The organism is Methylotenera sp. (assembly GCF_029945535.1).
Classification (GTDB): domain Bacteria; phylum Pseudomonadota; class Gammaproteobacteria; order Burkholderiales; family Methylophilaceae; genus Methylotenera.
In genome coordinates this window covers 1-115,343 of the sequence record NZ_JAQSCU010000010.1, presented here as the reverse complement: position 1 = coordinate 115,343, position 115,343 = coordinate 1, and the positions used below count along the sequence as shown (strand labels likewise).

Genomic DNA, 115,343 nt, shown 5'->3' with positions numbered 1-115,343 from the left:
GCATGTGCTGTTGAATACGCCGCTTGAAGCGCTTGGTTATCAATGCCTTGAAAGAAAAGTACCTGTCCTTGAGCTGGCAGCTCTTTGAGTAACGCTTGTACTTTAGTGTTTGGACTTGGGCTTATACACCAAAGTGGTAATGGCTTAGTCTCACCTTTAGCATATTCAATGTAAAGCCTAACGACGCCAGCAAGATTCTTATACCACTGACTACCCCCTAAATGCAGCAACATGCCTTCTGGCTTAACAGGCAAGCCAGCTTGCTTGAGAACCGCTATCGCATCACTTTGTAGCATTGGAACATAAGGATAATTCAAGCCGTTATATACCACTTCAGAAGTCACAGGAGTAACCTCTCCGAAGTGGTGTAGGTCGTCACGCGTTTTCTTAGAAATAGAGATAAAATGTTTTGCCTGCTGAAACCCTTGCCGTATATAGCGTTGATAAACTCGGCCTGACCATTGCGTAGGGTTTTCTGGAATATCGCCTAAAGCCGAACGTAAAGCCAACAAGTCATGCACATGTACAACATGTGGCTTATTTTTAACCAAAGGCACCCATGGCCCAAGCGCTTGATCACAAAAAACATACAGCGTATTGGCAGGCTGCATTTTCAGTTGCTTGCGCACCCACAATGGAAAAATAATGTACTGATCAATATAGCCAGCCCATTTAGACAACCTACCTTTAGGCAGTAAAGCATACATCTTTGCCTGCGGTGACCAAACCTCCACCTGATGACCACGTGCGCGATAAGCCTCCTCGAGCATACGAGCAAAACGCGGCATGCTTTGCGAGTTCATAAAAGCAGGATGAGAAAATAAAACTATATTCATAAATATTCGCTATTAAATCAGTATAGGTAGAACCAAAGCATCTGCGCGCTTTAATATTTGCTGCTCAATCAGACGGAAACACCACGCAACAAGCATACTTACAACAACAGTCAGGCAAGCAAAACCAAGAAACGCCATTTGGTCGATTGAACCTTTTGCGGTGTAGTCTTGAATCACCAACCAAGACATCAACGAGATCAGCACCTGAAAGTGCACCAGATAAAGTGGGAACGAAATTTCTCCAAGAAAGAGAGAAAACTTATTAGAAAAAAATGCTTTTAGATGACGTTGCGTATAGAAACAAAATACCAAGACCATTGCCACACATAGCATTAAAGGTAAAAGCGCTGCTGGCCTATGTATGCCAGCTGTGGCTATAGAAGTGCCAATAATGATTACAACAATAGCAAATGCCAATAGTTGATAATTACGCTGCTTAAGTAACTTCTCAAAAAGACCCTGCTGCCGATAATGACCCATCAACATACCAGCAAAAAAAAGTGAAAAGAAAGAACCAATAGCGGCCAGCCATACCAATAACAAAAAACATAATAAGTGAGGTTTTTTTAATCTATGCCATAAATAACATAAAAGAAACACTAACATTGAACCTATCATTTCGACCGACATCGTCCAAAGAAAAGGGTTGTACGAAAGCTCTCGAGTATGCGAAATATACACACCAATAATTGAATACCTTAAAAAACCAAGCAAAGACTGATTAAACTGTAAAAACTGCCCTAACCAATCTTGCCGCTGTAATATTTCTGCAGCCTTCATGTGAAAATCTAGCCCTGTAGCCATAATTAAATATGTCAGCAGACAGGACATAAAAATAGGTATGGTAAGGCGCAGATAACGCCTTACTAACAAACGGTCTATAGCACGTTCTCCGCCACCAGCAAAAAAACCACTACTTAGTGCATCACCTGAGAGTATAAAAAAAATGGCAACTGCGATATCGCCTGCAAGGAAAGGCGCAAACCATGCAAAATGAACAGCGGGAACGGCAAATTTAAGCATTTCGCCAAAAGCATGAAATAGCAAGACCAAAAATGCAGCCCAACCACGAATGCCATCCACTTCATTAATCCGTACATGTTGTTTTGTCATTTTATGTATGTTATTTCACGGCGTAAGATGAATTGACTATAGGCTTTTCATGCATCAGCTTTGAAATTAAACCCGAGATTGCTTTTGAAATTGCAAAAACAATTGCATACAATAAAACAGACTGAATAACACCACGAACTACACCAATAAAAAGATAGTGTAGAGAATCTGCAGTAATTCCAAAAAGAAAGTTTGGCCACACATTCAGCATACCAATCACAGCCAGTTCAACTTTGCCAGCCGTAGCTCGAATCGCAAATAAATCTAGTGCAAGAAACAAAATCAAACACATAAAGAAGTAAATAAAACTAAAAAACACACCGAACATCACCCAGCCCTGACCAAAAACAGAGCCTGTTTTCTGTCCACCTAATGGTATACCTACAGCCAGATTAACAAGCACATCACCCATAGAGAAATACATTTTTTCTTTATTAACATCTATTTTTAGCGCATCAAGAAAAGGCTGTGGCAATGTTGCCCAAAAGAAATCACCGCTAACGGACATGACCTGCTCTGCACCTTTATCAGAAACCTTACCGGCAAAATACATCGCATTATCGTGAAACTGAGTAATCACAAAACGTGCTACGAATGGACTTTTAATGTAGCCCTCATCGTATGAGGACCGAAGCTCTCTAGTCAAAACTTCTTTACGAAAACTATCGATTTTGTCTTGCTTTTGAAAGTTCTCAAGTGTTTTAGCCACCATTTCCGCCCCAGACACCTTGCCACGATCTGCCCTAGCGATTGCCATAGCAGTCACCATGTTAGAAACTGGCCAAGATAATGCGATGCCAAATATGACTAAAACACCTAATCTCAAGAGCATTTTATTTGAGACTAACTTATCGCTTCTAAGGCCAATCAAGAAAAACAGCAGTGCAACTGTTGCAATACCGCTTAACATCATTGCACGAGCATTAAATGCCATGGCAACTAAGCCAACCAAAATGGTAAACATGAACAATAAAATATAGTTTTTCTTAGCATTGCAGTAACTTGGACCCATCTGTTGCAAATAAATAGGGATCAAGAATGGTGACCATGCAAGAAAACTCAGACCTCTCGCTACGGGGCTAATATTGGAAAGTAAAACAAAAAATAAACCCATCACGCCAATAATCCATAGATTTAATGCCGCAGGCGTTGCATAAACACCAAGCGACTGAAAAGCATTGCGCAACAAGCCTTGCTTAGCAGAGGTAGCGGATATCATTCTGTAAACAGCATGCGCTACTAAAGCAATAGCCTGATACATCGCCAACATAGAGAAAGTAAACAATGGCTGGTATAAATCTTTGCTAACAGCTGTCCATGCTGCCGATTGAGCCAGCATAGCCCCAAGAATTGAAGTCAGACAAAATCCAATAATGGCAAAACTTGACAGTGGGTGACTGTCTAACGCTTTAGTCCACCTAAAATAAAGCAAGGTAGATATTGATGAGGCCAAAATAATGCAGCTAGTCGCAATATTCACAGTGGAGAAATCGATAAAAAACTGTGCAACAAATGCAATTGTGGTTAAAAAAATCAACACATTATTTATAAACTTAGATATGGTCATGACTGCAACACCTCACCATAAATAGCCATCGCCTTTTCACCATAGGTGCTCCAGCCACCAATTTTATGAATTTTATTTAAGGCTTGCGCAGCCATGGATGCACGTAATTCTGGGTAATCTGCTAATTTTTGTATTCGTTCAGCCAGCGCATGCGCATCACGGATTGGCACAATATAACCTTCACAACCATCACTCATTAGCTCTTCTGCACCAGTATGTTTACTCGCAATGATTGGGCAAGCGCATGCCATAGCTTGTGCTAACACCATGCCAAAGCCATCTTGAATACTTGGTAGAACCAACACGTGACTGCGACTCATGATGTTTTTAAGCTCAGATTGCGGCACATGTCCCAATACTTTTGCATCAGACGGCCACAATCCTCGGCTTTTCAAAAGTGAAATCAAAGCTGGCGAAGGCGCCCCTACAAAAGTAATAGATTTAGCTGGATGCATTACTTTTAGATAAGCTTCAACTAGGTATTGAACGCCTTTTTGTAAACTCATCGCTCCGACAAAAAGAATATCGAATCGACCTTCATCAGGCTCTGCTACTGGCTGAAAGCGTGCAACATTCACACCATAAGGTAGCAATGCTAACTTTTTAGCAGGTACACCTTGCTCTATAAATGATCTAAAAGCAAAGGTAGATGGCACGGTGACAATATCTGCCTCAGCATACTCAGCCTCCTCACGGTCAATCGTCCGTTCATCTATGCCAGAAAAAGCTAATCCCCAGCAATCATGCTCTTCACGCAGCAATTGGTCTTGTACACGGATATGCGCCGAACCTCTATCACAAACAAAACGCATGCCTTTTTGGTGTGCTTTTTTACCAGCCAGAAGTGCTGTTCCAGACATTCCTACATATAAATCACAATCTGGTAAGTGATGACTTACATAATTGCCAAAAGTAATATCAGCAGCATATTTCCACTGGCGAACCATTGAGTCAGGTAGTCTATTTTTCCATGGGAGCGCCATGTATGCACCATGCACCCAAGGAAAGCTATGTATAGAAGGCTGTGGCAACTGCTCATTGCGTAGCTTGAAACTTGGATACCCTGTAAAAATTGACTCTAATGCCCCTCTAGCATGTAGCTCCCGCGCCAAATCAAAGGCATGATATTTTCCTAATGTTGAGATAGCGACTTTCATGCTGTCACGTTTCTTTGAGTTTGGTAAGAAATTGCAGCATATGCAAGTCTAGTTGCAACCAAAGCGATCAGTAACTCTGAAATAATCATAGCGATTGCTACACCATTCAGCATCCAATACCGTCCAAACCACCAGGCTAGAGCAATCACAAGCACGCCAACAACCAAAGACCACTGAGCGATTTTCATTGGCTGGTTAATGGCCATTAAGAGGCTGCGTGGCACGTGCCAAATACCACCGATTGCAGCATAAATAAGCATAAAAAGCATCAAATCTGGTACGAATTTAATATGGTCGTGAGTCCATAACTGTAACAACCATGGCGATATAAAATATAGTACAAAGCTCATCCCTGTCGCCTGGAGTACGCCAATCATCGTTGACCTGCGAAATACGGCTTCTACCGCGACTGCTCCACCCAATCCGAAAAGGCGAGAGAACTCTGGTCGCACAGCTGCGCTAAATATGGCAGTAATTTGCACTGAGATACGCGCAATTGTTCTGTATGTATTAAAAATTGCCACCAACGCTGGGCCAAACATAGCGCCAACCAACAAGGTAACCCCTTGAAAACTAAAAGCATTAGCTAAAGGGAAAGTCATAAATGATATTGCTGGTTTAACTAAAGCAATGACTTCAGCCTTTTGTGCTGAACTAAATCCCAGTTTAAGACCATGCTTGCCACGCGTGGAATACCAGATAAAGAAAACTGTACATATCAGGCGAGCGGTGAGGCTGGATAATGCAACTCCAGCAAAACTGCCTAACAATACCAAACCTAGCATAGACCCAAACCATTCTGCCAAACGAACTAGATTACCTAAAATTGCACCTGTGGCATATCGACTAGTGGACGTATACACAGTCTCTGTTAAACCTGCAAACAATGACAATAAAACACCTAAAGATAGTGCAATCAAAGCGATCTTACGATCAAAGTTTGTTAAACCAGGTAACGGCACTAACATCACAAATGCAAACAAAACAATAGCAATAGCAGAGCATGCAATAGTCATAAATAACTGCGCACTTTGAAAAACTTTATTGGCCTCAACTACATTGCCCTGTGCAATTGACATGGTCATCTGATTACCAGCTGCCGCAACCATGCCTGCATCAGCCATAGATAAGTAAGCTGGAATCGCTGACAACATTATCCAAATACCATAGGTTGAAGTATCCCAATAATGCAGAAAAATAGGTAATGATAAGAGCTGTATGCCAATTGTAATGGCTAAACCAAATGAGTTAGCTCCCATGCCTGCGATGATTCTACGTCTCATAGACAACCTAGCTTAAGAGGCTGCTTTTGATTTAACGTAAGGTTTTTATATGCGCTCATCATGTTTAGTGCCTAACAACAGAGCTCACTGCACTTAAGAATCCATCCACGCTTTTGCATTCAGCCATATCAAAAGCAACTTCCAATGACGCCTGAGACATTTTTGCAAATAGTTCAGGTTTACCTGCCAGCGCGGTTATTTTATTTGCAAGCGAATCAGTATCTAAACTTGGATAAACTAGTGCATTAAAGTCTGGCCGCGCAGCATCGGTAGCACCTATACAACCGATTTGATCACTGACAATCAGAGGTAAGCCAACACAAATGGCTTCTCGTGCAGACAATCCATAAGGCTCTTTTTCAGAAGGAAAAATCAACACATCAGCCATTGCATAAATGGATGGCAGAACGTCTACGTTGATAAAACCTCCAAAAACCGCACGAATACTTTTAGTGTTGGCAGTCGCCTCTAGCTCCGCTTTCATAACACCGTTGCCTGCAAAAAATGCTAGCAACTTTGCAGTTGTGCCTAATCTTTCTTGTGCAATTTTCACAGCTTCTAGCAAGTCTTGTGGTCGTTTCCAAGGCGCTAGCTTTCCAACAAATAATAGAACTATTTCATCATTGGCAATTTTATAGTTGGCACGATGCTGCTCACGCAATGCCAGTTTACTTACTTTAGCCTCATTTAACCGTGGCTCATCAACGGTAAAAGGGCATCGAAATATATCGTTTGGTTTCATGCCATATTTAAGGTAGTAAGCGGCATTGTTTTCACCTGTTGTCAGCACTCCGCTAAATCGATTAAGCAATACAGGCAACGTCATATCTTTTAGAAATTGCTTTAAAGCTGGACGACGAAACAGCAAGGAGCTATCAGACCACAGTAACACTGGTATTCTATTGAAATTACACCAAAGCAAAGCGCGCAAAAGCGTTAACTGCGCGTAGCCATGCAATTGAACAACATCAGGTGCAAAATTCTTTAATGCAGAGATTACGCTAGGGTTATTAATGTTCAAGAAACCAGACTCTTTTATCGTGTCTGCCTCAGATAAAAATTCATACTCATAGCCACCAAGCAAATCAGTAGCCCATTTAATGTCTACTGCCATATCTTTATCAAAATATGAATTAAGGCCAATTTTAGAGGCAAAAAATACCTTTAGCTGAATGCTTTCTTGTTTAGCCAGCGCTTTATATAGATGCACAAAATGTTGTATAGGATGAGATATAACTATAGCTACACGAATTTTTTTTGCTGGATTATTCATATGTAGGTTTACGTAATTCAGCTATTTACGCTCAATTAACGCCGCAATTTCAATGGCACGCTGATCGTAACTATAAGCAGGCACACAACGCAGATATGCTTTTTCGACCATCTGAGCTCTTTTTTCTTCATGCGCCAAATAGAAACGTATTTTTTCTGCCAAATCTTCTACCGTAGTGAATACATCTATCTCTTGCCCTACATCATAAAGCTGCCTGATTTCAGCGTTATCAGCATGCAACATAAATCCTCTGCAAGCTGGTAACTCAAAGCTACGTGTTGAAACCAAGTCTTGCCAACCTGTTTCATCTGCAACACCCATATGAACAGCTAAGTTAATTTTTACCGCATTCACTAATTGCGCATAATTCAGTCCATACACAGGACGATCTACAATGCAGTCTCTCAATAAGTCATTTGAACGAGATTTATCCCAATTAACACCATAAATTCTGAGACTTATTTCTGGGCACTTTTCTATTAGTGCGGAAAATAACTTTTCTTTGTGAGCCGTATAAGTGCCTATATAAAGCACATCTGGTACTTGCTCTGGACTTAAGGGATTTTGTACAGGTGGCAAATGAACATCAGGACAATATCCATGATGTAAAAAACTAACTTTATCTTTACCCAACATATTCTCTAATACTTTTACTTGAAAAGACTTAGTCGTTACAAATAATGAATAAAATGGAAAAGTAGATTGATCAATGCTATCGTAACTAAATCTAAAGTCTGGATAATAATTAATCGTTTTAACGCCACGCGAGGCAAGGGTCGATAGCGTTTTTGCTTTAATGTGGTTACCTTTAACAGTTAGTAAAACTCTAGTGTCTGACTGCTCCACTGTTTTCAATATTTTTTTATTGTATAAAGCAACATTGATTGGTTGAATAAGCCGATTAAGTAACCTAGCTGTCAAAGAACTGCCCTGAACAAAAGAGATTGATTGACTAACCTGTACAACTTCGTAACCTAAACGGCGAAATCCTTGAGCAACCCCAAAAGTTGTAGAACCAAACCATGAGTCAGCCGCGATAACAATACTAGATTTAAAACACACAATAATATTCTCTAAAAATCATTTCGCTAAATGCTCAAAGGCTTGGCCCGATAAGAATGGCTTGTTGCACAGGAGAAATTTCTTTGAGTAAGTCATTGATAAACTGATCATTAAGCTGATTTGATAGTTTGGCATCATCCGACACTTCAGAAACTCGAAACAACAAACCATCTGCAATATAGCCTTTAAGCCCCATTCCCATACGGGCATAATTGAGCGCACTTGGTGGGCCGCTGATGACTTTGTCACCTATACGAATGAAATAAGTCACTTGCTCTAATGTAGAACTCCGTGACGCTGTCATACGCCTTACGCTAATGGGGAAACTTGATGTCTTTAACTCTTCTTCGTGCAAGTTATCAATCGTAAAACCTTGAGATGAGTAACAAGACTCCGGGCGATGTAATTGCTTAGAGAAAGTTTGATTATCCCCATAAGCAACTGAGAGCATCACTTGCCTCCCGCTTGGCTTATGCAAATAAGTACGGCCAACTATTTGCGTATAGAGATTATTCAGCGCATCTTGCTGTTCTGGGTCGACAATTGCACTGCCCACTACATCGGTAACTTCAACCCAATCACCAAACTGTCTAGGCACAACATTCTCAAACTGCGGGCTACCGATGTGCTCAAACCAAGTCGCATGAGGCGTTAACCAAAATGCAAAAGTAACACAAGTCGCCATAAAAAGTACCGCTAGCCAATGCTGAATATTTGGCTTATGACTTGCGTTAATACTCATCTCAACTGCCATGGAACCTCCTACTAATAAGGCGCAATAGGGAATCCGTACCTAGCATCATCAACAAGCCAGCGGCAAACAACACCATTCCAGCAAAACCGTGTAAGAAACCTTGACCAGCTGCATTGCCCCAGTAATAGGTAATGAGCGATAAAACAATCACACGAATCACGTTAGCTGTAAAAGAGATCGGGATAATTAGAATTGGTAGCGCAATATTGCGTAATATTGAGTGATGGTGCACCAGATTAAGGTATAAAATTCCTAGCGCTTCAAGCATAAAAAGAGTGCGCATACCAGCACAGGCATCGGCAACCAGTAACTGATAATGCCCCAAGTAGATGACAACACCACTGCGGGCGACAGGTAACCCGGCCCATGAAAGTGCGTTGACAGTCACCGCTGAAACAGCGAGCTTCATTGCACTAGTAATAGGGCCTACCAGCGAGTTTGGAAGCGGAATCATAAAAATCATAAAGAACAGTGGAAACCTTAACTTATTGAGTAGCCCTACCCCGCCAGACATCAGTACGATACCCGTCAACACCCAAACAAACGCGCCTGTTTCAAAATAGATGATATCTAGCGCCCTACCAGGAATGTATAAGGCTCCCGCAATCAAAAAACAGGCCCATGCCAATGCTGGTGCAGGTTTATAACGCTCTAAATCTGGAGTTTCGTTCCACCGAGTCCAAAGTAACCAAAGTGAGATACTTAAAATAATCGGGCCGTGAGAATGCTCATCATCAGTCCAAAGACCATTACCCGCAATAAGGCTCCAAAGTGTGGGTATAAACATGAGTGCCAACCCTGCAAACATCAACCATAGACTGTTATTTGCAGAAAAATGTGCGTGTATCTCGCGGGCTTTTGAGAGAAAAGAGTTTGATTTGGATAGAGTATTCATTAAGAAACTCCCCAAGCATGCTTACAATGATTGGTAGTTAACATTACACACCCTGATTTCTAAAGGGAGCTTCTGTATAAGTCAGCGCAATCCCTTCTTTTAAGCTAACCTTAGACTGCCATCCAATGTCTTTCAGTCGACTCACATCAAGTAGCTTGCGTGGCGTTCCATCAGGCTTAGTTGCATCAAATACAACGCCACCCTTAAACCCCACAACCTCCATCACGGTTTCGGCCAACTCACGAATCGTAACGTCTGTTCCAGTCCCAACATTGAACAAACCTTCATTAATGTCATTTTCCATTAAGAAAACACAAGCTGCGGCCATATCATCCACATACAGAAACTCACGTTTAGGCGTGCCTGTGCCCCAAATCACCAAATCTGCATCGCCGCGCTCTTTGGCTTCATGCGCTTTTCTTAGCAAAGCTGGAAGAACGTGGCTATTCGCTAAATCATAATTATCGTTTGGCCCATAAAGATTGGTAGGCATCACTGCAACAAACTGATGCCCGTATTGCTGGTTGTAGCTTTCACAAAGTTTGATGCCAGCTATCTTAGCAATTGCATAAGGCTCGTTGGTTTGCTCTAAAGGGCCTGTTAATAAGTACTCTTCTTTAATTGGCTGAGGGCAGTCACGCGGATAGATGCAACTAGAGCCTAAGAAGCACAAGCGCTTTACGCCTGCCAAATGCGCGCCATGAATCAAATTCGATTCGATGGCTAAATTTTGGTAGATGAAATCAGCACGGTAAGTATTGTTCGCGTATATGCCGCCAACCTTTGCGGCTGCTAGAAAAATATAGTCTGGCTGCTCTTCTTGCAAAAAAGAAAATACTAAGTTTTGATCTAACAAATCCAGTTCTTGACTAGTGCGCGTGAGAATATTGCTGTATCCCTTAGCTTCTAGGTTTCTTAAAATAGCAGAACCCACCATGCCACGATGGCCTGCGATATAAATTTTAGCGTCTAATTGCATATTAATATCTCAAAAAATCTGTTAATTACCAGCCTAAATGACAGCTTTTTTTCGTATGAGCTTGAGTGCTGTGCGCGCAAGATACTGAGCACGTATCGCATTTTCTGCTTCAGCATAACAACGCAGCTCAGGCGCATTGCCAGAGGGTCTAAAATGTACGATTTCGCCATTATCAAACGTAATACGAAGCCCATCAGTCTCATCTAACTCAGTGACGTTCCCACCAAATGTCTTAAGTAAACGATTAATAGCAGTGGTCGAAGCCGCAAGCTCTAACAACAACTGACGTGAAACATCAGAAGGGAATAACTGCAATCTATCGCTCGCGGTGAATCTATTGGGCAGCTCCTGCGATAGCTCTGAAAGCTTGTACCCCTTGTCTTTTGCCATAGAAAGAACAGAAAGTATTGGCAATAAAGCATCTCGAGTATTCAACGGTGCCATTACTCGCCCATCTTTAACCATACTAGATCCAAGTAAAAAGCCGCCATTGGCCTCAAAACCTACAATGCTAGTTGAACCAGACTCACGCAATTGCTCCATCCCTGCTATCACATAAGGAGAGCCAATCCGAGTTCTAATGACTTTTGAGAAAAAACCACATGTCTCAATGGCAGTATTACAACTTATTGGGGTGGCGACTACTTTAGCACCAAGAAAATGTGCACTTAACAGTCCAACAATGTCACCACGCATCCATCGCCCTTGTTCATCGGCAATAAGAGGCCGGTCTGCATCACCGTCAGTAGAAATGATGGCGTCAAATGTATGTTCGCTCGCCCATTTATGCGCTCGTTTTATATCGACCTCTGCTACTGCTTCGGTATCAATAGGCATAAATTCATTCGTTCTATTTAGCGATGTAACTTCAGCGCCAAGCGCTTCGAGAATCTCTCGCAACAAATCACGTGCGACGCTGGAATGCTCATAAAATCCAAGTTGCATTCCCGCCAAGCATCGCGGCTCAAAATAATCAAGATAGCGGTTAATATACATTTGACGAGCGGCCATATGCACATCAGCCAAAACAATAGTATGAATAACTTGAGGTAAACGAATGACGGCCTGACTAATGTTCACCTCGTCGTCTTTAGTGATTTCACCTGAAAGGCCGTAAAATTTAATGCCATTTCTGTCAAAAGGAATATGACTACCGGTAATCATCATGGCAGGAGTACCTTGTTGCTGTGCATAAAAAGCCAATGCAGGTGTAGGAATATCACCACAAAAATCGACTGTAAATCCAGCATATTCAATTGCAGCTGCACAAACTGAGGCTATGCGAGGACTACTTGGGCGCAAATCAATCGCCAATGCCACGCTGCTTAGAGGCTCAATATGTATTGTTTCTAAAAAAGCTAATGTATAAGCAAAACAGACATCTTCTGTCATGTCGACAACTAAACCACGTGCGCCACTGGTACCAAAGCGCACATTGCTATTAGTGATTAGCTCTTGCAAAGAAACAACTCTTTCAGGCAGATTCATTTTGATAGTATTTTCATCAAATAAAATTCGAGCATTTGCTTGAAGTTACTCATGATAATCATAGGCCGAGTAACCATTTTCTTTCACTAACTCATCACGTTCTGCGCTTTTCAAGTCTTCTCTAACCATTTCTGAAACCAACTCTTGAAAGCTAGTTCTTGGAGTCCAACCTAACTTTTCTTTTGCTTTAGTAGGATCGCCTAACAAAGTTTCAACTTCTGTTGGGCGGAAGTAGCGTGGGTCAATTTTTATAATCACTCTGCCATTCTCATCTGCGCCGGTTTCATTGACGCCTTCGCCTTGCCAGTTAATTTTAATATCCAGCTCTTTGGCTGCGGCATTTACAAAATCACGCACACTGTATTGCACACCAGTAGCAATCACAAAATCGTCTGGTTGTTCCTGTTGTAGCATCAGCCATTGCATTTCAACATAGTCTTTAGCATGGCCCCAATCTCGCAATGAGTCCATATTGCCAAGATACAGGCAATCTTGTAAATTGAGTTTAATCCGTGCTAGCGCGCGGGTGATTTTGCGAGTAACGAACGTTTCACCACGGATGGGACTTTCATGGTTAAAAAGTATGCCATTACATGCATACATACCATACGCCTCACGATAGTTAACGGTAATCCAATACGCATAGAGCTTAGCCACTGCATACGGACTACGTGGGTAGAATGGAGTAGTCTCTTTCTGAGGTATTTCCTGCACGAGTCCGTAAAGCTCAGAGGTTGAGGCTTGGTAGAAACGCGTTTTCTTTTCAAGACCGAGAATACGTATGGCCTCAAGAATGCGCAAAGTACCTATACCGTCGGCATTTGCAGTATATTCAGGTGTATCAAAACTCACTGCCACATGGCTCATCGCAGCGAGGTTATAAATCTCATCTGGCTGCACTTGCTGAACGATGCGAATAAGGTTAGTCGAATCAGTCAAGTCGCCGAAATGCAACACAAGATTACGGTTTGAAACATGCGGGTCTTGATAAAGATGATCAATCCGATCTGTGTTAAACAAGGATGCTCGACGTTTTAAGCCGTGAACAACATAACCTTTTTTTAGCAAGAACTCTGCAAGATATGCGCCATCTTGGCCTGTGATACCGGTGATAAGTGCAACTTTATTCATGGATTAACATTTCAAACAAGGTTTATAAAATGACGCAGTCAATACTAGTAATCAATTTTCATATCAAATCTAGCGTTGAAACATAGTGGCTTATCTTCTTTACAACGGCATGACAACTCAGTTTTAATAATGCCTAAAGTTGAGATCAACACTTAGAAATCATTGATAACAGAACCAACGACGCGGGCACCTGTCATGGAAATTTGACTGCGCACTTCCGAAACATCAGAAAGTCGCGTGTGATTTAACCTAGAAACAATCAATGCTCCACCGCACCTAGCCACAGTTGCTTGCGCATCGGCGATAAAACTAGCTGGAGTGGAATCAATCAGAATGACATCATATTCACTTGTAGCCGCATTCATAAAGCTAGCAAAGACATCTCGATTTAACAGCTCTTGAGGGTTCGGCGGTAAAGTACCTGCACCAAGTACGGATAAATCGACGAAAGAGTCAACTTTAGTCACAACGCTCATCGTCGCTCGGTCAGCCAAAATATCAGACAAGCCAAGCTTTTCTTTGAGATTGAAAATCTTATGTTGACGTGGATCACGCAAATTTGCATCGATTAACAGCGTGCGTTGTCCTAGTTGCGAAAATACAATGGCTAGATTGGCTGCTAAAAAACTTGCCCCCTCGCCTTCATTGACGCTAACTATGGCTAAAGATTTATAGCCCTCATTAATCCATCGCATCATCACTTGGCTGCGCAACACGCGGAGCTCTTCTACTTGCTGGCTAAACGGCTGATACGCAGCAACTAACTCATCACTATAATTACCTTGCCCTGCATGCAGGTAGGGGTAATTAAACTGCATAGAAAGCACTTGACTAATATCAGCTTCAGTAATCAGTTTAAGCTTGAGTGCCGCATCACCAAAGCGCAAGCCTAAGTCTTGTTGCGCGCGAAGAACAGCCTCAGCATCTTGTGCTGATATTTTGCCGAGTTGGAGCAACAGACGACCAATACTTCGCTCACTCACAGTGTCTATATTGGTACCTAATAAATGAGTCATATTATCTTGCATACAATCCCTTGCGCGGCCTGAACAATCGACGAGATAGCGCTTTAAAGCCATACTTACTTACATTTCCTTTACTTGAATTGCTCCTAATAACGGCAAAGACGGGTAGTTGAAGATCTTCACTAAGATCCTCTCGACTTCTAACGCGCCTATCCATCATTTCAGTGAGCAAGCCCACGCCGACCCCTAAAATTGCACCAAGAAAGATGGATAAAATAAGATTAAATAAAACTCTAGGACCCGCAGCTTTTCGTGGCGCAGATGCAGGCGTTAGCACAGCAATATCAGCCTGATTTGCACTGCCTTCCAAGGTGGTCTGAGTAAAGCGTTGGCTTGCTGTGTCCATAGCTCGTTGAGCATTTTCCACATCGCGCTGAAGCACAGACAATTCATCTCTAGTGAGATTTAGCTCTAGTACGCGCGCTTTTTGGGCTGCAAGTGCGGCTCTAATGTCAGACTCTCGTTGTTGATGAATATGCGCAGTACCACCGATAGTAGTCGTAGCTCTACGAGTCTCTTCTAACAATTGACTTTTAAGTTTATCAAGCTCAGCCTTAGCCGCCTGATACTGAGGATGACCATCACTAAGTCTCTGCGATAACTCAGAAAACTTGGACTCTGCCCGAGTAATCTCTATTTTAAGATTCTGAACCACTGGGTTAGCAGCCACATCAGGAGATTCATCACCATTTCCAGTCGTGCGTTGCTGACGCGACGTAGAATCAAAAGACTGTGACTGAGCAGACACTAACTGTGAAGAAAGGTCGTTGAGGCGAGCACTTTCTACATCTAGATTTCCCATGACACTCGTCAAACCTTTTTCCTGCTGATACTTTGAGAGCTTAGACTGTGCAGCCTCTAAATTTGTCCGCAACGTTTTGGTTTGCTCACCAAGAAATTCAGCCGCTTTCTGTGCTGGCTCTACCTTAAGTTGTATATTAGTTTTTTGGTATGCATCAGCGAAAGCATTTGCCACGCCAGCTGCAAAATCAGGATCTGTACCCGTAAAGGATATCTCAATCACACTACTTTCACGGGATGGCTTGGCCTCTAAGTTATTCAGAAGCAAGTTACCAAACCATTCACGAATATCACCCTTACCTTTAGTCGCTTTATTAAACTGCGCTTGAGCCTGTTCGTTTTCTGCAAACTTCAGCTGATCAACCACTTTAATAGCAACAGTAGGGCTAGTAATAATGTCAATCTGAGTAGCCATATAGCCGGGCATGAGCTGGGCAGGCAAAGTAAGACCAGTGACTGGGTCTACTCCTTTGTAATTAAGCACTATCGAAGTGGTTGCCTTGTAAACTTTAGCCGTGAGCAAATTGACGACCAGTGTTGTCAACACAATCAAGCCAAATGTAATTAATATAATCTTTATCCTTGCCTTAAGGATAATAAGAAACTGGGAGAAATTCATGAGGGTTCCTAGAACAGGCTTTCTTGTACATATAGAACATCATCTGGCAGAACAGGATCTGTGAGCTCAGGAGAAAGCTTTTCTATTGCACCTTTTTCGTTTCGACGATGTAACTTGATATTTCGTTGAGTGCCGCGCGAGGTTAACCCACCGCCCTGAGCAAGTGCTTGTATCACAGTCATGTTACGTTCAATACGAAATGATCCAGGACGCTGCACTTCACCATAAATATAAAACATTGGCGCACGAGGCACATATATGCCGTCACCACTCGCCAGCTCTATATTTTCTGAATTGTTGCCAGTTCTAAATAGGCTATCTACATCCACTTCAAAACGATTGAGTTTTCCATCACGAAATGTGGTCACCGTCACCACATCGGCTCCAGAAGGATTAATGCCCCCTGCAACACCCAAAAAATCTGAAACAGTTCTAACGCCACCCACTACAGAATACTTTCCAGGACGATTAACTTGCCCCATCACCGAAATATCGCGCGCATGCACATAAACAATTTCACCGCCAGCAAGTGGAATATTCTGCGATCCATCCGTCTTATCCATAATGCTACGCAAATCATATTCACTCTTACCAGATTTACCAATAATAGTAATTAAGTCGGATCCGTCAGGCGTTGCGCCACCTACGAGTGCCAGTAAATCGGTAAGATTAGTTGCCCGATCCAATGGATAGCGGCCTGGTTTGTATACACTACCTAATACTGAGATCATCTTACTTTGGAATTGCACCACCAAAATATTGATTTGCGGCTGTTTGAGAAATCTGCCACTGACAAGCAATTCCGCTAATTTCTTTTCTGCTAACGGTGCCGTCATTCCACCCAACTGAACTTCACCTAACAACGGAAAACTAATTGTTCCATTCTCAGTGACCCTAGTTTCAAGTGTCAAATCAGGACTGTTATAAACCGTGATTTTAAGCACATCCCCTGGGCCCAAAACATAGTTGGCTTCTTCGGCAGAAACCGAATGCATCCAAGCAGCAAATACTAACGTCACAATACAGACAAAAAAATGTCTAAAACTTTTACCTAACATTCACTAAGTCTCTCTATAAAAATTAATGGTCATCTTGCTTGAGTAACCTAAAACAAAGGTAGATTTAGTTAAAGTCCAGACAGCCCTTTATCTATTGCCGAAGAGCCAGTATCAGGCTTAGCATTTTTTTGACTTGGTTTCGCTTCAGCCTTCACCTCAGCGACCGGCTGGCTACCAACAGCTTCTTTGGTACTGTCAGGCTTCTCTAAATCTGACTTTTTCATATCTGCAAATGCACCAGAAAATTCAATCTTTGCCTTTTCATTAAGGGCTAGCATTTCTTTTTTAGCTAAACTTTTTTTATTCAGATTTAAAAAGTACTGCTCAATAATTGGTGTCGCTTTTGTACGAGTAATCGGTGAAGTTTGAGAGGCTGCAATTTGTATAACATTAAGCGTATTACCTGTTGGAACCTGAAGTACTTCACCATCTTTAAGCACTTGTAATTTTTTCAGCAAAGTCGTTGGCAATTGCTCTGCGGCCTTCACATTACTGTTAACAGTAAATACGTAATTATTGTCTTTTATCCACTTAACGATTTGATTGATGTCTTTAAGCTCTTTTAGATTTGTTTCAGCCTCAGCAGACTTATCTTTACTGACATCGACTACTAACTCTTGTAAACGGTAAATACGACGGTTTTCGAACAATTCAGGATGCTCTTTATAAAAGGCATCAATTTCTGATGACGAAGGTTTTGGTGCCTTTTGCATCAATTGCTCCAAGTAAGCTTGAGCTAAAAATTGATCTTTTGATGACTCTATTGCCTGCTGCACTCTAGGGTCGATATCCAATTTGGCGTTAAGAGCTTGCTGCTTTAGCAACTGCTGCTCAACTAGGGCAGCCAATACCTGCTTAGAAGCAAGCTTGGCTTGAGACTTATCCAACTGACCCATTTGAGCCATCTGATTATTAACTTGATGTATCGTGATTTCATCACCATTAACAATAGCAACAACTTGCGAATCAGGTTTTTTTGAGCTGCTTTGATCTTTTTTTCCACAAGAAGCAAGTACCACTGCAGAACAAACTAGTAACAGCACTAAACCACCATTTGTATAACGCATATCTATTTTATCCAATTCTAAAGTCCACCTACTATAAGAGTAAAATGTGTATTTAATATGTCTAAAATAAGTCAAATTTATGACCGTAGATAATGTGCTGTGGCAAAGATATTTATCGCTATATCACAGTAACTTAAGAAGGTTTGAGTGGTTAATAATCGTAGCGTAAAGAAAGGTTTACATTATTAAATTGATAGCCTTCATTTCCTGAATTGGATGTCCGCTTTTCACCTTGATATTGAAGCTGAACTAAAGACCTGAATGTGGGCGCATAAATAACTGAGAAATTGTAAAGCTTAGATTCATCGTAACGGTCTGTATCGTTAAAAGATATTCCAGCACTTCCTAGATAGGTTCTTTCCTCATAGCTAAAACCTGTACGCACTCTAATTTTGCTTGTGGCGTCCCATGTTGGGTTTATGCTCCAGCCTTTAATCTTCACATAGGTCGACAACACGTCATCTACCGGTGAAACCTCTTGGTAAGCAGCTAAGTTAACACTGGTTTTACCTGTCAGACTCTCATCTAAATTCCAACGCTGACTAAAACCGTTAAAGTCACGCTGAGACGAATCTTTGCGATCCAAACTTACCCGTGAAACTCTTGTCGAAATTCTCGTTTTACCCGTTGGCACCCATGCCGCATTGACTATAATGTCTTTCTGAGTACTCTCACTCCCAAAAATTGATTGCGTAAAGCCAGTTCTATTCGGGTACATTGAATCAGCAATACGATAAGACAGACCTAATACCGTACCTGATGGATTTTGATAACGAATACCACTCTCATAAATATCATCTTCTCTGTCATAAATACTTGAGCTAGTGAGGGCATTGTCTAATTTAATATGTTCACGACTTGCACTTAATGTCCAGTCTGGTTGCAAGTTCCAGTTAATACTGACAAGCTGCCGAGTCGATGTTCTTAAGTTTTTTAATGGCGTTCTAGTTTCATTAAACCCTGCGATGGCTTCACTTTTATTTGTGCTGAGTTCACCGTAAACATCATTGCCGATACGCCAACTCCAACGAAGACTATTAGATTTACCAGTGTTATTTAAATTTTCAAATCGATTATAGGTGCTTTCATTAATACTTGTTGAAACAGTCACTAACTGGCGACTTAACCTTAAATTAACAGCCAACCCTAAATCAACTTGCTTCACAGTATCTGAAGCGTCAGAGTTGCCCAACACGGCTTTAGCCTGCTCTGGAGACGAAAATCTAAACACGTTATCATCGTAACTAATATTTGTACTAACATAGGGTTTGATATCGATAATCCCTTCGGCTGAAGATGCTAAAGAGAAAAACAGTAGCCCTCCAATAGAAAGTGTTTTACAAGCGTGATTGCGCATTACCAATACTGCCAATGACCTGTCAACATAACCCAAATACCTAGTACGCCATTAGTCACAGCGTGTGCAACGATAGGAATCCACAGATTTTTATATTTTATGTACAACGCCCCATAAACAAGGCCAGCCAATAAGCCAGCAAGCCACAAATGATGTGCTGAAGCAAACACGCTGGCACTTACCACTAGCGCAAACAACGAGACATTTTTTGGTGAAATATTCAGAAAGTTTTTGTTATCAATCCAGCGCATCAAGAATGAACGCCAAAAGATCTCCTCCATTACTGGTACGATAAGTGCTGCGCCAATTAGGCGAGATGATAACCATAAGACATCTTGCTCTATGTCCACGGCTTGAGGATGATTGTTAACACCTGCCCATGCAGGATACGGCAAGATCCAAACCAAAAATACTAGTAAGCCTGCAAGTACTGCATGCACAAAGTCTATCAAGGCAGGTTTAGTTGTAAGCTCTATGTAACCGCGCCAAAAATAAAGCAATGCTGCAAGAACCGACATCACTCTTACTAGATATAACCACTTAGAGTCAAAACTTAAGATACCAATACTTAAGCCATTCAAAAGTTGTGGCAAATAATCACTTAAAGCCAAGAAAAGGATATAAATAGCAAAAGGCAGAACTCTTGGAAGGATATTATTTTGATTTACCATATATTCACACTGACTGGTGAGACATGGATATTACGTGCGGATTATTACGATAATATTTCTAACATTACATTTTTAATACAATTTTATTTAAGTCAATTGTGAATGACGTTAAGTTGCAGGCTGCGATGAGTTAGTCAAAACTAGCTTGGCAATTCAGCTAACTGAGCGCAGCCCACAAAACTTTATTTAATAAGCCGCCTTCTTTTTAACCATAAGCTCTTCATTGAGTTGATCCTGACGATTTTGTAATATATTTTCCAGTTCTACACGTTTTAACTGAAAAAACTGCTCTTTACGCATGACTGCATTATAACTATCAGGTTTATCGTATATCTGAATAAGCTCAGTACCAAACTGATGTAATTTGGCATTTTTAGCTTCACAAACATCTAGTGACTTTGTAGTTTGCGCTAAATTTGTAGATAATGTTTTGCGTTGATTATCGTTAAACTTAAGATCGGCTTGCGCTTGTTGGTACTGCGTTTTTAGGTCATCAAGACTCTTTTGTGTGGTTTCAAGTTGAGCTTGCGTTTGCAGTTGTTTGGTATCAACAGCTTCTTTTGCCAGCGTTACTTTTTTAATTTCGCCTTCCAAAGCTTTATTCTTACGCTCAGCAGTTGCTAGTGACTTACTAGCTTTTTCCAATTCCTCATCACTACTTTTCAACTTATCTTCAAGCTCTTTTTTTTGCGTATCAAATTGCGTCTGCATGGTAGCTTTTTCAGCTTCCATATCCTGCTTCATTTTTTGCATCATCAGGGCAGCGCGTCTTGCAGACTTGTCTTTTTCTGCTGCATAAGTGTTGCTTGAACAAGCGATAGTGATGGCTAAAGAAGCAATGATTAAGCATATGTTCTTAAAAGTTGGTTTTAGTTTCATGATCAGTCTTAATTAAAACTTAGTATTGAGATCAAGCATTAACACATCTACAGACAGTGGAGATAGTAGAGGATCATTAATAGCTGTCCTACGTGGAGATATCTCATCGGCACTAAACCATCTCGCTGTAAGCCAAGTATTTTTATCAATGCCATAGCTGCCACCTATCAACCAACCTTTAGCATTAGTACCGCCAAGATAAAAATCCGAGTCTGTAAAGCTATCTAAAACGGAGTCTGCCTCTAATCGCTTATAAGCAGCAAATACATTCCACTGGCCTTTCTGATAAGTTTCCGGCATACCTACCGCTACTTTCAACTGATATGCATTGACTTGTTCAGACGGTGCTGCCTGACCAGTTCTTCTAGCAATGTCTTCTTTATCGAAGCCAATGTTTCTAATATAGTCGCCCGTCAGGATAATGTGTACTGGATCGAATTGAGCCAAATCAACTTGCCCAGTAATATTTATGTCTCTAAATTTTGAAGATAGGCCATATTGCTCAATGTTGGAACCAGGTGGTGCGGAGCTATTAATATCAAAAGTTGAATTACCTTTTGTTCTAGATACTGGAACCGAAGCGCTATATGGTCCATTAGTTCCAAAATCAGCCCCATTCGATATGCCTTCAACATTTTGAAAATCGTACAAAGCTATCGCGAATTTTGCATTTAATTTACTGTTGAGCTTCCAATTAATACCTGCCTGAGAGCCATACATCCATTTGCTTTTAATCAGATTACGATCAGATTTTTCTATTTCATCAATCGGGAATGCGCCTATTGTTACAAAGCCTGATAATTGGTCATTTATATTTGGCGTAAAGCTTGCAGCAACGCCATCAAAGGCCAAGTCAGGATCCCACATCAAATCAGTTGAAAACCAAGGATTGGTAAAACGCCCACCCACGACACTCAACCAAGGTTTAATTTTGGCATTCATATAGGCTCTATCTAGCCCTATTGTATATTTACCACTTGCCGCTTCCTGTGTTTGGTTTGGAGAAATTGGGTCATCCAAGCTACCCGTTGTCATTCTTATACCAGCCGTCATCCAATCGTTAATTTCGGCCTTAACACCTAGCTGAGCACGTACTCTTAAACGATTTCTATCTTCTGTCGTATTATTTAATTTAGCTCCGTTAGCCACGTTAAAGTTAAATGGCGTAGGGTTGCCGTCAGGGTATTTATCTGATTCAGCTCTTAAACGCAGCGATCCTTCCCACTTAAGGCGATCTATCCATTCCGGCATGCCTAAACGTTCGCCTGCTTTATAGTTGAGGGTAGTCATTACCTCATCTTTAATTTCTTCTTTCATTTGTTTTTTTACAATTTCGGGGACGTATTGAACACGTACCATTTTTTGATCAATTGCTGCATCCACAGATTCAGAAGTGTTTGCTGGTGTTGCTGCAACATCTTTCTCTTTAGCAATTTGTGCATCTTGCTCCGCTTGTTTTAATAAAGCACCAGCTTTATCTTTGCTGAGTACGCCTTCTTGCACCAACAGATTTACAAGATTGGTCGTAGTGGAGCGCAGTTGCTCCAATGATTCGCGCTCACCTGCTAGCGCAGAGTTTGCAGTTCCAAGCATTAACAGGGCAATAGTTGCGATAATTGATCTGGTGTTTGAACCAGACAAATGACTACTCCGAAAGCCTTGAGCAACGTCTTCTTGAGCGACTTCTTTAAGTAATGGCAGTTTTTTCATATCTACTCCAATTTCATATTCAATAAAATTCATTCAATGCTTTGCTATTTTTCCAATGCTTCAACCTATGGCAGCTTTTATCCTATAGAACGCGCGCTAACCTTTAACTTCACTGGTTGTGGCATATCGCCTGGTGGCGGCTCAGACAATGCAGGCATGCTATCTAAAGCTTTTCTAACTAATGCGTCTTTGTCAGCATCCCCAGTAGAACTTACCAGTTCATACTTCTGAATACGTCCATTAGCAGCGACCCACACTTTTACAATCACTTTATATGAGCCAGTTGCAAGCGCTTTATCTTTGGAAATAGCATCTTCAATTTTGTCTTTGAGTTGCCCTGTGTACCAATCAAATTGGTGCTTGTTCGGGCCACCGCCTATGGTGCCAGTCTCGCCACCTTTGTACTCACCGCTCACAGCACCAGCCGCAAATGGGCTAGGTCCATCGCCGGCAGCCCCTTCCATTTTTAGAACTTCAGCCGGTGGCGTTTCCGCAGGTTTAGGCTGCGGTTCAACCTTCACCTCTTTTGGCTGTTCCTTTGGTTGTTCTTTAGGCTGCTCTTTGGGTGGCGGCGGAGGTGGGGGTGGCGGTAAATCTTTTAACGCGATAGTCGTCATCTTCTTTTTTGGGTGAGCTTCGCCACCTGACATAAGCTTTTTAATGCCATAGCCAATACCGCCAAGAATCACGAAAGCCAATAGAACAAGTGCAATACGCTTAAGCCAAACACTAGTCTGGCTTGGCGGTTCTTCATCTAAAAATGGGTCATAAGTTTGTTGCACTGTGGTTACCTTTAAAATTACCCTTAAGTCCCAATTTTCCCAGTGGCTAAACCAACATTTTCTATTTCCAGCTTATTCACTAAATCAATGACGCTTACAATTCCTCCATAGGGAGCGTTAGCCTCGCCAGCAATCATCACGTTAAACTTTGGGTCTTTAGCTTTGGCTGCGTTTAACTCAGTTTCAAGTTGCGCCATACTCACACCAGCGCCATTAATGGTGACGGTGCCGGCAGGCTGTACTTTTATAATCTTTACGTCGTGTTTTTCAGTGCTAGGCTTATTTGATGGTTTGGGCAGATTCATCTTTAAACCCTGCACACCGGCTGTTGTCATTAAAATAAATATCACCAAAAGTACGTAAGCCAAATCCAGCATTGGGGTAATGTTGATGGTGTCATAAGGTTGTGCATCATTTTGTACTTGCATATTTACTCCGCTACTCGCTTAGTCACCAAACCAACTTCAGTAATATCCAGTTTTTTACAGATGCCCAATACTTCGGAAACTTTATCAAAATGTGCTGCTGCATCGCCCTTTAGCACCACTGGCAAATCTGGGTTGCCACTTTTGTATTCCGCTAAACGTGACTCTAAAGTCGCCATATCTACAGGGTAAGCATCCAAATACACTGCACCGTCACTGGTAATGGTAATTGCCCGCATTTGCGGCTTCGCTAATGGCGCAGAATTTACGGTGTTTGGGGTTTGCACTTTCACACCTTGCACAGATGCAGTTGTCATGATGATAAAAATCACCAACAGCACGTAAGCCAAATCCAGCATCGGCGTGATGTTAATCTCGTCATATAGCTGATTCTCTTCTTTGACGCCCTCAGACATGTCAGCGTTACTCTTTACCGTAAAGTTCGGCTGAACGTGTCACAAATTCATCTACAAAAATCTGCATCGCAATCGTGATGTTTTTAACGCGACTAGCCAAATAGTTATAGCCGAATAGCGCTGGAATCGCTACGCCCAAACCTGCAACCGTAGCAAGCAAAGCGGCTGCAATACCTGGTGCAATTGCATTCACGTTCACGTCGCCCGCAGCTGCAATTGCCGCAAAGGTAATCATTACACCAACTACTGTACCTAACAGACCTAAGAACGGGCCGCCAGAAATTGCAATGGTGAGCAAGACCATACCTGCATTTTGCTTTTGAGTTTCACGCACTAAGTCAGCATCAATGGCGGCTTTAATTGCATCCATTGCGGCGCCACTTAACGATAGCTTTGCGCCTTCGTGCTGACGCTTCTTAATCTCTCTCAAACCAGCAGAGTAAAGTCGGTACAAGGTAGAGTTTGGATAGTTAGCCCCTTTATCTAAGCTCAATAAATCGTTCGTGTCCGCTTTTTGAAAGCGCGCCAAGAACCTTTTATTATCTTTGTCGGTTTTTGATACCAATACCGCTTTTGTCCACATCACCCAAACACTAATCGCAAACATAACGGCCAAAATTCCAATCACCACTTTGGCGTCAATGGTCAAACTGTTAATTAAAATTGAAAGGTAATTAGGCTCACCATCGCCTTCTTCATCACCCTCGCCACTCGCGCTTTCTGAAACTGTTAACAAAGCGCTTTCAACACCTTGACTACTCGCGGCTAACTTCATTGCAGCAGCACTTTTAGCATTGCTAGCAACTTGCATTTCGTCTATCTCACCAGTAAAAGCCTCACCAATTTTAATTTCTTTACTCATGTCTGCGTCAGCAACAGCACCTGTCGCCACTTGCGCGCCATCTAAATACAGATTTGCATTTCCAGCATTGATTGTGAAGGCAACGTGCTGCCAAATCGCAGGTTTAAGCTCCCCACCAGTTAACGTTGCACCTCCGATTTTTAAAGTGAGCTTTTGTGCATCAATGGTTAAGCTTATTGCGCCGCCTTGATTGTAAAGGCTTGCAGTTTGCGGGAGAGTTGTTGGCTTAACCCAAGCCGACCATGTATAGCCAGTACTTGCATTAATTGCAGGATTAGCAGTAATCACAAGTGGCTGACCACTAAATACCGCACTCTCACCAATTAAACCTGCCTTCTGAACTGTAATAGCACCTGAAGCTTGTAAACCAGTCGCTGAGCTATCTTGCAGTAAACTTGCTTCTGCAAAGTGAAAACTAGCAACCGTGCCAGCAGCGTTAATTGCTTTAGCATCACTTGTCGTAGCAGCCGCTTTTTCATTGCCGTAATACACATTAAAATGTGCATCTTTATCGCCCGGCTTGATGCTTGGTAGCATGACCCAAACAATCGCCAGTTCATTCACGGCATCAAACTTTTCGATATAGTATTTAAGTTCAGTTTTGTCATCTGCGGCTACAAAACGTAAATCTGAGCCATCTACATTCACACTTGCAAAATCAAAATTACCTGAATGTAAGCGCACGACAACTGGCACTTGGCTTGTAACTTCTGTAATGCTTTGTGGATTAATACTGACTTTTGTATGCTTCGCCCACTCTTTGTTCCACTCCGCAAAACTGGTTAGCGGCAATAGCCCACACACAATAATCAATGACAACAATAGTCTTTTCATACGCCAACTTTCTAAGTTAATTTACTAATTACTTTAATATTTAAAATTCGTACCAAAGCCGCATATGGCTTGCCAAATCGCCTTTTTTTGTTGCTAGGCTATCTTTAAGCGGCACAGCTAAATCCAGATCAAAATTAACCCCTTTAAACGCTTTTAATCGCAAGCCCACACCAGCACCAGCAAGCTGCGTTGATTCAGCATCTATGGTTTTTAAACTTGCAATATCGTAAAAAGCAGCTAATTTAAAATCTTGCACCCAAGCAAGATTTTTCAATAATTGCGGGGTTCTAATTTCTAAAGTTGAATGAATAGCTTGATCGCCAGAAGCTTCTGCCTCTAAATAACCACGAACAGTATCAGCACCGCCAGCAAGGTATTGCTCGTTTGAAATCAACGGCGAGCCTGAGAAAAATCCATCTAATTTTGCATAAGCTTCAAAGCCACGCGGTAAAGCCTCTGTACGCTCAATCTCAGCTTTGGCGATAAAGAAATTAGGTTTAGCGCCAGCGGCGCTGCCGACACCAGGTCTTTTCTCTAAGAACTCTTTATCATCTGCTACTAGCCCACGAAGACCAAAAGTAACACCCGTTGTAAACTGCGTGCTACTGCCTGAACCTTGCCAACCACCTGAATAGGAGGTAGATAAGGGCATGTAAGTAATTGGCGTGCTCAGATCAAAATTTGTGAGTGTTTGACCGTAGTCTTTATAATCTAAACCAAGCGAGATTGAGTGATAATAGCTATCAACTGACGGCAACGGCTTAATCAAACGCGCACCCAAAATGGTACCGTTACCCAGAATATTGATGCCGCCTACCGTTGCAACATTACTTTTAGAATGCACGCCGTATAAGGCAAGTAATAAATCACTTGCATCAAAACGCATTAGATAATTCGCTGAAAGAACCTGAACTTCATCGATATTTTGTGGGGACAACTGAAAACTTAATGCGAGGCTGTGGTCACGTTGCCATAAGTTATCGTAATGAATAGAGCCGCCTAAACGCCATCTGGTTGTATCTTGGCTATAGCGATCATTCAACTCCAAGCTGGCATGAAGCGGCAGCTTGTCTTCAACTTTAAGCTCAACTTCAACTGTACCAAACTCTTTGCCCGCTTTTAAGACGGGTGTAATACGCCTATCTGCAGTTCTATTTAAACGAGTAACATCTTGCTGAAGCGCTGGAAAGTATGGAACTTCACCCTCTTTAACTGATTGCGCTAAGTCTTTAATTCTGCCTAATGAGTAGTAATGCGAATCTTTAACTCGCAGCTTGGAAACTTTACCTTCAGTAACGTTTAATTTGACTATTTTCTTATTCACCTCTTGCTCTGGAATGTCCACCAGCACAGTTAAATAGCCAGCATCATGATAAGTTTTTTCTAAGTCTTCTCTTGCTTTCTCAACATCATCAATAGTCTTCTTCTCACCCATATGTGGGTAAACAGACGTTTCAATTTTAGTTTGCGGGAGCTTTGTATTTCCTTCTACCTGAAACTCTAAAATATCGAAATAATTAACATCTTTATCTTTAGCTTTTTCAGATACAGGAGTTGGATTTTCAAGTGCCTTAACATCAACTTCAGGGGTATTCGCTACAGCAGGCTCACCATCTAATACTTGCGACGGGGGCGGCAAAGCAATTTTTTCAGAGGCAGCGCCCAGACTCTCCGCCGCATACAAGGGAGTCGCCTGTGCAAACATCAGAAATGTAAAAATAACTGTGCATGTTTTATAGTTATTCTGCTTGCGCATAACGAAGTAAAGTCCTGTTTATAGAGGCTGGGAGGTTAAGTAAAACTTACCCTCCCAATGAGCGTTCTATACTAATAACTTTTTGTTACAGCAAGGTTACGAGGCGACTAAGAAACAATATGCTTAGTCTTTTTTATTTTTCCCATCTTTATCTTTTTTGGTAGATGTCTCAGACTTAGTTGATATTTCAGTCTTTACTGCTGGGGTAGACTCATCTCCTAATGAAATCACTTCCACACTGATAACAGAAGGTAATGCCGCAAGCTTGCTATTTTGACCAAGCTTATCTGCAGCGCCGAGTTGATCACCTTGTTTAGTAGTAGCCGTTGAATCTGCAGAAGCTGGAGCATTAAAGCTAATGCTACCTGTGCTTGCTACTGGCACACCGCTTGATTTACCTCCCGCGTTAAAGTTATCTCCATTACTGACAGCATTGGCCGCAACGAATATGTCCCCAGACGCACGCACACCCGCATCACCTGCGTTTACAGTGCCCGCGGGCGCAATTAAGTACACATTTCCAAGAGGAGCGGATGCTAGCGTCTGCAAAGTACCAATACCACTACCTGAGACCACGCCAGATAAATCAACAACTGTATTGCCTTTTTCATCTGTTCTAATTAATGGTGGAGGTGCAGAGGTAGCGGTTTTAGAACCTTTACCCGCATCAATATCGCCTTCGCTTGACCAGTTTAAAATATCACCACCTGCAATCGTAAACTCACGAGATTGCGCCACATCAATATTGCCCTTACTGAACAGATTGATATTGCCGCCTTTCACTGTGAACATACCCAATATAGATTCTGGGTTTGTTGCCCTTTTAGCTTTTTCCACAAGTAATGCTTCAGGGGTTTTAGGCAAACCAATCACAATGCTGCCACCTGGTGCCATTACATTTAAATCACCACCACGTTCAGTTTTAAGTTGGCTAAATGCTAGGTCTAATTTTCCATCATATTTAGCATTCGGGAAATATGTCGCAATTGCATCAAATCCACGCTTATAGGTGCCAGAGCCGTTATTGTGGTCAACACCAGCTTGTTTTAATTCACTAAAAAAGGTAGTTTGAACAAACTGATGTTGTAGTTGCGTGTCCATGATTTGGAATTGAGCCCAAGCATCAGCATCGCTCAAATTCTTAGCCTCATCTATACCATTTACCTTTCTAACAAAGTTGGTTAAGTTGCTACTATATGATTTGCTTTTGGCAGGATCTAAATACTTGGCAATAAATGCTTTATCATCTGCCGCCGCAGCGCCCACTAATACACTCAAACCAGCACCAGCTTCAGGTAAAAATGGATTATCCAAATTACCGCGTGTGACAATGCCAAAACTGGTGTTTAAATCAATATTTCTACCTGCTGAAATATCGAGATACCCAGGGCCACCCCATAAAACACCGTTTAAACCAACACTATAGTCATGGCCAGCGGAAATTGTAGTGACATCTGATGCGTTTAAGTTTTGTCCAAATATGGCAAAGTTATTAATATCATTTCCAGCATATATGTTTGCTTTTTTCGGCAACAATAGACTAAAGGTACCCGTACTAAGACCCTCTATATCTTTACCTGCATAAACCACAATCGGCTCACTATCTGCTTGATGCAGCGGAGTAGCAGCGTGCTTAAGAGAATCTACAGATCCTGAATCTGTTGTAGAAATTTTATTTAAAATCTCTTTGAACTCTGCCTTAGAAACAGGATTTAACACGGTAGGCAGAAGTAAAGGATCTCGATCAGAAACAATAATTGCAGCATTTAATTGTAAAGAATCACTAGTGACTAATTGTAAATTACCTCGTAATGCTGGCATTAAAACCATCGGCGACCGACCATTCACCGCAACATCACCAGCCAACGCTATCACTTCAAGGGTGCCAGGGAATAAATGATACTCTAGATTAAATGGTGAGTTTGTTGAAGAGAAGTCGTTTGGTGGTACATCATTACTAATCTCTATACCACTAGCAACAGAGGTCAGCTTTATTGCGCTATCTGGACCATATGTCGAGAATTCATTCTGCCCAGTAATTGCACCTTTCTTTAAGTTCTTAGATGCCATACCTATCATAGTCGGATTCAATGCAGTCATGAGATTCAATTGACCCACGCTGGCGACATCAAATACGGCATCACCCAGTGCAAGAACTGTCTTTATACTATGAGTATCAGCTAATAACCCACCACCTGCACGAATGGTTGCGGTGCCTTTGTCGTCCATAAAAACGCCACCGGAAATATCTCCACCGGCTTGAACATTAAGGTCTCCACCTCCATTAACGACTAATTTTCCATCTGTGGGGCCTGAACCAAAAACACGCCCATTGGTTGCAATCGCAGCAGACAAATCATTAATCGTACCGCCAGCTTTAATATTAATATCGCCGCCACCCAAGGCGCCTATGTTTTCTTGAAAGTTATTAAAGTATGTCCACCAACTGGTATTAGAAGTATATTTTCCATTGCTGACTAAACCTTGGCGAAACAACCAATCTGCGGGAAGCTGTATAGTATCAGCACCAATAATATTACCTTTACTAACCAGAGTAATGTCACCACCATTAGTGTTATAGGCAGCTGCAACTACTGTAGGTTTGATAAATGCACCTAAACTTGCTATGTAATCATCTGTATTATCTAGCTCACCAGCGGTATAAATTACAGAAGTTGCGGAATCTAATTTAAAATTACCACCAGTTGCAATTTCAATATCACCAGTACCAGTACGTATTAGCTTATTAGCCTCCAGAGTAAAGTCACCCGTGCCTTGGTTATTGGTTGCAAGCACATCAGCACTATTTAAATCTGCACCGGCTGCGATGCGGTAATCCCATGTACCGCCAGTAGTTAATGCTCCAGCGGTGGTAGCCGTAGTAAAAGCTGCACTAATACTGCCATTCACCTTAACATCGCCTCTAGCACGCAAGGTCAATGCACCTGGGCCGCCATCGTGCAAATCAAGATCATCCGCCACTGTAATATCGCCAGTACTGCGTACCTCGTCACCTGAGGAAACTTTAAATCGCGCATCAGACGCTAAACCTAGCGTGGATTTAATTCCGCTAGCATTTGTTAAAAAGTTAGCATTATCTTCAAGCATACTTGCTATGAATGTACTGTCTACGACGACATTTGCTTCACCAGCTGCATTTTTATAGACTTTCACGCCTTCTGCCACAATGCTGGCTTTTTCGCCTTTGACAGTGGAGCCAAATTGAGTAATGGCAATGTCATTGCCAGCTTGAGTGTTATCTGTCATACCTAAACGTGGTGCACGCAATACTACTTTGCCGTCGCTGCCTAGGCCTTTACCTCTAACGTCAATCACACTGCCTATAGCAGCTAAAATACGACTACCAATCGAGGGTGAAGTATCGCTATCAGTGGCAGTATTTAGAGTGACTTTACCGCCGTCACCTTTAGAGCCGGCCGTTTCGGTGGCTGCAATATTGGCTGAAGCGTCTATTAGTGCAGTAGATTCAAGGATGATATTACCTTTACCATCATCCAACTGCTGACCAGCATTGAGCTTAACAATACCGCCTTTGTTGCCAGTCGCGTCTATTTTTCCAGCAACAGTCAAGTTACCATCATCGGTAGTGAGCGTTACATTATGGGCAGTCACCGTGTCTGTTACAGCAACGTTTAAATCGCCTTTTGCTACATGAATATTGCGGCTTTCGTTAAATTTACCGCGTTCCAGCTCGACATTTAACGCTTTAAAATCAGTCACAGTTTTAGCATTTAGCTCAAAACTACCTTGCTTAGGTAAGCCCACGCCATTGCCCACAGCAGCGATACCATTAAGCGTACCAGCCAAAGCTGCAATACCTGCGGTGTTAATTGCGACTGTACCTGCGCCCGCACCGCCCGTTGCTGAAACATCAAGCACCGCACCAGCCTCCATGCGAATATTGCCTTTGGTTGTTTGAAGGTTAATAGTTCCAGCATCGGCTAAACCTGCCACCGTGCCTAGCATTTTCGCACTACCTGTAGCATTAATTTGCGAACCAGATAGTAAAACTAAACTATCACCACCAGCTGAACCCTCGGCTTTAAGTGTGACGGTGCCAGAAGGCATATCAATAATGCCGCCGTGGGTGATGGTATCTGCTGCTAACGTTAGCTTGCCACCGAGTGGTGCTTTATCTAAAACAGTGACTACACCATCTTTCGTAGGCACGAATTTCGAAGTCACTAAATTACCACTGGCTTTAATTGTTTGATCTGACAAACCTGCTGCTGTAATACGAGCTGCATTAATATTAAGATCACCGGTCACATCCAACGTACCTTTGGCTTGACCTACCACTTGGTCAGCTTTTAAATTAACTTTGCTAAAGCCTGCGGTGGAGAAAGTGCCATTACCTAAGCCTATTTCTTTACCAGCATTCACTTGTAATGTACCGCTACCTAACGTACCACTTCGGTCATACGTAGCAGCATCTGGATTAGCAAATTTAACGGTATCGGCCGTCAGTGTTACCGTATCGCTTGCACTGTTATAGCCTTTAAAACCAGCCGTTTCTAGTGTTAAGCTTTTCAGCTTATCATTACCCACTTTTGTAGTGCCATAAAAATCTATGGTGCTGTACGATTTTAATTGGATATTGCTTGGGTTTCCTAATGCAGCTAATTTATCATTATCAAGTAACAAGCCGCCTACTGCTGTCGTTGGTGTACCGAAGCTAATGTTTGGTGCGCCCAGACGGACGGCACCATCAGTTCTCTTTCCATCTTTTCCAACCACCCCTACCGCAATATCTCCATTCACATGGTTAGCATTAGTTGCATCCGCAATAATAGAACCATCTGCCGAAACTTTTGCGCCTGATTGAATATCAAGATTACCTGTCAGTTGGCTAACATTTTTACGTACTAAATCGCGTTGCTCCCCCGTGCTAACACGTAACAACGCGCCATCACCACTAACACCAGTAGCCACATCGCCTATAATCAGCGCGCTACCATTTTTTACCGCTGCGCCAGCAGCATTAACAGAAGTACCACTTACCATTGAAACCGTATCAGTGGCCGCTAGTGTAATTTCTTGCCCAGTTAAACTTGCGCCACCTATCAATTTTACATTGCTGGCAGTGACATCAAGCTGCGTGCCAGCTGCAACGCTAGTGCGTTTGCCGCCAATAACCAGACTTTCTGCGCCCATGGCATTTAGTTTAGTGCTAGAGAGTGTCAAGTAGCCAGTCTCTTGACTGCCATCGCCTGAAATCGCGATTTTATCTGAACTAATGTCCACCTCAGAACCACGTGAATCTGCTGAATGTTTACCTATAACGCTGCCATCTAATATCAAATTATTGACTGCACTAATTGCCACGCGACCTGCATCGGCAGGTAAACGTAAACCGCTAGCCTGACCTGTGCTATTTGCAGGATTAAAATAATTGCTTGCTAAGGTATTGCTAAACTCAGATTGCGTTCTGGCGATTGCCCCAGACGCCACAATAAAACCAGAAGCACGTGAATCTGCAGTAATACCGCCAAATTGTGTACGATAGCCAGACACTATCATTGAGCCATCTTTATTGCGTGTGTTTTGCTGTGCAGTGAAGTCTTGCGTGCCTGCAACCGCTTTAACAGAATAAGCACCTGGCAACAAAGCATAATGCGCTGGCAATAATACATAATTACCTGCTGGCAAGCCATTACCGCCAGAAAGATAAATAGAATCTCCCGCTTTAAAAGTGCCATTACTATATGACTCACTATTACCCGCCATATAGCCAGCTTTAAGATCGGGCATCACAGCAAAAACTCCGCTTGCTGCTAACACGTCATCGCTGCCGCCTGTACCTGTTGTAAATTCCCAAGCCGATAAGTCGCCGCCGCCTGAGATGTCTATTTTAGAACCGGCTTTGGTTTCAATGAATTTACTATCTAAATTCACATTTTTATCGGGCAAACTACTAATCGTTGCAACACGACCATTACCTTCATCAAAAGTCCAATCTTTACCATTTACGGTATAACCGATTGGCAAGGTTTTGCCTTCTGCTGAAACCGAGGTGAGGCTGTTGCTACCAAGCGTAAGTGTGTCACTCGCTTTAAGATTAATCACGCCAAACGGGGCGCGTAGCACACCATCTTGCGTGATGTTAGTCGCTTCTACATTGAGCTTGCCTAATACTGAATATGGCACGCCAGTATCCGCACCGCTCGATTTAAAAGCAATAGTCGAGCCTGCACCAGTACTACTAAGCGTGTAGTTGCTAAGTGTTGATGGGTAAATACGAGCAGCTTTTAAGGTTAAGTCTCCAGCAGTTTGTAACTTACCTAGTGGCGTAGTCACTGGAACTGTTGCATCATCATCAGCGATATCTTTAAGCACGCCCCTTAGTTGAATATCGCCAGTACTATTAAAATTAGCGCCGCCTTTTCCAGTAGAAGTGTCTTTATTACCAATTCCAGACAGATTTTGTTGTCCAAACAAATCAATATAATCTGCATTAACGGTTAACGTACCAGTTCCAGCAACAGCAGGTGTTAAATGTTGGTTGAGTACATTCTGCGTAAGGACCTGACCATTACCAATGCCAACATATGAAGCATTAATAACAGCATCCACACCGTCATTTACTACTAAGTTAGGTGTGTCTAAAGTGATGGCGCCACGTGTTTTTAAAGTGAGGCTATCTGCGATGAGGATCTTATCGCTTTTAGCAAGCTGAATGGTATCAAAACCAGCGCTTTGTAATTTGTCTGCAAACACGTAGGCAATGCCGTTATTGGAGGCATCTATAGAATCGCCAGTATGAAGACCTACAGGTACTGCTGATCCTGTCGCCTTCAGCACTATTTCGCGTGAAACTGTTGGATACTGCTCTTCAGGAGAAAGGCCGCCATTACTACTAATTAATCCCTGTAAATCAGCAATCAATGGCAGCGCGATAGATAAGTTACCAGCTGCGACACTTTCATTGCCGCCATGTGCACTCATAGTGGCATCCAGCATAATGCCTTCGCGTGCTGAGATACTTAAATTACCACCTTTAGAAGCGACATCTTTTGCAACATAACTATTGCCAGATTTAACATCTAGTACCGCATGTGTACCATTAAGTTTTAACTGACTACCCGTCTCTGCCACCACCTCGCCTTTTGTCGCTTTTAAGGTAATATTACCGGCATCTTTAACGTTGCCAACATTAAAGCCATTGTTATTGACATAGCTATTGGTAACGCCACTTACATCTAGTACGCTGTTTGCGCCCAACCATAGTGTTTGATCGGCTTTATACTTCAAAGCATCCACACTATCGTCTTTGACGATACCTATAGAACTGCCAATTGTGCCCAATGTGGCTGATATATTACCTGCCGGAGCTAGGATGCTACCCAAGATGGTTAACTGACGTTTAGCCAACAAATTGACGCTTGCGCCAGGGTCTGTAGTAATAATAGAACCTAGGCCTAAGGTTAATTTACCTGTATTTTGATTACTGGCAGATAAGCTTAAATTAGTCACTTTACGGGTTAATGCTGCGTTTGAGGCTGGCAACATTGATAAATGTGAAAACTTTGTAATATCAGCACCACTTTGCTGAATAGCAAAACCGCTATCTAACACGCGGGTAAGTGCTGCGGGAGCTATACTGGTATTGTCTGCTAAGGTTAAGCCTTCAAAACCATTGATATCATACGAGGTGAACCCACCATTTTGGAATAAAGTAGGGTCAATCAACGTTTCGCCAGCCGTCCCTAATGCAGTGGTTCCTATTGTGACGGTACCAGAAGAAAGACTTAAGCTACCACCTGTTGCTAATGAATCGGCGCGTAAAGTGCCATCTAATCTTAACTTGCCAGTATGTGAAGTAGTTTTGTCATCTGTAATGCCATCACTCGCTAACAGCTTAATGTCACCACCCTTACCACTACTCAGCTTTCCACTCGCGTTTAACCATGCGCCGCCAGAGGCATTAACAACGCTACCTTTTGCCAATGTGATATCTCCAGCACCAGTTTCACTAGAGGCTGAGATATTAATTTTTCCGCCATCTACAGCTATCGTGTCTGTCGCTGTTGGGTTTACTCTATCATTTGTCCATAAGCCACTTACATCTAAAGTACTAGCACTGCCAACCTTAACATTGCTACCAGCGTTGTTTGTAAATGTAGCTTGTTTACCAATGTAGCCTTCTCTATTTTTCGCAGATAAATCTACCGTGCCACTGTGTGCTGTTATATTGCCTTGCACATCAACCCCGCCACCATTCAAGGTGACATTACCACTTGGGGTTACGCTAAGGTTCGTACCACTCTTTACGGTAATTTGACCATCAGCATAGTATAAAAGACTGTTAAATCCGGTTGGCGCAGTGAAATTTGAACCCAGCAGTAAGGTTTGTTGTTGCTCTTTACTTAAATCATCGCCGAAAGCAGGTAATGCACTAGCAACGTGTGAAGCATCTAATATTAAGTCCGAATGCAATACGTAAGTCTGTTTCAGTAGCTCGGTATCTGCTGCATTTGCCTTGTTTTGACCTATCTGTAAAGTGGCGCCTTTAGGCTTAGTCAAGTTAGTGCGCTGGTGTATGCCAGAAATAGTATCGCCTTTTAGCTTACCCTCAAGCACCATGGCTGGCGCGCTAAACGATATGCTACCTGCATCTTTTCCTGATGTGTAGCCCTGCTCTTGATAACTGACATTTTGAATATCAACATACTTCAAGTCTTTTGAGGCATTAGCTATATCATAAGATTGACCATTAGAAGCTAACAACCTTGTTTTGGTGACAGTGCCACCTGTGTAATCCACCTTACCACCAGAAACATTAATCGTTGCAGTGGGTGCAAATACGATATCGCCTTCAGACTGTACTTTTACAGCGCCCCCTGTGGCTAAACGCTCCTTAACACCGTGCTGAATTGCTGAGGTATACCCGCTCACATCAGCCACAGAAGTGCCAACGTTACCATTTACACCCGTCGCTCTAGCGTCTACATAAACTTTAGCTTTATTGAGGATTCCATCACGCTGTAAGGGTGAGTCGCGTAATTGCGTTGAACGTAATTCAGCCTGCACCACATTGCTTGCCACTGAAACTTGCGCCGCAGTTTCTCCAGCTCTATCAGCTACAGTGCTGCCGCTACCTACACCACTCACATCAATGACACTGCCGCTATCAAAATAAACGCGACTAGCATTAGCCACTGCACTAGAATTTGAATCAAGAATAGTTGGAGCATTTGGGTTTAATCCCGCAAACAAACCCACATTGCCACTAGGTGCAATAATCATGGCATTTTTCATCAAATGTATGCTTTGGCCGCTAATATCCACTTTAGATTTATTCACCGTTGCACTATCTAAAACGGTTGCCTTATCTGTAGCATCAAGTAACACCTCAGTAATACTATTTTCACCTAGTACTGCCGTTCCACCTTTAGTAGCAAATCGCGTTGTTACATTTTTAACAGGATCTAATAATGTAGTTGTAGTGTCCTGTGCCTGGATTTTAATAGAGCCATTGGCGGTAACCGATGTTGTAGCCTTTACGCGGCCATTTTGATTCACAGCTATACCAGCAAGGGTAATATTGCCACGTTCCGCAATAATGTTACCAAGATTAGTATTAGTCGTTGTACCGCCGTTATCCACCTCTACCAACAGACCGCGTAAATTAGGGTTATCACTTGCCGCTAAATATACTTTTTGACCTGCAGCAAGTAAGGTTTGTCCATCTGGGGTGCTAATCAAACCATTGTTTTCGATATTAGGCGCAAACATCATGATTTTTCCGCCGCTGGCAGCTGTTAGCGTTGCGCCTAAATCCACCTGAATAAACCCGCTAGCATCGCCAGAAAATGCAGCTGACCCATCTGTAAGTGACAAGAAGCCTTTATTGAATAAATCGTCTGAAATGTTGAGCGTTGAAGCGATTAAACTATTGACGTTAACCGAGGCACCTTTACCAAACAAAATACCATTGGGGTTAATCAAATAAACTTGACCATTAGCAGTTAGCTTACCCATTATCTGACTTAGACCACCTGATGCACTCACTCGATTTAAGACAGAACTTGTAGCGCCCAATTGCTGATCAAAATTTACGTTAGCGGCTGAACCGATATTAAATGTGCCCCAATTGATCACCATATTCTTAGTAGATTGGTTTATCGTCATTGCCGCAGCATTGGTATTAATCGCACCTGCACCAGAGGTAATGACGCCTAAGGTTGGCAAGGCATTAGATGGTAAGGGGTCAGCTGATAAAGCATCGTAACTATAGGCAATAGTAAATATTGCAGCAGCTAAGGCATGGCGCGAACGTATGCGCTTACCAGAGCTTTTTTGCCCATGTGATTTTGTTGCTTCTGACACAGGAACAAACATGTTCAAATACTGGCTATAAACTAAACGAAAACGACCGAAATTCATGCTGACTTCCTCAAAAAAACTTTAACTAACTCTAGCTGATGATTATTTCAATTTAGCTACCACAGATTACAAAAACCATAAAATTTGCGGCACTGTAAATTTGTACTTGATTAACTCTGAATTAAACTGTTCTATTTTTGAAACGCTTTTAAAAAACTCATCCAAAATAAAACAGAAAAACCATCTCTCTGTTTACAGAGAGATGGTCATCCTAGATTGAACAAATAGGATCGCTATCCATTCAATACCATTACTTGATTAACTAAAACTTAACCTATTACCATTGTGCAAGTGGAGTTGCACATTCGTTACCGCTACGTGAGTAGTGGCTTGTATCAGCCAAGAAGTCAGCAGCTGGTGCTAATGGATCACCAACCAAACCGTTACTTGTAGCCAAGTTAGCACCAACACCTAAATCAGCAACAAAAGCGTTTGAAAAATCATTAATGTTATTAAGTACTGGAGCACCTAAAGTTGATTTTGTTGATTTAGTCAAAACTGTTTCATAAGCAAAAGCATATTTACCGTTAAGTAAATTTGTTTTTTGGAACTCAGGTGCATTTGCAGTACCTGGGTGAACGCCATCAATAGCTACAAACTTCCATGAGCTAGCAGGTTGTGCATTTTCTAATGAAACAACACCAATCACATACGCTGTTGTTGAAGCTGCATCAGCCAATACTGCATCTGAACTAGCAGCTTGTTTAACGATTAATGTATCAGAACCGTCAACAAAAGATTGACCAGCCGCTGTACCAGGTGTTGCACCAACTGAGCCAGCATTTGGGCCTGTAGCACATGGATTTTCCAAGAAGAACAGCTCTGCAGAAGCTTGAGTACCAGAAGTTACGCTACGACGATCTAAAGTTAAAGGTAAAGCTAAGTGTGCAGTGCCATTTGGTAATAAAATGTTCCAGAAACCAGATGTAGCTGTCATCAAAGAAGCATATTGTGATTTGCTGATTGAAGGAGTTGCAGTACCACCTTGGTCAGCTACTAACAATGCGTGAAGTGCTGGTGAAACAACAACACCAAAACCTTGAGCTGAACCCACTGTAATATCAGCAACATAAGTATTACCAGCTGTTTGTGCTACTAATTGACCCTTTGCTGCAAATACTTTTTGTGAAACATCAGAGAAACCAATGTGAGCTGGTTTAGCAACTAAAGTGTTAGCACATGTACCTGTTGTACCAGTTACCGTACAGTTAGTTAGGTCAAGTTGACCTTGTGTAGAACCGTTACGTAATGGTGTGATTGCGTTTAAAGAACCACCTTCATTTTTAAGCACAACAAATGGGCCTGTTACGCCTGGTAAGTTAGGGTATGTTGTACCTGCAGCAGCATTACATTTCCAACCTTTACCAACTGGTACAGCTTTGCCATCAGTAAGAGTAATTAGTGGATTAGTACCACACAATCTACCTACAGAAATTGCAATACCTTTTGTTTGAGCAGTAGCACCAACAACGTACATAATGTTATCTGCAGTAACGCCTGTTGAAAGGTCAGCTGCGAATGCAGATGGTGCTGCGATAGCAACTGCTAAAGCCAAAACTAGTTTTTTAACTTGCATAATATTCTCCAAAATTTAGATAAACCCTACCTGAACTAGCGCATTGAATGCGCAAGCCTGTTTAATTTCATTACGTGTAATTTGCATCGCTAGCTCTAATACCTAGAGCTAGCGTTATGGCAGATGAATTAAGCGCGAGTACGGCGACGTGCAACAAAGCCCATTAAACCTAAGCCCAACATTGCCATTGCCCATGAATCAGCTTCTGGAACTGCTGCAATGTATGTTAATTGACCTGCTGCATTTAAGTTCCATGTATCACCTGTTGAACCAACACCGTTTGTTAAGAACTGAGTCTTAACTGTTTGAGTTACGTTTGAAGTAGCTACTGGTCTTGTAATGCTATAGAAATTCAAGCTATCACCTAAAGCAGCTGTCGCATTAAAAGCATTGTATTTACCAAAAACGTTAGTACTTACTTTAGCACCAGAGTCAAAACCGCCACCTGTTATCAAGCCGGTTGAAGTTCCAGTAATAGCTGCATTCAAAGATTCAAATTGCGCAATTCCGCCTGAAGCAATTGCTACGTCAGACATTAATCCATTCATACCACTGTTACTAAAACTATTTGGAGTAGTATTTGATGTTGCTAACAATCTATCACCAGCGTTATATGACGTTGGAGCAGCTGCGTTAGATTGGTAAAAACCTAATACTTGGTATGTAACGCCACCAGCAGTAGCGCCAGTAATGAAGTTTGTCCAGTTAGCATCAGCTGCATAGCTTATAGATAGATCAGTATTGCCAGTAAATGCTGAAACTGATCCAGCTTGACCTAAAGCAGCGATAAATGTTTTTGAAGCAGCTGCATCATAAGCAACTAAGAACATTTCGTTATTTGTCAAAGCGTTTGCAGCACCTGACATCGTTGTTGCAACAACAGCAGCAGCAACTAAAGCTTTCAATTTGAAATTCATTGTAAATCTCCCTAAAAATAAAAACACAATCAAAAAAAACACATAAAAATTGACTAGCAAAAAAAACGCGAGTAACTAAAAAAATATTCGTTACTTGAAATTCGTTTAAAACATTTCCTTTAAACGATGGTGACAATTTACATTCCACCTATGACATACCAAACAAAATAAATAGTCTGTGTGGACTAGTTGCTTTTTCTGACTTGCTAACCAAAAATTGCAACTATTAATAAGTAGGATATTGAAGGTAATGTGTAAAATTTAAGCTTTTAAAACTAGTCCGTTCGGACTAGAAAAAACTAAGATGCGGGGAGATTCGTTACGGAGGGATTTAAAACGAAAAACAATAAAAAATTTTACTCTATTTCTACTTGAGCATTCTAATTAAGCCCAGCTTAGCTGCCTTAACTGCCGCCTGACTTCTATTTAAAACGCTGAGTTTACGAATGACGTTCTGTACATGATTTTTTACTGTGAGCGGGCTAATACCTAAGATGGTAGAAATCTCCCAGTTGGTTTTGCCCATATGTAGCCATTGCAAAACTTCTGACTCTCTTTTTGTAATTAACCTACCCAAGTTATCAGAAGAAGTCAGGGTATTGACTCTATTACTAGTTACCCTGATAAGTACGCAGTGTAAATGCGGCATAATCAGCTCCAGCATCTGCGCATAGGCTGTATTGGCCTGTTTATGCAGCCTGGCAAAAATAACAATACTTGATAGTTCGCTTTGATTATGTCCAAAGCCATACATGACAAAGTCTTTCAATTCTGAAGTCACCAAAGCCTCTTGATCAAAATTAACAACTCTGTAGCTGCCATGCTGCATGGGCTTATCTTGGTTATTAACGAACAAGGGCAAACTTGTTTCTTGCCATAAGTTTAGTACCTGACTCACTAGACCTACGTCTCGCTCTATCACCGCAGAAAATTGGACATCACCAAAGTAGCGTGAGCTAGTAAAGTATTCAAAATGATAAGAATCATTTTCAGAAGATTTAATCCCGAAAATCATAATCTCATGCCCAACTAACCCTTGAAAACCACCCTGCAGCCAATTGAATAAATGAGTGCGCTGTGAAATGCGCAATGACTCTGAAATTACATCCATAAAATCAACGCGCTGCTCTAAACTTAGAGCATCGCTATTGTTCAATGACACACCAGAATTTAACTGAGTAGAGATGATAATTCTTCTAGTTTTTATAATGGGTATCATTTTTCATTAGTTTAGTGACACTAAGATTAAGACTAGATGTTACTTTTCTTACAGTTTTATAACAGAAGACTAATACTCACTACCTAGAGATCTCACCTAAAAGAAAGTTTTCATTTATCCATGTACCCACACAATTTCTGACTAAATTTGACAGCTCTCATCAGTTTGTAACATTGCACATGCAAACTTCCACAATGAAAAAAATTCATCTCATGCTATCTCTAAAAGTCTTGATAGCTTTATCTGTAACTTCGTCATTTGTTGCTAAAGCAGATGTTTATGTCGACTTATCGCAAACAGATGAAATTAACATAGCAAATATTTCAAACGAGCAGAACTATACGTTTAAGATTGAAGAACCAAGTTCACCTAATACTGCTACAAATGTAGCAACATTGAATAAAGTCGGCTCTGAAGATAATAAAAAACTTCCGTTCAATAATGAAGTAATCATCGCAGCGAATATAACTGGAATTGAACCTGCGTTGATTCACGCGGTAATTGCGGTTGAGTCTAAACATAACCCTCGTGCGCAGTCAATAAAGGGGGCTTATGGGTTAATGCAGTTAATGCCAGAAACCTCACGTCGGTTTAATGTGCTAGATAAAAACAATCCCAAACAAAATATTTTAGCTGGCGCAAAATATTTGCGAGAGTTGCTTAAGATATTTAATGGGGATTTAAAATTATCTTTGGCCGCTTACAACGCTGGTCCAGCCGCAGTCCAGAAATTTGGCGGGAAAATTCCACCGTATAAAGAAACAGTGAACTATGTGCCTAAAGTATTAAAGTACTATAAGCAGTATTCATAGCAACAAAGTGACTAACAAGTTCTATTGTCTAAATAGATTTACGACGAGCCCGGCGTATAAATAAACTTCCAGTCACTATATTCTTTGGCGCCACTAAAATCTCCGTATTGCGATGGAAACTCTTTTCTTTTAATCGGCTTTAAGCTTGATTGACTATAAATACCAACAATTTTATCTTGAACTAAAACTAAACCCCATTCACCCTCTCTCGTGACAGGGTCACTATATAGCTTACGTAGATGGTGTTTGATATTTGGGAATCGGCTATCAAGAATTAAATCGCTTAATTTTCTAGGGTATTGTTTTGTATCTGATGGACTGCTCTCGTAATAGCTACCAATCGCTTGACGATAGGCATTACCAATAAAAAGTAACTCTTTCTCTCTTTCGCGCTGCATATCTTGATGCCAGACAATGCCAACACCTGCCAAAGCGATACCAGATATTGCGACCATGATCATTAAACCTATATAAGTAAAGCCTAAGCATTGGCTATGCAAATTAAGGTTATTGTTACCAGTCCTCATAGCGAGTACCATCTTTTGCCACACCTTTTGAACCACTATGGATATCGTAAATATCTCCTTCTAAAGGCGGCTCTGGCGGCGTAAATATCCAAGTATTATTTTTTTCGGTGATTGGATCAACAGGCAGCTTACGAATGTATTTACGCTCGACTAAATCATCTAAGGTTCTAGGATACTGACCATTATCAGCATAATACTTATCTAGACTTTCACGCAAAGTATTAAGGTCTTGCTTTAACGTGGCATCCTTTGCCTTCTCTATGCTAGTAAAATATTTTGGTACAGCAAGTGTCAGCAATAGCGCTAATATTGACAATACAACTAAAAGCTCAACTAAAGTAAAGCCATTACTCTTATTATAAAAGCCGTTTATGTATTGGTGATTAATCTGCTTCATACGGCTTTACCATTGATTATAAGGAACGCCGTTAATACCAATTTGTTTACTCCGAGAGTACACATCATAAACATCATCACCTTCAGCGGGGCTGTTAGCCTCACTTTTATAACTACGCAAGCCCCAGTTATTTAATAAGTCATTGCCAGATTGACTACTGGCCTGATCGACCGACTGCATAGGGTCGAGCGGAATGCTACGTAGAAATCTTATTTTATGTTTATTGGGGTCTTTTTCATCCACCACCCCATTGACTAACACATCTAAGCTAGGCGGATACCCAGATTGGCTTATCGTCTTTTTAATTGGGCCATTCTCAATATCGGCCACCTTTTTGTATGCATCTATCGCCTCACGAATTTGCCGTAAATTAGCGCGCAACTCATTCTCTTTAACGCGCTGTACGCTCAACTGCAACATTGGTAGAGCTACCGTCGCTAAAATTGCTACGATTGCAACCGTCACCACCAACTCTATCAATGTAAATCCGCTATTTTTCATAGAAATAAGCTATCACTAGTGTGGAACAACTTCTGTGCCTTCTGGATTGACGCTAGGTGGAGTCTCTGGCTGCGATTGCTCTGTAGTTTCTGGAGCTGGTGCCTCTAGGGTCGGAGCAGGCTGTTCAACAGGATTATTACCTTCGCGCCTTAAGCGAAGTCTTTCTTTGGCTCTCTCTTCTGGAGTCATAGCTTCAGTAGATGCAGGCATATTAAGGATTGGTTTATCTGAAATTACCGTATCTGTACCAGACCAATATTCAGAAATTTCTGCACTTGGTCTTGTTATATTCGAAACGATTCTAGGTGTAATTGCCAAAACGATTTCAGTCTTACTTTTCTGATCCTGCTGGTTTGAAAATAAACGTCCGATTAAAGGAATATCACCAAGACCTGGCAATTTGCTCGTATTCTTACGCTCATCGTCCGATATCAAACCAGCAAGCACCTGAGTTTCACCATTTTTTAGACGCAATATGGTATTAGCGTTACGTGTTCCTATGGTGTAGACGGTTGCACCATTTCTTGTCACCGTTTTTTCACCAAGAGAGCTCACTTCAAGCGCGATTTTAATATTCACATAGTTATCAGGCGTAATTCTTGGCTCAACATTAAGCGTTAAACCAACATCAACATATTGCACACTTTCAGAAATACCAACATTGGCAGTTGAGGTTGTGGTGATGACAGGGACTTTATCCCCAACTAAAATTTTGGCTTTTTCATTATTACGCACTCTAATTCTTGGATTTGAAAGCACATTTACATCACCTGTTGTTTTTCTAAAATTGACGGCTGGGTTAGGTGATACATCAAATCGACTTTTACTAAGATTCAGCAAACCTTCTAAAGTTAACTGACTAGACGTATTGACCGTGGAGCTTGCAACAACGCCAGTGGCTGATGTAACGGTAGTGATTGGAATCAGGCTATTTATGCCGATTCGACTTGGATACTCAATGCCCAACTCTTGCAAACGACTTCTATTCACTTCAAAAACCTCGATATCCAGCATCACTTCAGGGTCGGCTAAATCATTCGCTGCAACTAATTTTTCTGCGATACGAATCACCTCTGGCGTATCGCGCATGGTCATCATATTCAAACGATCATCCACAAATATGTCTTTAGTTTTAAGCATAGACTTAACGAGCGCCGCAACCTGCTTGGCGGTTGTGTTACTTAGATAAAAACTACGAATCATCAAATCCTGATAGTCTTTTAACTTTTGAGGACTACTAGGAAAGACTAGAACCGTATTTTCTGACAACACTTTTTTCTGTAAGCCATTGCTAGACAACACCATTTCAATCGCATCCTCAATACGCGCTTTTTTAACAAAAATTGTAGCTTTTGCGTCGGGTTTAATATCTTTATCTAATATGAAATTTACTCCTGTTGCGCGTGACAGTGCCTCAAAGGCAATTTTAATATTGACATCACGCAGCTCTAAAGTCACAGGCTTATCAAACTCAACCTTAAGCTGAGGTGGCTTTGAATTCAACGGGGCTGATTTATCGTTAATCTGTTGCTGAAGCTTCAGCGCCTGCTCATGAAGAGGGTTTTCTATAAGCACCTCATGAATAACATCTTTGGCTTCTTCTAACTTATTACTCTCAATAAGTTCAGCCGCTTTAGCCAGTTTTTTTGATTGCGCTAACTCACGATTAACCTTATTTTTTTCGTTAATTGCACTAGGATTATCTGGAAGAATTTCTAGCACACGATCATAAATACTATTGGCATTTTCATACATGCCCTTTGACCTAGCCTGTTCAGCCTCTGCAAATAGCTTAGTCACAGCTAATTCATTCGTCACAATTAAATTCTTACGGCTAACAGTTCCATCTGGATCTTTAGCTACTTTTTGTTTTGCCTCAGCAACTTGGGCTTCTGGTGTTATATTTTTATCGCTGTGTTTATCCCAAGGTGCAAAAGCGCAGCCATTCAGCTGTGATATAAGCAACGCCAATAATAAATAGTGTCGATCAAATTGATTTGAGTAATATTTACTTTTATTTAACTGCATGCATAAGTCCTTTTACTGATTTACTTCTATTGCTGTTGGCACAACCTGCCTTGCGGATTTTGATAGGACTTGCTTTAAATCAAGTGGTATAAAAGTGAGTCGAATTGAGCTGACATCTTCACTGTCCAGCTTCCATTGCGCGTTAATTTTCTCACCCATCACCACTGACAATAGTTTGTTATTTTCCATTAAGAAAATCTGCGTACCTTTTGGCGAGTTTTCTAATTTACCCACATAAGTAAAAGGTACAGGAGGAGCTTCCGGCTTTGGTGGTGCGACTGGTGGCAGCTTCTTCACTGGTGGCACAACAATCCATGAATGCACTTTAAATACATCGCTGGATTTATTATCTAGATGCTCACGCTCTAATTTATGCCAAGGAATTGGGCTGTTAACTAAGGAGTTTTCTATCTTCTTTGAAGCTGATGATTGATCTTGTTTAGTTTGTCCATATTTACGCTTTGAAGTCTGATTATCATCAGTTGATGTCTTATTTACTTCAAGTTGATTATTGGCCTCTTTGTCAGCGTCTTCGCCCTTAAACGCAGTCCACGCCGTGAAAACTAAGGTAATAAACAACACGATATAAAGCCATTTATTAGATGTTTTTGCTTTGCTATTCTCAGCTTTAGTAATATTTACCATGCATCACCTTTTAAAAACAGTACGAACACTAACCGCGCTTCAACTGTCGGTGATAAAGAGTTTTCTCGTTTAATTTGTAGATCACTTAATGCTAATGCAGGTAATGCGTGTAAGACATCCGCAATAAATTGATGGACTTGCGTATATTTCCCCATAACTGGTATGACTATTTCGTAGCGTAACAACTGTCCCTGTTTGGTCTGCGAAAATTTATAATCGCCTCGATTTAAAATTAAATGCTGTTTAATTGCGATCTCATCAATCAAGTTCAACCACTTAGGTAAGCTAGCTCCTACAGGAAACCTCTTGTAAAACTCGTTTATATCTTGCGTAGTTGTCTGCAAAGGCAATGCTTGCGGGCGAGCTATATTCGTTACATTTTTCTTTGTATGACTCAATTCATATTGAGTTGATTTAATTTGCTGCTCTAGCGTATCTATTTTCACTATATAAAATATGATGCAGCCAAGCAATACTCCAGCCCCGACCAAGCCCCATAAGCCAAGTGCTCTAACAGCTCTGCCCAACAACCAGTAAAAATAATATATATCCAGTTTTCTCATCATTTATTACTCTGACAACAGCCACTGTGCCGATAATGTGAACTTCACTGGTTTAAATGGATGAGCCTCATCAATATTGTATTTTTGCAGGTAGACCTTATCTAGCATGGGTTGCGCTTCTAACTTCTGGATATAGTCCAATGCCACTTGCAAATTCTTAGCCTCCCCTACAATGCTAACTAGTTGTTTTTTGCTGTTTGGTTCTAAACTAAGCAAGGCAATATCCTGCATATCAGACTTCTCAATGCCCTGTAAAAGCTCACCCCACGGAATAATCAGCGCCCCAATCGTCACCTGAATCTGTTGCATCTGCTCTGAGGATATTTCTGACTTAACCATTTGGATCTGTGGTTTCTCATGAGCAATCTGGCGACTCATTTGGCTTACTTTAAATGCAACTGCACTCTGCTCAAGCACTCTACCTTCATAAAGTTGCCAAGTAAGAATAGCCATCACTACACTAGTCAATAAAACAGCTAGCCCGGCCAAGCTCCAGCTTGATATTGAGAAAGTCGATTGATTAATAAAGTCTAACTGCAATCTCACAGTGCAGCCTCAAGCATTGCAAAGTGATAATTACTTAATTTATTCAAGGTGTTGATACGCTTTAGCTGCCAACCGTCGATGCTATTAATTACAATGTTTTTCTGAACTGGTGCATAAACTAGAATCTCTCTACTTTTGTTGTCACTTGTGTTGCTTTCACTGAGTACGGACTCACGAACCATCAAACTTTTCAACTCAGCTTGCCAATCACTGCCCAAGTTAAACATACGGACATTCACACATTTGCCTTGCTGTAAGTTAATCAACAACAATCGCTTAAATTCAACAATGACTAGGTATCCACTACTACGGCCGATTTGTTTGGTTAACTTGTTAAATGCACTCATCAGATAAGGTTTTACAGTGATGAGTTTAAGCTGGTATTTAAGTGCAACTTGATTGAGTGTTTCTAGTAGTCGCTTATCGATGGCTGCGACAATTGTTGTGTCATGCATAGCTGTGTCTTGTAGCCTTACCTCCCACTCATCCACCACTGAACCGTAAATTTCTCGATAGGCTGCAGTCGCATAGGCTATTTTCTCAGCTGTATTCATGTATAACGGCTGTGGAGGAAGCGCCAAATATCGCACAAACTCACTTGCCAGCGTAATGTCGAGCTTAGACTTTGGCTTTACTTTCATAGTATTAATCAAAATATCAAGTTGATTAATCGCGGGCTGCCAAATCACTACTTCAGCATTTGAATTATCTATTTGCTTTGGGAAATGCACTTGTTTTTGATCAACAATGCGTCGACGTAACCCTAGCGTTCGCCTCACAACAGCAACGCTGTCTGTTCCTAGCACGGCCAACACCTGGTTAACCAACAAAAGTGACACGATTGATCTCCTGTAAAGTGGTTAATCCATTGCCTACCGCTTCAAGAGCAGCTTCTCTTATTGTGCGCATTCCACTTCTTTTTGCGGCTTCTTTTAACTTGCGTATTGGTTCTCGTGCAACAATCATTTCTCGTAACTCATCATTAAGTATTAGTAACTCTGCAACGGCTTTTCGACCGCGATAGCCTGTGCCTCTGCAATGCCCGCAGCCTTTAGCTTCTTTAAACTTCATACCAATTGCCATTTCTTGGCTAATGCCTGAATCAGCTAACAATTGGTTATCCGGTTGGTAGTCTTCAGCGCAGTGGGGGCAAATAGAGCGTATGAGGCGTTGTGCCATAATGCCGTTCATCGCAGAAACAAAGTTATAGGGGTCGACGCCCATGTGCATGAAGCGGCCAATCACGTCTAATACGTTATTAGCGTGAACCGTGGTGAACACCAAATGCCCTGTGAGTGCAGCTTGAACGGCAATTTGTGCGGTTTCAGAGTCTCGAATCTCACCGACCATAATTTTGTCAGGGTCATGCCGTAAAATTGAGCGTAAGCCTTTTGCAAAAGTGAGGCCTTTTTTCTCATTGACCGGAATTTGCAACACACCAGGCAATTGATACTCTACGGGGTCTTCAATCGTAATGATTTTATCGTGCCCAGTATTCACCTCTGAGATTGCCGCATAGAGTGAAGTGGTCTTTCCGCTACCAGTAGGCCCTGTGACTAATACCATGCCATAAGGCTCAAGCGCTAAGCGACGGAATTGTGTGATTATTTTTTCATCAAAGCCTAAGACATGTAAGCTTAGCCCTTGTGCTTCTTCTGAAAGCGCTTTTCTATCAAGTACACGTAAAACCGCATCTTCGCCAAACACACTAGGCATGATAGAAACTCGAAAATCGACATCACGGCCTTGAACGATCACTTTAAAACGCCCATCTTGTGGCGTGCGTCGTTCAGCAATATCAAGCTGTGCCATCACCTTAACGCGTGAAATTGCCTGGTCTGCATTATCCATACCTTGCATACCACCGACGCCGTTCATTACGCCATCAATGCGGTATTTAATAGATAAACCTGAACTAGAACACTCTAGATGAATATCACTAGCGCCGATTTTTAACGCATCGTAAAGCGTCGAGTTAATCAGCTTAATTATTGGGTTGGAATCTTCATTAATCGACTTTAATGATAAATTGGCAACGGCCTCGTCTGCTTCCGCTATAGGGTGATTCTCTTCGCCATGTATACCATCCATCGCGCGCATGGTTTCCTCATGACGCGCTAAAAATGCTGCAATATCGTTGCGATGCGCTAAACGCCACGTAAAGGCTTGTTTAATATTTTCTAACGCCCACTCTTGTAAGCTTTCATTAAACGGATCCGCAAACACTAATATCAGCTTATAATTTGGCGTGTTTTCATCTGATATAAAAGCTAGACACTCTTTCTGCTGCGCCTTCGAAAATGGGATGATTTCAAAAGCTGCGGTCAAGCTATGAAGCTCTTTCATGCTAATCGCGTCAAAATGCAGCGTTTGACTTAGCGCTTGCAAAAAGTCTTCTTGATTGTATTGAGTAAGGTCTTCTAATATCTCAACGATTCGGCGTTGCTGGATGCTCGCTTGTGATTTAGCCTGCCTAATCTGCTCCACATGAATGACGATAGGATTTTTAAGCTCGGTCATCTCATCAATATCAATCGTATTGACGGATTTTTGTAAAATCGCATTCATTGAATGTTTCCTGCTAGCTCAAAAATTGGCATGTAAAGAAGTAAAACAACAACGCCGATTACCAGCCCTATTAGCAACATCAATATGGGTTCAAATAGCTTGGTAAACCAATCAATCCAGCGTGCTAGCTCTTCATCATAAAATGAGGCAATACGCTCCATCATGTCGCCTATTCTTCCGCCACGTTCGCCTACACGTAGCATACGTAGTGCAATCGGCGTTGTTAAGCCAGCTTGCTCCATCGCCACTGAAATAGTCTGCCCTTCTTGTATTGCAGCAGATGCTTGCTTCATTTTCGCCTGAAGCACCACATCCAATAAACCTGCAACAGAATCCAAAGCGACGATAATCGATGTGCCACCCTTAAGCAGCATGCCTAAAGTTCGATAAAATCGTGCTAATTGAAAAATACGTAATCGCTTGCCCAGCGCTGGTACTTTCCAGATAAGTTGTATGATTGATTTACGCACTGAAGCTTGTGATAAACCAAAGACCAAACCTGCAATAAACAACACTACAAATATGAGCAACTCTTTACCGTGGCTTTCCAAAAAAAGCCCCCAGGCTAATAATACCTGTGACAAAAATGGTAGATTTCCGCCAGTACCTTCATAAATTCGACTAAATTTAGGCACAACAAAGCCGAGTAGAAACAGAATCACCAAGCCACCAACTGCCATTAACAAAATTGGATAGATTGAAGAAGATACTATTTTCTTCTTTACCAAACCCAGCTGCTGCTCATAGCTCACATAGCGACTTAAAGCCTCTGGCAAATCACCAGTTTTCTCGCTGGCGCGAACTGTAGCAATGTATAAAACTGGAAAAATCAATGGTTGCTGTTCTAATGCTGATGAAAATGTCTGCCCTTGATATAAAGCCTGCAACAAGGCATCTAGCGTATGTTTTATTTGATTGCCTTGCTCTTTTTCAGCAAGCGTTTCAATGGCTTCGACAAGATTTAACCCGGCCTCTAATAAGGCAAGCAGCTCTTGGCTAAATAAAGCTAAGGGGAATTTTTTGTTTTGACGATTACTTAGTGCGGAACTTGTAGACTTTGCAGTAATTGGTGTGAATCCTCGCGACTGCACTTGTGCAAGTGCGTCTTGGGCATGGGCAGCCGAAATGCTTAACAGCACCATTTCTTTTCCACGAACGGCTTTAACTTGAAATTCCATCGAGTTGAACTAAGTTACCAGCTAACGACGTCTTCTGATTCTTTAGTTCCGCCCTGCTGCGCATCTTTACCTAAAGAATATAAGTCAAAATCTCCATGCTCACCTGGTGCCTTATAGAGGTAAGGCTTATTCCACGGGTCATTCGGGACATCCTTCTTAAGATACGGACCAGACCATTTTGCGTCATTTGCAACGTTTTTATTTAACGCAGCTAAGCCCTGCTCAGAACTAGGATACTGCCCAACATCAATACGATATTGATCTAAAGCCTTACCGAGTGAGTCGATTTGCGCACGTGCGGTTTTAGTTTCAGACTTACCAATTTGTTCAAAATACTTTGGGCCAACGTAACCAGCAAGCAAGCCAATGATGACCATCACGACTAACAATTCAAGCAGTGTAAAACCTTGAGCTTTAGATTGCTGGCGAAGCTTAAAAACATTTAAATTTGACATATATTTGCACATAGTGAATTTCACGTGGCAATTTTAGTCATTCTTGTTTTCAGTAAGATTTCATATTTGTGACATTTTTGTCACAAAGCAATGGCATGCTTTCACTCGAGCATTTACAACCTAGAGTTAAATCCTTGCTTGCGCATAATCCATTGGATAAATGACTTTCTCGCGCGCATCCGACCAAATCAAGTCACAGCTATCGTCATCTACATGCACCATTCTGCCGTACTTATCAACACAGTACTCACCGCAGACGATCATTTCTTCAAAGCTGAAATCTTGTCCAACACGGGTGTATTCAAATAAGACGCTACGCACGACTTTGCCGCCCCGCTGCACGTGGCAACCATCGCTAATCCAAGTAGGACCAACAATCTCAGCACCTTTATCTACACGAGCGCCCGAACCTATATACACAGGGCCTTCAATCTTTGTATTTTCCCAATCAATACGAACATTCAAGCCTACCCATACGCCTGGTCTAATTTGCTTACCTGGCATGTTCATTGAGGGTACTTCACCCTGCATCAATTGTTGCATGACTTCCCAGTAATCAGTGACTAGCCCAATATCAATCCAATTAAAATTTTGGTTAATCGCATAGAAAGGTAAACCTTTGTCTACCAGTAATGGAAATAAATCTGAACCTATATCAAAGGTACTGCCTGATGGAATAAGATTAATCGCCTCAGGTTCGAATATATAAATACCTGTACTAGCGAGATTGGATTTGGCTATAGTCTGACTTGGCTTCTCTTGAAAAGAAACAATCTTTCCATTTTCATCAGTCAACACAATACCGTAATCTGACACCTTATCCATAGGTACTTCTTTTGCCACTAAACTCACTAAAGCACCCTTCCTGCGGTGCTCAGCAACTGCAGCTGTGATATCTAAATCAATAATTGCATCGCCACATATCACAATGGTAGTTTCATTAAAAAAACCACCGAAATCTTGAATCTTGCGCATACCGCCAGCTGAACCAACGGGGCTAGGAACAATCTTTCCGTTACTGATATCGCCCTCAAAAGAGTAACCAATTTCAATACCAAATCGATGACCATCACCAAAGTATTGTTGTATTTTTTCATGCAGGTAACTAACGTTAACCATGACTTCATTAACATTATGTTTTGCTAAGTGCTCTATAAGGTATGCCATTACAGGCTTACCTAATAGCGGAATCATCGGCTTAGGAAGCTCATAGGTCAAAGGACGTACTCGCGTACCTTTACCCGCGGCTAAAATCATGGCTTTCATTACTTAAACTTTCTTGGAATATCAGAGCTAATATCAAGGAGTTGATATATAGGATCGAACTATAGAGTCTAATTATTAACGATTAATGACCGACTTAATAAAACACTAAATGTATTAAAAAAATGCGGCTTAAAATAAGCCGCATAGTCAATAACTGCATATATTAATTTTTTCTACGTTTGATGAAACCAAGCATTAGTAAGCCAGCTAACATTAATGCGTAGGCAGTTGGCTCCGGAACTGGGTCGCAATGGGTATTATCCCAGTTGTGATGGTTATTTGAGCCATTATGACCTCCCCATCCATGTTGATCCCAATCTAAACCTTTAAGCTTCTCGCCAAATACCACAAACACTAGAAATGCAGAATGATTATTAACAGCCTGTAAAAAATAGTTAGAGTTATTCTCAGTTAAAAACTTATAACCACCAAACCAGCTAATCACTTCAGAATACTTACTCTCAGACTCAAATTTTGATTGGAAACTATCGACTGAAAATTGTTTACGATCGTCTGGTTTTGAATAGGATGAGAATTTATTTGACGCCCCTACAAGATAATGACTATCTAAATCAGCCATCGGTTTTGAGAAGTCCTTGAAAAAACGTTCATCTTCATTAGCAACAAAAATGTTTTTTGCACGGTCGTGCTTAGAACTGTCGTGATTATTCGCAGCTGCAACTGCAGGTGCAACAGCAAAGGTAATTGCCAAGACAAAGTTTGATAGCTTCATAATTCATTCCTAAATAGTATTTCCAAAGTTGGATGTTCAGATTAGCCTCGGAATATGACAATCTAAATTTATTTAGGGTAAAAATCATAGTCTACTAAGACTACAGTAGACCAAATGGGTGGTGTTATGAAATGATACTGTAACATTTGTATCATCTGTTTTTCTTAATTGGAGTCGGTTGGATTAATTGAGTCGATGTCGACTAGATACAAATAAATTCAAAAAATATTTAGGTAAAACTTATGATGGAAGTAGGGAATAAACTTTTGAAGTCTCAAGTTTCGTTGCAGGCTAGCTAATTACGACGGAGAGTTAATCAACTTGAGTAGAGTTAAATTAATTTTGTAAGTTTAGTCTGCTAAAAATTAGAAATAAACTACCCGTTTACGCTATTTCAGACACCAAGAAACGCATAGCTTATATTCTCCGCAAGCACGCAGTAATTTCTTCCAAGAAACAAACTTAGGTAGAAACCAAGTGAAATAGGCACGTAAATTACTGATGATATGATTGACTAGAAATTTTTGGAGGCGCGAACCAGAGTCGAACTGGTCTAAACGGCTTTGCAGGCCGCGGCATAACCGCTTTGCTATCGCGCCTTATGTGTAGAGTTATTATGAACAATAATTCTACATTAAAAGCTGAAACTAAAACGGCGAAAGCTTATTAGCATTCGCCGTTTTATATACTACTACCAAATTCGTGGAGCGGGAAACGAGACTCGAACTCGCGACCTATACCTTGGCAAGGTATCGCTCTACCAGCTGAGCTATTCCCGCGTCGTTAAGACAGGCGCCATTATAGCGACTTTCAGAATGTCGTCAATACCAATCGACATTCAAATTGCATATTTATTTCAGTTTTATTTTCCTTTTAATTTTGGCCATGCTGCCTTTAAATAATAAGCCATTGATAGCAATGTTAAAAATGCCGCCAACACGATTAAAACGTGTCCAAACAGCTGAGTTGGAAAAACGCCTAAGCTACCTAAATCAATCTCATCCCAATATAACAAGAACAAAATCGCGAGCATTTGTGCGGCAGTTTTGACTTTACCTATCATTGCGACACCTACACTACTGCGTTGCCCTTCGCCCGCCATCCATTCACGAAGCGCACTAATGGCGATTTCGCGTCCAATAATAATTAAAGAAACAATCGCACCTACGCGACCAAACTCTACCAGCACAATTAATGCAGCCGCCACCATGAGTTTATCTGCAACAGGATCTAAAAAAGCACCAAACGATGAGGTTTGATTCCAACGCCGCGCCAAGTAACCATCTAGCCAATCAGTAAATGACGCAATCGCAAATATCACAGTAATGAATATATTGACCGAATGTGAAGGCATCGCACTTAACTTGTGGAGATTCTCCGGCCAATAGAAAGCACCTACAAAGACAGGAATCAGCAAAATGCGTAACCATGTGAGCATGGTTGGAATGTTAATTTTCATTTAACGTCCCGCCCCGTCACGTCTTTGCCGCTGTTCTACTAAAATACAGTTCATTAGTGCAACTCTCCGTAAATTTTTTCTGCCAAGCTTTGGCTGATGCCTTCAACTTGGGCGATTTCATCAATACTAGCACCCTTTACACCATCTAATCCACCAAAGCGCGTGAGTAGCGCCTTGCGGCGTTTTGCGCCTATGCCTTCAATATCTTCCAAACTAGAATGAAGTCGAGCCTTGGCACGTTTAGCTCGGTGCCCTGTAATGGCGAATCTATGAGCCTCGTCACGTATCTGTTGCAGCAAATGTAAGCCTTTATTGTCTTTTTCCAAGTTTAGCATTTCACCTGTATCAGAAAAGATCATGGTTTCCAGCCCCGGTCTGCGCTCTTCACCTTTAGCAATGCCGACAAGTAAAATATCTTCTAAACCAACCTCTGCCATCACTTCAACCGCAACGCCTAATTGTCCCTTACCACCGTCAATAAAGATTAAGTCGGGACGCACGCCCTCGCCTGCCGCTACTTTTTTATAACGACGAGTCAGCACATCCCGCATGGCGGCATAATCATCGCCTGGCGTTATGCCTGTGACGTTGTATCGTCGATACTCGCTATTTTGCATATCTCCGCGATCAAACACTACGCAGCTACCTACAGTCGCTTCACCCATAGTGTGGCTAATATCAAAACATTCGATACGCTCGGTATTATCTGGCAAATGTAGAGCTTCGCGCAAAGCCAACAGCTTAGCGGCTTGATTGGCTGAAGTTGCGGCACGCTGCCCTAGAGCCAGTTCAGCATTAGTTTGCGCCATTTTCAGCCAAACGCGTTTATCGCCAATCGGATTGGTGTTGATTTTCACCTTACGCCCAGCTTGTTCACTCAGCACTTCTTCAAGTACAGTGGTTTCAATTTTAACGCCGACCACAATCAGCGGCGGTGTATTTTGCGCGACATAATGCTGTGCAAGGAACGCCTCCATACTGATTTCCAGTGTTTCACCTTCTGAATTCTTAGGCATGAAACTTCTATCGCCCAAATGCCGCCCGCCACGAATCATGACCAAGTTAATACAATGTTGACCTTGCAGCTCAGCACAAGCAATTACATCTGCGTCTGAAACATTGAAATCACTCACAAACTGTTTGGCTTGAACCTGTCGTAGCGCTTGCATGCGATCACGAAATACGACCGCCATCTCATATTCCTGGTTGGCTGCGGCAGTGTTCATCCGCGCGCCGAGCGCATCAATCACTTCATTAGTCTTGCCCTGCAAAAACATCGCAGCTTGATGCACGTCATTATCGTAATTTTCATCCGAAATCAAACCCACGCATGGCGCTGTACAACGCTCAATTTGATGCTGCAAACAAGGTCGACTACGGTTAGCAAACACTGTGTTTTCACAGGTGCGTAGCTTAAATACTTTTTGCAATAATTGAATGCTCTCGCGCACCGCAACGGAGTTGGGGAAAGGCCCGAAGTATTGGTTACCTTTACGCTGCGCGCCCCGATGAAATGCTAAGCGCGGGGAATCATCCCCCGTAATGACAATGTAAGGATAAGACTTATCATCGCGAAATAGCACGTTGTAACGCGGCATTAAGCCTTTAATCAGATTATTTTCCAGCAACAAAGCCTCAGCTTCATTGTGAGTGACCGTCGTTTCTATTTTAACAATATGACTCACCATCATGCGCGTGCGCGGGCTAGGCAAATTTTTATTGAAATACGAGGAAACGCGCTTTTTCAGGTCTTTGGCTTTGCCCACGTAAATCACTTCATCCGTGGTGTTTATCATGCGATAAACACCTGGTAGATTAGGCAGATTTTTTAATATGGGTTTAGGGTCGAACATGGGCTTATTGAGCTCTGACTGCATCTTCCGCTTTAGCTTCAGCGATACGCAACAAACGCGCCTCTTCGGCTTTCTTGGTATCTTCAATCTCGCGCATGACGCTTTTTAAATCAACAGCTTTGGTGCTTTGTCTGAAACGGCCGGTGAGTGGAGTTTCCAGCGTTAAATCGCCATGCGCATACAGTGCCCAAATCTCTTTGCCATATTGCGTAGTGAGTAACTCTGGCGCAAATCGGCCAAAGTAATCACTTAAATTTCTAACGTCGCGCTCTAGCATTTCACTTGCGTTATTGTTACCTGCTGCATCTACCGCCTGCGGCAAATCAATAATCACAGGGCCATCGGCACTCATTAAAATATTAAATTCGGACAAGTCACCATGCACGATGCCGGCACAAAGCATACGCACCACTTCTTTAATTAAAGTAGCGTGGTGAATACGTGCGTCTTCTGCACTAAAAGTGACATCGTTTAAACGTGGCGCGGCATTACCATTGGCATCCGTCACCAACTCCATTAACAGCACGCCTTCATAGAAATTATACGGTTCTGGTACACGTACGCCTGCATTGGCAAGGCGATACAAAGCATCCACCTCGGCGCTTTGCCAAGCGGCCTCTTGTGACTCACGTCCGAATTTTGAACCTTTAGCCATGGCGCGACTTTGGCGACTATTTTTAACTTTACGGCCTTCGGTGTAATCTACGCTCTGGCGAAAGCTACGTTTATTTGCCTCTTTATATACCTTAGCGCAACGGACATCATCGCCACAACGCACTACATATACAGTCGCTTCTTTACCGCTCATGAGTTGGCGGACAACATCATCAATCAAGCCATCTTCTAAAAGCGGCTCTAGTCTTTGGGGAGTTTTCATAAAAACATTTTAACACCATGCTGTCGTTCTGAGCGTAGCCCATCAGGATTGGTTACGTCCAGAGCAAACACAGCACGAGCACCCGCTCCCGTGCTCAGAACGACGGGAAATTTCAGAGTAACGGAGAATTAAAGCTTAAGGCCCAATAAACACGCTTACTCATCCAGCAACTTCCCGCCTATCGCCCAATCTTCATAAGCAACTTCTTCAAACGTAATGTAGGTATAGGATTTTGGTTTATGCGCAACTCGCTCTAACGTTTCGGTAAATTCTTTGGCGATTTGTGCTTTTTGTTCTTTAGTGACAGAGCCTGCTAGTTTGATATTCACGTATGGCATTTTGAACCTCCTATAGTTTAAGTAATTAAAAATGACACGAACTGCTTGGCATAAAAAATATATTAAAAGATGCTACAAATTAGCGGCTTTTAAATGTGAACCAAATATCTTTGGCTAACTTTAAGGTGACGACCAAAATCAATGCCGAAATAAACAGCGTTAAAATAGGGTCTGCCGCAAGCCAACCAGTAAAGTATATGACGGCACCCGCTACCAAGGCTGCAACCGAGCCGAGCACATCTCCCAGCACATGCAGAAAGGCAGCGCGATGGTTAAGATTGTCTTTGCTACCATGCTCTTCACCATGATGATGCAACATTTTAGCTACTAATAAATTCACCAATAAGCCAACAAATGCAATCAGCATCACGTAGCCACCCGTCACGTTATGTGGATTTTTTAACCGATCGATCGCCTCAAACACTAAATAAACTATAACAACTAACATCAGCACACAATTCACAATACTAGCGTAAAGCTCATTATGCGTTAATCCGCTGACGTGCTTAGTGCTAGTAGACTTGCTGGCATGATGAGACGCATACCAAGCCATTCCAAGCGCCAACACATCAGAGATCATATGCCCAGCGTCGCCAAGTAATGCGAGCGATTGTGTAAAAATCCCACCAAAAAGCTCAATAATGGCAAATATTAGAATTAAGAAGAAGGGGACTGCAAATGCATTGCCATGCTGATGATCATCAGCATGATTGTGATGTGCAGCTTGATGAGTATTATCATGTTCATCTGAGTGATGATGGTCTTCGTGCTGAGGGTGATTGCTCATAAGATTTTCTAGAAATTGCATGTTAAATAATTTATTGAATCATACAGAAAACAGGCGTTTGTCGCCTATAATTTCGCCATGTTAATTGCCCTTATGACCAAATGTTAAGTTACCGCCACGCCTTTCACGCAGGCAACCATGCCGATGTGCTTAAACACTATGTACTTGGCTTAGTGTTAGACTATATGAATCAAAAGGATAAACCTTATTGGTATATCGACACCCATGCTGGCGCCGGCATGTACAGCTTAACCGAGGGCTACGCCACGCAAAATGCAGAGTTTGAGCAAGGTATTGCTAAGCTGATGTCTGCGGGCAACTTACCTAAGCCGCTTACTGATTTTGTGGCGCAGATTAAACGCTTTAATACTAACGCACTTGACTTCTACCCAGGCTCACCTATGGTCGCGCAGGACTTTTTACGCGCTGATGACAAAATGCGGCTATTTGAGCTGCATCCTAGCGACTGCAAGTTACTCATAGAGAACTTTAGAGGCCAAGGTAAGCAGGTCAAGATTGAGATGCAAAATGGCTTTTCTGGCATCAAAGCTTGCTTGCCTCCTCCTTCACGTCGCGCTGCGGTGCTGATTGACCCGCCTTATGAAGACAAGCAAGATTATCAACATGTAGTCAACATAATTAAAGATAGTCTGACGCGGTTTTCGACTGGCACTTACATGGTGTGGTACCCCATTTTGCAGCGACCTGAGCCTGCGGAGATGATTGATGATTTAATCAATTTAGATTTACCAAACTGGCTAAACGTAGAAATGACCATACATGAGCCCGCAGCGGAAGGCTTTGGCATGCATGGCAGTGGCTTGTTTATTGTGAATCCACCTTGGACATTACCAAAAATATTAGATGAAACGATGCCAGTTTTAACACAGCTACTGGCTTTAGATGGAACCGCGAGTTACGCTATAGATAGCCAAATAGTCTAAATAAAACTGTCGCTTCAACCTGTTACAATAAGACAGCAATCCGAACTCAAAATTAAAGGCTTTAACACATGCAAGAACACAACACCCCTTCATCTATCGAATATAAGCAAAAAAGTGTGATGACTAACATTTTATTTGGTAGCCGCTGGCTGCAACTACCACTTTATTTAGGCTTAATTGTTGCACAAGCCGTATATGTCTATTTTTTTGGCCTTGAGTTAATCCATTTAGTGGGTAAAGCTTCTCACCTTGTAGAAGCTGACATCATGTTGATTGTATTAGGTTTAATTGATGTTGTGATGATTTCCAACCTGCTGATTATGGTGATTGTGGGCGGCTACGAGACATTTGTTTCACGCTTGAATTTAGAAGGTCATCCTGATGAACCAGATTGGTTATCTCACGTAAATGCTAATTTACTAAAAGTTAAACTAGCCACGGCCATCATTGGTATTTCATCGATTCATCTATTAAAAACATTTATCAATGCAGAAAATCTGAGTGATAAAGTATTAATTGCACAAACTGTGATTCATATGACGTTTGTGTTCTCAGCTATTGCCATTGCCTACATTGATAAGTTAATGCGTGTAGAAAGTAAACATTAATGAATTCTGTTTAATAAACTTGTATGTACGGCGTTAAAGTTGATGGCTCATTTTTAACGCTGAAGTTTTGCACGGCTACTGTTTTATTGTTTTCAGTTTCTACGCTCACTTTCCAGTCACCTGCCTGCAAATCTGTTTTGTAGGTGTATCCACGAAAGCCATTGTATCGCCCGCCTGATAAAGTAAAGCCAGCGCGCGATACAATCTGCCAGCCTTTTTTCTTATCATGAAATTGCCATACATGGAACAAGTGCGTCTTTAAGCCACTTGGGGCGAATACCGATGAAAAGCAATAAAGACGTTGCCCTCGTTCGACATGCATATCACTACTAGCTTTACGCCAAAACACCCACCAGCTGGATGGTTGCTGGCTTAATTGGTAATTGCCATCGACTTTATTAATCGCATACCCTACCGCAATATCGCGTTTCACTAGCGGCACTGGCGGAATCACATCAAAAGCATAAGCGAGCATTAACAAAGCCGCTATCACCCCAACTGGCCAGATGCTACCGTCATGATTAGGTGTTTTCTTGTAAAGCAAGTAAGCGGCACCCGCGCCAAGCAATGTACTCAAATAAAACCATACGGCATGAATGCTACCCATTAAATAAGGCAAAGCAAAATTGAACAGCAACATGGCGCAAAAGCCAAACAGTGCCCAGCTAAGCGTGAGTTGTTTATATTTATCTTCTAGATATTCATTGGCTACCAGCAAAATGCCTAAAGTAATAGACATTGCCCAAGCCAACCAATGATTTGAGCTTTTGAAGTACAGAATGAATAAAGAACTTAATAGGTTGCCGAACAAAAATTGTAATAAAAAATAAGGTAAGTTCTCCCAGTACAAACGCTTATGAATTTTTGCAGCCCATGGAGATAGTTTTGAGGCGTCGGCTAAGATGAATCTCGGACTACCGATGATAAATAAAATGACGGCTGCAATACCCAAGTAAACAAAAAAAGTAATTAAATCTGAATAAGCAACATTACGACCTATGGTGAGCGCATCCCACAAAAACCCACCAAAAAAGAAAATGACCGGGAAGAAATCACCTAGCTTTAAAACATGGTGATACAGGCGTGTTTGTTTGATTTTAGCAATGATCATCTTGTAAGCGTTTTAAAAAACTAGGGTTAAAGATTTGGATTTAGGTACTAAGAAATAAGACTACAGAGTATGTAGCCAATGACGATGCCAGTAATAAGTGCAATGGTCACTGCACGATAAGTCAAAACGTCTTTAGAATAACCGCGTTTAATGGCGACATATGAAACCAGATAGCCTACGGCATTCAATAGCCAAATTACACCAATCGACAACACTTTGACTATGAGAGGGCCAATAATAGGAATAAGGGCTATCATGGCGACGACCCACGCGAACACATGAGAAATAGTCGCAAATATCACCACACCAGTAGTGACTGCTTTCGCGTGCCAGCTGAAATGCCATGCTGCAAACACGACAATAGCAAGCACAATCGACAACGGCAGCATCCACTTCCATGCGCCACGCTTTGCTGGCAGTGTAATTTCTTCTGGATCAAATATGTGATGGTTATCGGGTTTTTGCTCTGAATTCATAGAGTGATGATATCAGGAAAACTGAATATTAAATGCCTGCACGAGATAGATCGAGGCATACCTGTATATCAAAATCATAAAAAAACCTCATTCCCGCTTCGGCGGCAATGAGGTTAAATAGAGAGTTGCGCTCTACTTGCAGCTGGCTAACTAAACCACTTCTGCGATTGGAATCACTTTTTTACCTGAACTTAAGGTATCCAAAGCCGCTTTATACTCAGTCATTTGGTCGAAATTTAGATATTTGTAAATTTCCGCAGTGTTGGCCAATTTATTACCCACAGTTTCCAAATATTCAGCATGTGATGGCATACGACCGAGCTTAGCGCACACTGCCGCCAACTCAGCTGAGCCCAAATAAACACGCGCATCTTTACCCATGCGGTTATCAAAGTTACGTGTGCTGGTTGAGAACACCGTCGCTTTATCCGCCACGCGTGCCTGATTACCCATACATAATGAACAACCTGGAATCTCCGTACGCGCACCCGCTACGCCGAAGGTTGAATACACACCTTCATCGCGCAACTGCGCTTCATCCATGCGTGTTGGTGGAGCAATCCATAAACGTGTTGGAATGCTGCCTGAGCCTTCTAACACTTTAGCCGCAGCGCGGTAATGACCAATATTAGTCATACAACTACCGATAAACACTTCATCAATCTTATCGCCAACCACTGCTGATAACGGTTTAATGTCATCTGGATCGTTCGGGCAAGCCACTAGCGGCTCTTTGATTTCGTTTAAATCGATTTCAATCACGTGTGCGTACTCGGCATCTGCATCTGGTGTTAGCAACTCAGGTTTAGCTAACCATGCTTGCATATTTTCAATACGGCGTTGCAAAGTGCGTGCATCTTCGTAACCATTTTCAATCATGTTTTGCATCAATACGATATTTGAATTTAAGAACTCAATCACTGGCTCTTTGTTCAATAAGACCGTACAGCCATTTGCTGAACGCTCAGCTGAAGCATCGGCAAACTCAAAAGCTTGCTCTACTTTTAAATCTGGCAAACCTTCAATTTCTAAAATACGTCCGTTAAATACGTTCTTTTTACCTGTTTTACCAACGGTTAAATTACCTTCTTGAATGGCGGCATATGGAATCGCATTCACCAAGTCACGCAAAGTAATACCAGGCTGCATTGTGCCCTTAAAGCGCACTAATACTGACTCTGGCATATCTAAAGGCATCGCACCTGTCGCGGCAGCAAACGCCACCAAACCAGAACCTGCTGGGAATGAAATACCAATCGGGAAGCGTGTATGTGAGTCACCGCCTGTGCCTACGGTATCTGGCAAGATTAAGCGGTTTAACCATGAGTGAATCACACCATCACCTGGGCGCAATGAAACACCGCCACGGCTAGACATAAATTCTGGCAAGCTATGTTGCAATTTAATATCCACTGGTTTTGGGTAGGCTGCTGTGTGGCAGAAGCTTTGCATGACCAAGTCAGAGCTAAAACCTAAACAAGCCAATTCTTTCAACTCATCGCGCGTCATACCCCCCGTAGTATCTTGTGAACCGACCGTTGTGGCTTTTGGCTCGCAATAAGTATTGGGACGTACGCCAACGCCTTCTGGCAAACCGCATGCACGACCTACCATTTTTTGTGCAAGCGTATAACCTTTTGTTGAGCTGACAGCTGGCGCAGCTTTAATGAATACGGTAGTTTCTGGCAAACCTAACGCTTTGCGCGCATTTGAAGTTAAACCACGACCGATAATCAATGGAATACGGCCACCAGCGCGCACTTCATCTGGCATGGTCACTGGGTTTAATTCAAAAGTAGAAAGCACATCGCCCGCTTCATTAAGCACTTTGCCTTCATATGGCTTGATCACAATCACATCGCCCATATTCAACTTGGACACATCACATTGAATCGGCAATGCGCCGGAGTCTTCCGCTGTGTTAAAGAAAATAGGTGCAATTTTAGCACCTAGAATCACGCCACCCGTGCGTTTGTTTGGGATGTTAGGAATATCATTACCCATAAACCACTGCACTGAGTTAATCGCAGATTTACGTGAAGAGCCGGTACCCACTACATCGCCCACATAAGCCAACGGCAAACCTTTTTGTTTCAAGGTATCAATCAGTTTCAAACCATCAGGCATTTTATTAATCAGCATGGCTTTAGCATGCAATGGAATATCTGGGCGGCTCCATGCATCTTGCGCAGGGCTTAAATCGTCGGTATTAGTTTCACCATCCACTTTGAATACGACCATTTTGATTTCTTTAGCCAATACTGGCGCGTTAGTAAACCACTCGGCATTCGCCCAGCTTTCTATCAGCTTTTTAGCGTGAGCATTACCAGCTTTCATTAATACATCTACATCATGGAATGCATCGAACATCAAAATCGTGCTACTTAAAGCTTTTACTGCATGCGCAGCCATCGGCGTCTCGAGTAAAGCAACTAAAGCCTGTACGTTGTAGCCGCCAAGCATAGTGCCTAATAACTCCACCGCTTTTTCTGGTGAAATTATTGGTGATTTAGCGATGCCTTTGGCAATATCTGCAAGAAAAGCGGCTTTCACATAAGCAGCTTGATCCACGCCCGCGGGTGTGCGATTGGCAATTAAATCAAGTAATGTCTCAGCTTCACCTGCAGGTGGGGCTTTAAGTAGCTCAACAACTTGCGCAACTTGCTCAGCTGACAATGGTAATGGCGGAAGTTGAATAGCGCTGCGCTCTGCAACATGGGCTTGATAGGCTTTTAACATAGTGGCTCTTTTAATAAATAGTGACTGTTTAAAAATGCTGTTTTAAAACGATAGTTATATCAATAGGGTTAAATTATAAACCAGCCTAAATCATCAAAAATTTCACATTTGTAAAACTTCAAAATTAAGCCAGTTAGTTTAGTTAATAGCGTTCGTTTGATTAAATAATTTGTCATCTGGGGGCAGCGTGCAACTTTTACCTTGGCTACGCAATTGCCACCTATCTAGAATCTCTTTTTCATATTCAGATCCATTTTTCAGTGCTAAAAATGCACGGACCTCAGTGACGTCAGCAAAACCGTTTTTATCAGTATCCATGGCTGCAATATTATCTTCTACAGTTGGGCCAGAATAGCCGTCATCGCTGTCGACTAAATAAATCAGTACATCATCTGCGCTTGCGATGGATATATTCATAGCCAAACCAAGCAAAAAAGCACTTCGTAACAAAAGTTTTAGCATTTTATCTGCTCTCTCAAATATCTATCATCAATTCTGACAGATATTAACGCAAATAGTGCAGCTTAACTGTGACCCAAGGCACATACGTTTCAAGCACAGAAGCTACGGCACAGAGTGAATTTCTATCGTCTTATGCTGCGCAATTTTTTCTTTCCACTCGGCTGGGCCAGTAGTGTGTACTGAATTACCTTTGCTATCTACCGCTACCGTCACAGGCATATCCTGCACTGTGAACTCATAAATCGCTTCCATATCTAAATCTGCAAACGCCAGCACTTCAGCCTTTTTAATGGCTTTACTCACCAAATAAGCCGCACCGCCTACCGCAGTTAAGTACACAGACTTATGCTTTGCGATAGAAGCGATAGTTTCATCGCCACGTTCAGCTTTGCCGACCATGCCTAGTAGGCCAACGTCGCTTAACATCATTTCAGTAAAACTATCCATACGCGTTGCAGTAGTTGGTCCAGCGGGTCCTACCGCTTCATCACGTACAGCATCAACAGGGCCTACGTAATAAATGAAACGATTTTTAAAATCTACAGGCAGTTTTTCACCTTTAGCCAACATCGTTGCAATCCGCTTATGCGCTGCATCTCGGCCTGTAAGCAATTTCCCATTCAACAATAATGTCTGTCCTGGTTTCCAAGTTTGAATATCTGTTTGAGTAATAGTATCTAAATTCACTCTTAGCGAAGCTTCACTTGGTACCCAGTGTACGTCAGGCCAATCACTCAAGTTAGGCGCTTCTAATTCAGCTACGCCACTACCATTTAACTCAAAATGTACATGACGTGTGGCGGCACAGTTAGGGATAATTGCCACGGGTAACGAAGCGGCGTGAGTTGGGTAGTCTAAAATCTTCACATCCAACACCGTTGCCAAGCCACCTAGACCTTGTGCGCCTATTCCTAAATTATTCACCTTTTCAAAAATTTCTAAACGTAACTCTTCTATCCTATTGAGCTTTTCTTTATTCTCGCCTTTGGCCTTCAATTCGTGCATATCAATCGGCGCCATCAAAGACTCTTTCGCCAACAGCATCGCTTTTTCTGCACTACCGCCTATTCCAATGCCCAGCATACCCGGTGGGCACCAGCCCGCACCCATTTGGGGCACGACCTCTAAAATCCAATCGACTATGCTGTCATTCGGGTTCAGCATGGCGAGCTTGGCTTTATTCTCAGAACCACCACCTTTTGCAGCAATTTGCACATCTACCTTATCACCCGCCACCAATGAAACATGCACCACAGCTGGCGTGTTATCTTTAGTATTGGCGCGCTTTCCAGCGGGGTCGCTCACTATAGAAGCACGTAATTTATTCTCTCGTAGCAAGTAAGCGCGATGCACGCCTTCATTCACCATTTGCTCAATATCCAACTCCGCATCCCACTGCACATTCATGCCTACTTTAACGAAAGCAACAACAATGCCAGTATCTTGGCATATTGGTCGCTTGCCTTCTGCACACATACGCGAGTTGGTTAAAATCTGCGCAATCGCATCTTTAGCGGCGGGAGATTGCTCCGCCTCATAAGCGCGACCCAATGCCTGAATATAATCTAATGGGTGGTAGTAAGATATATATTGCAGCGCATCGGCAATGCTTTGAATAAAATCCTCTTGGCGTATCGTTGTCATGTTGATCTACTATCTCTATCTGGCTGATTTTGCATATGCAATTTTGTTGTTAATGTCTTTGCGCAAAATCTTACCATTTTTTGTACGCGGAAAATCTTTGGTTAAGTAAACCGTTTTTGGTGCTTTATAAGCGGCTAAATGCTGCTTACCAAAAGCCATTAGCTCATCCGCAGTGACTGCTGAGTTTGGTTGCAGAATCACATAAGTCACCACTAGTAACTTGTCTTTTTCAAGCTCTTCACCCACCGCTGCGCAATCTGCCACGGCTGGATGAGATTTATATACACGCTCGATTTCATAAGGTGATACGCGATAACCAAAGCTTTTAATGATGTCATCTTTACGGCCTAAGAACCAGATATAACCATCTTCATCATATCGAGCATAGTCACCTGAAAAGAACCAGCCATCGTGCTTGTATTTTGCAGTTTCTTCATCTAGATTCCAATAGCGTAAGAACAAACCTGGGTCTGTTTCAGGCACGCTAATCATGCCCTCTTCGCCTTGTGCAACTTCTTCTAAATTTTCAGGGTTCAGCAGTTTAATCGCATGGCCAGGTTGTGGAAAGCCCGCTGAGCCCGCTCGTATCGGACGGAATATACTTTGACTTAAGTAATATGAAAACTCACTCATGCCAACCGCTTCATAAATATCCGCACCAAAACGCTCACGCCATTGTTGCAGCACTTCATCCGACAAATGCTCACCCGCACTCATGCAGTGGCGCAAGCTTGGTACATCGGCTTGCTTAGCTGTAGATTTCTGAATAATTTGGCGATAAATGGTTGGCACACCAACAAAAATCGTGGCGGAATGTTTAGCAATCAAGCGCGTCCATAAATCAGCGTCATTTTTACCTTCATGCACGATGACGGTTTTGCCCAAATAGAGCGGATCCATCAAGCCGGAACCTAAAACATAAGTCCAATTAAACTTGCCTGAATGCATGATGCGGTCTTGCGAGTTTGCATCAAAATTGAACCAGTATTTAGAAGCTGGTTCACGACCTATCAAGGCACGATGCGCATGCAGCACGCCTTTTGGGTAACCTGTTGTACCTGATGTGTACACCAAATAAGCAGGGTCATCCGCTGCGGTTAAACGTGCTGGTTCGCACGCTTTAATCGCAGCAAGCTGCGTATCTAAATCAACCACATTGAGTGCTGGGTGGTCTGCAACCTCACCAACGCCTGACAAAAATACATGCTTTAAATTAGGCAAACCTGAGAGATGGCCTTGCAGTGAAGGCCATGCAGCTTTGTCTGTCACCAATACTGCCGCGCCGGAATCTTTTGCCAAATAAGCGACTTCTTCAGCGGTGAGCAGCGTTGAAGTTGGTACTGAAATCGCACCACGTTTCATTGCACCTAAAAAGGCTGTTGGGTAGTCCAAGCTGTTCGGCAAGCGAATCAACACACGCTCACCTGCATCAACATGCAAGTTTCTAAGCAACTGCGCAAACTGATCGGTACGCTTAGCTAATTGCTCAAAAGTGATTTGTGAAGTGCCTTGTGCATCATCTTCTACAATCATCGCAATCATAGAAGCCGTTGCTGTATTCAAATGCTTATCAGTACATGCCGCACCAATATTAAAGTGTTTTGGAACACTCCATTTCCACTCAGGAAACTGTTCTAGTTTTTGCATTATTTCGACTCTCTTAAAATTCGATACTTATGATTAATCTAGCGCAATAAAGCTCATGTTTATAGTAGAACGCCATACGGCCAGTTTTGGCGTATCACCTGTGCTGGCAACAACTCCAGCACTTGTAAGGCGAAATCCATATCGTCTTGGTTTAGCGCGCGTAAAGCGTGTGCTCTCAATAAAGTTTGTAGTGCTTTACCAAACATAGGTGGATCTAACATTTCACCTTCAAACTTAATCGCGCCGCCGTGCAAGGCATCTGCTTCAATTGCCGCTTTCAAGATACGTACCTTTTGGTTCACTTCAGTGGGTGATGGTGTATAAGCGGTTTTACATAAATGAATATGGCCTGGGTGTATCACTTGTTTACCCGTTAAGCCCATCGCAGCCTCTTGGCAAGCATGTTTATAGACAACGCGTGACTCATAATCGCCATGCAAATCCAACCAGCGGCGAACATCATGCGGCTCGACAAATTTTTCAGGCATGATATTAGAACCGATCAAGGTTTCAACGCCGCCAATCACGCCTTTACCCGCAATACGTGCTTCAAACATCAGTTGGTTCATATAGAACTGCAACTCTTCAATCCAGTGTTCTGGCGTGATGTGTATGCCCATCGCTTTTGAAAAGTCATGAATACCAAACACGACGTGCTTTACCGTGCTGTACTGCATCAGTTCCGGAGCAATTTTCAATGACTTCGGATGCTCGATAATCGGCTGTATCGTAATATTTGGATTCAGCTCGAGTAACAAGCTAGATAAATCACGCACTTCAGCCGCGCCATAAGCCTCCCCAGCCTTGGCAAGCATCACAACGTCGATGCAATCAGACATATCGCTAACAAGCTGCATATCCAGCTCGTATTCATCGGTACGGAATGAGTTTGATCGAATGGCAATAGTGACGCTCGGGTTGACTTTACGAAGCTCAGGCAGCTCTTGACGCAATAGATCACGACTCATCTCTTTTTGACGACAGCCATCTTCCAAGTCAAAAATCAAAGTATGCGCATTGGTATGATGTGCATGTTTTTTCATACGCGCCGCAGCTTGCGTGACATCTTCGTAAATGCCCTGCGCTGGCGAATACTTCACAGGCGGATAGTAAAGTTGTATTCCAGGCCAATTCTCGCCAAGCATATTGCTATTTGTATAACACTTTATTTTTCCAGGACTATTCATGCTAAGTCTTCCAATAATTTTAATTATTCTTCGCTAATTTTCTTAATGACCGCTTAATTTGGTCAGCACTGTTTTCAGTGCGTCTGCATCTAACTGCTTGTCGTTTAATACTTTCACTTCTGCAAACTTTATTCTTGAGGTCACTACATCTAAAAACTCGTTATCTGGCAAATCTAATAAGCTATCAAACGCTAACAACTCTGGTTTCGTGAGTGTTGCAAGGTGCTTCTCAGAAAAACGCTGCAATACAATATCTAGCTCTAGCAAGCCTCGGCGACAACGCCAACTAAGGCGACGTACCTCTTCATCTGTCATACCGTTAGCGTCAGTCATTTAGCCTAAATCGCCTTAATGTCGATTTTCTTTTTACCTGCGGCTTTATGCTCACGCGCCTGCTCAAATTTAAGGTCTTTGATTTTTGCGATCGCCGCATTGGGGTTCAGTTTCTTAGGGCAAACTTCCACGCAGTTCATAATGTTATGGCAACGGTACAAACGCTCTGGCTGCTCTAGGTTTTCTAAACGCTCATCCAATGCCTGATCACGGCTATCCACCATAAAGCGATAGGCTTGCATCAAACCTGCAGGACCAACGAATTTATCTGGGTTCCACCAAAAAGACGGACAAGAAGTCGTACATGCACCGCATAAAATACACTCATATAAACCATCAAGCTTGGCGCGGTCTTCTGGCGACTGTAAACGCTCAGTTTCAGGTGGCGGATCGTTATTCACCAAATAGGGTTTAACTGAATTGTAGTTCTCAAAGAACTGCGTCATATCGACGACTAAGTCACGAATCACAGGCAAACCCGGCATTGGGCGCAATACCACGGGCTCTTCTAAATCTGACAACTTAGTAATACAAGCCAAGCCATTCTTACCATTGATATTCATGCTGTCGGAACCACACACACCTTCACGGCATGATTTGCGCAAGCTCAAACTATCGTCCAAATCTTTGATGCGCAACAAAGCATCCAGCAGCATTTGGTCGCTATCTTCCAGCACTACATCGTAATCTTGCATGTAAGGCTTTTTGTCTACGTCTGGGTTAAATCTATAAATTGAGAATTTCATGTTGTCGTCTCTAATTTCTAATGAATTCTGTGATGAGTTTAATAAACACGCGCTTTAGGTACAAAGCTTTCTACGGTTTGCGGTTTTAGGCGCACAGGCTTGTATGCCAAACGATTGCCTTCGCGGTAGTAGAGTGAATGTGTGAGCCAGTTTTTGTCATCACGCTCACTAAAGTCTTCTCGCGCATGGGCGCCACGGCTTTCTGTTCTGGCTTCTGCAGCATGCATGGTCGCTAAAGCAACTTCTACCAAGTTATCTAGTTCCAGGGCCTCAACTCTTGCGGTGTTAAATACTTGGCTTTTGTCTTTAATCACAGTGTTTTTAGCGCGTTCGGCTATTTGGTCGATTTTTCCCACACCTTCTTGCAACAAATCAGGGAAGCGGAATACGCCACAATGCGTTTGCATGGTTTCACGCAATGCAGTACCTACATCTTTTACGCTTTCAGCTTGTGTTTGCCCAGAATTAGACACGTCTAAGCGGTTTAATCTGGCTAAAGTCTTATCGAATGCATCAGCCGGTAATGGTTTATGAGTATTATCTTTTCTCACCTCTTCAACCATTTTGTCACCTGCCGCGCGGCCAAACACAACCAAATCTAGCAATGAGTTCGAACCTAAGCGGTTTGCGCCATGCACTGAAACGCAAGCGCATTCGCCCACGGCATATAAGCCATTCACTACAGATTGACCGCCATTACCATCTGGCACGACAACCTGACCTTGTAGATTGGTTGGGATACCTCCCATCATATAGTGCGCCGTTGGCACGATAGGAATTGGGTCGTAAACAGGGTCAACATTGGCAAAGGTTTTGGCGATTTCACGGATGCCTGGCAATTTGTCATTGATTAACGCTTCGCCTAAATGGTCTAGCTTTAGGAATACCGCGTCTTTATTTTTACCTACACCACGGCCTTCTTTAATTTCAGTCGCTGTTGCGCGCGAAACCACGTCGCGGCTTGCTAAGTCTTTTGCATGTGGCGCATAACGTTCCATAAAACGCTCGCCTTCACTATTTACTAGGTAGCCACCTTCGCCACGAACACCTTCTGTAATCAGTACACCTGCGTTCAGAACGCCTGTTGGGTGGAATTGCCAGAACTCCATATCTTGAAGCGGAATATTGGCGCGTGCTGCCATACCTAAGCCGTCACCAGTATTAATGAACGCGTTAGTACTGGCTTTAAATATACGACCTGCGCCGCCAGTTGCCAGCATAGTGGCTTTGGCGCGTATGCAATGTACTTCGCCAGTTTCAATTTCTAAAGCCAATACACCTAAAACGTCGCCATCAGCATCTTTTAATAGATCCAATGCTAACCATTCCACAAAAAACTGCGTATTGGATTGAATATTGCGCTGATATAGCGTGTGCAACATGGCGTGACCAGTTCTATCTGCTACTGCGCAAGTACGCGAGATCGCGCTTTCACCAAAGTTTTGCGTCATGCCACCAAACGGACGCTGGAATATTTTGCCATTTTCTAAGCGGTCAAACGGCATACCAAAATGCTCAAGCTCGTAAATCGCCGCAGCCGCGTTTTTACACATGAACTCAATCGCATCTTGGTCGCCCAAATAGTCTGACCCTTTGATGGTGTCGTACATATGCCATAACCATTTGTCATCCGCCACGTTACCCAGCGCGGCAGCAATGCCACCCTGCGCCGCTACAGTATGCGAACGGGTTGGAAACACTTTAGATAGCACAGCCACTTTTAAGCCTGATTGCGCTAATTGCAGCGAAGCGCGCAAACCTGCACCACCACCACCTACTACTAACGCATCAAATGTTTGAGTTTGTAACGCCATAACCAATTAACCTTCAGTAAATTTTAAATATGCAATTCTTTAAATTAATAACGCTTAGACTAAGCTAGTTGTTACTAAGCTAGCAGTAACCAGGTTGCCCAAATCAAATAAATCCACAACGACACCACTAAAAGTTTATCTAACACGTCGCGCACACTTGGGTTTGGTACGTAATCTTTAAATACATCACGAATGCCTAACCATGCATGAATACACAAACTAATCCAAAACAATAAAGTAGCGATACGCCACCAAAGCGGCTGAAAGAAATCAATCCAAGCTACATAATTACTCGGCTGTACGATTAAAAATCTTGTAACTGCAAAAACGCTGTAAACCGCCATCACTAGCGCGCTAAGTCTTTGTGTCAACCAAGCACGCATGCCTGGATATCGTTTAGTTAAAAGTTCAATTAGCATAAAGTGTTAAATCCATATTTTTACTGCTAATACTAGAGTTGCTAGCGCACCTAGTACAAGTACAACCTTGCTGGTGTAACGCGCTTTCATCAGCGTGGTCATCCAATGCACGTCCATTGCAAGGTGGCGAATACCTGCAAAGAAGTGATGAAAAAAAGCCCACGCTAGGCCAAGAAGCATGACCTTGATAAAAGGCGAGTGCAAAATCGCAATCACTGTTTGATAGTGCTCAGCCGAATTGAGTGAGAGCTGCAATAACAGCAAAATGACTGGCAAGATTAAAAACAATACACACCCGGTGGCTCTGTGCAAAATAGAAACTAAAGCATTGATAGGCAGGCGAATCGTGAACAGGTTAAGGTTTTTAGGCCTGCTCATTTGACCGGGTCTTAGCTTTTCTTTTTGGCTATTTTTTTGCTGATTATTTTGCATATTCAAGATTCTTAATTGAGCTTGTTGTGCTTATTTAGCTTGTTGTAGGCGCGCAGCATCTGCAACGGCACCAGATACGCTTGATAACAAGCGTTTATCGAATGGTTTTGGAATAATGTAATCCTTGCCGAAACTTAAGCTTGTTAAGTTGTAAGCCGCTAACACATCTTCTGGCACAGGCTCTCTAGCTAACGCAGCCAAAGCGCGTGCGGCGGCAATTTGCATTTCATCGGTAATTTGCTTGGCTTTTGCATCCAAAGCACCACGGAACAAATATGGGAAGCACAGCGCATTGTTCACTTGATTCGGAAAGTCTGAACGACCAGTCGCCATTAAAATATCATCACGAACCGAGTGTGCTAAGCTAGGTAGAATTTCCGGGTCTGGGTTTGCCAATGCAAATACCACTGGTTTTGGCGCCATTAATTTAAGCAATTCTGGCGATAGGGCATTGGCTGCGGAAACGCCAATAAACACATCAGCATTCGGCATCACATCTGCCAACGTTTTTGCTGCACTTGGTGCAACTGCTAAATGGCGATTATTGTCATGCAAATCAACACGTGATGTATCCAAAACACCCGACTTATCCACCATCGTAATATTAGTTGCGCCCATTAATTTAAGTAGGCGCGCACAAGAACAGCCTGCTGCACCCGCGCCTAGAAATACGATTTTTGCAGTTGGTAATGTTTTACCTTGTAGCTCCAGTGCATTCGATAAGGCTGCGGCTACAATCACCGCAGTTCCGTGCTGATCATCATGAAAAACTGGTATATCTAAACGGGCACGCAGCTCTTTTTCAATTCTAAAGCAGTGCGGTGCAGCAATATCTTCAAGGTTAATACCGCCAAAAGTAGGCGCAATATTCACCACTGTTTCTATAAAAGCCTCGATAGTTGGCGCGTTAACTTCAATATCGAACACGTCGATACCAGCAAAATGCTTAAACAAGACCGCTTTGCCCTCCATCACTGGCTTACTTGCTAATGGGCCCATATTACCTAAACCCAACACCGCAGTACCATCAGTAATCACCGCGACTAAATTACCTTTATTAGTATATTTATAAGCTAATGCAGGATCACGGTTAATTTCACGCACTGGCACAGCCACACCTGGCGTATAAGCCAAAGATAAATCATCTTGAGTAGCACATGGCTTGGATGACTCTACAGAGAGCTTTCCTGGCTTTGGAAACTCGTGATAATCAAGTGCGCGTTTTTTCAGATCGTCCATTATTCTCAATACCTTTTCAGGGTTTATGTTTTTTAATATCTCTGTTTGCTACGTGCTTTTCAAAATCCATTCTCAAAAGCACAAAATGCACTACTCAAGCTCGTTCATGTAGTGATGATTATCTGTTACGCATAGCCCCAAACGCCATTCCATAGGCTTATCGCCGTAAGTAAATGAAACACGCTCTATACTAAGGATTGGTTCGCCTTCTTTTAAACCTAAAGCTTTTGCCACCTCACCTTTAGCCCCTACCGCTTTCAGGCGCTCTTCAGCACGTATCATGCGTACGCCAAACTCTGACTCATACATGCTATACATCGAACCATTATTTTCTTCAACACGCGTACCATTCAAGCCTTTAAATGGCGCTGCGGGCACGATAATGTGATCAAAAATCAACGGTCTGCCTGAAAATGTAAGTAAGCGTTTTATCTCTATAGTCGACGCGCCTGCTTTCAAGTCAAGAATTTGCCCCATGCGCACGTCAGCTTTGCCTTTGGTACAAGAAATAAACTCGTTTTGCAGCAACTCTTTTTGCCCATCTTGCGAAGTCAGCCTTAAAAAGCGCAACTTCATACCTTCTGCGCTGTGCGTTGCTACAAAAGTACCCTTGCCTTGGCGACGAATAAGGATATTTTCAGTAGCCAATGCATCAATGGCTTTTCTTACTGTGCCTTGACTCACCTTATAGCGGCCCGCCAATTCAATTTCGCTAGGAATCATGTCACCTGGGCGCCATTCACCACCGATTAAGCTTTGCGTAAGCAACACTTTAATCTGATCATATAAAGGTTTATAGCTTGGCGAATTGTAGTGTTTATCTATCATGGTCTTTGCATCTCACTTAAGTTGAACAAGAGGTTAAGCTGATTTTAAAGCCTCAATTTAACGTTGAATTCTATTAGCGATATTTATATCACGAGTATTTACAATAGTCTAGCATTTTATATCTTATATAAGACATAAGATATATATTGACATTTTTTATTTTCTCTCTATATAATCGGCATAGCTTTAAAACAATGAAAACTAAAGGTAACAAAATGGCTCAATATTTTCGCCCTAGGCGCTCTATGCTTTACGTACCAGGCTGCAATACGCACTACCTTGAGCGTGCGCGGACGTTACATGCCGATTCAGTCATACTGGATTTGGGTGACCCGATATTAGTTGAGCGCAAAGAAGAGTCACGCGACAACGTGGTTCGCTTTGTCAATGAAGGCGGTTATGGCTCACGTGAAGTAGTCGTGCGTGTGAATGATCTTATTTCAGAATGGGGCCCAGACGATATTAAAGCCATTGCAAAAACCAAAGTGGATGCTGTTTTATTTCCAAATATCGAATCTCGCGAAGATGTATTAACCGCGCTTTCATTACTTGATGCTGCTGGCGGTAGCCACTTACCTATTATGGTAATGATAGAAAGTCCGATTGCGGTGTTAAACGCAAAAGAAATTGCTGCCGCATCTGACCGCATTGTGTGCATTGTGATGGCGACATCTGACTTAATTTCACAGCTACATGCGCGTGTTACTCACGAACGCTCAGCGATTTTAACTTCACTTTCATTAGTGATTTTAGCTGCTCGCGCTTATGGCCACGCAGTGGTGGACGGCATCACCAGCGACTTCAAAAATATGCATTCTTTTGAATATGCATGCCGCTTAGGTCGCGATATGGGTTTTGACGGAAAATCATTAGTACACCCTGCACAACTTGCCTACAGCAACGATGCCTACACACCCCAAACCTCAGAAGTAACGCACGCGCGCGAAATCATCGCCGCGTTAAAAGAAGCTAATGAACAAGGCAAAGGTACAGTTGTAGTAAACGATAAACTCGTTGAACGCCACCACGTGAGAGCCGCTGAGCGACTATTAAAACTCAACGAAATGATTAAGACTTTGGAAGAAAGCCATGTCTAATACCACTAATAAAATGACTACAAGTAAAATCAATGCGGGCAACTTTTTTGAGGATTTTCACCTCAACCAAGTGATTCATCATGCTACGCCACGCACGATTGCTGAAGGTGAAATGGCGCTATACATCGCACTCACAGGCGCACGCCAAGTACTGCATTCAGCTGATACGGTTGCTCAATCATTAGGCTACAACGCTAGACCTGTAGATGATTTATTAGCCTTTCATATTGCATTCGGTAAAACCGTACCTGATATTTCTGTGAATGCCGTTGCCAACCTAGGTTATGCAGACGTGCGCTTTTTACAACCGGTACATATTGGCGATACGCTCAGCACCACTTCAACGGTGATTGGCTTGAAACAAAATTCTAATGCCAAGTCTGGCGTCGTTTATGTGCGCTCAGTGTCCATCAACCAATTACAACAACCTGTGCTTTCATGGGTGCGCTGGGTGATGGTGCACAAAAACAACTTAGATGCACCAGCCCCTGAAACTGTAGTGCCAAACTTGCCTAGTTATGTGCCAGCTGAAGAGCTAAGCGTACCTAACTTTTTGGATGCCAGAAAATTCAATACTGCAGTCACAGGTGGTCAGTATTTATGGAACGACTACGCGATTGGCGAGCGCATCAATCATCCAGCAGGTATGACAATTAGCGATACCGACCACACACTTGCTACTAAGCTATATCAGAACAATGCGCGCTTACATTTTGATGACTTGATGATGAAGAAAACTGCATTTGGCAGACGCTTAATGTACGGCGGACACATCATTTCATTGTGCAGAGCGCTGTCAAATGACGGCTTAGAGAATGCACTTTGCATCGTCGCGATTAATGGTGGCACGCATTGCAACCCATCATTTGGTGACGACACTATTTACACTTGGACTGAAGTATTAGACAAGTGGGATATTCCGAATCGTACCGATGTTGGCGCCTTGAGATTGCGCATGGTAGGTGTAAAAAACATGCCTGCTGACGCACTAGAAAGCGCACAGATTACCACTGACGGCAAACAGACTTACCACCCGAACGTAGTGTTAGATTTAGATTACACCGTGCTAATGCCACGGAAACCAAATTAAAAAACCTTAGATAAAAGACTTAGCATAGAAAACTTAGGAAGATACGATGGCAACCACACAACAATTAGTTCACCCTAAAGACGCTCTATTCGGCGGGGAAAAATCATTTCCTATCATTCCATCATGCGAGCATTTTGCTGGGAGTGAAAAGTTAATCCTCAAAGCCTTGTCTATGCAAGATACCGTCGGTCCAGTATTCGACATCACTTGCGATTGCGAAGATGGTGCACAAGCTGGCCAAGAGCGCGAACATGCAGAAATGATAGTGCGCGTTTTAACAAGCGACGCCAATAAACATCAAATGGCTGGCTCGCGTATTCACGACTATACCAATAGCTACTGGAAACAAGATGTGGATATTTTGGTAGCGGGTGCAGGCAAAGTTTTAAGCTATATCACCATTCCAAAATGTACAAGCTACGCACAAGCCAGCGAGATGATTGCATACATTCAAAAAATAGCCACTTTCAATGGCATTGAGCGTCTGATTCCAGTGCATATCCTGATTGAAACGCACGGCGCATTAAAAGCCGTGCATGAAATCGCGACATTGCCTTGGGTACAAGTACTGGACTTCGGTTTAATGGACTTTGTTAGCGGCCACCATGGCGCGATTCCAGCCTCCGCAATGCGCAGTCCAGGTCAGTTTGATCACCGATTATTGGCACGAGCGAAAGCAGAGTTAGTGGCAGCAGCACTGGCAAACGGCGTAGTGCCAGCACATAACGTGACTTTAGACCTGAAAAATGTAGAAACTACGCATTCAGACGCTTCACGCGCACGCAACGAATTTGGCTTCTTACGTATGTGGAGCATTTACCCAACGCAGATTGAAGCGATTGTCGATGCCATGAAGCCTAACTTCGACGAAGTACAGGATGGCGCGAATATTCTACTCGCTGCGCAAAAAGCAGACTGGGGCCCGATTCAATACGATGGCGAACTTCACGATAGAGCGACTTATCGTTATTTCTGGGAAATTTTACAAAAAGCCAAACTCACCAAAGTAGCGATTCCAGCTGAGGCAACTCAGGCCTTCTTCAGTTAATTTTTAAATTTATAGACTTTAAATACAGTCCAAGGTAATTCATATGACACAAGCAGCCACAGCAGGGGCACGATTTCGTGCCGCCCTAAGCGCCGAAAAACCGCTACAAATCATAGGCGCAATCAACGCCTACCACGCCATGCTCGCCACCCAAAGCGGCTTTAAAGCTATTTATTTATCTGGTGGCGGTGTTGCAGCGGGTTCACTTGGCTTGCCCGATCTAGGCATCTCAACTTTAGAAGATGTGTTGATTGATGTGCGCCGCATTACCGATGCCGTGGATACACCATTACTAGTGGATATTGATACCGGTTGGGGTGGCGCTTTTAACATCGCTCGCAGTGTAAAAAGCATAGCCAAAGCGGGAGCGGCTGCGGTGCATATTGAAGACCAAGTTTCAGCAAAGCGCTGTGGTCACCGCCCAAACAAAGCCATTGTCAGCTTAGAAGAAATGGTAGATCGCGTAAAAGCTGCGGTAGATGCAAAACCTTATGATGATTTTGTCATCATGGCGCGCACCGATGCTTTGGCCGTAGAAGGTTTGCAATCCGCCATAGACCGCGCTTGCGCTTGCGCTGAAGCTGGCGCAGACATGATTTTTCCAGAAGCAATTACTGAACTCAGCATGTACAAACAATTTGCTGCGGCAGTCAAAGTGCCAGTATTAGCCAATATTACAGAATTCGGCAGCACACCTTTATTCACGGTTGATGAGCTACGCGAGGCGGATGTAAGTATGGTGCTATATCCACTTTCAGCTTTCCGCGCGATGAACCAAGCGGCGCTTAATGTTTACCAAGCGGTGAAAAATGACGGTACGCAAAAAAATGTAGTCGGCACCATGCAAACCCGCATGGATCTTTACGACCACTTGGGCTACCACGCTTTTGAGCAAAAGTTAGATGCTCTATTTAATCAAAACAAAGCTTGAAGGAGAAAAGTAGCATGAACGCAACTACTCAAACCACTATTCAACCAGCGAGCAGCGATGCTCCTAAAAAGAAAAAAGGCGTAGCACTAGCAGGTGTTTCTGCTGGTACCACTGCGATTTGTACGGTTGGGCATACTGGTAACGATTTACATTATCGCGGTTACGATATTATTGAACTAGCTAAAAGCGCTACTTTTGAAGAGGTCGCTTACCTATTGATTCATGGTGAGTTGCCGAATAAAACTGAACTCGCGGCTTATCACGCTAAACTTAAAAAGCTACGCGACATTCCTGCTGCGCTCAAGACCGTGCTGGAGCAAATTCCAAAAAACACGCATCCTATGGATGTGATGCGCACTGGTTGCGCCATGCTGGGCACATTAGAGCCTGAAGCGGCTGACCGCAATACCAAAGCCGCACAAGATTTAGGCGACAAACTAATCTCATGTTTTGGTTCAATTTTGCTGTATTGGTATCACTTTAGCCATAACGGCAAGCGTGTGAATTTGGAAACTGACGACAATAGCATTGCCGCACACTTTTTACATGTGCTGCATAGCAAAGCACCAAGCCAATTACACATAGACGCGATGAATACCTCGCTAGTGCTATACGCAGAGCATGAATTCAATGCCTCAACATTCACCGCACGTGTGATTGCAGGCACATTGTCTGACATGTATTCATGCATCACCGGTGCAATTGGCGCTTTACGCGGTGCGAAACATGGCGGTGCAAATGAAGCAGCGATGGAAATCATCGAACGATATAAAAATGCCGATGAAGCAGAGACAGATATCTTAGAGCGCATGGCGCGAAAAGAAATCATTATCGGCTTTGGTCATCCCGTTTACACAATCGCAGACCCACGAAATGAGTCAATCAAAGCCGTTAGCCGCAAGTTATGCGAAGATGCCGGCAATATGACGCTTTTTGAGATTTCAGCACGTATTGAAGAAGTGATGTGGCGCGAGAAAAAAATGTTCCCGAATTTAGACTGGTACAGCGCATCAAGCTATCATATGATGGGCATTCCAACTGGCATGTTCACGCCTATTTTTGTGATTTCACGCACGACTGGCTGGGTTGCACATGTGATTGAGCAACGTATTGATAACAAAATCATTCGCCCGAATGCGGAGTACGTTGGCCCAAATAATCGTCCTTATGTGCATTTAGATAAACGCTAAAACTACCCTTCATACGTCACTCCCGCGAAGGCGGGAATCTAGGCAGCTTATTAACCTAACTGGGTTCCCGTCGTTACGGAATGATGAAAAGAAACAACATCATTTAACGATTCAGAATTTATATATTTTAAAAGGTCTTAAACAATGTCAGCTCACATCTCAAACGTACGTCCCGCTCCAGACCAAGTCATTGTCGATATCGCCAACTATGTGGCGGATTACGAAATCAAATCAGATGAAGCATTCGACACCGCACGCAACTGCTTAATGGATACACTAGGTTGCGGTTTTGAAGCGCTTGATTACCCAGCTTGCACCAAATTGCTAGGCCCAGTCATTGCTGGCACTGTCGTGCCAAACGGCGCTAAAGTGCCTGGTACAAACTATCAACTAGACCCAATCTTAGCGGCTTTCAATATTGGCGCGATGATACGCTGGTTAGATTTTAACGATACATGGTTAGCCGCTGAATGGGGTCACCCATCAGATAACTTAGGCGGCATTTTAGCGACTGCTGATTACATTTCACGTAAAAATGTAGCTGAAGGCAAAGAGGCACTGACCATTAAAGACGTGCTAACGGCCATGATTAAAGCCCATGAAATTCAAGGCGTATTAGCGTTAGAAAACAGCTTTAATCGCGTAGGTTTGGATCATGTGATTTTAGTCAAAATCGCCTCGACTGCTGTAGTGACTAAATTATTAGGTGGCAATAAAGAAGATATCATCAATGCCGTTTCAAATGCTTTTGTAGATGGTCAAAGCTTACGTACTTACCGCCACTCTCCAAACACAGGCTCACGTAAATCATGGGCAGCAGGCGATGCAACCAGCCGTGCAGTTCGATTAGCGTGGATGACTATGCAAGGTGAAATGGGCTACCCATCAGCATTAACCGCTACAACATGGGGATTCTACGATGTGTTATTTAAAGGAAACGCCTTCAAATTCCAACGGGGTTACGGCTCTTACGTGATGGAGCAAGTATTGTTCAAAATCTCATTCCCAGCTGAATTCCATGCGCAAACTGCGGTGGAATCTGCAATTCAACTACATGCACAAGTTGGCAAAGAAATTCAAACCTTAGATCAAATCGCGCAGATTGATAAAATCGTGATTACTACGCACGAATCAGCCATTCGCATTATCGACAAAACGGGGCCACTTGATAACCCAGCCGATCGTGACCATTGTATTCAATACATGTCAGCCATTGGCTTGCTAAAAGGCAATTTAACAGCGCAAGATTACGAAGACGCAGCCGCGGCAGACCCACGCATTGATGCAATTCGCGCAAAAATGGTGTGTGTAGAAAAAGCTGATTACACGGCTGATTACCTAAACCCAGAAAAACGCTCAATCGCCAACGCCATTCAAGTGTTCTTTAAAGACCACACGAGCTCAGACAACATCGCTGTGGAATACCCAATCGGACACCGCCGTCGTCGCGGCCAAGGCATCCCAGAGTTAGTGAAAAAATTCCAAGTGAATTTAGCGCGCCGTTTTGATGCTAAAAAGCAGGCAGATATTTTGGCTTTATGCTTAGATCAGGCTAAGCTAGAAGCGACTGCCGTGAATACCTTTGTGGATATGTTGGTAGCTTAATTTAAAATTATGTAGGGCGGATAACGCTAAGCTCATCCGCCCTATACTTGCTTTTAACCATTGGCAATTAGTTCTGCGGTTACAAGTAATTTATCTCGAGATTCAGCAAATAAAGTATTGCCATTTAATGAAGTAGGGCGAGATGTAGTTAATAAAGTATATAAGTCAATATTAGGTTGTGGTGTAGAAAAAACTCTCTGAGCCAAAGCTTCTAAAGCTTTTTGTGTAGTTGTGGTTATATGTGCAGATGCGTTTCTCATTGTGCGTAAGTCAGCAAGATCGTTTGTGATTGAACTAAGGTGAGGTTCAAATGGATAACCCATCTCAAAGTAAATCAAAACTATTCGCTTAACATTGTCAAAATTAGCATAATCAAAGTATCTATGGCATCCTAATACTAACGCTTTTGCAGCATCTTGATTCGGTGGAACGACATAACGGTTGGGAAGCCTGCCTGATATAGTTTGACTACCTGACATTAGCTTAGTAATTGTATCTTCAAGAAAACTTTCCCATGCGATGAATAAATTTAAAAAAGCTGCCACTGTGATTTGTTGTCTATCAATAGCAGAAAATAAATACGCACCATTTCTATTCGTCAAATGAGTGTTGGCAATAAGATTATCACACTGCATCACTCGCGACTTAATTTCACTTAGACTTATACTTAATGACATAGGAAATCTATGAAATAGTGTTAAGCAAAAATTCAGAGCGTCTTAATCTAACTTTCTCATCAGTTGTTGCACGACGGCAGTCATTCAAAAACTGCTGTTCATCTTTACTTAGATTTTTTATATCTTCTTCAGCAAAAATTTCTTCGACTCTTTCTAATTTATTTCTAATAACCTCTGGGGGAGGTCTATTTGGCTTAGAATTTTTAATGAGCCATTGCGAGATTGTGATAAACAAAGAATAAAACAAATGAGGGCGCCGAAACTCAGTATCAGAAAGACCTTCAGGATAAATTTTCTCAATAGCCGTGATTGTACGATCAAAATCAACCTCTAGTTCCTCTGTGTCATATTCAAAAGCACTTTCATACAAGTCATAATATTTTTTGATTTGCTTTTTTGATTTTATACCCTCTAATCTAGCAATTAGAATATCTGCCACTAAGTTAACTTCTTGCATTCGAACAATTTGTTTATTTGTCAAAACCCCCTGCGAACTCCAATAGTCGTAATACTTGTGACCTATTTTGTCTGCCAATACTTTAAAAGGACCGAAATGATCTGCATTTATTTTTTCTTGCTCGTTCAAAAGTACTGCATAAGAGTTTAGCCGGCTAAAAATATCTAAAACTTCGGAGTCTGTAAGATTTATAAGTAAATCTACGGATACTTCATAAGAGAGTATTTGAGATTGTATATTTTCAGGTAGTTGGCTGAATTGTAGTCCGCCAAATTCTGGATTTTGCCTCTTGTTAACCGTAAAGCCATCTTTGATATACGAAAGTATTGTTCTCAGTCTTTGCTGACCGTCAACTACTTCGCGTATTGAAGTCTTTGTAGTAACATTTATTTTTTGGCGTATGAAAACTTTGGGAATTGGCTTCCCTCGAAGAATTGTATCCATAAGAAAGGACTTTGCTTTATCAGTCCAAACAGCTCGCCTTTGAAATTTTGGGTTCAACTCCAGTTGTTTAGCCGCGTCCCACTCAACAAAATCATTAATGCTATAAGTACGTGAGTCATAACTTTTCATTAATTTTCCAATGTGCAATTAAATCGTTAACATAATATTTATTGTGTAGCGAACTATATACTCCATAGAGCTAAGATCACTATTTAAAATTCTCATCCATTCTAGCTCGCGTAGGGCGGTTGTAACCCGCCGCATGTAAATCTTTGGAATACCTCTAAAAGAAATTTTACGCTGCCGACAATAGACTTTCATACGGAATATGCAATCCATCATGCAGCCGCTTTATCATTGGTAAACTTAAGCCTCGCTTATGGTTCAACACTTCAGAAACGCGTCCGCTAGACCCTATAAACGGCTCTAAATCTTTTTGACTAAGGCCTTGCTGTTCCATTCTAAATTTAATAGCTTCAATTGGGTTTGCCGAATTAATCGGGTAGTGCTTATTTTCATAAGCTTCGATTAGTGTGACAAGAATTTCCATCTCGTCGGCCTCCGCGCTACCTTCTTGAGCTTGATACAGAGGCTCTAAACGCTTAAATGCATCTCGCAAATCTTCATCATTTCTAATCGGTTTAATATTCATTGACGTTCTCCACGTTAATTTTGTCATACTGCGCATGAGTACCAATAAACTTCACCCATGCAATGCCCGCTTGATATTGCATTTCTACTATTAGGCGATATTTGTTGCCTGCAATATTAAATACAACCCTATTATTGCCACAAATACTCGCGCTCCTATAATGCGCCTTTATTTCTTGAGGTGTATTCCAGTCGGCTTTCACAGCTTCGTCATACCAGCTTTGCAAAGCACCTTTTGCATCATTACATGCTGGTTGATTCCAAAATTTCACTAATGTACTTTTTGCAATCACACGCATTTTAATTTCTCCCAATCTGGGAGTTTAGTATCATTGTCAAGCAAGGTCAATATGAATCTATCGCTAGTTAATGCTTGTGCTAATTTTAAGGTAAAATGTCGGCTTACTAAAACCGTTGTTTTGAAAGCACTAACGATGTCACTTACTACGCTCAATGCACTCTCTCCACTTGATGGCCGTTATCAAACTAAATTAGATGCTTTACGCCCTTATTTTAGCGAGTATGCGCTGATTAAACATCGCGCTTGGGTGGAGGTTGAGTGGCTTAAAGCGTTATCTGCGGCTAAAGATTTACAGGAGATTGCTCCATTTAGTGCAGAGACTATCAAAGAGTTGGACGATGCGATTGCTAGTTTTAGCGAAGCAGATGCGTCACAGGTTAAAGCGATTGAGGCGCGCACGAACCATGATGTGAAAGCGCTTGAGTATTGGCTTAAAGAAAAGTTTGATAGCAACCTTGAAATTAAAAAAGCCAGTGAGTTTATTCATTTTGCTTGTACTTCAGAAGATATCAATAATTTATCACATGGCTTAATGCTAAAAAGCGCGCGCGATGCTGTGATGTTGCCATTCTTGGCTAACTTGATTTCACGCTTAACTGATTTATCGCATGAGCTTGCTGCACAACCTATGCTGTCACGTACGCACGGTCAAACAGCATCACCAACGACTATGGGTAAAGAGCTGGCTAACGTGGTTTATCGCTTGCAACGTCAGCAAAAACAGCTTGAAGCCAACGAAATTTTAGGCAAAATTAACGGCGCTGTTGGTAACTTTAATGCGCATCTTTCTGCTTATCCAAATTTTGATTGGGAGAGTTTTGCGAAGAGCTTTGTTGAAAGTTTAGGTTTAACTTACAACCCAATGACCATTCAAATTGAGCCGCATGACTATATGGCTGAATTGTACGATTGCTTAAGCCGCATTAACACGATTTTGATTGATATTAACCGCGATATTTGGGGGTACATTTCAGTTGGCTACTTTAAGCAAAAAGTAAAAGCGGGTGAAATCGGCTCTTCTACCATGCCGCATAAAGTGAACCCAATTGACTTTGAAAACTCCGAAGGTAACTTGGGTTTGGCTAATGCTGTATTACGACATTTAGCTGAAAAATTACCGATCTCACGCTGGCAGCGTGACCTGACTGATTCAACCGTGTTACGCAACATGGGCGTGGCCTTTGGTTATACGCTTTTAGGTTACGACTCTTGCTTACGTGGCTTAAACAAACTAGAAATCAACCCAGAAAAACTGGCCTTAGATTTGGATAACAGCTGGGAAGTACTGGCCGAGCCGATTCAAACCTTGATGCGCCGTTATGGAATTGAAAACCCGTACGAGCAACTTAAAGAACTCACACGCGGCAAAGGGGGCATAAATAAAGCTTCTCTGCACACGTTCATTAGCGGTTTAAATATTCCAGCGGATGCAAAACAAGCGCTGCTAGAAATGACACCCGCCAGCTATGTTGGCAAGGCGACGGAGCTTGCACGTACTGTTTAGTTTAGCTGCGATGCTCATTCTATAAACATCCACAAGTCAGGCAATTAAATAAGGTAGCCTACACTTGAGAAAAATCCTTTTAATCTGTTTTTTGTGGTTATTTTGGACTCTGCCTGTGCAGGCGGAGTCTGCACATTATCAGGTTGAAATTACCGCACAGGCTCCCCTAAAAGACTTACTGCAGAAACATCTGGATATGGTGAAATGGCGCGATAACCCGCGCATGAGTCCTGGAGAGTGGAAGCGTCTATTCTCACTAGCTCCACAGAACATCAAAGATTTAATCGCAACCGAAGGCTATTTCGCAGCCAAAATCAGCCCGATGCTTGAAAATCAAGATGGCGTGTACACCGCCAAGTTTGTAATTGAAGCTGGCGCGCCTATTTTAGTCAGCGATGTAATGTTGAAACTCACTGGCGACATTGCCACTCAAGCAGCAGATGCCAAGCCTAGTGTAGAAAAATTGCACGAAGTATGGCTACTAAAAAAAGGTGAACCATTCCGCCAAGAGGATTGGAACCAAGCCAAACGTAAGTTATTGACTGAGTTTTTAGTCGAGCGTTACCCCAATGCCAGCATTAGCAGCAGCAAAGCAGAGGTGAATCTTGAAACGCAGACCGTTGCCCTTAGTATTGAGATAAATAGCGGCTCCGCGATTAGATTTGGCGATACAACAATAGTAGGCTTAAAGCGCTACAAACCTAGAGTGGTTGAGAACCTTAACCCCATTAAAGCAGGACGTATTTATAACCAGTCTGACTTGCTGACTTTTCAAACGCGCTTGCAAGAAAGCGGTTATTTTCAGAGTGTAGAAGTGACTGCGGACACACTCAACTCAACTAATAGTGCTGAACCTAATATCGCGCCGATTAAAGTCACAGTCATCGAAAATCGCAGCATTAAAATGGGCATAGGCGCTGGCTACAGCACAAATACAGGACCGCGCTTACAGCTATCGGTAGATGATTTAAACTTGTTTAATATGGGTTGGAGATTGAGTAGCAACCTTAAATTAGAACAGGACGCTCAGGTGCTTACCAGTGAAATTCATCTACCAACCACTAAAGCAGGTTACCGAGACAGCCTGAACGGAAATGTATCTCATACACTAGTAGAGGGCTTAGATTCAACCGTCACACAAGTTGGCGTTAAGCGGGCATGGGGTGATAGAAAACGTGAACAATATGTGAATGCAAATTTACTCACCGAAAGTACCAAGGTTGATGGCGCGGGGGCTGACAGCACTTATGCAGCCACGCTAGGCTATGGCATCATAATTAGACACACCGATAACGACCTCAACCCAACGCGTGGTTATTTATTGAACGTGCAGTTTACTGGTGCGCCAACAACCTCTACGGCTAATGGTAGCTTCTTGCAAAGTCATGCTAAAACGCAAGCCTACTACCCGATCACCTCTAGCACACAGCTTATTGCACGTGCCGAAATTGGCTTGGTGAATGGCAAAAACAGCGCCCCTGAATTATATTTATTTCGTGCAGGGGGCGACCAGTCTGTGCGCGGTTATGCTTACCAAAGCCTAGGCGTGACAGAAGGCGATGCAACCGTAGGCGGACGCTATATTGCAACAGGCAGTATTGAAGTTGTGCAATGGCTCACTAGCCAATGGGGTGCGGCAGTATTTGTAGATGCAGGTAATGCGGCCAACTCACTGCAAGATTTGTCGCCAGTGTATGGTTATGGTGTAGGCGCACGCTGGAAAAGCCCTTTAGGCCCGATTGGTGCTGATATTGCTTATGGTGAAGCGACTGGTGAGTATCGGTTCCACTTTAATATAGGGGTAGCTTTCTGATGTTACGCCGCTACTTAACGCTATTCATGATTGGTCTGACCTTGCTTGTCACTTCAGCGCAGGGTGAAATGTCGATTAACGCCAATGCCAGCCTCGATACTTTCCATTATGACCTCGATAACATTCACCTGAAGCTTGAAAAATTAGATGCCAACTGGCAGTTCTCACCATTTGGCGATGGCAAGCTGTTGGTAGATAAGATGCGCGCAAAGCGGCTTATTATTACCATCGGCGATGGCACGGCTAAAACTAAAGACTCTGGACTTCCTGAACGCATAAAACCGCCATTTCCCATTCAAATTAGGCAAGCTGAAATTGCCGAAGTATTAGTGATTAAGAATGGCGAAACACAAACGTTCAGCAATCTAAAACTTAACCTTGAAGCTGACGCTAAAACCATCAAAATCAACACCTTAAATGCCAGCACGCCTTGGGGTGAAGCTTCAACCACATTGCAAATGAGTACTGCAAAACCGTTTCCACTTAACGGAGTGGCTAATCTCAAAAAAGCTGACGCTAGCACGCCCTACGATGTGAAGGTAGATCTATCTGGCGATCTGCAAACCTTGCATTTTAATAGCAACATAATCGTCGCTAAACTCAACAATCAATTAGCAATATTCCAAACTCAGCAAGCAAATACGCACGCCGCAGCGCTGGTGAACATCGAAGGTCAACTTGGCTTGGCGGATGATTACCCGCTCTCTGCCAACATCACGATTAATGAACTCAAACCTGAAAACTTGGGCAGTTATCCAACGGCAAAGCTCAATTTTGATATTGTCGTGCAAGGCAAACTTTTACCTGCTTTGACGACCACTATTCAATTCGCTGCACGTGATAGTCAATGGCAGGACCAAGCCTTGCTTAGCAGCGGCACTATCATCATTGAAGGCAAGCAAATCCGCAATATCGACCTGCAGGCGAGTATCGCCAACAATACCATTAAAGCCAATGGCAGCCTTGGTCAAGCCGACAGTAAGCTTGATTGGCAGGCTGATTTAGCAGACTTGAGAAAATTTGGTACAGATTATTCTGGCCAAGCAAATATGAGTGGCACGGTGACGGGCACGTTTCAGAATTTAGCGCTGCAATTCAAACTACTGGCAAAAAATATCAGCCTGCCAGGCGGGTTTAAGGCAGACAAACTAGAAGGTCAGGCATTGATGATGGCTGATGAAAATGGTCAGGTGAACGGTGAATTTACAGCCAACAACCTGCAATACGGCAAGCATCCAGTGATGGATGGCAAGCTGACCTTACAAGGGACACGAGCGAAACATCAGCTAAATCTAACAGCGCAAGGCAAAGAGTTTAAATTTGCAAGCACATTACAAGGCGGCTTAATTGCGGCAACAAATCGTTGGCAGGGATTATTGCAAAGCCTCACTCTAGATGGCGCGACCCCCATCAAACTAACCGCACCAGCACCACTGTCATTCGAAACGAAAGGCGCAACCTTAGAGCAAGCTCAGGTAAAATTAAATAAAGGCAATCTGTTCATTGACCTTATAAAATTTGACTCCAATGGCTTTGCAAGCACAGGCCACGCAGATGAATTGGCGCTAGACGATATACCCGCAGAGTTATTCATATTGCCATCGACACTAGAAGGCAGCCCTACGTTTTCAGCCAAATGGGATATAAAAGCGACGGATAGTTTAAATGGCAATATTAACTTATGGCACGACACTGGCGACTTCACCATGACCACAGCCGATGGCAGCAAGAAGCCACTTGGTTTGCAAGAGGCGAAATTTCATGCCAAGTTTGTGAATAATCAAGCCGAGATTAGCACTAGCCTTAAAGGGCAAAATATTGGCTTTTTAGAGGCTAGTTTAAGCACCACATTCACCAAAGTAAACGCTGGGTTTGCCCTACTCGCCAGCGCACCGCTGACATTAAATGGTAAAGCTCAACTACAAACTCTGGCATGGCTGCCAATGCCAACGTCATTGATGGATGCCAGCTTTGATGGTCATTTGAATATAGCCGTCGCCGCTAACGGCACGCTAGAGGCACCTAACTTAAACGGTAGTGTGGATGGTAAAAACCTGCAATTTTCGTTACCGACAGAAGGCGTAAGCTTTACCAATGGCGAGCTACAAGCAAGTTTTGAACATGACAAACTACTCATTACCAAAGCCACGTGGCAAGGCGGCGACGGTCATTTACAAGCGACAGGATTTTTGCTGCTCGATACCGCTCGTTTAGACAGTGCTAATTTAGATAAAGCAAAGCCACAAATTGACCTCGACTGGTCAGCCCAAAACTTCACAGCAATCTCACGCGCTGACCGCTTACTTATCTTAAATGGCACGGGAAAAACTACGCTAACTAATGACCTACTCATGATTTCAGGCAACTTCAAGGTAGCGAAAGGACTAGTCGAACTGTCTGACGAAGACACACCAGTCCTTGGTGATGACGTTGTGATTCTAGGGCAAACTGATACAGTCCCCGAACCTGCACTCAAAATATTACTTAACGGATTACGCATCGATTTAGGTGAAGAATTCACCTTACGTGGCCGTGGGCTGGATGCGCAGCTGACCGGTGCGATGACCTTAACCGGTTTAACACAGTATCGCCCACATACCGAAGGCATCATTCAGGTGAAAGAAGGCTCTTATTCAGCGTATGGGCAAAAGTTAATTATAGAGCGCGGCATTATCAATTTTAACGGTACCGTAGATAATCCTGGCCTGAATATCAGAGCCATGCGCAATACCACGCCAGTCAATGCAGGTATCGAAGTGACAGGTACAGCTTTCATCCCCATCACCAAATTAGTTTCCGACCCAACTGTAGCCGATAGTGAAAAGTTATCTTGGCTGGTGCTAGGTCACGGCATGGATCAAACCAGCAAAAATGACTATGGCTTATTATCATTAGCTGCGGGCGTATTGCTCTCGCAAGGGCAATCAGTGCCACTACAAACACAGTTAGCCCGAGCTGCTGGCTTAGATGAATTTAGCTTCTCTGGTGGTGATGCAGACAGTGCAGCCGTGGTATTTGGCAAACGTCTTTCATCAAGGCTATATCTCAGTTACCAAAAAAGCATCAGCGGACTTTTAGATGTCGCCAGACTTACCTATAACATGACCTCACGCTGGTCACTACGCGGAGAAGCCGGCACAGAAAGCGCCGTAGATGTGCTGTATACTTTTAGCTTCAAATAACTAATCAACATAATTTAACCAGATGAACGAAATTCTAGTCTTATATTACTCACAAGGTGGCGCCGTTCGTGAAATGGCGCAATTGATTGCACGTGGTGTTGAAAGTGTATCGGGCATCAAAGCACGTATTCGCACGGTACCTAAAATTTCAGCGAATTGCGAAGCGACTGAGCCAGACATTCCGAGTAGCGGCGACCCTTACGTGGAGCTAAGCGATTTAGAAGAATGCATAGGCTTAGCACTTGGCAGCCCTACTCGCTTTGGCAATATGGCCGCACCTATGAAATATTTTTTAGACGGTACTGCTGGCTTGTGGTTAAAGGGCACGCTTATCGGCAAGCCTGCATCAGTATTTACTAGCTCTGGCTCTATGCACGGCGGGAACGAAACAACCTTAGTGACCATGATGTTGCCATTGATGCACCACGGCATGTTAATGGTGGGTTTGCCCTATTCAGAACCCGAGTTATCTAGCACGCAAACTGGTGGCACACCTTATGGCGCAAGCCATATTGGCGGCACGATGGACGATAAAGCGATCAGCGCAGATGAAAGAATACTATGTTTGGCATTAGGCAAACGGTTGGCGGAAACTGCATTAAAACTTTCAGTTTAGAATCTCTGCTCAAGCTTATTACCGAACCAACGCCTAACTCGTCATTCTGAGTGTAACGAAGAATCCAGTTTGCACTAGCTCGTAAAGACTAGATTCTTCGTTTCACTCAGTCAGAATGACAAATATAATTTTATACAAATATTTTTGTATAACAACGTACATAGAGAATAAATAATGACCTTGGCAAAAGAAGCCTTACAGTTCTTACGTTCTACCCGCAGTGGCGTTCTTTCAACGCTTTCTGTTAAATTTGCAGGCTATCCATTCGGCTCAGTCGCACCTTTTGTGTTGGATCACACTGGTCAACCGATTATTCTAATCAGCACCATTGCAGAACACACTCAGAACATTATCGCTAACCCAAAAGTGTCATTACTCGTGTTTGCAGGCGATGACGATTTACAAGCGAACGGGCGCCTCACACTCATGGGCGAAGCAAAAAAATTAGATAAAGAAGATGCTGATTTACGCGCACGCTATTTGCGTTATATGCCTCAAGCCGCTGGTTATTTTGATATGCACGATTTCAGTTTTTATCGGATCGAAATTGCTCAAGCACGCTATATTGCTGGCTTTGGCAAGATGGGCTGGATTTCAGGAGATGCGATGCAGCCTGCTGAAGTTACAGAAAATTCACCTCTTGCCGCACAAGAAACCTCCATCATCGAACACATGAATGCAGACCATGTGCATAGCCTGATTGCCTACAGCAAGCACTTCCACAATGTGAGCGCCACGCACGCTGAAATGTTAGGCATAGATGCCGATGGTTTTGATGCAAAAGTAAATACTGAAGAGGGAAAAACGCAAGTTTTGCGTTTCAACTTTGAGCAGCCCATTCAAGATGCGCAATCTGCCAGAATGGCACTGGTAAATATGTCGAAAGCAGCAAAAGTATGATGCAAAAACCGAACATACAACAACTTCAGTTGGGCGCCAGCATTAGCTTAATCGCACTCATCCTGCTTTGTTTAGCATGGGAAACGGTTCTCGCGCCTTTTAAGCCAGGAGGCTCATTACTTATGCTCAAAACGCTGCCATTGCTATTGCCTTTGTTTGGCATTCTGCACGGCAAGCGATACACCTACAAATGGGCAAGTATGTTTATATTGTTGTATTTTACTGAGGGCGTGGTGCGCGCTTGGTCAGACGTTGGGCTGTCTGCCAAATTAGCGCTGGCTGAAGTTTTATTGACTGTCGTGTTTTTTGCATGCGCTATTTATTTTGCAAAGTTCACCCGCGCAAAATAAATGTGTTGAACCAAGACTCATCATTAGGCTGTAGGTAGGGTTTTAACCCGACTTTTCGGACTAAAGTCCGACCTACAGCGAGCTACCTACTGATTTGATGATAAAACATCAATGAAGAATTTTGATTAAAGCCTAGGGAAACAACTTACCCGGATTCAAAATATTATTCGGGTCAAAAGTTAATTTAACGGCTTTCATTAAATTAATGGTTGTTTCATCAATCTCACGTGAAATAAATGGACGCTTCGCCATACCTACGCCATGTTCGCCAGATAGCGTGCCTTGCAACGAAAGCACCAAGCTGAACACTTCATCCAAGCACTCATAAGCCCGCTTCATTTCATCGGCATTATCAGGATTGACCAATAAATTCACATGAATATTTCCGTTGCCTGCATGACCAAAATTCACGTTTGAAATCTTGTATTGCGCGGCTAATTTCTCTAAACCGGTTAACAATTCAGGTAAATGTGACACTGGCACGGCAATATCTTCATTGATTTTCTTAGGCGCAATATCTTTAAGCAATGGCGATAAAGCCTTGCGTGCAGCCCATAACGCCTTGGTATCTTCCGCAGGTTTTGCCTCAATCAAGCCATCCACTTGGCAAGCTTGCAAAATCGCCTGTGTGGCTTCAATAATCTCTTGCTGCGCACCATCGACTTCTATCATCAAATAAGCGCGGGCATTTTCTGGCAACAGGTTTTTGTGGCGGCCACGAATCAGATTCAAGGCGCCGTTATCTAAGAACTCCAATGCACTTGGTGTGTATGGCTGCGCCATAATAGCGGCAATCGCGCGCGCGCAACTGGCAGTATCAGCAAACTCAGCAGTTATGCCGCCAGTGTGTTTTGGCAAAGGTGTGAGCTTAAGTGTCGCTTCAACTATCACTGCCAGCGTACCTTCAGAACCAACTAGCAATCGAGTTAAATCGTAACCGACCACACCCTTACTGGTGTAACAACCTGTTTTAATGATATCGCCATTACCTGTCACCGCCTTTAAGCCGAGCACATGGTCACGTGCAACGCCGTATTTCACTGCATGCGGACCAGCGGCACAAGTCGCGAGATTGCCGCCGATGCTGCAATAAGCCGCACTCGATGGATCTGGCGGCCAAAAGAAACCGACACCTTTAATCGCATCTTGCAGCTCTTGATTAAGCACACCAGGCTCAATAATCGCCATACGATTGTCAGGGTCTACACTGATGATTTTATTCATGCGTTCTAAGGACAACGCTACACCGCCCGCTTCGGGCACGCTACCGCCCGCAGTGCCTGTTCCACGCCCACGCGGCACCACTGGCACTTTGTGAGTATTGCAAAGCTTAATCACCGCTTGTACTTCTTCGGTATTAAGAGGAAAAACCACCGCAATGGGTGCATGAAAGATACGCGAATTATCATAAGCATAGGCGTAGCAATCTACTGGGTCGGTATAGACCTGTGCAGCAGACATAAGCTGCGCTAGCTTAGATAAAAAATCAGTAGATGACATGTAGGCGCTCTTTTATAAAACCCAGTTATAAAAATTAGTTGAAACCCAAATAAATCTAGCGTTTTTTTATGTAGAGGTCAGTGATCGTGCCCTCTTTCATCTCTGCCGCGAAGCAAATAGTTTCAGATAAGGTTGGGTGTGCATGAATCGTTAGACCTAAATCATGGGCATCTGCGCCCATTTCAATGGCTAGCACCGCTTCGGCCAATAACTCTCCCGCATTCACACCCACAATACCAGCACCAATGACACGATGCGTATTTTTATCAAATATCAACTTAGTAGTACCTTCTGTACGCGCAATTGACAATGCGCGACCACTAGCAGCCCAAGGGAATGAGGCTTTTTCAATTTCAAGGCCTTTGGCTTTAGCTTCTATTTCGGTCACGCCAACCCAAGCCACTTCTGGGTCGGTGTAAGCAACTGATGGAATAACTGATGCAACGAACTCTACTTTTTCGCCAGCAATCACTTCTGCGGCTACTTTAGCTTCGTGCGTGGCTTTATGCGCCAACATCGGTTGACCGACAATATCACCAATCGCAAAAATGTGCGGCACATTGGTGCGCATTTGCTTATCTACCGCGATGAATCCATAATCATCCACCGCCACGCCAGCGTTTTCAGCGCCGATATTTTTACCGTTTGGACGGCGACCGATAGACACCAACACGCGGTCATACACTTCAACGCCTTTAGGTGCATCGGCATTGCCATTCACACCTTCAAATACCACATGAATACCGTCTTTTTTAGGTTCCATACTCGCCACTTTGGTATTTAGCATAATGCTTTCAAAGCGTTTTTCCATACGTTTTTGTAGCGGGCGCACCAAGTCACGGTCGCAACCTTGAATTAAGCCGTCAGTAAATTCAACTACGCTGACTTTAGAGCCTAGCGCGTCATACACCGTGCCCATTTCTAAGCCAATAATACCGCCGCCAATTACCAGCATGCGTTTAGGCACATCAGCCAAAGCTAAAGCACCCGTAGAATCCATGATTCGCTCATCAGCTACAACGCCAGGAAATTTAGTGGCTTGTGAACCGGCGGCAATAATTGCATTATCAAATGAAATGGTGGTCACTTTGCCATCTTCAGCGGTTACGGCCATTTGATTAGGGCTGGTAAACTTACCCACGCCTTGTACCGTGGTGACATTGCGTTGCTTAGCCATCGCAGCTAAACCACCAGTGAGTTTGCCAACGACATCGTTAGCCTTCCAATTACGCAACTGTTCTAAATCTACTTGTGGCGCGCCAAAAGTCACGCCGTGATGCGCAGTTTCTTCAGCCTCTGTAATGACTTTAGCCGTATGCAGTAAAGCTTTAGAAGGAATACAGCCAACGTTTAGACAAACACCACCAAGTGTTGAGTAACGCTCAACCAGTACCACTTTTTTCCCTAAATCAGCAGCGCGGAAAGCCGCAGTGTAACCGCCTGGGCCTGAACCCAAAACAACGACTTCAGCATGTAAATCTGCAGTGCCTAAATTAACAGCTGCTACAACTGGCGTTGAGACAGGCTTAACTTCGACGGCTGCAGTTTCCACAGCAACTTCTTTTTTAGCTGGCGCTTCAGCACTTGCTGCAGCCTCAACTAACAAAATCAAGCTACCCTTAGCCACTTTATCGCCGACTTTTACTTTTAGCTCTTTGACCATACCAGCAACTGCAGACGGGATATCCATAGACGCTTTATCAGACTCAACGGTCATCAGTGAGTCTTCTTTAGCAATAACATCGCCTACTTTTACGAGTACTTCAATCACATCCACACTATCAAAGTTACCAATATCTGGAACCAAAACTTCTAATAAATTGCTCATGCCAACCCTTTGTTAAATCTTCAGTTATTTATCGTAATTTTATCATCAAAAAGACCTTAAAGACCTTCAAAATATATGAATCAGTAGTATGATTTACACACTAAAAATTTAAGCCTGCTTCTGACAAGGTTTTACAAAAAGGGCTTTTCATAATAAAGGGTTTTTCATGTCATTCATTCGTGCTGGCTTGCAATTTATTCAAATGATTTTCGCTAAATTATGGTCGCTATTCGGTGCCTTACTCAACCATTTATTCGGCTCTGTCAATTATCAAGCACCCTCATGGATGAAATGGTGTGGTGGCAAGCTGAACGAGCTACGTCTAGCCATGATTCAAAAACCGCTCAAAGGCTTAGGCATACTTGCTTTAATTGCAGCACTTGTTGCAGGCGGTTGGCAAGGTTGGATTTGGTATAAATCAAGACCACAACCTGTTACGGTGAAAGTGACGGTAGCAGTACCGACCAGAACGCAAATCGAAGACAACTTACCACCAAATCCCCTCAAAATAAGCTTTGACAGCTCAGTCGCGCCGATTGAACAAGTTGGAAAAGTGATTTCTGCAGGCGTGAACATCATGCCAAAAATCGAGGGCGTATGGAAATGGAATACTGAAAATGAGCTGTCATTTCAGCCAAAAGCTGACTGGCCAGTAGGCACAGAATACAAAGTCAGCTTGAATGCCAAAGCGTTTACAGCTAAGACTTTACTAGACAAATGGGACTTAGAATTCACTTCACCATTATTTATTGCAAGCATTACCAATAGCGAGTTTTACCAAGACCCAATCAATGCCGCCATGAAAAAAGTGGTGGTGAACCTTAATTTTACACATCCAGTAGATGCAGCAAAATTAGAAAAGAGCATCACGCTAAAAATGCGTAGTAACAAAAATAGCTTATTAAGCTTTGGTTCTGACAAGATTCCATTCGTCGTCAGTTACGATAAATTAAAACTTAACGCTTATATACACTCTGCACCACTAGCTATTCCTAAAGATGATAGCGTGCTAGAAGTAACCATAGATGAAGGCTTAAAAGCAGCAACGGGCGGTAAAGCATTTGAAACAGCTTTAACACAAAGCGTGAATGTGCCCGGTTTGTACAGCTTAATGATTAATGAAGTTAGCCCAATTGTAGTTTCAAATGACCAGAACGAGCCTGAGCAAATTTTATTACTCAATGCCTCAGCTGCTGTGAATGAAAAAGACATGGCTAGCCACATTAAAGCATGGGTGTTACCGCGCAACAAATTGGTCAGCACGCCAGAAGAGTTGAAATACCCTCATGCATGGTCTAACACCAAAGATATTACTGAAGCTGTACTTGCCGCAGGCAAGCCTCTGCCACTAGAAGCGATTCCGGCTGAGCGTGAAAATATCGAAGCACATTCATTTAAGTACAAAGCAGATGTTGGTAGCTATATTTATGTGCAAATCGACAAAGGCTTAAAATCATTTGGCGGCTACCAGTTAGGTGCGACTCAGCAACACATCTTGCAAGTGCCAGTTTTCCCAGCAGAAGTTAAAATTCTTAGCCAAGGCTCGTTATTAGCATTAAGTGGTGAGCGCAAAGTGGCGGTGTTAGCACGCGATTTACCTGGCTTAAAAATGGAGATTGGTCGCATTCTGCCGGGTCAATTACAACATCTCATTACGCAAAGTAGCGGCAACTTTAGTAATCCGTCTTTTAATTACTATATTGATGGCGATAACTTGAGTGAACGTTTTGAGAAAAGCATCCCACTCAACTTAGAAGCAGGCAAAGCGCATTACGAAGCGCTGGATTTAAGTGAATACTTGAGCAAGGGTGAAGAGAAGCGTGGCGTATTCTTGCTCACAGTTCGCGGTTACAAACCTAAAAAAGAAGCTAACACTGATGGCAGCGAGCAAGCTGACGAAAGCACTGATTACAACCCATCGGAAAGCCAAAACCCAGAGGAATTTGTTGATAAACGCCTGATTCTTGTGACTGATTTAGGTTTAATCGCCAAAAAAGAGCTTGATGGCAGCCAAGTGGTTTACGTTCAGTCTATTCACACAGGTTTACCTGTGGCTGGTGCGACGGTTGAAGTGATTGCAAAAAATGGCCAAGCCATCTTCAGCCAAACTACCGATGCGAATGGTCGCGTCAACTTTACTAAGCTGGATGGCTTACAACGTGAACGCTCACCTATTTTATACATAGTAAAAAAAGCGGGGGATTTAAGCTTTTTACCGATTAACCACTACGACAGAAACCTAGACTACTCACGTTTTGATGTAGGCGGCATTGCCAATGCGGCCAGTTCAGATAGCTTAAATGCCTATTTGTTTTCAGATCGCGGCATTTACCGTCCTGGCGATACCATGCATATCGGCATGATAGTAAAAACTGCAACTTGGGCTAAAGCATTAGATGGCTTGCCGCTTCAGGCAGAAGTGCTAGATGCACGTGGTTTAGTGGTGAAAACTCAAATGGTTAAACTCGGCGCAGGCGGCTTTAACGAGCTGGAATATAAAACCTTAGAAACCTCGCCTACTGGCACTTACAATATTAATCTTTATTCGGTGAAAGATGGCAATGCATATCAGCAATTAGGCTCGGTCAGTGTGAAAGTACAGGAGTTTCAGCCTGACCGCATGAAAGTTAAAGCCTTGTTTGCGAAAGATGCCACGCTTTACCCTGAAAACACTGAGGGCTGGCTGAATCCTAAAGATTTAAAAGCCAACATCAATGTGCAAAACTTGTTTGGCACGCCAGCTGAAAATAGACGCGTGACTGCGACAATGACACTCAGCCCGGCTTACCCAGCATTTAGCCAATATGCAGACTTTGCCTTCTATGACCCACTGCGCGCTAAAGAAGGCTATAGCGAGAAGCTAAGCGACGCAACAAGTAATGCGCAAGGTGTGGCTGAATTTGCCTTAGGTTTAGAGAAATATACTAAAGCGACTTACAGACTTAACATCGTCGCACAAGCGTATGAAGCTGGTGGTGGACGCAGCGTTTCTGCCGAAGTCGCAACGCTGATTTCAGAACAACCTTATTTAATAGGCTTTAAAGCCGATGGTGATTTGAATTACGTCAGCAAAAGTAGCAAACGTAGCGTTAATCTGATTGCAGTCAACTCTACCTTGCAAAAAGTAGCCGCCGAAGGTTTGAGCTTAAATCTGATTGAGCGTAAATATGTTTCAGTGTTGACCAAGCAAGGCAGCGGCACATTCAAATATGAATCACGCAAAAAAGAAGTGCTCATCAAAGCATCACCTTACAGCATCAAAGCTGCGGGAAACAGCCTGGCACTTGCTACAGAAACACCGGGGGACTTTGCTTACGTGCTTAAAAACAAAGACGGCTTAGAGCTTAACCGCGTGGAGTATAGCGTGGCTGGTTTAGGCAATGTTAGTCGCTCGCTAGAGCGCAATGCAGAACTGCAACTGGTGCTGGATAAAAAAGAGTATGCGCCAGGTCAAGAGATTAGCGTAAGCATTCGTGCGCCTTATGTTGGCGCTGGTTTAATTACCATTGAGCGCGATAAAGTATATGCGCAGCAATGGTTTAAAGCTGACTCACAGGCTTCAGTGCAAAAAATCAAGCTACCTGCAGATTTTGAAGGCAACGGCTATGTGAGTGTGCAGTTTGTGCGCGATCCAAGTTCAGATGAAATCTTCACCAGCCCGCTGTCTTATGGTGTTGTTCCATTTGTGACGAGTTTGGCGCAGCGCACCAATACGCTCAAACTCAGCAGCCAACCACTTATCAAACCGGGTCAAGTACTAAAAATGAAACTGGACGCGGCTAAACCTGGTCGTGCTGTGGTGTTTGCGGTGGATGAAGGTATATTGCAAGTGGCAAGGTATCACAACCCTGACGCGCTTGGCTTCTTCTTCCAAAAACGACAATTAGAAGTTTCAACGTCGCAAATTTTAGATTTAATCTTACCTGAATTCAAAAAAATCATGGCAGCCACTGCACCGGGCGGCGATGCTGATGGTGCTTTAGGTAAACACTTGAATCCGTTTAAACGTAAAACTGACAAACCAGCAGTCTATTGGTCTGGCATTGTAGATGTGACTGGTAGCAAGGAGTTTAGCTACACAGTGCCAGAAACATTCAACGGTAAAATGCGCATCATCGCAGTGATGGTGAACGATGCCAGCATTGGCATTACCACCAGCGATGCCTTAGTGCGCGGCGATTTTGTACTATCTCCCAACGCACCACTTACAGTCACACCAGGCGATATATTTGATGTGAGTGTTGGCGTGGCAAATAATGTTAAAGGTTCAGGCAAAGATGCCGCGGTCACTTTGAATCTCGTGCCCTCACCTGCTTTTGAGTTAGTTGGCACCGCTAAACAAGTGCTAAAAATCAGTGAAATGCATGAAAGCACTGGTCTTTATAAGCTGAAAGTCAAAGAAGGCGCAGCTGCAAAATTAGGCTCCGCTAGAATTGAATTCACGGCTAATATCGGCGATAAGTTTGCGAAATTGGGCACTGAAATTAGTGTACGTCCATCCACGCCGCACATGACCATTATGCAAACTGGTAGCTTTAAAGGCGATACGCAAGTCAACGTGAAGCGCACTATGTTTGCAGAATATCGCAAACAACAGGCTAGCATTTCACCATTGCCATTGGTGGCTGCTGGCGGCTTGCTTGAATACTTAGCCAACTATGAACATAGCTGCACCGAGCAATTGGTCAGCCAAGTCATGCCTATTATCGTACTTAAAAAACGTCCAGAACTATTGGCAAGCATAGGTACCAAGAAGGGTAATTTCGAAAATGCCTTGAGCGTATTACGTACACGCCAAAATGCCGAAGGTGGCTTTGGTTTGTGGGATGCCAGCGTAGGTGCAGACGAATTCGCCAGCGTTTATGCGGTGCATATGATGCTGGAGGCGCGTGACCATGCAAACGTCGGCGAAGAAGTACCAGCCGACATGCTGAAAAAAGGCTTGGAATACCTGCAAACATTAGCGGCTAGCCCAGCAGAAAACTTAGACGCGGTGCGTGTACGCGCTTACGCAACGTACCTGCTAACTCGCGAAGGCACAGTCACCACACCATTACTAGCAAGCTTGCGTAGCACTTTAGATGCTAAAGCTTTAACTGATAGTAGTTTCAAAGAATGGCGCTCAGACTTAACTGCGGCTTACCTTGCAGCGAGTTATCAACTATTGCAACAACATGCCGTAGCCAGTGATTTAATGGCTAAACCTATTAAATTGTTGAATGCCAGCAGTCAAAAACCACTCTATGGGCATTATTACGATGACGTAGTGCGAAATGCGCAAACGCTTTATTTGGTGTCACGTCACTTTCCAGAGAAGGTTAAAGATGTGTCCAGCGGTGCGTTAAATAACATCATGCAGCCTATTTCTGAAGGTCGCTTCAATACGCTGTCATCGTCTTATGCACTACTTGGTTTTGATGCTTACGCTAACGTTGCGGGTACAAAGGTCGCGGGACAAATGGGCATTAGTGCTATAGACAAGCAAGGTAAAATCACTGCGCTTAAGTTGCCAGCGAATAGTATTGCGCCATCTGTAACCTTCTCGCCAAACACCGCGCGCTTGAAGCTACAAGGGCCAAGCGGCTTACCGTTATTCTATGCAGTCACAGAGTCTGGTTTTGACGTAAAACCGCCAACCATAGCCTTAAAACAAGGCATGGAAATCATCCGCGAATATACGGATGATAAAGGCGCAGCCTTAAAATCTATCACTATGGGCGACGAAATCACTGTGCATATCAAGTTTCGCGCTATTGATGGCAATATAGATGATGTAGCTATTGTAGATTTATTGCCAGGTGGCTTTGAGCCTGTGCTACAAGCTGCGGTAAACGAAACGGATAACACCATTACGCAAGAAGGCCAAGGGGGTGAAGAGGGAGACAGCGAAGGCCAAGCAGCAGAAACTTCAAGTTGGACTAGCCCGCTAGGCATTGGTGGCGGCTGGCAACCTAGCTACGCTGACATTCGTGAAGATCGCGTAGTGTTTTACGGTGCAGTCACCAATACGATTACGGAGTTTACATACAAGATTAAAGCAACGAATAGCGGTCAGTTTGTAGTGCCGCCGGCTTACGCAGAGTCAATGTATAACCGCTTATTACAAGCGCGCTCATTGCCTGCTAACCTTGTTGTGGGACGTGCTGGTAAATAAATCTATATTACTTTGTCATTCCCGCGCAGGCGGGAATCTAGGCAGCTTTCATGATTGCCATCCTAACTGGATTCCCGCCTACGCGGGAATGACGATGCGTTTAGTTTTAATTGACTGTTTATGAAAAGATCGCACTTGTTAAAAACCATATTACTGCATATCAAAACAAGACAACGTTTTTTAAGTTACTGGCTAGCGCTCATTGCGCTGATCGCTTTAACTCTAATTGCATTACGCCTAACGCCTAAACCAGCGCTTTCAAGCTTAATCCCCCACTCCACCGCCATTTATGCAGTCGATGGCACCTTGTTACGACTCACCCTAGCCTCAGATGCCCAATACCAGTTGTGGGTGCCGCTAAAAGACATTCATCCTAACGCAGCTGAAGCGGTTAAATTGTATGAAGATCGCTATTTTGACTGGCATTTTGGCGTTAACCCTATTGCGTTGTTGCGTGGCATGGCGCGTACTTACTCGAGTGGCTCTCGCCAAGGCGCATCCACCATTAGCATGCAATTGGCTCGTGGGTTGTACGGTATAGATTCACGCACGATAAGTGGGAAAGTAAAGCAGATACTGGCTGCAGTCTGGTTAGAGTCGCGCTATTCAAAACACGATATTCTAGAAGCTTATTTGAATATTGCGCCCTACGGTGGCAATATTAAAGGCATCGCTACTGCCAGTTTGTTTTACTTTAACAAGCCTGCCAACCGATTGAACTTACCTGAAACAATAACGCTGGCTGTGATTCCACAAAACCCTAATAAACGCCTTAGCATTAATAACAAAAACGCCCAGTTAAACGAAGCTAGAAGCCGCTTATGGCAAGACTGGCTAGCCAAGCATCCAGAAGATGTTAAATATTCAGCTGATATGCGCTTGCCAGCACAATCATTAAAAGAAGCAAAACGTTTAAGTAGCCAAAACTTACCTTTTTTGGCACCGCATTTTACCGATGCATTACTTGCCGAGCATCGCAATCAAGCTACCATACACACGGGCTTAAACATTCAGGCGCAAGCCACGCTAGAGCGCATGATTTCCAGCTACATTGAGAATAATAAAAACTTAGGTATTAACAATGTCAGCGCTATTTTGTATGATGCAAAAACCATGCAGGTCAAAGCGTTAGTCGGCTCTGCTGATTACTTCAATGCAGCCATTGATGGTCAAGTAAATGGCACAGCGGCTAAGCGCTCTCCAGGCTCTACCTTAAAACCGTTCATTTACGGATTAGCGTTGGATCAAAGTTTGATCCATCCTGCCAGTATTTTAAAAGATGCACCTACTAGCTTCGGCCCTTACAGCCCAGAAAATTTTGATGGTCGTTTCATCGGGCCAATCACTGCGACAGATGCCTTGATACGCTCGCGCAATGTACCGGCGGTAAGTTTAGCGTCCAAGCTCACACAACCTAGTTTGTACGATTTTCTAAAAAATGCAGGCGTGAGTGATTTAAAAAGTGAATCTCATTATGGGCTAGCGCTCGCATTAGGCGGTGGAGAGCTAACGATGGAAGAGCTCGTCAGTTTGTACGCCATGCTAGCCAACCACGGTCGCTTTGTGCCTTACGCTCTTACAAAAGGCAATGCGGCAACTTTTCCATTATTAAGTGAAGAGTCTGCTTATATTACTTTGGATATGCTTCGACAAAATCCTCGCCCAGACACAGGCGAACCTGACTTATACAAAACCGCTTGGAAAACAGGCACCTCTTGGGGCTTCCACGATGCATGGACGATAGGCGTAAGCGGCAACAATGTATTAGCGGTGTGGGTGGGTAATTTCGACGGCAAACCTAACCCTGCATTTATCGGCATCAAAACTGCCGCGCCTTTATTCTTTCAGATTTTAGATAGCCTACGCCATCAACGTTTACTAAACTCAAAAACGGAAGTCGAAGCGATGCCGCCTCACTCCTTAACCAAGGTAAAAGTATGTACTGCAAGTGGGGACTTGCCCAACCAATACTGTAAAAATCTCAGTGAAACTTGGTTTATCCCAGGAAAATCCCCCATTAAAATCAGCACCCTACATAGACCCGTATATTTCGACAATGAAACAAACCAGGTTGTCTGCGGTGCAGGAGTAAATACGCGAGAAGAAATCATCGAGTTTTGGAGCTCTGATATGCTGCGATTATTCCGTGAAGCGGGCATGCCGCGGCGCGTACCGCCGACACTGCCTGCTGAATGTAGCAACAATCGTAACCAAGTGATCGACGACAAGCCACAAATCACCTCGCCACTCAGAGGCGTCACCTACACCATACGTTTAAGTAAGCCAGAAACCATTGCCCTTAAAGCCAGTCGTGGCGGTCAGGGGGCTATTTACTGGTTTGCTGATAATGGGTTTATTGCTAAAAGTGAGGCTGGTGCAGGCATCGCATGGTCACCTCAAAAAGCTGGACATTATTTGTTACGTGCGGTTGATAATACAGGGCAATCCGATAGCCGTGAGGTAGTGGTAGAGTTTGTGCCTTAGGCTAACTTTTAGCCCAAGGCACAAACTACCAAAGCACAAGATATAGTTGACGAAAATAATGACTTAACTGTTCAATTTTCGGCTATCCCCATTGCCACTTTTAACTCGCCAGCAGTTATTTGATCTAAATTATCCAACGCTGCAACCAAGTTCAACGCCTCCATGTGCTTACCAGTATTCTCAGCAATCAGTCCCAAATAATACATTGCGTTGCTGTTATTGCCATTCTTTGCAATGACTTGATTAAAGTATTGCTCTGCTTTGGCTTCATTTTTTAAGCTATATTCAGCAATCGCTCGGTAAAACAAGGCTTCCGTAGTGTTAGGTTCTTTGTCATACCACGCTACAGCTATCTTATTCAGCATCTCCCAGTTCTCAGTTTTTAAGGGCTGAACAATACGCATAAAGAACGGCCATTTCTCTTCAGTTTCTGCCCAGAAAGGTAACTCACTGGTACTTACAATGCTTTGTTCAGGCTGGTTAAGCAAATGCTTCACCCATTCAACAGACATATTGTAATAAAAGGCATTATGACCTGGGCTTTTCACGGTGATGATAGCCACTAAATTACCAGACTCATCAAATACTCCACCGCCGCTATCGCCTAGCCGAAAGGTGTTACTGGCTCTCACTACCACACTGTCATCCATAGGGTATAAGCCTTTAACAAAACCTGATGTAGCATTAGGGCGAGGAGAAAAACCAGCGAAACCAACAGAATAAACTGGTTGCTCGTATTTAAGATTTTGACTTGAGCCTATATTGGCTATAGGTAGATTAAGACCTTCAACCTTTAGAATGCATAAATCATGATGCCAATCTGGCTTGAGTGCGCTCGCGGCGTAATTTTCGCCCTTAGCATTAATAGTCACAGAAACCGCATTTGCAACTACATGACAATTAGTCACGACTTGGTCTTTGGCTATCACTACGCCTGAACCTAGGCCGTAACCACCATTGGTTAATCCTACTTGTATTTTCACAACATGCTGACTAATGTCTTGTACCAACTCATCCGTTGGCATTGCCCAACTGTAAGTCGTGGTACACATATAAAGTAAAGCAATCATTAGTCTTGTCATGATGGACTCCAATATCAAGTTGAATGTTACATATTTAAGTAAAAACCTTTTAAAAATTAAATTAACAGTACTTCTTAACTTGTATTACATGATTTTATTTAGCAATTTGTATACCAAGTCACTGATTAAAATATGTAATAAAGTGTAATTCTATATATGGATTGCGCATTTAATCGTTGAATTAAGCGCATTTTTACGTGAGGTTTTATTGTTTTATAAAGCTGCGTTGAGCTTACTTAGTGCCATGCTTGGAGCCATGGGATTGGTTGTGTAGTGATAAGAGCTAGTTAGATTAAATAAAGTTTACTCAAAATTTTTAGCTCATTAAGTTTGGCCATACTTAAAGTTTTTTGTAGAAACATGCTTCAAATAACATATTTGAAACAATTAAATAAAACTTAAGCCAGCGCACAGACTATCTTTTTGCACAACAAGAGTGCAACAGTGACTAATTTCCGCCAAATTTCAGAATTTGTTCTAACAAGCCAGGAAAACGACTATTGATATCGTTAATACGTAAAACATTACGATTTTCCACACCTACTTTACCTGTATGAATAATGCCCGCTTCACGCAAGATACGGAAATGATGAGATAGCGTGGATTTTGCCATATTGGGACAAGGTGCAGCCTCAGAGCAAGACATGCAGCCATCTTTTTGAAGCATGCTACTGACAATGCGTAGACGCATTGGATCAGCAAGCGCACCAAGCAGCCCTGCTAAAGTAATGTCTTCTGTAAATGGATGAACAAATTGAACCATAAAAGAATTATACAGTAAGTGTTGACATAGTACAATAGTTCGATAATAATGAACTATTGAATAAACATTTTATTCACAAAAATAGATTCAACAATATAGCAATTAGATACTCAAACTTAAATACAAATGAAATGGAGATTATTATGTCTAAAAAACTAGCAGGTAAAGTCGCACTGGTGACTGGCGCATCTAAAGGGATTGGCGCCGCCATAGCCCTGCGGTTGGCTGATGAAGGTGCATTAGTTGCCGTCAACTATAACAGCAGCAAAGAAGGTGCTGACCGCGTAGTAACAGAAATCGTTAGCAAAGGCGGCAAAGCGATTGCCGTGTATGGCAATCTTTCAAATCCAGAAGAAATTAAAAGTGTCGTCGATGAAACCAAAGTATCACTGGGTGCGATTGATATTCTGGTTAATAACGCAGGCGTGTATGAGTTTAGTCCGCTTGATGCCATCACACCAGAACACTTCCACAAGCAATTTAACCTTAACGTATTAGGCTTACTACTTGTTTCACAAGAAGCGGTGCGTGCATTTAGCGAAAAAGGCGGCAGTATTGTGAATATCAGTTCGGGAGTATCAACCATTACCCCACCAAACAGCGCCGTATATACAGCTACCAAAGGAGCAGTGGACGCTATAACGATGGTGCTATCAAAAGAGTTAGCGGGGCGTAATATTCGCGTTAATGCCGTAAACCCCGGCATGATTGCAACTGAAGGTGTAGTAACTGCTGGCTTCCATGAAGGTGATATGCGTCATTGGATTGAGTCAGTAACACCTATGCAGCGCATTGGAACGGTAGATGAAATTGCATCAGTAGTGGCGTTTTTAGTCTCTAATGATGCAGCTTATGTGACAGGTGAAACACTCCATGTGACAGGTGGCTTACGCTAAATCTATAACTATTTTAATTTAAGCTTCATATACTAATTAACATTATGCTATAAATTAAAAAGGGCGCAAATTGCGCCCTTTTTACATGTTTAAATCTATTAAAGCAACAACCTACGCACATCGCTTAACATCATGCGCATATGGCTAGTAAAGCGAGCACCATCAGCACCATCTACCACACGGTGGTCATAAGATAGCGACATAGGCAACATTAAACGTGGCTCAAAAGCTTTGGTTTTAGGGTCGTATACAGGCTGCATACTTGAGCGTGATACACCTAAAATCGCCACTTCAGGGCAGTTAATGATAGGCGTAAACATCGTACCGCCAATACCACCTAAGCTTGAAATAGTGAAGCAGCCACCTTGCATTTCTTCTACCTTAAGCTTGCGTTCACGCGCTTTGGTTGAAAGTTCGCCTAAATCACGGGCAATATCCAGTACGTCTTTTTGCTGTACATCTTTGACTACTGGCACCACCAAACCATCTGGCGTGTCGCAGGCGAAGCCAATGTTGAAATAGTTTTTTAATATCAAGCTATCGCCATCAGGTGAAAGTGATGAGTTAAAGTTTGGGTAAGCTTTAAGCGCATTCACAGAAGCTTTAATCAAAAATGCCAACATAGTGAGTTTAACGCCACGTTTCTCAGCATCGGCTTGCATAGACTTTCTAAAGTCTTCCAAGTCAGTAATATCAGCTTCATCAAATTGCGTTACATGCGGAGCCGTTACCCAGTTACGATGTAAATTTGCACCTGATAGTTTTTTAATGCGTGAAAGTGGTTTGTTCTCAATAGCACCAAATTGGCTGAAATCAATCACTGGCATAGGTAAAGCAGCAAAGCCGCTGACGCCTGCGCCCATGTTCTCTGTACGCGGTTTAGCCAATTCGCCCTTTACATAAGACTGAACATCGGCTTGTACAATACGGTTTTTAGGCGCACTACCTTTTACAAAAGCTAAATTAACACCTAACTCACGTGCAAACTTACGTACTGATGGGCTAGCATGCGATAGCTTGCCTGCATCTACGACTGCGCTAGCACCAACTGGTACAGGCTGTTGAGATGGTGCAATGGTTTTTGGTGGCTCTGGCGCTGGACGGCTAGGCTCTGGAATTGCCACTGCAGCAGCAACTGGCTTTTCAGCAGTTGGTTGCGGTGCTGTAGCTTTCACTTCTACAACTGGCGCTGCTGAGTTGCTCACGTCCATTGTTAAAATCAAACTGCCTTGTGAGGCTTTGTCGCCAACCTTTACCTTTACTTCTTTGACAACACCAGAGTATGGTGAAGGAATATCCATAGAAGCCTTATCAGACTCAACCGTCATGAGTGAGTCTTCTTTAGCAACAGTGTCGCCAGCTTTAACTAATACTTCAATAACATCAACACTATCAAAATTGCCGATATCGGGGACAAGTATGTCTTGAATTGCCATGTCTTCGTATCCTTAAATTGTTGTTGGGTTAGGCTTAGTAGCATCTAACTTGTATTTTTTAATCGCTTCAGCCGCTTTGCTTGCAGGCAATTTACCATCATCTGCCAGCGCTTTAAGCGCAGCTAACACTACGTAATATCTATCAACTTCAAAGAAGCTACGTAATGCTTCGCGACTATCTGAACGGCCATAGCCATCGGTACCTAATGCCACAAATCGTTGCGGTACAAAGTTTTGAATTTGATCTGCAAATGAGCGCATATAGTCAGTTGAAGCAATCACTGGTCCTTCAGCCTTTTGTAAACACTGAGCTACATAGCTAAGTCTTGGCTTGGCTTCTGGATTCAACATGTTTTGGCGTTCTGCATCAATGCCTTCACGACGCAACTCGGTAAAGCTAGTCACGCTCCAAACATCAGATGAAACGCCCCAGTCTTTTTCTAGCAACTCACCCGCTGCAATGACTTCGCGCAGAATCACGCCAGAACCCATCAATTGCACCTTAGGACCCTTAGCTTTTGACTTACTAAAGCTGTACATACCTTTTAAGATACCTTCAGCAGAGTCTTTTGGCATTTCAGGATGCGTGTAGTTTTCATTCATCAAGGTGATGTAGTAATACACATCTTCTTGATTTTGCACCATGCGACGCAAACCTTCTTGAATAATCACAGCTAACTCATACGCAAATGTTGGGTCGTAAGATATACAGTTTGGAATCGTTGCTGACATCAAGTGGCTATGACCATCTTCGTGCTGCAAACCTTCGCCATTCAATGTTGTACGTCCTGCAGTAGCCCCTAACAAGAAACCACGCGCGCGGCTATCACCAGCCGCCCATGCAAAGTCGCCAATACGTTGGAAGCCAAACATTGAGTAGTAAATATAGAACGGAATCATTTGCGTGCCAGTGACACTGTATGACGTTGCTGCTGCTAACCAGCTTGCGAATGAGCCCGCTTCGTTAATACCTTCTTCTAAAATCTGACCAGTTTTTGATTCTTTGTAGTACATCACTTGGTCAGAATCTTGTGGTTCGTACAACTGACCAACAGAAGAGTAAATACCTAATTGACGGAACATACCTTCCATACCGAAAGTACGTGCTTCATCTGGCACGATAGGCACGACATACTTGCCGATTTCTTTATCTCGCACCAAGGTTGAAAGAATACGCACGAACGCCATAGTCGTTGAAATTTCACGTTCACCTGTCGCAGCTAGCATGTTCTCAAAGGCAGAAAGTTCAGGTACTTTAAGCTCGTTACCTTTGCGACGACGTTGTGGTACAAAACCGCCCATCGCATTACGACGCTCAGCAAGGTATTGCATTTCCGGGCTATCATCCGCTGGTTTATAGAATGATAGGTTTTCAACTTGCTCATCCGTTAATTGCAAATCGAAGCGGTCACGGAATTTTTTGAGTGACTCAATATCCATGCTTTTTTGTTGGTGAGTCGTATTTTGACCTTCGCCCGCATCGCCCATGCCATAACCTTTAACAGTTTTGGCTAGAATTACAGTAGGTTGACCTTTATGGTTTACCGCTGAATGATAAGCCGCATACACTTTGTGCGGATCATGACCACCGCGATTTAAGCGCCAAATATCCGTATCTGACATGGCCGCAACCATTTCTTTAAGCTCAGGATATTTGCCAAAGAAATGCTCACGTGTATACGCGCCACCTTTTTGCTTAAAGTTCTGGTATTCACCATCCACGCACTCTTCCATGCGTTTTTTCAGCAAACCATCTTTATCCATAGCTAGCAATGGATCCCAATAAGAACCCCATACCACTTTCAGTGCGTTCCAGCCAGCACCGCGGAAATTAGACTCAAGCTCCTGAATGATTTTGCCATTGCCGCGCACAGGGCCATCAAGACGCTGTAAGTTACAGTTAATCACAAAAATCAGATTATCTAAACCTTCACGCGCTGCGAGTGAAATTGCACCTTGTGATTCAGGCTCATCCATTTCACCATCGCCACAGAACACCCAAACTTTACGATCGCTAGTATCTGCAATACCGCGGTTATGCATGTATTTTAAAAAGCGCGCTTGATAAATACCTGCCAAAGGGCCTAAACCCATTGAAACCGTTGGAAACTGCCAGAAGTCCGGCATCAACCAAGGATGCGGGTAGCTGGATAAACCATTGCCAGCTGTCTCTTGGCGGAAGTTATCCATTTGCTCTTCAGTAAAGCGGCCCTCTAAGAAAGCTCGCGCGTACACACCTGGTGAAGAGTGTCCTTGAAAGTAGACGCAGTCTCCACCAAAGTTTTCAGTTGGCGCACGGAAGAAATAGTTAAAACCAGTGTCATATAAAGTTGCCGCAGACTGGAAGCTAGCAATATGTCCGCCTACACCTGGTGACTTTTCGTTCGCGCGTAATACGGTCATAATCGCATTCCAACGAACTAGCGCACGTACGCGGCGTTCCATTTCCGGGTCGCCTGGCAATTTAGATTGCAAATGGGTAGGGATGGTATTAACGTAAGCGGTTGTTGCTTTATAGGGTAAATTGCTGCCTGAGCGACGCGCTTTATCAATCATTGCTTCAAGCAAAAAGTGAGCGCGCTCTGTACCTTCGTTTTCAATGACGGCAGTGAGTGCTTCTAGCCATTCCTGTGTTTCTAGCGGGTCAGTTTCAGTTAAGCCCTTGTCTTGAATAGTAGCGTTTTGATTCGTTGCCATGCGTGAGATTTCTCCGTGTTGTGGTTGCTGCGCGTATAATTTGTAGAAAACAAAAATACAAAACGCTACAGCAACTAAACGTGATTAGATTGTTCTAAACGACGAACTTACCTTAAAAAAATTAATTTTGAAGCTATAGTGTGGCTTTTTTAGGCTTTCTGGTCAAGTTAAACCGTGCTGAATAGCCCGTGAAATATTGACATTCGCTACAATTGTCTTACATATCATATGAGAGTTAGAGAAAAATAAATGTCACTAAAGTTAACTCAATTTCAGGAAATTGGTAGTGAAAATACACTAACTTCGTATAAACACATGCTTTTCATCCTAACTGAAAATGAAACTGAAAATATTCCTTATAGCGAAATATTGCATACAAAACTTAAGCGCACCCACAGCGAGTACAAAGATTTATACAAAACGCCATTAACGACAGACTTGCCAACTGGTGGTATAGCAAGTTTTGTAGTTTTAGAAGAAAAATTGAATACGTTTCAACGCCATACCTTGCTTCGCAAAGCAATAGCGCCATTATTAGATGAACAACCTTCAGAACTTGCCATTTTCGTTTTTGGCAATGAGGCTATACGTGCATCAAATGCTTGCGCTGCTTACTATGTAGCAACGGTCAATGCCGCTAAACTACCCAATCGAAAAAAAGATGACAAGTTTAAAGCTTTAGAAAAAATCAGCATACACGGTTATGCAGCCCAACATGATTACGCTTACGTGAATGCTCGTGTAGCTGGTAACACGCTATGCCGTCAACTCACGATTACGCCTCCAAATGAACTCACTCCTACAATATACCGCGAAAAAGTAGCTGCATTAGCGAAAGAGCTTGATTGGATGCATGAAGAGTTTAATATGCCAAAGCTTAAAGAAATGGGTGCTGGCGCATTCTACTCCGTTGGTCAGGGCAGTAGCCCTCAAGATGCAGCTATTGTGCATTTAACCTATCTACCAAAAGATGCTAAAAAGAGTATTGCTCTAGTGGGTAAAGGTATCTGTTTTGACACAGGTGGGCACAATTTAAAACCAGCAAAATATATGCAAGGCATGCATGAAGACATGAATGGCAGTGCAGTAGCGTTAGGTATCTTACTTGCCGCAACACAGCTGCAACTGCCAGTGAGGCTTGACTGCTGGCTAGCTATCTCACAAAACCATATTGGCCCGCTGTCTTACAAGCAAAATGATGTAGTGACTGCGCTTAACGGTATGACTATAGAAATCGTTCATACTGATGCTGAAGGCCGTATGGTGTTGGCTGACACGTTGACGTTAGCGAGTCGCGTTAATGAGAATGGTCAGCTTCCAGATGCTATTATTGATTTCGCCACACTGACAGGTACTATGATATCGGCACTTGGCACCCGCATGAGTGGCATTATTGCCAATCGCGCTGATCTAGCTAACGAAGCTGTTCAGGCTGGCAAGGATTCTGGTGAGCGCATTGTCGCTTTCCCGTATGATGACGATTATGAAACTGACTTGGATAGCGATATTGCAGACATCTTGCAATGCACAATCGATGGCGATGCGGATCATATTCATGCAGCACGCTTTTTAGGAAGATTTATAGAGAATGACTTGGCTTGGCTGCATACTGACTTGTCCTCCGCAAGCAATGAAGGCGGACTAGGCGCAGTAAGCAGCGACACAACTGGTTTTGGCGTTGGTTTTGGCTTAGCTCTCATTAAAATCTTAATCAGCTCTAATTAAGCTGATAATACGATAGATTTTTGAACTGTTGAGCTACCCTATTAACATGATGTTTCTAGAAAGATTACATAATGCAAAGTACTTATGACAACCTATCTTGGTTAGCTTTATTTCCAGAGCTTAGTGGTTTAGATCTACTTGCCAAAGATTTACTTGCAAAGTATGTGCGTATTGTCGAAGCACCGATTGGCACTATTGGCTATCGTGAGGGGACACCATGCGGGGCTTATGTGATGCGCTTAGAGGGTAAATCTCGTGTATACAAAATGTCGACAGGCGGACGTGAAATTCTACTTTACAGGGTAGGTGCGGGAGAAACATGCGTTATCACTACGACCTGCCTGTTAGGCAATAGTGACTATCCAGCCTCGACCATAGTGGAAGAATCGATTCGTGATGCACTCATTCCTGCCGCAGCATTCCATCAGTTAATGATCGACTCCGCAGTTTTCAGAAAATTTGTTATGACAAATTATGGCGCATTGATAACTGACCTCATCGTATTATTAGATGAGGTGGCATTCCACAGCTTAGATGCAAGATTAGCAAAAGTGTTACTTGATGCCAAATCATCACAAATAACACGCACTCATCAACAAATTGCAGATGAGCTTGGTACGGCACGCGAGGTAGTTAGCCGACAATTAAAGCGACTCGAACAAAAAGGAGCTGTATCATTAGGTCGAGGGCAGGTAGAAATCATCGATCGCAGCACTTTAGAAAAGTTAGCAAACTCTTAATAGCACTTCCGAGAACTCAACCTTACCCAAGGCGAGAACGTATTTATCTACCCAAGAAATGTGCGGGTATTCCTAGACAAAGGCAGCCATATAAAGCTGAC

Annotated in this window: 91 protein-coding genes and 2 tRNA genes (1 of these 93 running past the window's edge); 20 read left to right on the top strand and 73 right to left on the bottom strand. The window is 42.8% G+C overall.

Annotated features, from left to right (window positions below):
- The 29 genes from PSU72_RS03615 to epsA form a co-directional block, all read right to left on the bottom strand.
- Positions 1-836: the 5' portion of a glycosyltransferase family 1 protein gene (locus PSU72_RS03615; RefSeq protein ID WP_300430748.1), read on the bottom strand. 379 nt of this gene lie to the left of the window's left edge; only the first 836 of its 1,215 coding nucleotides appear in the window; the start codon lies at positions 834-836; its stop codon lies off the left edge, out of view.
- 12 nt (positions 837-848) lie between these two features.
- On the bottom strand, positions 849-1,949 hold the full coding sequence (locus tag PSU72_RS03610) for an acyltransferase (protein WP_300430747.1): 1,101 nt from the start codon (positions 1,947-1,949) through the stop codon (positions 849-851).
- A gap of 10 nt (positions 1,950-1,959) precedes the next feature.
- On the bottom strand, positions 1,960-3,516 hold the full coding sequence (locus tag PSU72_RS03605; RefSeq protein ID WP_300430745.1) for a hypothetical protein: 1,557 nt from the start codon (positions 3,514-3,516) through the stop codon (positions 1,960-1,962).
- Positions 3,513-4,673 (bottom strand): glycosyltransferase family 4 protein, encoded by a 1,161-nt coding sequence (locus tag PSU72_RS03600; protein WP_300430743.1) that lies wholly within the window; start codon positions 4,671-4,673, stop codon positions 3,513-3,515. The genes PSU72_RS03605 and PSU72_RS03600 overlap by 4 nt, the downstream gene beginning before the upstream one ends.
- Complete coding sequence (locus tag PSU72_RS03595) at positions 4,670-5,956, bottom strand: hypothetical protein (RefSeq protein ID WP_300430741.1); 1,287 nt, start codon at positions 5,954-5,956, stop codon at positions 4,670-4,672. Before PSU72_RS03595 ends, PSU72_RS03600 begins: the two co-directional genes overlap by 4 nt.
- A gap of 64 nt (positions 5,957-6,020) precedes the next feature.
- Positions 6,021-7,229 (bottom strand): glycosyltransferase family 4 protein, encoded by a 1,209-nt coding sequence (locus PSU72_RS03590; RefSeq protein ID WP_300430739.1) that lies wholly within the window; start codon positions 7,227-7,229, stop codon positions 6,021-6,023.
- A gap of 21 nt (positions 7,230-7,250) precedes the next feature.
- Positions 7,251-8,291: a glycosyltransferase gene (locus PSU72_RS03585; RefSeq protein WP_300430737.1), complete on the bottom strand. Its 1,041-nt coding sequence runs from the start codon at positions 8,289-8,291 to the stop codon at positions 7,251-7,253.
- Between the two features lie 34 nt (positions 8,292-8,325).
- Positions 8,326-9,045: an exosortase C-terminal domain/associated protein EpsI gene (locus PSU72_RS03580; RefSeq protein WP_300430736.1), complete on the bottom strand. Its 720-nt coding sequence runs from the start codon at positions 9,043-9,045 to the stop codon at positions 8,326-8,328.
- Positions 9,035-9,940, bottom strand: a complete 906-nt coding sequence (xrtB, locus tag PSU72_RS03575; protein ID WP_300430734.1) for an exosortase B — start codon at positions 9,938-9,940, stop codon at positions 9,035-9,037. Before xrtB ends, PSU72_RS03580 begins: the two co-directional genes overlap by 11 nt.
- A gap of 43 nt (positions 9,941-9,983) precedes the next feature.
- Positions 9,984-10,919, bottom strand: coding sequence for a GDP-L-fucose synthase (locus PSU72_RS03570; RefSeq protein WP_300430732.1), 936 nt, complete (start codon positions 10,917-10,919; stop codon positions 9,984-9,986).
- 33 nt (positions 10,920-10,952) lie between these two features.
- A complete protein-coding gene (locus PSU72_RS03565; protein WP_300430730.1) occupies positions 10,953-12,407 on the bottom strand; it encodes a phosphomannomutase in 1,455 nt (484 codons plus the stop codon).
- A gap of 45 nt (positions 12,408-12,452) precedes the next feature.
- Entirely contained in the window at positions 12,453-13,538 is a 1,086-nt protein-coding gene (gene gmd / locus PSU72_RS03560; protein ID WP_300430728.1) for a GDP-mannose 4,6-dehydratase, read from the bottom strand.
- 152 nt (positions 13,539-13,690) lie between these two features.
- Positions 13,691-14,566 carry a chain length determinant protein tyrosine kinase EpsG gene (gene epsG, locus PSU72_RS03555; protein ID WP_300430726.1) on the bottom strand — a complete coding sequence of 292 codons (876 nt, stop codon included), beginning with the start codon at positions 14,564-14,566 and terminating at the stop codon, positions 13,691-13,693.
- Positions 14,556-15,983, bottom strand: a complete 1,428-nt coding sequence (epsF, locus tag PSU72_RS03550) for a chain length determinant protein EpsF (RefSeq protein ID WP_300430724.1) — start codon at positions 15,981-15,983, stop codon at positions 14,556-14,558. The genes epsG and epsF overlap by 11 nt, the downstream gene beginning before the upstream one ends.
- A gap of 8 nt (positions 15,984-15,991) precedes the next feature.
- Positions 15,992-17,041, bottom strand: a complete 1,050-nt coding sequence (locus tag PSU72_RS03545; protein ID WP_300430722.1) for an SLBB domain-containing protein — start codon at positions 17,039-17,041, stop codon at positions 15,992-15,994.
- Positions 17,042-17,109: 68 nt separating this feature from the next.
- Positions 17,110-18,183, bottom strand: coding sequence for an EpsD family peptidyl-prolyl cis-trans isomerase (locus PSU72_RS03540; RefSeq protein ID WP_300430721.1), 1,074 nt, complete (start codon positions 18,181-18,183; stop codon positions 17,110-17,112).
- A gap of 76 nt (positions 18,184-18,259) precedes the next feature.
- Entirely contained in the window at positions 18,260-19,465 is a 1,206-nt protein-coding gene (gene epsL / locus PSU72_RS03535) for an XrtB/PEP-CTERM-associated polysaccharide biosynthesis outer membrane protein EpsL (RefSeq protein ID WP_300430719.1), read from the bottom strand.
- Positions 19,465-20,136: a CAAX prenyl protease-related protein gene (locus tag PSU72_RS03530; protein WP_300430717.1), complete on the bottom strand. Its 672-nt coding sequence runs from the start codon at positions 20,134-20,136 to the stop codon at positions 19,465-19,467. The genes epsL and PSU72_RS03530 overlap by 1 nt, the downstream gene beginning before the upstream one ends.
- A 186-nt stretch (positions 20,137-20,322) precedes the next feature.
- Positions 20,323-21,015, bottom strand: a complete 693-nt coding sequence (locus tag PSU72_RS03525) for a hypothetical protein (protein ID WP_300430715.1) — start codon at positions 21,013-21,015, stop codon at positions 20,323-20,325.
- A gap of 12 nt (positions 21,016-21,027) precedes the next feature.
- Positions 21,028-22,725: a putative porin gene (locus PSU72_RS03520; RefSeq protein ID WP_300430713.1), complete on the bottom strand. Its 1,698-nt coding sequence runs from the start codon at positions 22,723-22,725 to the stop codon at positions 21,028-21,030.
- A gap of 77 nt (positions 22,726-22,802) precedes the next feature.
- The gene (locus PSU72_RS03515; protein ID WP_300430711.1) at positions 22,803-23,507 is read right to left on the bottom strand and encodes a TonB C-terminal domain-containing protein; all 705 of its coding nucleotides are present in this window, start codon (positions 23,505-23,507) and stop codon (positions 22,803-22,805) included.
- A 23-nt stretch (positions 23,508-23,530) separates the two neighbouring features.
- Positions 23,531-23,935, bottom strand: a complete 405-nt coding sequence (locus tag PSU72_RS03510) for a biopolymer transporter ExbD (RefSeq protein WP_300430709.1) — start codon at positions 23,933-23,935, stop codon at positions 23,531-23,533.
- A 2-nt stretch (positions 23,936-23,937) separates the two neighbouring features.
- Positions 23,938-24,348, bottom strand: coding sequence for a biopolymer transporter ExbD (locus PSU72_RS03505; RefSeq protein WP_300430707.1), 411 nt, complete (start codon positions 24,346-24,348; stop codon positions 23,938-23,940).
- Positions 24,349-24,355: 7 nt separating this feature from the next.
- Positions 24,356-26,044 (bottom strand): DUF2341 domain-containing protein, encoded by a 1,689-nt coding sequence (locus tag PSU72_RS03500; protein ID WP_300430705.1) that lies wholly within the window; start codon positions 26,042-26,044, stop codon positions 24,356-24,358.
- Between the two features lie 40 nt (positions 26,045-26,084).
- Positions 26,085-27,800, bottom strand: coding sequence for a ShlB/FhaC/HecB family hemolysin secretion/activation protein (locus PSU72_RS03495; protein WP_300430703.1), 1,716 nt, complete (start codon positions 27,798-27,800; stop codon positions 26,085-26,087).
- Positions 27,801-27,923: 123 nt separating this feature from the next.
- Positions 27,924-38,207 carry a filamentous haemagglutinin family protein gene (locus tag PSU72_RS03490; RefSeq protein WP_300430702.1) on the bottom strand — a complete coding sequence of 3,428 codons (10,284 nt, stop codon included), beginning with the start codon at positions 38,205-38,207 and terminating at the stop codon, positions 27,924-27,926.
- Positions 38,208-38,484: 277 nt separating this feature from the next.
- On the bottom strand, positions 38,485-39,783 hold the full coding sequence (locus PSU72_RS03485) for a hypothetical protein (protein ID WP_300430700.1): 1,299 nt from the start codon (positions 39,781-39,783) through the stop codon (positions 38,485-38,487).
- Between the two features lie 128 nt (positions 39,784-39,911).
- Entirely contained in the window at positions 39,912-40,700 is a 789-nt protein-coding gene (locus PSU72_RS03480) for a PEP-CTERM sorting domain-containing protein (protein WP_300430698.1), read from the bottom strand.
- A gap of 367 nt (positions 40,701-41,067) precedes the next feature.
- Complete coding sequence (epsA, locus tag PSU72_RS03475) at positions 41,068-41,856, bottom strand: XrtB/PEP-CTERM-associated transcriptional regulator EpsA (RefSeq protein WP_300430696.1); 789 nt, start codon at positions 41,854-41,856, stop codon at positions 41,068-41,070.
- Between the two features lie 257 nt (positions 41,857-42,113).
- Here epsA and PSU72_RS03470 point away from each other — a divergent pair, with 257 nt between their 5' ends.
- Positions 42,114-42,731 (top strand): lytic transglycosylase domain-containing protein, encoded by a 618-nt coding sequence (locus PSU72_RS03470; protein ID WP_300430695.1) that lies wholly within the window; start codon positions 42,114-42,116, stop codon positions 42,729-42,731.
- 38 nt (positions 42,732-42,769) lie between these two features.
- Here the strand turns inward: PSU72_RS03470 and PSU72_RS03465 are convergent, their stop codons facing one another.
- The 20 genes from PSU72_RS03465 to PSU72_RS03370 all read right to left on the bottom strand — a co-directional run bounded on the left by PSU72_RS03465 (position 42,770) and on the right by PSU72_RS03370 (position 59,452).
- The gene (locus tag PSU72_RS03465; protein WP_300430693.1) at positions 42,770-43,186 is read right to left on the bottom strand and encodes a type II secretion system protein; all 417 of its coding nucleotides are present in this window, start codon (positions 43,184-43,186) and stop codon (positions 42,770-42,772) included.
- A gap of 58 nt (positions 43,187-43,244) precedes the next feature.
- Positions 43,245-43,655, bottom strand: coding sequence for a type II secretion system protein (locus PSU72_RS03460; protein WP_300430692.1), 411 nt, complete (start codon positions 43,653-43,655; stop codon positions 43,245-43,247).
- A 6-nt stretch (positions 43,656-43,661) separates the two neighbouring features.
- Entirely contained in the window at positions 43,662-44,156 is a 495-nt protein-coding gene (locus tag PSU72_RS03455) for a type II secretion system protein (RefSeq protein ID WP_300430690.1), read from the bottom strand.
- A gap of 15 nt (positions 44,157-44,171) precedes the next feature.
- Positions 44,172-46,184 (bottom strand): secretin N-terminal domain-containing protein, encoded by a 2,013-nt coding sequence (locus PSU72_RS03450; protein ID WP_300430688.1) that lies wholly within the window; start codon positions 46,182-46,184, stop codon positions 44,172-44,174.
- Between the two features lie 12 nt (positions 46,185-46,196).
- Positions 46,197-46,829, bottom strand: a complete 633-nt coding sequence (locus PSU72_RS03445) for a hypothetical protein (protein WP_300430686.1) — start codon at positions 46,827-46,829, stop codon at positions 46,197-46,199.
- Positions 46,823-47,395: a type 4a pilus biogenesis protein PilO gene (pilO, locus tag PSU72_RS03440; protein WP_300430684.1), complete on the bottom strand. Its 573-nt coding sequence runs from the start codon at positions 47,393-47,395 to the stop codon at positions 46,823-46,825. The genes PSU72_RS03445 and pilO overlap by 7 nt, the downstream gene beginning before the upstream one ends.
- Positions 47,396-47,398: 3 nt before the next feature.
- Complete coding sequence (locus tag PSU72_RS03435; protein WP_300430682.1) at positions 47,399-47,938, bottom strand: hypothetical protein; 540 nt, start codon at positions 47,936-47,938, stop codon at positions 47,399-47,401.
- The gene (locus PSU72_RS03430) at positions 47,935-48,777 is read right to left on the bottom strand and encodes a hypothetical protein (protein ID WP_300430680.1); all 843 of its coding nucleotides are present in this window, start codon (positions 48,775-48,777) and stop codon (positions 47,935-47,937) included. The genes PSU72_RS03435 and PSU72_RS03430 overlap by 4 nt, the downstream gene beginning before the upstream one ends.
- Complete coding sequence (locus PSU72_RS03425; protein WP_300431596.1) at positions 48,758-50,458, bottom strand: GspE/PulE family protein; 1,701 nt, start codon at positions 50,456-50,458, stop codon at positions 48,758-48,760. Before PSU72_RS03425 ends, PSU72_RS03430 begins: the two co-directional genes overlap by 20 nt.
- A gap of 44 nt (positions 50,459-50,502) precedes the next feature.
- Positions 50,503-51,684 carry a type II secretion system F family protein gene (locus tag PSU72_RS03420; RefSeq protein WP_300430678.1) on the bottom strand — a complete coding sequence of 394 codons (1,182 nt, stop codon included), beginning with the start codon at positions 51,682-51,684 and terminating at the stop codon, positions 50,503-50,505.
- Between the two features lie 14 nt (positions 51,685-51,698).
- Positions 51,699-52,139, bottom strand: coding sequence for a type II secretion system major pseudopilin GspG (gspG, locus tag PSU72_RS03415; RefSeq protein WP_300430676.1), 441 nt, complete (start codon positions 52,137-52,139; stop codon positions 51,699-51,701).
- A 126-nt stretch (positions 52,140-52,265) separates the two neighbouring features.
- A complete protein-coding gene (locus tag PSU72_RS03410; protein WP_300430674.1) occupies positions 52,266-53,405 on the bottom strand; it encodes an NDP-sugar synthase in 1,140 nt (379 codons plus the stop codon).
- A gap of 163 nt (positions 53,406-53,568) precedes the next feature.
- Complete coding sequence (locus PSU72_RS03405) at positions 53,569-54,138, bottom strand: PEP-CTERM sorting domain-containing protein (RefSeq protein WP_300430673.1); 570 nt, start codon at positions 54,136-54,138, stop codon at positions 53,569-53,571.
- Positions 54,139-54,663: 525 nt separating this feature from the next.
- Positions 54,664-54,737 (bottom strand) — tRNA-Cys (locus PSU72_RS03400).
- 104 nt (positions 54,738-54,841) lie between these two features.
- A tRNA-Gly gene (locus PSU72_RS03395) sits at positions 54,842-54,917 on the bottom strand.
- Between the two features lie 83 nt (positions 54,918-55,000).
- Complete coding sequence (gene pgsA / locus PSU72_RS03390) at positions 55,001-55,597, bottom strand: CDP-diacylglycerol--glycerol-3-phosphate 3-phosphatidyltransferase (RefSeq protein WP_300430671.1); 597 nt, start codon at positions 55,595-55,597, stop codon at positions 55,001-55,003.
- A 53-nt stretch (positions 55,598-55,650) separates the two neighbouring features.
- Positions 55,651-57,450, bottom strand: a complete 1,800-nt coding sequence (gene uvrC, locus PSU72_RS03385) for an excinuclease ABC subunit UvrC (protein ID WP_300431595.1) — start codon at positions 57,448-57,450, stop codon at positions 55,651-55,653.
- A 4-nt stretch (positions 57,451-57,454) separates the two neighbouring features.
- A complete protein-coding gene (locus PSU72_RS03380; RefSeq protein WP_300430669.1) occupies positions 57,455-58,327 on the bottom strand; it encodes a PA4780 family RIO1-like protein kinase in 873 nt (290 codons plus the stop codon).
- Positions 58,328-58,482: 155 nt separating this feature from the next.
- On the bottom strand, positions 58,483-58,665 hold the full coding sequence (locus PSU72_RS03375) for a 4-oxalocrotonate tautomerase family protein (protein ID WP_013147409.1): 183 nt from the start codon (positions 58,663-58,665) through the stop codon (positions 58,483-58,485).
- 79 nt (positions 58,666-58,744) lie between these two features.
- On the bottom strand, positions 58,745-59,452 hold the full coding sequence (locus PSU72_RS03370) for a cation diffusion facilitator family transporter (protein ID WP_300430666.1): 708 nt from the start codon (positions 59,450-59,452) through the stop codon (positions 58,745-58,747).
- A gap of 101 nt (positions 59,453-59,553) precedes the next feature.
- Between PSU72_RS03370 and PSU72_RS03365 the strand changes: the two genes are divergently transcribed.
- The gene (locus PSU72_RS03365; protein ID WP_300430664.1) at positions 59,554-60,396 is read left to right on the top strand and encodes a 23S rRNA (adenine(2030)-N(6))-methyltransferase RlmJ; all 843 of its coding nucleotides are present in this window, start codon (positions 59,554-59,556) and stop codon (positions 60,394-60,396) included.
- A 68-nt stretch (positions 60,397-60,464) separates the two neighbouring features.
- Positions 60,465-61,004, top strand: a complete 540-nt coding sequence (locus PSU72_RS03360) for a TIGR00645 family protein (protein ID WP_300430662.1) — start codon at positions 60,465-60,467, stop codon at positions 61,002-61,004.
- 10 nt (positions 61,005-61,014) lie between these two features.
- On the opposite strand, the gene PSU72_RS03355 is transcribed toward PSU72_RS03360, so the two are convergent.
- The 14 genes from PSU72_RS03355 to PSU72_RS03290 all read right to left on the bottom strand — a co-directional run bounded on the left by PSU72_RS03355 (position 61,015) and on the right by PSU72_RS03290 (position 76,078).
- Entirely contained in the window at positions 61,015-62,115 is a 1,101-nt protein-coding gene (locus PSU72_RS03355; RefSeq protein WP_300430660.1) for a DUF2914 domain-containing protein, read from the bottom strand.
- Positions 62,116-62,162: 47 nt separating this feature from the next.
- Positions 62,163-62,591: a hypothetical protein gene (locus PSU72_RS03350; RefSeq protein ID WP_300430658.1), complete on the bottom strand. Its 429-nt coding sequence runs from the start codon at positions 62,589-62,591 to the stop codon at positions 62,163-62,165.
- Between the two features lie 150 nt (positions 62,592-62,741).
- On the bottom strand, positions 62,742-65,330 hold the full coding sequence (gene acnB / locus PSU72_RS03345; protein WP_300430656.1) for a bifunctional aconitate hydratase 2/2-methylisocitrate dehydratase: 2,589 nt from the start codon (positions 65,328-65,330) through the stop codon (positions 62,742-62,744).
- Between the two features lie 138 nt (positions 65,331-65,468).
- Entirely contained in the window at positions 65,469-65,747 is a 279-nt protein-coding gene (locus PSU72_RS03340) for a hypothetical protein (protein ID WP_300430655.1), read from the bottom strand.
- 147 nt (positions 65,748-65,894) lie between these two features.
- The gene (locus PSU72_RS03335; protein WP_300430653.1) at positions 65,895-67,436 is read right to left on the bottom strand and encodes a fumarate hydratase; all 1,542 of its coding nucleotides are present in this window, start codon (positions 67,434-67,436) and stop codon (positions 65,895-65,897) included.
- A 15-nt stretch (positions 67,437-67,451) separates the two neighbouring features.
- Positions 67,452-69,083, bottom strand: a complete 1,632-nt coding sequence (locus tag PSU72_RS03330) for an acyl-CoA synthetase (RefSeq protein WP_300430651.1) — start codon at positions 69,081-69,083, stop codon at positions 67,452-67,454.
- Between the two features lie 59 nt (positions 69,084-69,142).
- Complete coding sequence (locus PSU72_RS03325) at positions 69,143-70,270, bottom strand: aldolase/citrate lyase family protein (RefSeq protein ID WP_013147399.1); 1,128 nt, start codon at positions 70,268-70,270, stop codon at positions 69,143-69,145.
- Between the two features lie 42 nt (positions 70,271-70,312).
- Positions 70,313-70,603 (bottom strand): succinate dehydrogenase assembly factor 2, encoded by a 291-nt coding sequence (locus PSU72_RS03320; protein WP_300430648.1) that lies wholly within the window; start codon positions 70,601-70,603, stop codon positions 70,313-70,315.
- 5 nt (positions 70,604-70,608) lie between these two features.
- Positions 70,609-71,349, bottom strand: coding sequence for a succinate dehydrogenase iron-sulfur subunit (locus PSU72_RS03315; protein ID WP_300430646.1), 741 nt, complete (start codon positions 71,347-71,349; stop codon positions 70,609-70,611).
- A 38-nt stretch (positions 71,350-71,387) separates the two neighbouring features.
- The gene (gene sdhA, locus PSU72_RS03310; protein ID WP_300430644.1) at positions 71,388-73,163 is read right to left on the bottom strand and encodes a succinate dehydrogenase flavoprotein subunit; all 1,776 of its coding nucleotides are present in this window, start codon (positions 73,161-73,163) and stop codon (positions 71,388-71,390) included.
- 74 nt (positions 73,164-73,237) lie between these two features.
- Positions 73,238-73,582 carry a succinate dehydrogenase, hydrophobic membrane anchor protein gene (gene sdhD, locus PSU72_RS03305; protein ID WP_300430642.1) on the bottom strand — a complete coding sequence of 115 codons (345 nt, stop codon included), beginning with the start codon at positions 73,580-73,582 and terminating at the stop codon, positions 73,238-73,240.
- Between the two features lie 6 nt (positions 73,583-73,588).
- A complete protein-coding gene (gene sdhC, locus PSU72_RS03300) occupies positions 73,589-74,014 on the bottom strand; it encodes a succinate dehydrogenase, cytochrome b556 subunit (protein WP_300430640.1) in 426 nt (141 codons plus the stop codon).
- 30 nt (positions 74,015-74,044) lie between these two features.
- Positions 74,045-75,253 (bottom strand): malic enzyme-like NAD(P)-binding protein, encoded by a 1,209-nt coding sequence (locus PSU72_RS03295; protein WP_300430638.1) that lies wholly within the window; start codon positions 75,251-75,253, stop codon positions 74,045-74,047.
- Between the two features lie 90 nt (positions 75,254-75,343).
- Positions 75,344-76,078, bottom strand: a complete 735-nt coding sequence (locus tag PSU72_RS03290) for a GntR family transcriptional regulator (RefSeq protein ID WP_041359751.1) — start codon at positions 76,076-76,078, stop codon at positions 75,344-75,346.
- A gap of 218 nt (positions 76,079-76,296) precedes the next feature.
- Here PSU72_RS03290 and PSU72_RS03285 point away from each other — a divergent pair, with 218 nt between their 5' ends.
- From PSU72_RS03285 to PSU72_RS03260, 6 genes are all read left to right on the top strand, one after another.
- Complete coding sequence (locus PSU72_RS03285) at positions 76,297-77,178, top strand: CoA ester lyase (RefSeq protein ID WP_300430636.1); 882 nt, start codon at positions 76,297-76,299, stop codon at positions 77,176-77,178.
- Positions 77,171-78,268, top strand: a complete 1,098-nt coding sequence (locus PSU72_RS03280; RefSeq protein WP_300430634.1) for a MaoC family dehydratase — start codon at positions 77,171-77,173, stop codon at positions 78,266-78,268. Before PSU72_RS03285 ends, PSU72_RS03280 begins: the two co-directional genes overlap by 8 nt.
- A gap of 46 nt (positions 78,269-78,314) precedes the next feature.
- On the top strand, positions 78,315-79,316 hold the full coding sequence (locus tag PSU72_RS03275; protein WP_300430632.1) for an aldolase/citrate lyase family protein: 1,002 nt from the start codon (positions 78,315-78,317) through the stop codon (positions 79,314-79,316).
- 43 nt (positions 79,317-79,359) lie between these two features.
- Positions 79,360-80,247: a methylisocitrate lyase gene (gene prpB, locus PSU72_RS03270; RefSeq protein WP_300430630.1), complete on the top strand. Its 888-nt coding sequence runs from the start codon at positions 79,360-79,362 to the stop codon at positions 80,245-80,247.
- Positions 80,248-80,261: 14 nt separating this feature from the next.
- Positions 80,262-81,437 carry a 2-methylcitrate synthase gene (gene prpC, locus PSU72_RS03265; RefSeq protein WP_300430628.1) on the top strand — a complete coding sequence of 392 codons (1,176 nt, stop codon included), beginning with the start codon at positions 80,262-80,264 and terminating at the stop codon, positions 81,435-81,437.
- 144 nt (positions 81,438-81,581) lie between these two features.
- Positions 81,582-83,042 carry a bifunctional 2-methylcitrate dehydratase/aconitate hydratase gene (locus PSU72_RS03260; protein ID WP_300430626.1) on the top strand — a complete coding sequence of 487 codons (1,461 nt, stop codon included), beginning with the start codon at positions 81,582-81,584 and terminating at the stop codon, positions 83,040-83,042.
- 53 nt (positions 83,043-83,095) lie between these two features.
- Here the strand turns inward: PSU72_RS03260 and PSU72_RS03255 are convergent, their stop codons facing one another.
- The 4 genes from PSU72_RS03255 to PSU72_RS03240 form a co-directional block, all read right to left on the bottom strand.
- The gene (locus PSU72_RS03255) at positions 83,096-83,719 is read right to left on the bottom strand and encodes a hypothetical protein (protein WP_300430624.1); all 624 of its coding nucleotides are present in this window, start codon (positions 83,717-83,719) and stop codon (positions 83,096-83,098) included.
- A 7-nt stretch (positions 83,720-83,726) separates the two neighbouring features.
- Positions 83,727-84,749 carry a DUF262 domain-containing protein gene (locus PSU72_RS03250; protein ID WP_300430622.1) on the bottom strand — a complete coding sequence of 341 codons (1,023 nt, stop codon included), beginning with the start codon at positions 84,747-84,749 and terminating at the stop codon, positions 83,727-83,729.
- A 166-nt stretch (positions 84,750-84,915) separates the two neighbouring features.
- Positions 84,916-85,272 carry a transcriptional regulator gene (locus PSU72_RS03245; protein ID WP_300430620.1) on the bottom strand — a complete coding sequence of 119 codons (357 nt, stop codon included), beginning with the start codon at positions 85,270-85,272 and terminating at the stop codon, positions 84,916-84,918.
- Positions 85,262-85,570, bottom strand: coding sequence for a type II toxin-antitoxin system HigB family toxin (locus PSU72_RS03240; protein WP_300430618.1), 309 nt, complete (start codon positions 85,568-85,570; stop codon positions 85,262-85,264). Before PSU72_RS03240 ends, PSU72_RS03245 begins: the two co-directional genes overlap by 11 nt.
- Before the next feature lie 135 nt (positions 85,571-85,705).
- Here PSU72_RS03240 and purB point away from each other — a divergent pair, with 135 nt between their 5' ends.
- From purB to PSU72_RS03210, 6 genes are all read left to right on the top strand, one after another.
- The gene (gene purB, locus PSU72_RS03235) at positions 85,706-87,076 is read left to right on the top strand and encodes an adenylosuccinate lyase (protein WP_300430616.1); all 1,371 of its coding nucleotides are present in this window, start codon (positions 85,706-85,708) and stop codon (positions 87,074-87,076) included.
- Between the two features lie 64 nt (positions 87,077-87,140).
- On the top strand, positions 87,141-88,889 hold the full coding sequence (locus PSU72_RS03230; protein ID WP_300430614.1) for an autotransporter assembly complex family protein: 1,749 nt from the start codon (positions 87,141-87,143) through the stop codon (positions 88,887-88,889).
- Positions 88,889-92,071 (top strand): translocation/assembly module TamB domain-containing protein, encoded by a 3,183-nt coding sequence (locus PSU72_RS03225; protein ID WP_300430612.1) that lies wholly within the window; start codon positions 88,889-88,891, stop codon positions 92,069-92,071. Before PSU72_RS03230 ends, PSU72_RS03225 begins: the two co-directional genes overlap by 1 nt.
- Positions 92,072-92,093: 22 nt before the next feature.
- Positions 92,094-92,687, top strand: a complete 594-nt coding sequence (gene wrbA / locus PSU72_RS03220; RefSeq protein ID WP_300430610.1) for an NAD(P)H:quinone oxidoreductase — start codon at positions 92,094-92,096, stop codon at positions 92,685-92,687.
- 174 nt (positions 92,688-92,861) lie between these two features.
- Entirely contained in the window at positions 92,862-93,587 is a 726-nt protein-coding gene (locus PSU72_RS03215) for a DUF2470 domain-containing protein (protein ID WP_300430608.1), read from the top strand.
- Positions 93,584-93,937, top strand: coding sequence for a DUF2069 domain-containing protein (locus PSU72_RS03210; protein ID WP_300430606.1), 354 nt, complete (start codon positions 93,584-93,586; stop codon positions 93,935-93,937). Before PSU72_RS03215 ends, PSU72_RS03210 begins: the two co-directional genes overlap by 4 nt.
- 132 nt (positions 93,938-94,069) lie before the next feature.
- Here the strand turns inward: PSU72_RS03210 and PSU72_RS03205 are convergent, their stop codons facing one another.
- Both PSU72_RS03205 and lpdA read right to left on the bottom strand, forming a co-directional pair.
- Positions 94,070-95,437 carry an FAD-linked oxidase C-terminal domain-containing protein gene (locus tag PSU72_RS03205; protein WP_300430604.1) on the bottom strand — a complete coding sequence of 456 codons (1,368 nt, stop codon included), beginning with the start codon at positions 95,435-95,437 and terminating at the stop codon, positions 94,070-94,072.
- Between the two features lie 55 nt (positions 95,438-95,492).
- Entirely contained in the window at positions 95,493-97,265 is a 1,773-nt protein-coding gene (lpdA, locus tag PSU72_RS03200) for a dihydrolipoyl dehydrogenase (protein ID WP_300430602.1), read from the bottom strand.
- Positions 97,266-97,431: 166 nt separating this feature from the next.
- Here lpdA and PSU72_RS03195 point away from each other — a divergent pair, with 166 nt between their 5' ends.
- The gene (locus PSU72_RS03195) at positions 97,432-103,419 is read left to right on the top strand and encodes an alpha-2-macroglobulin (protein ID WP_300430600.1); all 5,988 of its coding nucleotides are present in this window, start codon (positions 97,432-97,434) and stop codon (positions 103,417-103,419) included.
- Between the two features lie 120 nt (positions 103,420-103,539).
- Positions 103,540-105,903 carry a penicillin-binding protein 1C gene (gene pbpC / locus PSU72_RS03190; RefSeq protein WP_300430598.1) on the top strand — a complete coding sequence of 788 codons (2,364 nt, stop codon included), beginning with the start codon at positions 103,540-103,542 and terminating at the stop codon, positions 105,901-105,903.
- Between the two features lie 71 nt (positions 105,904-105,974).
- On the opposite strand, the gene PSU72_RS03185 is transcribed toward pbpC, so the two are convergent.
- Both PSU72_RS03185 and PSU72_RS03180 read right to left on the bottom strand, forming a co-directional pair.
- Complete coding sequence (locus PSU72_RS03185; protein WP_300430596.1) at positions 105,975-106,985, bottom strand: serine protease; 1,011 nt, start codon at positions 106,983-106,985, stop codon at positions 105,975-105,977.
- 448 nt (positions 106,986-107,433) lie between these two features.
- Entirely contained in the window at positions 107,434-107,748 is a 315-nt protein-coding gene (locus tag PSU72_RS03180; RefSeq protein WP_300430594.1) for a helix-turn-helix domain-containing protein, read from the bottom strand.
- Between the two features lie 143 nt (positions 107,749-107,891).
- Between PSU72_RS03180 and PSU72_RS03175 the strand changes: the two genes are divergently transcribed.
- Positions 107,892-108,644: a glucose 1-dehydrogenase gene (locus tag PSU72_RS03175; protein WP_300430593.1), complete on the top strand. Its 753-nt coding sequence runs from the start codon at positions 107,892-107,894 to the stop codon at positions 108,642-108,644.
- A gap of 98 nt (positions 108,645-108,742) precedes the next feature.
- Here PSU72_RS03175 and aceF read toward each other — a convergent pair whose 3' ends face one another.
- Both aceF and aceE read right to left on the bottom strand, forming a co-directional pair.
- Positions 108,743-110,080, bottom strand: coding sequence for a dihydrolipoyllysine-residue acetyltransferase (gene aceF / locus PSU72_RS03170; protein WP_300430591.1), 1,338 nt, complete (start codon positions 110,078-110,080; stop codon positions 108,743-108,745).
- A 12-nt stretch (positions 110,081-110,092) separates the two neighbouring features.
- A complete protein-coding gene (gene aceE / locus PSU72_RS03165) occupies positions 110,093-112,777 on the bottom strand; it encodes a pyruvate dehydrogenase (acetyl-transferring), homodimeric type (RefSeq protein ID WP_300430589.1) in 2,685 nt (894 codons plus the stop codon).
- Positions 112,778-113,026: 249 nt separating this feature from the next.
- Between aceE and PSU72_RS03160 the strand changes: the two genes are divergently transcribed.
- Together PSU72_RS03160 and PSU72_RS03155 are read left to right on the top strand one after the other, a co-directional pair.
- Positions 113,027-114,502: a leucyl aminopeptidase family protein gene (locus tag PSU72_RS03160; protein WP_300430587.1), complete on the top strand. Its 1,476-nt coding sequence runs from the start codon at positions 113,027-113,029 to the stop codon at positions 114,500-114,502.
- 71 nt (positions 114,503-114,573) lie between these two features.
- Positions 114,574-115,242 carry a Crp/Fnr family transcriptional regulator gene (locus PSU72_RS03155; RefSeq protein WP_300430585.1) on the top strand — a complete coding sequence of 223 codons (669 nt, stop codon included), beginning with the start codon at positions 114,574-114,576 and terminating at the stop codon, positions 115,240-115,242.
- The last annotated feature ends 101 nt before the right edge of the window (positions 115,243-115,343 follow it).

What these genes read in the sequence shown, in the direction of transcription:
- PSU72_RS03610 (WP_300430747.1), bottom strand. Translation starts at nt 1,949, where the DNA reads ATGACAAAACAACATGTACGGATTAATGAAGTGGATGGCATTCGTGGT.
- PSU72_RS03605 (WP_300430745.1), bottom strand. Translation starts at nt 3,516, where the DNA reads ATGACCATATCTAAGTTTATAAATAATGTGTTGATTTTTTTAACCACA.
- PSU72_RS03600 (WP_300430743.1), bottom strand. Translation starts at nt 4,673, where the DNA reads ATGAAAGTCGCTATCTCAACATTAGGAAAATATCATGCCTTTGATTTG.
- PSU72_RS03595 (WP_300430741.1), bottom strand. Translation starts at nt 5,956, where the DNA reads ATGAGACGTAGAATCATCGCAGGCATGGGAGCTAACTCATTTGGTTTA.
- PSU72_RS03590 (WP_300430739.1), bottom strand. Translation starts at nt 7,229, where the DNA reads ATGAATAATCCAGCAAAAAAAATTCGTGTAGCTATAGTTATATCTCAT.
- PSU72_RS03580 (WP_300430736.1), bottom strand. Translation starts at nt 9,045, where the DNA reads ATGGCAGTTGAGATGAGTATTAACGCAAGTCATAAGCCAAATATTCAG.
- xrtB (WP_300430734.1), bottom strand. Translation starts at nt 9,940, where the DNA reads ATGAATACTCTATCCAAATCAAACTCTTTTCTCTCAAAAGCCCGCGAG.
- PSU72_RS03570 (WP_300430732.1), bottom strand. Translation starts at nt 10,919, where the DNA reads ATGCAATTAGACGCTAAAATTTATATCGCAGGCCATCGTGGCATGGTG.
- PSU72_RS03565 (WP_300430730.1), bottom strand. Translation starts at nt 12,407, where the DNA reads ATGAATCTGCCTGAAAGAGTTGTTTCTTTGCAAGAGCTAATCACTAAT.
- gmd (WP_300430728.1), bottom strand. Translation starts at nt 13,538, where the DNA reads ATGAATAAAGTTGCACTTATCACCGGTATCACAGGCCAAGATGGCGCA.
- epsG (WP_300430726.1), bottom strand. Translation starts at nt 14,566, where the DNA reads ATGCAAGATAATATGACTCATTTATTAGGTACCAATATAGACACTGTG.
- epsF (WP_300430724.1), bottom strand. Translation starts at nt 15,983, where the DNA reads ATGAATTTCTCCCAGTTTCTTATTATCCTTAAGGCAAGGATAAAGATT.
- PSU72_RS03545 (WP_300430722.1), bottom strand. Translation starts at nt 17,041, where the DNA reads ATGTTAGGTAAAAGTTTTAGACATTTTTTTGTCTGTATTGTGACGTTA.
- epsL (WP_300430719.1), bottom strand. Translation starts at nt 19,465, where the DNA reads ATGCGCAATCACGCTTGTAAAACACTTTCTATTGGAGGGCTACTGTTT.
- PSU72_RS03530 (WP_300430717.1), bottom strand. Translation starts at nt 20,136, where the DNA reads ATGGTAAATCAAAATAATATCCTTCCAAGAGTTCTGCCTTTTGCTATT.
- PSU72_RS03525 (WP_300430715.1), bottom strand. Translation starts at nt 21,015, where the DNA reads ATGAAACTAAAACCAACTTTTAAGAACATATGCTTAATCATTGCTTCT.
- PSU72_RS03520 (WP_300430713.1), bottom strand. Translation starts at nt 22,725, where the DNA reads ATGAAAAAACTGCCATTACTTAAAGAAGTCGCTCAAGAAGACGTTGCT.
- PSU72_RS03510 (WP_300430709.1), bottom strand. Translation starts at nt 23,935, where the DNA reads ATGCAAGTACAAAATGATGCACAACCTTATGACACCATCAACATTACC.
- PSU72_RS03505 (WP_300430707.1), bottom strand. Translation starts at nt 24,348, where the DNA reads ATGTCTGAGGGCGTCAAAGAAGAGAATCAGCTATATGACGAGATTAAC.
- PSU72_RS03500 (WP_300430705.1), bottom strand. Translation starts at nt 26,044, where the DNA reads ATGAAAAGACTATTGTTGTCATTGATTATTGTGTGTGGGCTATTGCCG.
- PSU72_RS03495 (WP_300430703.1), bottom strand. Translation starts at nt 27,800, where the DNA reads ATGCGCAAGCAGAATAACTATAAAACATGCACAGTTATTTTTACATTT.
- PSU72_RS03490 (WP_300430702.1), bottom strand. Translation starts at nt 38,207, where the DNA reads ATGAATTTCGGTCGTTTTCGTTTAGTTTATAGCCAGTATTTGAACATG.
- PSU72_RS03485 (WP_300430700.1), bottom strand. Translation starts at nt 39,783, where the DNA reads ATGCAAGTTAAAAAACTAGTTTTGGCTTTAGCAGTTGCTATCGCAGCA.
- PSU72_RS03480 (WP_300430698.1), bottom strand. Translation starts at nt 40,700, where the DNA reads ATGAATTTCAAATTGAAAGCTTTAGTTGCTGCTGCTGTTGTTGCAACA.
- PSU72_RS03470 (WP_300430695.1), top strand. Translation starts at nt 42,114, where the DNA reads ATGAAAAAAATTCATCTCATGCTATCTCTAAAAGTCTTGATAGCTTTA.
- PSU72_RS03465 (WP_300430693.1), bottom strand. Translation starts at nt 43,186, where the DNA reads ATGGTCGCAATATCTGGTATCGCTTTGGCAGGTGTTGGCATTGTCTGG.
- PSU72_RS03460 (WP_300430692.1), bottom strand. Translation starts at nt 43,655, where the DNA reads ATGAAGCAGATTAATCACCAATACATAAACGGCTTTTATAATAAGAGT.
- PSU72_RS03455 (WP_300430690.1), bottom strand. Translation starts at nt 44,156, where the DNA reads ATGAAAAATAGCGGATTTACATTGATAGAGTTGGTGGTGACGGTTGCA.
- PSU72_RS03450 (WP_300430688.1), bottom strand. Translation starts at nt 46,184, where the DNA reads ATGCAGTTAAATAAAAGTAAATATTACTCAAATCAATTTGATCGACAC.
- PSU72_RS03445 (WP_300430686.1), bottom strand. Translation starts at nt 46,829, where the DNA reads ATGGTAAATATTACTAAAGCTGAGAATAGCAAAGCAAAAACATCTAAT.
- pilO (WP_300430684.1), bottom strand. Translation starts at nt 47,395, where the DNA reads ATGATGAGAAAACTGGATATATATTATTTTTACTGGTTGTTGGGCAGA.
- PSU72_RS03425 (WP_300431596.1), bottom strand. Translation starts at nt 50,458, where the DNA reads ATGACCGAGCTTAAAAATCCTATCGTCATTCATGTGGAGCAGATTAGG.
- PSU72_RS03420 (WP_300430678.1), bottom strand. Translation starts at nt 51,684, where the DNA reads ATGGAATTTCAAGTTAAAGCCGTTCGTGGAAAAGAAATGGTGCTGTTA.
- gspG (WP_300430676.1), bottom strand. Translation starts at nt 52,139, where the DNA reads ATGTCAAATTTAAATGTTTTTAAGCTTCGCCAGCAATCTAAAGCTCAA.
- PSU72_RS03410 (WP_300430674.1), bottom strand. Translation starts at nt 53,405, where the DNA reads ATGAAAGCCATGATTTTAGCCGCGGGTAAAGGTACGCGAGTACGTCCT.
- PSU72_RS03405 (WP_300430673.1), bottom strand. Translation starts at nt 54,138, where the DNA reads ATGAAGCTATCAAACTTTGTCTTGGCAATTACCTTTGCTGTTGCACCT.
- pgsA (WP_300430671.1), bottom strand. Translation starts at nt 55,597, where the DNA reads ATGAAAATTAACATTCCAACCATGCTCACATGGTTACGCATTTTGCTG.
- uvrC (WP_300431595.1), bottom strand. Translation starts at nt 57,450, where the DNA reads ATGTTCGACCCTAAACCCATATTAAAAAATCTGCCTAATCTACCAGGT.
- PSU72_RS03380 (WP_300430669.1), bottom strand. Translation starts at nt 58,327, where the DNA reads ATGAAAACTCCCCAAAGACTAGAGCCGCTTTTAGAAGATGGCTTGATT.
- PSU72_RS03375 (WP_013147409.1), bottom strand. Translation starts at nt 58,665, where the DNA reads ATGCCATACGTGAATATCAAACTAGCAGGCTCTGTCACTAAAGAACAA.
- PSU72_RS03370 (WP_300430666.1), bottom strand. Translation starts at nt 59,452, where the DNA reads ATGAGCAATCACCCTCAGCACGAAGACCATCATCACTCAGATGAACAT.
- PSU72_RS03365 (WP_300430664.1), top strand. Translation starts at nt 59,554, where the DNA reads ATGTTAAGTTACCGCCACGCCTTTCACGCAGGCAACCATGCCGATGTG.
- PSU72_RS03360 (WP_300430662.1), top strand. Translation starts at nt 60,465, where the DNA reads ATGCAAGAACACAACACCCCTTCATCTATCGAATATAAGCAAAAAAGT.
- PSU72_RS03355 (WP_300430660.1), bottom strand. Translation starts at nt 62,115, where the DNA reads ATGATCATTGCTAAAATCAAACAAACACGCCTGTATCACCATGTTTTA.
- PSU72_RS03350 (WP_300430658.1), bottom strand. Translation starts at nt 62,591, where the DNA reads ATGAATTCAGAGCAAAAACCCGATAACCATCACATATTTGATCCAGAA.
- acnB (WP_300430656.1), bottom strand. Translation starts at nt 65,330, where the DNA reads ATGTTAAAAGCCTATCAAGCCCATGTTGCAGAGCGCAGCGCTATTCAA.
- PSU72_RS03340 (WP_300430655.1), bottom strand. Translation starts at nt 65,747, where the DNA reads ATGAATATATCCATCGCAAGCGCAGATGATGTACTGATTTATTTAGTC.
- PSU72_RS03335 (WP_300430653.1), bottom strand. Translation starts at nt 67,436, where the DNA reads ATGACAACGATACGCCAAGAGGATTTTATTCAAAGCATTGCCGATGCG.
- PSU72_RS03330 (WP_300430651.1), bottom strand. Translation starts at nt 69,083, where the DNA reads ATGCAAAAACTAGAACAGTTTCCTGAGTGGAAATGGAGTGTTCCAAAA.
- PSU72_RS03325 (WP_013147399.1), bottom strand. Translation starts at nt 70,270, where the DNA reads ATGAATAGTCCTGGAAAAATAAAGTGTTATACAAATAGCAATATGCTT.
- PSU72_RS03320 (WP_300430648.1), bottom strand. Translation starts at nt 70,603, where the DNA reads ATGACTGACGCTAACGGTATGACAGATGAAGAGGTACGTCGCCTTAGT.
- PSU72_RS03315 (WP_300430646.1), bottom strand. Translation starts at nt 71,349, where the DNA reads ATGAAATTCTCAATTTATAGATTTAACCCAGACGTAGACAAAAAGCCT.
- sdhA (WP_300430644.1), bottom strand. Translation starts at nt 73,163, where the DNA reads ATGGCGTTACAAACTCAAACATTTGATGCGTTAGTAGTAGGTGGTGGT.
- sdhD (WP_300430642.1), bottom strand. Translation starts at nt 73,582, where the DNA reads ATGCTAATTGAACTTTTAACTAAACGATATCCAGGCATGCGTGCTTGG.
- sdhC (WP_300430640.1), bottom strand. Translation starts at nt 74,014, where the DNA reads ATGCAAAATAATCAGCAAAAAAATAGCCAAAAAGAAAAGCTAAGACCC.
- PSU72_RS03295 (WP_300430638.1), bottom strand. Translation starts at nt 75,253, where the DNA reads ATGGACGATCTGAAAAAACGCGCACTTGATTATCACGAGTTTCCAAAG.
- PSU72_RS03285 (WP_300430636.1), top strand. Translation starts at nt 76,297, where the DNA reads ATGGCTCAATATTTTCGCCCTAGGCGCTCTATGCTTTACGTACCAGGC.
- PSU72_RS03280 (WP_300430634.1), top strand. Translation starts at nt 77,171, where the DNA reads ATGTCTAATACCACTAATAAAATGACTACAAGTAAAATCAATGCGGGC.
- PSU72_RS03275 (WP_300430632.1), top strand. Translation starts at nt 78,315, where the DNA reads ATGGCAACCACACAACAATTAGTTCACCCTAAAGACGCTCTATTCGGC.
- prpB (WP_300430630.1), top strand. Translation starts at nt 79,360, where the DNA reads ATGACACAAGCAGCCACAGCAGGGGCACGATTTCGTGCCGCCCTAAGC.
- prpC (WP_300430628.1), top strand. Translation starts at nt 80,262, where the DNA reads ATGAACGCAACTACTCAAACCACTATTCAACCAGCGAGCAGCGATGCT.
- PSU72_RS03260 (WP_300430626.1), top strand. Translation starts at nt 81,582, where the DNA reads ATGTCAGCTCACATCTCAAACGTACGTCCCGCTCCAGACCAAGTCATT.
- PSU72_RS03255 (WP_300430624.1), bottom strand. Translation starts at nt 83,719, where the DNA reads ATGTCATTAAGTATAAGTCTAAGTGAAATTAAGTCGCGAGTGATGCAG.
- PSU72_RS03250 (WP_300430622.1), bottom strand. Translation starts at nt 84,749, where the DNA reads ATGAAAAGTTATGACTCACGTACTTATAGCATTAATGATTTTGTTGAG.
- PSU72_RS03245 (WP_300430620.1), bottom strand. Translation starts at nt 85,272, where the DNA reads ATGAATATTAAACCGATTAGAAATGATGAAGATTTGCGAGATGCATTT.
- PSU72_RS03240 (WP_300430618.1), bottom strand. Translation starts at nt 85,570, where the DNA reads ATGCGTGTGATTGCAAAAAGTACATTAGTGAAATTTTGGAATCAACCA.
- purB (WP_300430616.1), top strand. Translation starts at nt 85,706, where the DNA reads ATGTCACTTACTACGCTCAATGCACTCTCTCCACTTGATGGCCGTTAT.
- PSU72_RS03225 (WP_300430612.1), top strand. Translation starts at nt 88,889, where the DNA reads ATGTTACGCCGCTACTTAACGCTATTCATGATTGGTCTGACCTTGCTT.
- wrbA (WP_300430610.1), top strand. Translation starts at nt 92,094, where the DNA reads ATGAACGAAATTCTAGTCTTATATTACTCACAAGGTGGCGCCGTTCGT.
- PSU72_RS03215 (WP_300430608.1), top strand. Translation starts at nt 92,862, where the DNA reads ATGACCTTGGCAAAAGAAGCCTTACAGTTCTTACGTTCTACCCGCAGT.
- PSU72_RS03210 (WP_300430606.1), top strand. Translation starts at nt 93,584, where the DNA reads ATGATGCAAAAACCGAACATACAACAACTTCAGTTGGGCGCCAGCATT.
- PSU72_RS03205 (WP_300430604.1), bottom strand. Translation starts at nt 95,437, where the DNA reads ATGTCATCTACTGATTTTTTATCTAAGCTAGCGCAGCTTATGTCTGCT.
- lpdA (WP_300430602.1), bottom strand. Translation starts at nt 97,265, where the DNA reads ATGAGCAATTTATTAGAAGTTTTGGTTCCAGATATTGGTAACTTTGAT.
- PSU72_RS03195 (WP_300430600.1), top strand. Translation starts at nt 97,432, where the DNA reads ATGTCATTCATTCGTGCTGGCTTGCAATTTATTCAAATGATTTTCGCT.
- pbpC (WP_300430598.1), top strand. Translation starts at nt 103,540, where the DNA reads ATGAAAAGATCGCACTTGTTAAAAACCATATTACTGCATATCAAAACA.
- PSU72_RS03185 (WP_300430596.1), bottom strand. Translation starts at nt 106,985, where the DNA reads ATGACAAGACTAATGATTGCTTTACTTTATATGTGTACCACGACTTAC.
- PSU72_RS03180 (WP_300430594.1), bottom strand. Translation starts at nt 107,748, where the DNA reads ATGGTTCAATTTGTTCATCCATTTACAGAAGACATTACTTTAGCAGGG.
- PSU72_RS03175 (WP_300430593.1), top strand. Translation starts at nt 107,892, where the DNA reads ATGTCTAAAAAACTAGCAGGTAAAGTCGCACTGGTGACTGGCGCATCT.
- aceF (WP_300430591.1), bottom strand. Translation starts at nt 110,080, where the DNA reads ATGGCAATTCAAGACATACTTGTCCCCGATATCGGCAATTTTGATAGT.
- aceE (WP_300430589.1), bottom strand. Translation starts at nt 112,777, where the DNA reads ATGGCAACGAATCAAAACGCTACTATTCAAGACAAGGGCTTAACTGAA.
- PSU72_RS03160 (WP_300430587.1), top strand. Translation starts at nt 113,027, where the DNA reads ATGTCACTAAAGTTAACTCAATTTCAGGAAATTGGTAGTGAAAATACA.
- PSU72_RS03155 (WP_300430585.1), top strand. Translation starts at nt 114,574, where the DNA reads ATGCAAAGTACTTATGACAACCTATCTTGGTTAGCTTTATTTCCAGAG.